The sequence below is a fragment of the Aminobacter sp. UC22_36 genome, assembly GCF_044056035.1.
Classification (GTDB): domain Bacteria; phylum Pseudomonadota; class Alphaproteobacteria; order Rhizobiales; family Rhizobiaceae; genus Aminobacter.
Genome location: NZ_CP171996.1, coordinates 3,413,677 through 3,529,019 on the forward strand (window position 1 = coordinate 3,413,677; position 115,343 = coordinate 3,529,019).

Below are 115,343 nucleotides of genomic sequence, written 5' to 3' on the forward strand. Positions count from 1 at the left end.
CACCACTTCACAAGCACCGCACCCCAGGTGAAGCCGCCGCCCATGGCCTCAAGCATGACGAGATCGCCCTTCTTGATGCGCCCGTCGGCTACGGCAGCCGACAACGCCAACGGCACCGATGCGGCCGAAGTGTTGCCATGGAGATGAACCGTGACCACGGCCTTTTCCTCGGCGATTCCGAGTTTCTTGGCCGAAGCATCGATGATGCGCTTGTTGGCCTGATGCGGCACGAACCAGTCCAGGCTATCGGCGTTGACGCCGGTCTGGGCAAAAACGTCTTCGATCACGTCGGTGATCATGCCGACCGCGTGCTTGAAGACCTCACGACCTTCCATCCTGAGATGGCCGACGGTGCCTGTCGTCGACGGGCCGCCGTCGACATAAAGCTTGTCCTTGTGGGTTCCGTCGGAGCGCAGGCTGGCCGCCAGCACGCCGCGATCGGCGATAGTGCCCTGCCCCTCCTCGGCCTCGAGCACCAGCGCGCCGGCGCCGTCGCCGAACAGCACGCAGGTCGAGCGGTCGGTCCAGTCGAGAATGCGCGAGAATGTCTCGGATCCGATGACCAGCACGCGCTTGGCGAGACCACCCTTGATGTAGAGGTCGGCTGTGGTGACAGCATAAACGAAGCCGCTGCACACCGCCTGCATGTCGAAGGCAAAGCCGTGGCGCATGCCGAGCCGGTTCTGGATCTCGACGGCGGTTGCCGGAAAGGTGTTGTTCGGCGTCGAGGTCGCCAGCACGATCAGGTCGATGTCGTCGGGCGTCAGGCCGGCATTTTCAAGCGCTGCGCGGGCGGCTGCCTCGCCAAGCGACGCCGTCGTCTCGTCGTCGGCCGCGATATGGCGCTGGCGGATGCCGGTGCGCTGGGCGATCCACTCGTCGGAGGTCTCGACCATGCCTTCGAAATCGGCGTTCTTCATGATGCGACGGGGCAGCGCCGAACCAATGCCGCGCACAACTGATCTGATCACGTTGAAAAATCCTATTCCTGATCTTCGACCGCGGCCGCTGGGCGGCCCATTGCAGCATGCGGGTTGCGTGCGTGAAACAGGTCGAGATCGGCCTCGATGCGGTCGAGCAGCCGGTTCCGGACCATATCATAGGCCATTTCGATGGCAGCAGCGAAGCCGTCCGCGTCAGCTCCGCCATGGCTTTTCACCACGATGCCGTTGAGGCCGAGGAACACGCCGCCATTGGCGCGGCGTACATCCATCTTCTCGCGCAGGCGATCGAATGCGCCCTTGGCAAAGATGTAGCCGATCTTGGCCATCAGCGTCCGGCTCATCGCCTCGCGCAGGTAGCCGGCAATCTGGCGTGCCGTGCCTTCGGCGGTCTTGAGCGCAATATTGCCCGAGAAACCTTCGGTAACGACGACATCCGTCGTGCCCTTGCCGATGTCGTCGCCTTCGACGAAGCCCTGGTAATTCATCGAGGCCATGTTGGCCTCGCGCAGCATGCGCCCGGCTTCCTTGACCTCTTCCTGGCCCTTGATCTCTTCGACGCCGACATTGAGCAAGCCGACAGTCGGACGTTCGATGCCGAACAATGCCCGCGCCATGCCGGTGCCCAGAATGGCGAAATCAGTAAGCTGGTGAGCGTCCGCGCCGATGGTGGCGCCAACGTCAAGCACCACGCTTTCACCGCGCGTCGTCGGCCACAGGGCCGCGATCGCCGGGCGATCGATTGTCGCCATGGTGCGCAGGCAGAACTTCGACATCGCCATCAGCGCGCCGGTGTTGCCGGCCGACACGCAAGCGTCGGATGTGTTGGCCTTGACCGCCTCGATCGCCTTCCACATTGACGACTTCCAGCGGCCGTGGCGCAACGCCTGGCTCGGCTTGTCGTCCATGCGCACCGCGACCTCGCAATGCACGAACTCGCTGACGGCGGCGAGCCGTGGCTGCTTGGCAAGCTCGGGACGGACCACTTCTTCGCGGCCATAGATGATGAAGCGAATATCGGTGCGCCTGATGGCGACCTTGGCCAGGGCAGGAATGATCACGGAAGGACCGTGATCGCCACCCATGGCATCAATGGAAATCTTGATCACGCGTCGGTCATCTCACTGTTGGCGTAGCTGGGCACGCAAAAGTCCGGCGAAAGTAACGGTTTTGGATAACCGCACAACCGGGATTACGCGAAACGGCGGGCGTTTTCAAAGCTTCTTGGATATTAGGCGGAGCTTTTTCTGGAATTCACTCTCGATCGGCTCGATGTCATCGTCATCAGTACTGACGACCGCGACGCCTGTCTTGCGTGGATATGGATCGATGGCAAGGCCAAAGAACTCCTCCGCCAGCGCACCGACATCGATCGTGTCGCCGGTGAAGGTTTCAGGACCATCTGGACCTTCCGCGTCGAGCAAGATCTCTCCGGCGGCATTGAAGCCCTGCCTGGCGAGCTTGGAATCCTCGGGCAAATAGACGCCTTCGACGTCCTCGTCGATTGTCGCTTCGACCGGCTCCAGCGTGACGATGCAAGCCTGGGTGATCTGAGCCTGGACCCGCCCGCTGACCTTGACGCCGTTGCGCTTCCACCGGGTGACCAGAAGATCGGCCTTGTAGTGCTCCACCGATGTCAGCCCATGCGCTTCGGCCAAAGCCTCGCGCTGGGCCGCATTGGCGTTGACGACAACCGGCATGCCCTTTTGCGGCAGCCTGGCGACGTTTACCGGGAAGGAAACCGGGCTTTGGGTTTCGTCAAGCTTCATGGGTGGCCTCCTTCAGGCTGCCAGTGGCGCCGGATAAGTCAGTTTGCCGGCACATATGTCTTCCGAAGGCTGGGCGGCAAGGGCGCGATTCGCCGCAAAGACATAATCGGCAAGGGCGGCGGCTTCCGGCCATTGCTTGTCTTCAGGGCGGACATTGCGCAAAAGTGCCGCTGCAAATGCCGCGCGATCGTCGCCTTCAAGCGCATTCTTGTAGGATTCGGTGCGACCATAAAACATCTTCGCCAGCTTCTTCATGCGCTTCGGCACGCCAACGTCGCTGATACCAAGCTCGCGCAGCGAATGGTCGACATCCAGAAAGAACTCGTCGATCAGCCGCTGGGCAATGTCGGCCGGCGCGCCCGGTTCTCCGCGCAAGCGATGCTGGAACAAGAACATGTGCAGCGACAGCATCTCGAAACGACCAAGCGGCGTGTCAGGCACGTTCCACCAGGAATAAAATGGTTCCTGCCGCGCGGCCGCCACGATTCGTGTATAGAGCGCCTCGGTGATGGCGCGATTGGCTTGGCGTTCACGGCCAAACAGACGCTGGAACATTTGAGGGCGGTCTCCCGGGGACCCGTTTCGCTTAGTGGCCTTGTTGCATCGGCGCGCAAGCTGGTTTACCGGTTTTGCGGCTTCGCGCAAGCAGGGGCCCTGGCACGACAGGATGGAGTTGTTGTTGCACTCGCTGAAATTCAAGATGCCATTTTCGTTGCGTCCGGCTGGCGCTGTGTCGCTGATCGTGGCTGCTGCCGCGCTTTCGGCGTGCAACACCTCGAAGACATTCGGTGACCTGACCCCCAGCGAGACGCTGACCCAGGGCTATGTCATCGACCAGCAGTCGATCGACTCTGTCCCGGTGGGATCGAGCCGCGAGCAGGTGCTGCTTGCACTCGGCACGCCGTCGACGACCGCGACCTTCGACAACGAGGTGTTTTATTACATCTCCCAGACGCGCAAGCGTGCCGTCGCCTTCGCCAAGCCCAAGCTGATCGAGCAGCGCGTGCTCGCCGTCTATTTCGGCGCGGACGGACGCGTCTCGAACATCGCCAACTACGGCATGCAGGAAGGCAAGGTGTTCGACTTCATCTCGCGCACGACGCCGACCGGCGGCAAGGACCAGAACTTCCTTGGCCAGCTGCTTTCCGGCGCGGGCAAGATGGGTTCGAGCGCGGCCAGCAGCATCTTCGGCGGTTCATAGTCCTCCACGCAGTTTCGAGAATCTCAGGCAACAACCCGCGGAAGCAATTCCGCGGGTTTCTTTTTGTGCCTCCGGTCAAAGAAAAGCCCCGCCCGCTGATGCGGACGGGGCATTTATCTCAGCCTCAAAAGGCCGGCAGGATCAGCCCCCGCTATGCGCCAACACGGCAAGCAGCAGAAGTGCCACGATGTTGGTGATCTTGATCGCCGGGTTCACCGCAGGCCCCGCTGTGTCCTTGTAGGGATCGCCGACGGTATCGCCTGTCACCGAAGCCTTGTGGGCCTCGGATCCCTTGAGGTGCTTGACGCCGTCCTTGTCGGTAAAGCCGTCTTCGAACGACTTCTTGGCGTTGTCCCAGGCACCACCACCCGAGGTCATCGAGATCGCAACGAACAGGCCATTGACGATAACGCCGAGCAGCGAAGCGCCGAGCGCGGCGAAAGCCGAGGCCTTGGAGCCGGAGATCAGCAAGACGCCGAAATAGACGACCAGCGGCGCCAGCACCGGCAGCAGCGAGGGGATGATCATCTCCTTGATTGCTGCCTTGGTCAGGATGTCGACGGCGCGGGCATAATTGGGCTTGGACGTGCCCTTCATAATGCCCGGATCCTCGCGGAACTGCCTGCGCACTTCCTCAACGATCGAGCCCGCCGCACGACCGACGGCGGTCATGGCGATGCCGCCGAACAGGTACGGAATGAGGCCACCGAAGATCAGGCCGGCAACGACATAAGGATTGGACAGGTCGAACGACACCGTGCCGATGTCAGCGAAATACGGGAACTGCGTCGGGTTCGCCGCAAAGTACTGCAGGTCGTAGCTGTAGGCGGCAAACAGCACCAGAGCGCCAAGGCCAGCCGAGCCGATGGCGTAGCCCTTGGTGACAGCCTTGGTGGTGTTGCCGACCGCATCGAGCGCGTCGGTCGAATGACGCACTTCCTTGGGCAAGCCGGCCATTTCAGCAATGCCGCCGGCATTGTCGGTGACCGGGCCGAAAGCATCGAGTGCCACGATCATGCCGGCAAGGCCGAGCATGGTGGTGACGGCAATGGCCGTGCCGAACAGGCCGGCAAGCTGGAAGGTGGCGATAATGCCACCGACGATGACGATCGCCGGAAGTGCCGTCGATTCGAGCGACACCGCCAGGCCCTGGATGACATTGGTGCCGTGACCGGTGACCGACGCCTGGGCGATCGAGTTGACCGGGCGCTTGTTGGTACCGGTGTAGTATTCGGTGATGACGACGATGAGCCCGGTCACCACGAGGCCGACGAGGCCGCAGAAAAACAGGTTTTTGCCGGTAATCAGCACACCGCCGCCGGTGCCGATCTCGCCCCAGCCGACGGTCCATGACGTTGCCGCGGCAAGGCCGACGATGGACAACAGGCCGGTAACGATCAGGCCCTTGTAGAGCGCGCCCATGATCGAGCCGTTGGCGCCGAGCTTGACGAAGAACGTGCCGATGATCGAGGTGATGATGCAGGCGCCGCAGATGGCGAGCGGGTAGAGCATCACGTTGGACAGCACCTCGGTGCCGCCAAAGAAGATCGCGCCAAGCACCATGGTGGCAACGACGGTCACCGCATAGGTTTCGAACAGATCGGCGGCCATGCCGGCGCAATCGCCGACATTGTCGCCAACGTTGTCGGCGATGGTGGCAGGGTTGCGCGGATCATCCTCGGGAATGCCGGCTTCGACCTTGCCGACGAGATCGCCGCCGACATCCGCACCCTTGGTGAAGATACCGCCGCCGAGACGGGCGAAAATCGAGATCAGCGAAGCACCGAAGCCGAGTGCCACCAGCGAATCGATGACGATACGATCAGCAGGCGCATGCCCCATCGGGCCGGTCAAAATGAGGTAGTAGACGGAGACACCGAGCAGAGCGAGGCCCGCCACCAGCATGCCGGTGATAGCACCTGACTTGAAGGCAATGTCGAGGCCGGCAGCGAGGCTGTTGGACGCAGCCTGTGCCGTGCGCACATTGGCCCGAACCGAAACATGCATGCCGATGAAGCCTGCGGCGCCCGAAAGCACTGCCCCAATCAAAAAGCCGATCGCCGCGGTCGCGGAAAGCAGCCACCAAGCGAGCAGGAACACAACGACGCCGACGATGGCGATGGTGGTGTATTGGCGGGCCAGATATGCCTGCGCACCTTCTCGGATGGCGGCGGAGATTTCCTGCATGCGCGCATTGCCCTGGTCGGCTGCGAGAACCGACTGAGTCGCCCATATGGCGTAAAGGACAGATAGCAGGCCGCAGGCGATGACGACGTAAAGCATTGTCATTGCCAATTCTCTTCCCTGATTGTGCCCGGATTTCCCCTCCCCGGGCTAGTGAACGAGACCGGCAGCCTCTATGCGGTTTCCGGCCCCTGGCGAACAATCCGAAACAGGGCGGCGAACGTCAAGATATCGCTAAGGTGTTTCTCGGCTTTCACCACCCCGTTCATGAAGACAGTCGAACTTTTGGATCAGGCCAGGTCGTGATCGGGCTGATTGACGAAGATCAAAACCGCCAGCATCGTCAGGTAGAATTTGAAAGCCGCTTCCTGGCCGTTCCAGGTGCTTGACTGCCACATAGCGAACCATTCGCCACCAACAACCATGAAACCGAAGAACCAGACCAGAAAACCCATGGTGGCGCCGATGACGACGAAGCCCTTGGCGTCGTTGAACTGCCGGCCGGAGCCGCTTCTGGCCTGCCAGAGCTTCAGCGCCGCAATCAGGAACAGGATACAGGTCAGCGCCTCACCGCAGATGATCAACCAATAGCCGATGCTCCAGAGCGTCGGATTGGTGATCGAACGATACATCAGGGCATTGCCGGGGAAAGTTGTGTCCATGCTCAAGACATGCTGGACGAAGGCGAAGTTGGAGCCGTAGTCGGTGATATTGCCGAACGCCACAAGAAAGGCGAAAGCTGCGAGACAAAGACACATCACGATCTTAGAGAGACGCCAAACCATGGCAAAAACTCCTTCAAATGACGGACCGGGGCATCAGCCAGATCAATCACCGAGTCTCGGTGGCGGCGCAACAGGCCACAAGGTCGACGTCGCGCTGACGGGTTCAGCCAGGATCCATGCCGGCAAGCATGGGTTGGACGCAGCGCTTGATAGACTGGCGCTTTCGCCGGAATGCCACACGGGCGACGTGGTTACGATATCGGCAGGCGGCAACAGCCATGATTTCGCCGTGCTGCGCCGCCGCTGGATCGTGGGCGGAGCCCAAAACCGGCTCGAGATCACGCTCGATTACCCTGTGCGTGGCCGGTGAGCGTTTACACGTCGACACTACCTAGCCTTGCGCGGGCATAGCGCAGCATTCTGAAATTCGCGCAATGCGCTACTGGCCGTGGCCTTTGTAAAATGGCTGCCCCGTTCCCTGAAAGCGCGCATGCTCTGTCTCCAGCCAATCCGAGACCTGTTGGTCGGTAGGCCACTGCAGGTCTGGCGGATTGCCTTTGAACATCACCGTATTGCCAAGCTTGGATGCCTTGAACTGCCGCGGCGTGAAATGTTCGCCGTGCTCGCCGATGTATCGAGCATGGCAAGCAAAACTTGAAATCCGAACTTCGCCGCGCTCGAGACATGCGATCCAGCGTGCCGCATCCTGGCTGGTTGTGCCTGATGTCCAACCTCTCCTGGCATAAAACTCTTTGATCGCCGCATGATCGCGTTCGGAATAGTCGCAGGATTCCACCAAGGCGAGATACGCTTGGCGGAACTGCCGCTCGGCTAGCCAGGCGCGACGGGTAGTCGCCGCGCCCCAATTCTCGTGCATGGGAATAAGCTCGTGCGAGCGAGCCTGTTGCTCGGACTGGCTCGCCCACAAATTTCCGTATGCAGACACATACCCAATCCTGTGATCGCGCTCGGCGATAGCTAGCAGTTGCTGGATCACGCCGAGATAGTTTGGCGAAAGGACAAGATCGTCTTCAAGAAACAACGCCTTTTCAGCGCTGATATCCTCAAACAGGTGGCGTTCGGCGCGCTCATAGTTCAGCGCAATCCCAAGATTTTCTGGGGCTTGCTGAACCTCACCCCATGGGATGATACGTTGAAAGATCGAAACGCACTGCCCGATGTCACGCGGTTCGCCCTTGTTGCGATGACTCCAGCCGTTCCAGCTCCCATCCTGAAACAGGATCACACGATCCGCCTCGCTGATCTGAGAACGGAGGCTATGGAGCGTTCGGCGCAGGTAATGCGGCCTATCGAAAGACAGGATCGCAATCGGAAAGCCGATTGGTTCTACAAATTGCAGGCGCGGCTTCAGGGCTCCGCTCGGGTGAAAGGCCAGCCGTTGCCAGAGATCAGACCATTTCAAGCCCAGACGTCCCATCCTGTGTTCGCGGCAACAACCCGAATGCGACGGGTTCTAGCCGGCCACCTGCCCCATGCGCCTTGCCGCCATGCGTTCCAATGCGGATAGCGCGTCGTAGATCAAAACGGCAAGGGCCGCGACGATCAGCCCCCCTTGCAGCACAAAGGCCAGGTTGTTGGATTGCAGGCCGGCGATGATGACCTCGCCAAGCGTTTTGGCGGCAACCGTCGAGCCGATAGTGGCCGTGGCAAGACTGATGACAACCGAAAGCCTGATGCCAGCGAGGATCACTGGCACGCTGAGCGGCAGTTCGACCTTGAGCAGGCGCTGCCAGCCGGTCATGCCGGCACCGCGGGCCGCCTCGACAATGTTGGCCGGCGTGGTGGTCAGGCCGGTCAGCGTATTCTCGAAAATCGGCAGGAGACCGTAGAGGAACAGGGCGATCAGCGTCGGCTTCTCGCCAAAGCCGACGGCAGGAACCGCGAGTGCCAGCACCGCGACCGGCGGAAAGGTCTGGCCGATGTTCACGAGGCTGCGCGATAAAGGCAGGAACTCGACGCCGACCGGTCGGGTAACCAGGATGGCAAGCGCAACGGCGACGACGATGGCCGCCGCCGTGGCAATTGCGACCGTCCGCAGATGCAGCAGCGCCAGCGACAGCAGGCTGCCCTGATTATAGATCGCCGGCGCGCCATTCTGGGTCAGCGGCTTGAGCAGCGGCTCGAACCACAGCGGATTGGTCAGGAAAGCCACCAGCAACGCCGCCAGGCAAAGGCGCAGCAGCAGCGGAATCCAAGCCTTCATTGTGGCCTCGCGGCACGCTTGACCAGACCTTCGATCGTCACGCGACCAAGGGCCGTGCCATCGTCCGATGTCACTGGCATCGCCGCTCGTCCCGACCACAACAACTCGGCGAGCGCGTCGCGCTGGGTCGCCTCGGCCCGAATCCCCTCGCCCAAGGCCTGGCCGGGTTCGATGGCATCAGCGACCGTCCCCAGCGACAACAGCTTGAACGGACGGTCGCTTGTACCGATCAATGTTTCGACGAAGTCATTGGCTGGTTTGGCCAGTATTTCGGCGGGCGTCGCATACTGGATCAGGCGCCCGGCATCCATGACGGCGATGCGGTCGCCGAGGTGAACCGCTTCCTCCATGTCATGGGTCACGAGGATGATGGTGGTGCCAAAACGTTTCTGGATTGCCAGCAGGTCTTCCTGCGCCTTGGTTCGGATGATCGGATCGAGCGCACCGAAGGGCTCATCCATCAGGAGCACGTTGGGCTCGGCGGCAAGTGCCCGGGCGACGCCGACACGCTGCTGCTGGCCGCCCGACAGCTCGTGCGGATAGCGCGGGCCAAAGGCGGTGGGATCGAGTTGCAGCAGCGACAGCAACTCGTCGACACGGGTCTTGATGCGCGTCGTATCCCAGCCAAGCAGCAAGGGTACGGTGGCGATGTTCTGCGCCACGGTGCGGTGCGGAAACAAGCCGTTGCCCTGGATGGCATAACCGATGCTGCGGCGGAGTTCGTGGCCAGGCACCGAACGATTGTCCGTGCCGTCGAGCTTGATCGTGCCGGAGGTCGGCTCGACCAGACGGTTGATCATGCGCAACAGCGTCGTCTTGCCCGAGCCGGAGGTGCCGACGATCACTGTCAGCGTGCGCGGCTCGATGACCATCGAGACATCGTCGACCACTGTCGTTTCGTCATAACGCTTGGTGATGTGTTCGATTTCGATCATGCAGCGGCCACTTCAGTGGATTTGCGGGTCGCGATGTATTCGACCACCGCGTCGAGGATGATGGCCGCAGCAAAGGCCAGCGCCACCGTGGGGACCGCGCCGAGCAGGACGAGATCCATCGCGGTCTGGCCGACGCCTTGGAAAACGAAGACGCCGAAACCGCCGCCGCCGATCAGCGCGGCAATTGTCGCAAGGCCGATGTTCTGGACCAGAACGATACGGATGCCGGTGAGGATGACCGGAAAAGCGAGCGGAAACTCGACATTCTTGAGCCGCTGCCACCCGGTCATGCCCATGCCGCGGGCTGCATCGTTGGCCGCGCGCGGCACGCCAGCGAGCCCGACAACGGTGTTGGCGACCACCGGCAGCAGCGAATAGAGAAACAGTGCAACGAAGGCCGGCGCAGCACCAATGCCGCGAATACCGAGCGCCGAGGCACCGGGAACATTGACGGCAACCCAGCCAAGTGGCGCGATCAGGATGCCAAACAAGGCGATGGAGGGGATCGTCTGGATGATGTTGAGCACATTGAGCATGCCATCGCGCAGCGCCACGACACGGTGACAAAGAATGCCGAGTGGCAGGCCGACCAGCACGGCGGCAACCAGCGAGCCGAGCGCCAGTTCGACATGGCGCCTCGCCTCGTTCCAGAAACTGTCGGCGCGGTTGGCATATTCTTTGAGGATCGACAGATTGTCCCATTGGCCCGAAGCGAGCAGCAACCAAATCGCTCCGGCAGACGCGCCGAGTACAACGACACGCCCGACCGGTGACAATTGCAGCCTCGTCAGGACGTCGGCGAGCAGGAGGGTGAAGGCAAAAATCAAAACCCAGAAGCCGGCGGCCGGCGATATCCGGGCGAAGGTGTTGCCCTCAGGCGTCAGATGGCTGCCGGCAACGCCGATCAGCAGCGCGAGCGATGCAAGTGCGACGCCGCTGGCAACGAGGCGGGTTGCCAGCGGCGTCTTCAACAACGCAACAAGCCCCGCCGCAACCAGGATCACCAGAAGTGCGAAACCGAAGGGGCTGTGACAATGCCTCGATGATCGAGCGTGGCTCGCCAGCAACGATACGGTTGGCGCGAAAAGTGGCGAATGGCGCCACGAAGGCGCCATAGGCTGTGATCGCGGCGATCACCACGCCGAGCTTGTCGAACCTGATACCCACGACTGCGATGCATCCCCGATTCCGTCGGCGCGCCCCCTGGTACATGACCCCGAAAATCGGAACCCATTTTCGGAAAAGGTCATGCACAGAATTCTCAATCTTACAGCGTCCTTTGCGCGCCCGAAAAGGACGCGCGGCGCTGTACATGAGGCGCGCCGGGGAAGCTTACTTCAGAAAGCCGTTCTTCTTCAGGAAATCTTCAGCGACAGCCTTGGCCGGCTCACCGCCGACCTGAACACGGCCGTTGAGCTCCTGCAGCGTGACGAGATCGAGCTTCTCGAACACCGGCTTGAGCAGGGTCTCGATCTCTGGGTGCTCCTTGAGCACGGCCTCGCGGATGATCGGCGCCGGCTGGTAGACCGGCTGCACGCCCTTGTCGTCGTCGAGCACGACGAGGCCGGAAGGGGCAATACCCCCCGTCGGTGCCATAGACCATCGCGGCATTGGCGCCGTTGGTCTGGTTGGCTGCAGCGCCGATGGTGGCAGCGGTGTCACCGCCCGAGAGCGTGATCAGTTGCTCGGGCTTGAGGGTGAAGCCGTAGGTCGTCTGGAAGGCCGGAAGGGCCGCAGCCGAATTGACGAACTCGGACGAGGCCGCAAGCACGACAGTGCCGCCGCCAGCGACGTATTTGCCGAAGTCGCTGAGGGTTGCCAGCTTGTTGGCCTCGGCGACGTCCTTGCGCAGGGCGATCGCCCAGGTGTTGTTGGCTGGCGACGGCGACAGCCAGACGATCTTGTTGGCGTCGTAGTCGAGCTTCTTGGCGGTCTCGAAACCCTTGGCGGCATCCTTCCAGAGCGGATCATCGGCCTTTTCGAAGAAGAAGCCGGCATTGCCGGTATATTCGGGATAGATGTCGATCTCGCCTGCTGTGATCGCCTTGCGCACGACGGGTGTCGCACCGAGCTGGATGCGGTCGGTTGTGGCGATGTTGTTGGCATCGAGCACGGCCTTGATGATGTTGCCGAGCACGCCGCCTTCGGTATCGATCTTGGAAGACACCACCACCTGCGCGCTCGCGGCACTGGTGGCGAGGCCGAGCGCGATGATCGCTGCGGCGATTGTTGTGGTCTGACGCATAATGAAGCCCCTTCTCGTTCCCGGAAATCGGTGGCCGCATATGAGCATGGCGGCCTAGCTTCCGTCGGGGCATACGGTTTCACAATGCGCAGGGCCTGCGCAATATTTTTTTGTAGTTCGAAGAAATCGGCAGCTATGGCTACCGACAACGTCCTGTCAGGTGGTTTGGCGCTGGTGCGTCAGTGACAGAGTCGCCAGCGCCGCCAAGCTGATGACGCAGACCGGGAAGACGATCCAGTTGAGCATTTCCCAGCCATAGGCGTTGTAGACCGCACCGGACATCAGCGAGGCGAAGGCGACCGCGCCGAACAGGACGAAGTCGTGGAAGCCCTGGACCTTGCCCTTTTCCGACGGGCGATAGGTGTCGGCGACAATCGCGGTCGAGCCGATGAAGCCGAAGTTCCAGCCAAGGCCGAGCAGGATCAGCGCGGTCCAGAACTGCCACAGCGCGATGCCTGAAAGGGCGACGATGGCACAGCCGATCAGCAGGAACAGGCCCAATGCCACGATACGTTCGGCGCCGAAGCGTTGGATCAGCCGGCCGGTGAAGAAGCTCGGGCCGAACATCGCCATGACATGCCAGGAAATGCCAAGCGTCGCCTCGTCGGGCGAGAAGCCACAGCCGACCATCGCCAGTGGCGCTCCGGTCATGACGAAGCTCATCAGCGTGTAAGTACCGACGCCGCAGATCAGGGCCGCGGCGAAGCGCGGCTGGCTGATGATCTCCATCAAAGGGCGTGCGTCGGACTGGTCGACGGCGGCAACGGTCCCGCCGCTTGCCTTGACCCGCAGAAAAGCCAGGATCACGGCGCCAACGGCCGAAAGCCCGATGATCGCGGCAAAGGAGCCGGCGAACATGATGGGCGCGAACAATTCACGGGTGAAGATGACGATCTGCGGCCCGAGGATGGCAGTGATGATGCCGCCGGCCAGCACAAAGGAAATGGCATTGGCCTTGAATTCTGGCGGCGCATTGTCCGCAGCGGCAAAGCGGAACTGCTGCACGAACGCATTGCCGATGCCGATGATCAGCAGGCCGAAGGCAAACAGCCAGAACTCCGAGCGGAACAGGGCGAGTGTTGCGATCGCTCCGCCGGCCGCAGTCACTGCCGTACCGAACATGAAACCGCTGCGCTGACCAAGACCGCGAATGATCGCCGCTGCCGGCAGCGCGCCGAGCGCCATGCCGACGCTGAAACCAGTGACGGGCGCTGTCGCCAGCGACTTGTCAGTGTCGAGCAGATAAAAACCAGCCAATCCGCCGATAGACAAGGCTATAGGCGCGGCCGAACCGATGATGGCTTGCGATGCGGCGAGAATGTATGCAGTGCGCCGCGCCTCGCGTTCGCCACCAGTCATAGTGCGTCCTTGCCCTTACCCTCGCCGCGCAGCTTGCGGGAGACACGGTCGAGTACGGCGTTGACGAGCTTGGGCTCGTCGTCGGCATAGAAGGCCTTGGCGATGTCGACATATTCCGAGACGATCACGGCCACGGGCACGTCCTGGCGCTTCATCAGCTCGTACACACCGGCGCGCAGGATGGCGCGCAGCGTCGAATCGAGGCGCGACAATGGCCAGTCCTCGGTCAAAGCCTCGCGGATGACCGGATCGACAAACTTCTGGTTCTCGACGACACCGGCGAGGATCGCGCGGAACCACTGGGCGTCAGCTTCGCGGTAAAGCGCGCCGTCGACTTCCTTGCCAAGGCGAAATGCCTCGTATTCGGCAGTGATTTCGAGCAGGCCGCTGCCGGCGACGTCCATCTGGTAGAGGGCCTGCACGGCAGCCAGACGGGCGGCACCGCGCTTGTTGGCGTGGCGGATGGGCGGCTGGCCGTTATCTTCAGGAGACGTCACGAGCGGGCTGCTCCGAGTTTTTCGCGCACCGCGATCATAGTGAGTGCGGCGCGCGCGGCAAAGCCGCCCTTGTCGCCTTCGTTGCGGCGGGCGCGCGCCCAGGCCTGGTCGTCGTTTTCGACGGTCAGGATACCGTTGCCGATGGCAATCGATTCCGCGACCGAAAGATCCATCAGCGCGCGGCAGGATTCGTTGGCGACGATATCGAAGTGATAGGTCTCGCCGCGGATGACGGTGCCGAGCGCGACGTAGCCATCATACTGGGTACCTTCATCGTCGGCTGCATCGAGTGCGAACGAGATCACGGCTGGAATTTCGAGCGCACCGGGAACGGTCACGACGTCATAGGCTGCACCAGCGGCGTCCAGGGCAGCCTTGGCGCCATCCAGCAGCGCATCCGCGAGGTCGTCGTAAAAGCGCGCCTCGACGATGAGGAGCTGCAGTTTCTTGTCGTTGGCCATGTAAAATCTCCGGCGGGAGCGGCTGACTTAGGCCGAACCGGGTGAGTGCGCAAGCGAAGTGTTAAGCACTGTGGCAGGAAACCGCTGCCGACCGACCCGCAGCTGCGCTCCGCGTCAGAGCCCTTGCCTGGCCGCCTCGGCAAGACGCGCAGCATAACGCGCCATGGTGTCGATCTCGAGATTGACCCGGTCGCCGACCTTGCGCTCGCCCCAGGTGGTAACCTGCAACGAATGGTGGATCAGCAGAACGTCGAAACGCGTGCCCTCGACCTTGTTGACAGTCAGCGAGGTGCCATCGAGCGCGACGGAACCCTTGGGTGCGATGAACCTTGCCAGGTCCCGCGGCGCCTCCAGGCGGAAGCGTACCGCCTCGCCTTCATCCTCGCGCGCGACGATCTCGGCCATGCCGTCGACATGGCCCGAAACGATGTGGCCACCGAGCTCGTCGCCGATCTTGAGCGCGCGTTCGAGATTGATCTTTCGGCCGGCAGCCCAGTCGCTGGCTGTGGTCAGTCGAAGCGCCTCTTCCCAGGCCTCGACCTCGAACCAGCGGGCGTTGGACGTTGCTTCAGGTAGCGTGACCACCGTCAGGCAAACACCGGAGCAGGAAATCGAAGCACCGATGTCGATCGTCTTGGGGTCATAGGCCGTGTCGATGCGCAGGCGCACGCCCTGGTCGAGCTGCGCTGCGGACGCAACTGTGGCGACGTCGGTAACGATCCCGGTAAACATCAGATTTCCCTTATCCATTCGGCAAAAGTGTCCTCGCCATAGCGCGCCTCGCGCATCAGGCTGAACCCTGCCGGTATATGGTCGCGGCCGATCGGGGCTGCAATGCCATCGGCGCCAATCGCCTCGGGGCCGTAGAAAAGCATGATGCGGTCGACGAGTTCCTCTTCGAGAAAGGCCCGCGCCGTATCCGCGCCGCCTTCGACGATGACCCGCGACATGCCTTGATTGCCCAGATCCTCAAGCAATTCGGGAAGAGCGACGCGACCGTCAAACGACTCGGTAGCCAGCAGCTTCACTCCCGCTCGCTCGAGCTCGGCCCTGTTCATGGTGCTGCTTTCGGCACATGCGGCAACGAGCACCGGAACGTCATGTGCCGATCGCGCCAGCTTCGACGCCACAGGAAGTCGCGCGAGCCTGTCGAGCACGATGCGGGCCGGCGAGCGGCTTCGGAGACCGGGTAGGCGTACCGTCAGCTCGGGATCATCGGCAAGCGCGGTACCGATGCCGATCAGGATCGCGTCGGTTTCGGCACGTATGATATGGACCTGGCGCCGGGCGATCTCGCCGGTGATCCCGATCTGCCCCTCGCCGCGGCGGCCGATCATGCCGTCAGCGGAAAGCGCAAGCTTCAGAATCACTTCCGGGCGCTTCCTCAGGGAGCGATTCATGTAGCCGGCGAGCTGATCGGCGGCCTCGCGGGCCAGCACGCCCTCCCTGACATCGATGCCGGCACTGCGAAGGATCGCATAACCCTTGCCGGAAACACGCGGATCTGGATCGCTGGCCGCTCCGACGACACGAGTAATGCCTGAAGTGACCAGTGCGTTGGCGCAAGGCGGGGTGCGGCCATGGTGAGCACAGGGCTCAAGCGTGACATAGGCAGTGGCGCCGCGCGCCAGTTCTCCCGCCTCGGCAAGTGCCTCGGCTTCGGCATGCGGTCGCCCGCCAATGGAGGTGACGCCGCGACCGACGATGACCGGGCCATTGCCGTCATCGCGAACGATCAATGTGCCCACGGCAGGATTGGTCGAGGTCAGGCCGAGGTGTTTGCGCGACAGCCTGAGAGCGGCTGCCATGTAGCGGCAATCAATCCTGTCTTGCTGGGATGCACTGCTGCTGGCCATGATTCAACCGGCGTCCTCGTCGCCCTTGAGTTCGCCCAGCACGTCGTGGAAATCCTTGGCCTCGCGGAAATTGCGATAGACCGAGGCGAAACGCACATAAGCGACATCGTCGAGCGTCTTCAGCGCCTCCATCACCAGGCGGCCGATCTCGCCGGAAGGAACCTCGGTTTCGCCGGAGCTTTCGAGCTGGCGAACAATGCCAGTCACGGCGCGTTCGATGCGTTCGGGATCGACATTGCGCTTGCGCACCGCGATCTCGACCGAACGCGCAAGCTTGTCGCGGTCGAACGGCACCTTGCGGCCGGTCTTCTTGAGCACGACGAGGTCGCGCAGCTGGACGCGCTCGAAGGTGGTGAAGCGGCCGCCGCAGACCGGACAGATGCGCCGGCGGCGGATTGCGGCGCCATCTTCTGCCGGACGAGAGTCCTTCACCTGCGTGTCTTCAGACTGGCAATATGGGCAACGCATCGTTCAGCCTTGTCATTCGAATCCTCGACCGGAAAAGGCTTAACCCATCGCCCGGGAAATCGGAACCATGATCGGGACAGGCGCAGTCAGCTTTCGGCGATCTCTCCCGACCAAAAAGCAAGAGCCCCACCCCGGATTTGCCAGGGTGGAGCTCCAATCAGTTGCGGAAGTCCGAGAGCCTATCCCGGCTCATTCGGCTAGCCGAGGTAAGGATAGAGCGGGAAGCGCTCGGTCAGGCTGACGACCTTCTGCTTGACGGCAGCCTCGACGGCGGCATTGCCCTCGTCGGAATTGGCGACCTTAAGCCCGTCAAGCACTTCGGTGATCAACTGGCCGATCTCGCGGAACTCGGCCTCGCCGAAGCCGCGGGTCGTGCCAGCCGGCGTGCCGAGACGGACACCCGAGGTGACGAAGGGCTTTTCCGGGTCGAAGGGAATGCCGTTCTTGTTGCAGGTGATGTTGGCGCGGCCCAGGGCTGCTTCGGCGCGCTTGCCGGTGGCGTTCTTGGGGCGCAGGTCGACCAGCATCAAATGGTTGTCAGTGCCACCCGAAACGATGTCGAGGCCGGTGTCCTTGAGGCTCGCGGCCAGTGCCTTGGCGTTGGCGACGACATTGGCGGCGTAGGTCTTGAACTCGGGCTTCAGCGCCTCGCCGAAGGCCACTGCCTTGGCGGCGATGACATGCATCAGCGGGCCGCCCTGCAGGCCGGGGAACACCGCCGAATTCATCTTCTTGGCGATGTCCTCGTCATTGGTCAGGATCATGCCGCCGCGCGGGCCACGCAGCGACTTGTGGGTGGTGGTGGTGACGACATGGGCGTGCGGCAGCGGCGACGGATGCACACCGCCGGCAACCAGGCCAGCGATATGGGCCATGTCGACCATCAGATAGGCGCCAACTTCGTCGGCGATCTCGCGGAAGCGCTTCCAGTCCCAGATGCGGGAATAGGCGGTGCCGCCGGCAAGGATCAGCTTCGGCTTGTTTTCGCGGGCCAAGCGCGCGACCTCGTCCATGTCGAGCAGATTGTCGTCCTTGCGCACGCCGTAGGAGACGACCTTGAACCACTTGCCGGACATATTGACCGGCGAACCATGGGTCAGGTGACCGCCCGAATTCAAGTCGAGGCCCATGAAGGTGTCGCCCGGCTGCAGCAGAGCCAGGAACACCGCCTGGTTCATCTGGCTGCCGGAGTTGGGCTGGACGTTGGCGAATTTGCAGTCGAACAGCTTCTTGGCGCGCTCGATGGCGAGTTCCTCGGCAACGTCGACGAACTGGCAGCCGCCATAGTAGCGCTTGCCCGGATAACCCTCGGCATATTTGTTGGTCATGATCGAGCCCTGCGCCTCGAGAACGGCGCGGGAAACGATATTTTCCGAGGCAATCAGCTCGATCTCGTGGCGCTGGCGGCCAAGCTCATTGCGGATCGAGCCGAAGATTTCCGGATCGGCCTCCGAAAGCGGGGTTCCAAAAAAGGATTCGAGTTGTTTCGAAGCGGCCATGGCGAAAGATCCTTGCTGTCCGGAGGGGCATCGGGGAGGTTCGGCGCGCATTAACACACTTGCCCCAGCGTCGCCACGTTTGCCGCGCGAAATTTCGTGGTCGCTTTGCGCCAAAAGGCAACTGCAACGAAAAAGGCCGCCCCGAGGGGCGGCCTTTCGATTGGTCGTTGCGGCTCGTTCAGAGCGCCGAGGTGATCTGCAGCTCGTCGACGCCGTCGCGGCCATAGATGTCGTCCCGGAACTGGACGACGCCATCGCCGGTCGACCATGCCGAGACGTAGGTGAAATAGACCGGCACCGGGTTGGTGACAGGGACCGGTGTATTTTCGCCCGACTTGATGGCTTGCTCGAAATGCGAGCGGCTCCAGCCCGGCGTGTCGCGCAGGATCCAGGTGACGAGGTCGCGCACGTTCTGGACGCGGACGCAGCCCGAGGAATCGAAGCGCATCAGCTTGCCGAACAGGCTCTGTTGCGGCGTGTCGTGCATGTAGACGCCATCCGGGCTCGGGAAGTTGATCTTCACCGAAGCCATAGCGTTGTTGGCGCCCGGATCCTGACGGAAGCGGTACTTCGCCGCCTCTTCCGTCGACCAGTCGACATTCATCGGATCGACTTCGCTGCCATCAGGCGCAAACAGCCGAATCTTGTTGTCGGTCAGGTAGTTCGGGTTCTTGCGCATCAGCGGGATGATGTCCTTGCGGACGATCGACACCGGTGCGTTCCAGTACGGATTGACGACGATCTCGTTGATCTTCGAGTTGACGATCGGCGACTGGCGGTCGACCTTGCCGACGATCGCCGTGTGGCGCAGCACGACGCGGTCGTTCTCGACCGCTTCGACCTGGGCAGCCGGGATGTTGACGTTGACATAGCGCTGGCCGAGCGTGCCGGCCTGAGCCTGGATGCGACCGAGGTTGGTCTCGAGCTGGCCGAGGCGAACCTGGGCGCTGATGTTCATCGCCGCATAGGTGTACTGGCCCATGACGCCGTCATCCGGCAGGCCATGGCGCGCCTGGAAGCGCTTCAACGCCGCATCGACATAAGTGTCGAACGAGTCGGAAAGGCCAGCGCGCGGCGACAAATCGCCCGAAACCATCAAACGCTTGCGCAGAACCTGGACATCGGGATCCTCGACGCCGAGCCTGAGCTTCTTGGTGGCCGGAACGACCGGCCAGCCGCCCTGGGCGACGATGTTCTGGTACTGGGCGATCGCCTGCTGGGTGAAGGCGGCGGTCTGCTGGGTGAACACGGGCAGCGTGCTGGCAACCTTGGCACCTTGGCTGACGCGAGCGTCGAACTGGTCGTCCCAGTTGCCGCGGCGCGACGAGCCGAGAACTTCGCCGATCACATCCTGGGCGCTGGCAGCACCCGACAAGGCTGCCATGGCGATCGCGCCGGCACCGGTGAGAAAGAAACGGCGGCTAGTTTTCATGGGGCGTTCCAGACATATTCGCGCAACTCAACCGGCAGGAGGTTTTCCCGCAACGATATGACGGCCATGCTTAACAATTAGCCAACCATAACCCGATAGCCAACCATAACCCGACATCGCCAACGCGTGAAACGCGACTTCATTCGCGCGGGTTGTTGACGGCCGAACAGGCAGATCTGGCACATCACTGCTTTTCGATAGTCATCCGAATATGGCGGCAACATGGCTTGTGTACCTTCTATTGCTTGCCGCTGAGCTAAAAAGGAAGAGCCGGTGCATTTCTGCAACCGGCCCTGCGACTGGAGGTCGTTCCTTTTGACGGGCTGAAACGCTTACATGCGGTAAGCGATGGTGTCGTTCCAGAAGCGGTCGAGGCGCTGCAGGGCGCGGTTCATCTGCTTGAACTCGTCGGTGTTGATGCCGCCGACATGTTCGATCGAGCCGACATGGCGATCGTAAAGGCCGGCGACCACTTCGGCCACGTCCTGGCCCTTCGGCGTCAGGCTGACACGGACCGAGCGACGGTCGATGCGCGAACGCTGATGATTGATGAAGCCGAGCTCGACCAGCTTCTTGAGATTGTAGGAGACGTTCGAGCCGAGATAGTAGCCGCGTGAGCGCAATTCGCCGGCGGTCAGTTCTGCATTGCCGATGTTGAAAAGCAGCAGAGCCTGGATCGCATTGATGTCGCTGCGGCCATTGCGGTCGAACTCATCCTTGATAACGTCAAGAAGACGACGATGAAGTCTTTCAACCAGCTGCAACGATTCCATGTAAAGCGAGCGGATCGCTTCGTTACGGTCCTCGGAAACCATGGCGGGCTTAGCCACCTGACGCGAATTGATCATTGTCTTTGCCTCTCTGTTTTCGCCTGGTGACTTTTTTGTTTGATGTCACCTTGATCGCGAACTTATCGAATACCCATAAAATTCGACTTAAACGTCAGGCTTAACAAGGGCTTACCAGGCACTGGTTTCGAAAAGAGGGTTAATGAAAGCCCTTCCGAGTAAGAATAATTAACCTTGTATTTTACGGGTTGGCCGGCAACGCGCTGAAAGCGTTGGCTACTGCGCGGCGCGGCGCCTTTTCAGGTGCAGGACAATGCGGAAGGCTGCGTAAATCAATGCCACCACAATGTGGGAGACGACGATCAGCGGCCGGCTGCCGAACAGATTGGGGAAGCCGGCATACATGACGACCTCGGTCGCAGCGCAAATGAACCAGATGACCGGCCCCCACGATGACAACATCCACAGGCCGATGGCAGCGAAGGGGAAAAAGACCGACAGCGTCACCGCTGCGACCTGCCAATGAATCGGCATCAGGTCGAAGCGCCAGAGCGGACCGTCGTAGACGCCGATGAGGCGGACCCAGTAGAGAATGCCGAACAGCAGGCAGTAGCCAGCCACCACGCGCAGGAACAAGGCGAAGGCGCTCTCGATCGCCGACGGGTGCATCTCGCGGAGACGGCTTGCGCTGTCGTTCACAGGGCAAGTTCCCTGTCGCCAAGCGTTTCGAAATAGCGGTCGATGTCGGCCGGATCGACATCTCCAAGCCGCGCAGGCTGCCATTGCGGCACAGAACCCTTGTCGATGAGCACGGCGCGGATGCCCTCATAGAAATCGCGACCGGCCAGCATGCGGTTCAGGATGCGGAATTCCATCCGCATGCAATCGTCCATCGACATGGTCAACCCAGCCCTGACCTGGCGGAAAGCAACCGATAGGCTGGTCGGCGAACGCGACAGGATGGTCGCAAGCGCCTTTTGGGCGAACTCGCTCGTGTCGGTTTCGAGGCTTGCAATGACACCGGCGAGCGTCGGTTCGGAGAAATGCCGGGCAATGGCCTCAAGCGTTTCGCGCTCGGTCTCACGCTTGGCCGGCCGGAAGAAATTGCGCAGGACCGCTTCCGACTCGCCGGTTTCGCAAAGGCGCTCCAAAAGCCCGATCTGCCCGTCTGCCGAAATGGTGTGCGTCGCAAGGCCCGACCACAGCGCATCGCCATAGCGGATCCTGTTGCCGGTCAGCGCCAGATACATGCCAAAATAGCCGCCGAGATCGGGCAGCAAATGGCTGCCGCCGACATCGGGGAAAAAGCCAATGCCGACTTCGGGCATGGCGAATTGCGCGTTTTCGGTCAGCACCCGATGCGAGCCGTGAAACGAGATGCCGACGCCGCCACCCATGACGATGCCGTCGATCAACGAGATGTAGGGCTTCGGAAAACGCTGGATCTGGGCGTTGAGCCGGTACTCGTCGGCGAAGAAATCGACTGGCGGGCGACCGGCGAGACCGGCGTGATAGACATGCAGGATGTCGCCGCCGGCGGAAAACGCCCTGCCCTCAGCCTTGACGATGACCAGCGCCACGTCGCGGTCGGCCTGCCAGGCGTCGAGCGCCCGCGACAGCGCAAGAACCATCTTGTGGGTCAGTGCGTTCAGCGCCTGCGGTCGCGTCAGGGTGACGACGCCGGCCGCTCCGGAGCGCTCGAAGCGGATTTCGTCGTCGCCGCCAAAGTCCATGTCCACTGGAATCCCTCACATTCGGGCTGAGTGTGCAGAGCTAATGTGGAGCGCATGGGTGCGTCAATGCCGCAGGTCCCATCCAGCATCTTGGTCTTGGGCAAACCGGCATGCTAAAAACTGCACATTGCCGGAGAATGCCGATGAACAAGTTCACCCCAGCCAAGCCAGCCGGCGCACGCAGCGTCGACGAGATCACCGGCAGCCGCCGCCTCCGCCGCATGCGCAAGGCCGACTGGTCGCGCCGCCTCGTGCAGGAAAACCGCCTGAGCGTCGACGATCTGATCTGGCCGATCTTCATCATCGAAGGCGAGAACCGCAAGGAAATCATTCCGGCGATGCCCGGCGTGTTCCGCATGTCGGTCGATCTCGCCGTCAAGGAAGCGGAGCGCGCGGCAAAGCTCGGCATTCCGGCACTCGCGACCTTCCCCAATGTCGAGATGGGCCTGCGCGACCAGACCGGTGCGCATATCCTCGAGCCCGACAACATCATCAACCGCGCCACCCGCGCCATCAAGGCGGCCGTGCCGGAGATCGGCATCATCACCGACGTGGCGCTCGACCCGTTCACCAGCCATGGCCACGATGGCATCCTGCGCGACGGCATCATCGTCAATGACGAGACAGTTGCCCAGGTGGCAGCCGCAGCCGTACTGCAGGCCGCCGCCGGCTCCGACATCATTGCGCCTTCCGACATGATGGACGGCCGCATCGGCGCCATCCGCGACGCGCTCGACGACAATGGCTTCCACGACGTGGCGATCATGTCTTATGCGACCAAGTTCGCTTCGGCCTTCTACGGCCCCTACCGCGAGGCCATCGGCACGCAGGGCCTGCTCAAGGGCGACAAGAAGACCTACTACATCGACCACGCCAACTCGGACGAAGCAGTTCGCGAGGCCGAACAGGATCTCGCCGAGGGCGCCGACATGCTGATGGTCAAGCCCGGCCTGCCCTATCTCGACATCATCCATCGGCTGAAGGGAGAGTTCCGCGTGCCAACCTTCGCCTACCAGGTGTCGGGCGAATATTCGATGATCAAGGCAGCTGATGCCAATGGCTGGATCGACGGTGAAAAGGCGATGCTGGAAAGCCTGCTCGCCTTCAAGCGCGCCGGTTGCGACGGCATCCTGACCTATTTCGCGCCCGAGGTTGCCGAGATGCTGAAGGGTTGAGGCAGAGCTTGCACCCGAGCGGATTTGCGCCAGCGCGCGCCAGAATTCTTGAATCCGGCGCTGCAATTCCCATTTGTTTTCCTGCGCGGGCAATCTCGTCCGCCAATAGAGGAAGCTATGACCGCACGCGTTCTGGACGGCGAAATCATCAACAGCAGGCTCGACGACAGCCGCGCCTATGACGGCGTGCGCACCCGCCGCATCCTGGCGTTCCTGATCGACTATCTGATCGTCGGCCTTTTGATGATCCCCTTCGCCATCGTCATCTTCTTTCTCGGCATCCTGACGCTAGGCCTCGGCTGGGCGTTGTTTGGCGTCCTGTTTCCCGTCGTTGCCTTGCTTTACATCTGGATGACGCTCGGTGGACCGGACCAGGCAACGACCGGCATGCGCATGATGGGCATCCGTCTCGACCGCCTCGACGGCAGGCCGATCGATGGTCTTCTGGCGGTGGTTCACTCGGTGCTGTTCTGGGCCGGCAACGTCGTTCTGACGCCGCTGGTGCTGCTGGTCACGCTGTTTTCCGACCGCAAGCGCACGCTGCACGACCTGCTGCTCGGCACCGTGGTCAGCCGCAGCGACAGCTAAAATTGCCATTCGGCGAGTCAAAACCGGCACTTGCGCCAAAATGTGAAGGCAAAGAGTCTGATTGCCTTCACATTCATGTTGAATTTTTCGCCGGCAGCGCCAAGCTAGGGAACATTGATTGGGAGTCTTCCTGACGCTCGATGACGCAGCATCCGACCCATTCTCCGCAATTCTTCCTGACGGCGCCGTCCCCCTGCCCCTATCTTGAGGGACAGTTCGAACGGAAAGTCTTTACGCACCTGGTCGGCGACAAGGCGCCGGAGATGAACGACCTGCTGACCCAGGGCGGCTTCCGGCGTTCGCAGAACATCGCCTATCGCCCCGCCTGCGAGACCTGCCGCGCCTGCGTCTCGGTCCGCATCCTGGCCCAAGAGTTCAAGGCGACGCGCAACATGCGCCGGGTGATCGAGCGCAACTCCGACCTCGTCGGCGCCATGCACGACGCCGAGCCTTCGACCGAGCAATATTCGCTGTTCCGTTCCTATCTCGATGCCCGCCACCGCAAGGGCGGCATGTCCGACATGACGGTGCTCGACTACGCCATGATGGTCGAGGACACGCATGTGGTCACCAAGGTGATCGAATACCGCCGCCGCGGCCCCGATACCTTCATCACCGGGCAGGGCCAGGGCGAATTGATGGCGGTGGCGCTGACCGACCAGATGTCGGACGGCCTGTCTATGGTCTATTCCTACTACAATCCGGAAATGGACGAACGCTCGCTTGGCACGTTCATGATCCTCGATCATATTGCCCGTGCGCGCGCCATGGGCCTGCCCCACGTCTATCTGGGCTACTGGGTCAACGGTTCGCGCAAGATGAACTATAAGGTACGCTTCACACCTCAGGAACATCTTGGCATGAAAGGCTGGGAACGTTTCGAAGGCGACATCTGAGCCCGTCCGGCCCGTTTTCCACGCTGCCGTCGACCATCTGGCAGGGAAATACGTGGCAAACACGCAATCGAACCATTCAAAAGGTCTGCTGCTGACCGGCCTCGGCGGCCTGGCGCTGACCGTCGACATTCCGCTGATCAAGCTCGCCGACGGCAATCATTGGTCGATACTGCTGATGCGCAGCGGCACCACGTTCATCGCGGCCATCATCATCTGGCTGGTCTGGCGCTCATTCAGCCGCAACGCGCCGCAGCTCATCCCAGGCCGTGCCGGTTTGGTCGTCGCCGGCCTGTACGGCATCGGATCGATCGCTTTCATCACTGCCGTCTACAACACGTCGACAGCCAACCTGGTCTTCATCCTGGCCTTCAACACGGTGTTTTCAGCTGTGCTGTCCTGGATGTTCCTGAGGGAGAGGCCACGCCCGGCGACCGTGCTCGCCATGCTGGCGATGGTCTGCGGCGTGCTCATCATTGTCAGCAGTTCGATCGGTACCGGCCACCTGTTCGGCGACCTGATGGCTGTATGCTCAGCCTTCTGCATCGCATCGGCCATCACCATTTCGCGCTCCAGCGGCAAGGACATGGGCTTCACCGCCCTTGTCGGTGTGCTCCTGCCAGGGCTGGTCGCAGCGTTCATGGTGTCCAAGACCGGTTTTCACGTCGAAGCCCCATGGTGGATCATCTTCAACGGCGCGGTGATCATGCCGATCTCGTTCTTCTGCCTCGCCAACGGCCCGAAATACATCTCCGGGCCGGAAGTCGCGATGTTCTATCTGCTCGAGACGGTGCTGGCGCCGATATGGGTGTGGATGATCTTCGCCGAGGTGCCGACCCGCAACAGTCTGATCGGCGGTGCGATCCTCATCATCACGCTTGTCGCCCACTCAGCCTGGCAGCTGTCCGAGGGTCGCAGGCGCAAGGCCAAGGCGAGGCTTGCAAGGCAACCGGCGTAGACCTGCCAGCTTTGTCGAGATCGCGACTGCTGTAGCCAGTTCGCGCTCTACCCGGCCTGCTTGGTCGGCACATTGTCGCGAATAGCCTCGATGGTGCGGGGGGTGTCGTTCTCCGGCAATGCGTTGGCCGCCGCCAGCATCGCCGCTTCGTCTGTCAGCTCGATCTCGCGAATCCACTCGCGCCAGATCGCGACCAGCAGTGCCATCAGCACCGGACCGATGAACAGGCCGAGCAGGCCCATTGTCTTGACGCCACCGATGAGACCGAAAAAGGTCGGCAGGAACGGCAGCTTGATCGGCCCACCGACGAGCTTTGGCCGCAACGTCTTGTCGACGATGAACAGCTCAGTCGCGCCCCAGGCAAACAGCACCGCACCGGCAACGGGCGAGCCGCTGGCGACCAGATAGACCGACACCAGCGTGAAGCACAGCGGCGCGCCGCCGGGAATCAGCGCCATGAAGCCGGTGATCACGCCCAATGTCACCGGGGACGGCACACCAGCGACCCAGTAGGCGACGCCGAGGACCACGCCCTCACCGATGGCAATGACCGTCATGCCCATGACCGTGGCACTGATCGTTTTGGGTACGACGCGCGAGATACGCTCCCAGCGCATCGGCAGGATACGCTCGCCCAGCCGGTCGAGCTGGGCGACGAAGGATTCGCCGTCGCGATAGGTGAAAAACAGCGCGATCAACATGAACAGCAGCGTCAGAAGGATGCCAAAGGCACTGCCGCCGAACGCGAGCACGCCTCGGTAGATGCTGCCGATATTGGCGCCGCTGACGAGCTGGATCAGCTCGCCGATGGCACCGGGATGGCCGACATTGCGCGTCCATTGCTCGTTCAGCCATTCGCCTGCGACCGGCAAGTTGGTGATCCATCCCGGTGTCGCCGCGCCATGCCGATTGGTTTCCACCGCCCAGCCGACCCAATCGCGGATTTCGTTGACGGCGTAGGTCGCAGCAAAAGAGATCGGCACGACCAGGAAAGCGACGATGAACAGCAACGCCAGCGTGGCGCCGATCGTCCTGTTGCCGTCGACAGCCGTCAAAAGCCGGCGATAAAGCGGCCAACTGGCGAATGCGATGACCAGGGCTGCCAGCACCGGCACCAGGAAGCCATGAAAGAAATAGATGCCCGCGGCGACGATCAGCACCAAAAGCCAGCGCGCGGCCGAAAGCGGCGGCACCAGCGCTGCACGCATCGGCTGGGATGGGCCGAACAGCCTCGGCTCTCGCTCCGGTTTGCGGGGATTGGTCACGTTCAAAGGCCTGGATCTCCTCGGCCCCGAAATGGACCCGTGTTAACGCCCCGGCGCTGACTTCAACGCCGATGCGGAGATCATAGAGCCTAATGCGGTGCCGCGCACCAAAACTTTGCCGCGCTGCACTCGCTCAATGGCTCGTCACGTCCCTAGCCAAAACGGCCGGTGCGCGGGAAACCCTTGGGAACCATGCGCCCCGCCGTGGCGCGCGTGCCGATCCACTCGATCAGCTCCTCGCGCGACCTGGTGAAGGTGCGTTCCGCCGAATCGAGCCAGCTAAGCCCGCTCTCCATGGTGAAGGTCTTCACGTCGAGCACGCCGCCGTCCTTGTATTTCTGCAGCCTGACACCCTTGCCGCGTGTCATTTCAGGGATCTGCTCAAGCGGGAAGACCAGCATCTTGCGATTCTCGCCGACGATGGCGAGATGGTCGCCCTGCAGCGGGATGCAGCGCTTGGCTTCATCAGGCGCCTTGACGTTCATCACCTGCTTGCCCTTGCGGGTGTTGGCCGCAACCTCTTCTTCGACAACAGTGAAGCCGTTGCCCTCATGGGAGACCAAAAGCAGCTTGCGCTTGGGCTCATGGACAAAGACGGTGACGATGTCCTGATCGTTGTCCATGTCGACGATGATGCGGATCGGCTCGCCATGGCCGCGGCCGCCGGGCAGGCGGTCGGCACCGATGGTGTAGAACTTGCCGCCAGTAGTGAAGACCAGGATCTTGTCTGTGGTCTGGGCATGGAAAGCGAGCTTGAGGCTGTCGCCTTCCTTGAAGGTGAGCAGCGAATAATCGGCGAGATGCCCCTTCATCGCCCGCAGCCAGCCCTTTTCCGAGACGACGACCGTTACCGGCTCCTTCTCGATCATGGCATGTGCGATATCGGTCAGGTCGTGGTCGGGCGCTTCGGCAAAGACAGTTCGGCGGCGGCCAAGCTTGGTGTCGGGACCATAGTGTTTGCGAACCTCGCTCACTTCCCACTTGATCGTCGCCCACTGCTTGGCATCTGAAGCCAGCAGCGATTCGATCTGCTTCTTCTCGGTGCTGAGTGCATCGAACTCCTTGCGGATTTCGAACTCTTCAAGCTTGCGCAGCGCCCGCAGGCGCATGTTCAGGATGGCTTCAGCCTGATTGTCGGTCAGGCCCCAACGCGCCATCATTGTGCGCTTGGGCTCATCCTCCTCGCGGATGATGCGGATCACCTCGTCGATGTTGAGATAGGCGATCAGGTAACCGCCGAGGATCTCAAGGCGCTTTTCGATCTCGCCGAGACGGAACTTGGAGCGGCGAACAAGCACCTCGCGGCGGTGGTCGAGCCATTCGCGCAGCACGCTCTTGAGCGACAGCACGTTCGGCACCTTGCCGCGCGACAAGACGTTCATGTTGAGCGGGAAACGGCTTTCAAGCTCGGTGAGCTTGAACAGCGATTCCATCAACAAGCCCGGGTCGACAGTGCGGCTCTTGGGCACCAGGACGACGCGGATGTCTTCGGCCGACTCGTCGCGGATGTCTTCGAGCAGCGGCAGCTTGCGCGCCATCAAAAGCTCGGCGATCTTTTCGATCAATCGCGACTTCTGCACGCCATAGGGAATCTCGGTGACAACGAGGTTCCAGGTGCCCCTGCCCTGGTCTTCCTGCTGCCACATGGCGCGCATGCGGAAGCCGCCACGCCCTGTCTCGTAGGCGTTGACGATCGAAGCCCAGTCGTCGTCGATGCTGCCGCCAGTCGGCAAATCGGGGCCGCGCACCTTGCAACCGAGACGCAGCTCGGGATCGTCCTTGATGCGCTCCCACTCGCCCGGCGAGGTCATCAGGTCGGTGACGGAAGCATCGGGATTGTCGATGAGATAGAGGGCGGCGCTGCACAGCTCGGCTGCATTGTGCGGCGGTATCGACGTCGCCATGCCGACGGCGATACCTGACGAACCGTTGGCCAGCAGATTGGGAAACGCGCCCGGCAGGACGACAGGCTCCTCGTCTTCCTCGTTGTAGGTCGGCCGGTAGTCGACAGCGTCTTCGGTGATGCCTTCGAGCAGTGAGACCGAAACCTCGGTCATCCGCGCTTCGGTGTAACGCATGGCGGCAGCGCTATCGCCGTCGATGTTGCCGAAGTTGCCCTGGCCGTCGACAAGGGGGTAACGAACCGAAAAGTCCTGCGCCAAGCGCACCAGCGCGTCATAGATCGACTGGTCGCCATGCGGGTGGAACTTGCCCATGACCTCGCCGACGATGCGGGCGCATTTGGCAAAACCCTGATCCGGATTGAGCCTGAGCAGCCGCATGGCGTGCATGATTCGGCGATGGACCGGTTTCAGTCCGTCGCGTACGTCGGGCAGTGCCCGGTGCATGATGGTCGACAGCGCATAGGCCAGATAGCGCTCTTCGAGCGCCTTCTTCAGATCGACCGGTTCAATATTGTCGCCGCTACCGTTTCCGGGCGGCAAAAGCCCTTTTCCCATGGGTTTGGACTAGCTGAACGGACGATTCGCGACAAGGGCATTCGGCGAATGCAAGAGCGTTGTGGCGACGCATGCGAACAATTTCGCCACAGCTTGGCAGCAGCAGCGATCGGAACAAACCCTTCACCATTCTTGCGTGTGGTGCGAAGCAGCAATTGCCTTTTCGCGCGAATTGCGGCCATTGTGGCGACAATGCCTTTTTCCAGTCCAGTTCCTGACGGACAGGAAAGGCGTGACCGAATCCTCACAGCCTCAGGGAACTATGATGACGCAACACCGCTCTGCATTCAGCAAGCTCGCCCTCTCGACCATTCTCTTCACGCTTCCGCTCAATGCAGCATTGGCCCAGGACGCCACCGCAGTCGCTGAACGACTCAAGTCCGTGCTGGCGGCCCAGAACCTGACGCTCGGCTGGACCAGCGTGACGGGCGACGCGTCCAACGCCGTGCTCGAAGGGACGAGCATCGCGATGGCTGGCGAAGGCAAGCCGCTTTCGATCGGCAAGGTCACGCTCAGCGGCATCACCGAAGAGAATCGCGGGTTCAAGATCGAGACCCTCACCACCGAACCCTACAGCGTTACCGAGGGAACCGCGAAAATCGACGTCAGCCCGCTGACCATCGGCAACGTGACGCTGCCGGCCGCTGATTCAACCGACTTGCTGGCGTCTTTCCTGATGTACGAGACCGCAAACCTCGACAATGTCAGCGTCAAGATTGGCGACAAGCAAGCCTTCCAGATGACCAACTTCGCGGCTGAAGTGACCCCTCCGGCCGACGGCAACGCCATGGAGTTCACCGGTTCGGCGGAAAAATTCACCGCTGACCTGACCTTGGTCGAAGACCCTCAGTCGAAGGCTGCGATCGAAGCGCTCGGCTATCAGAACATATCCGGCGACTTCCAGATGGAAGGCACCTGGCAGCCGACCGACGGCCGCATGGCCCTGTCGAGCTACGATGTCACCGTCGACAACGCCGGCACATTGGGCATGACCTTCGACCTCGGCGGCTACACCGTCGACTTCCTCAAGTCGGTGCAGGACCTGCAGAAGAAGATGACCGCCCAGCCGGAAGGCACTGATAACTCGGCCCAGGGCCTCGCCATGCTCGGCCTGATGCAGCAACTCACCTTCCACGGCGCGACTGTTCGCTTCGACGACGATTCGGTGACCAACAAGGTGCTCGAATTCCTCGCCAAGCAGCAGAACATGACCGCGAAGGACATCGCCAACCAGGCCAAGGCGATCGTGCCATTCCTGATGATGGAGCTGAACAATCCCGAACTGGCGACCCAGGTGACCTCGGCGGTCACCGCCTATCTCGACAACCCCAAGTCGATCGAGATCGCTGCCAAGCCGGCCTCGCCGGTACCGTTTGCGCTGCTCGCCGCAAGCGGTATGTCGAACCCCAAGGACCTGCCCAAGACGCTCGGCCTGACGGTAACCGCCAACCAGGATTGATCCTGGTTGCTACGGCCTGAAACGAAAAAGCCCGGCAGCGATGCCGGGCTTTTTTTGTCGAGTCGAAAGAATCGCTTGCGCGGACTTCCTAAGCTTCTTTCTTGGCCACCGCGACGCGCAGCGACAGCTCGCGCAACTGTTGGGGCGTTGCTTCCGAAGGAGCGTTCATCAACAGGTCCTGCGCCTGCTGGTTCATCGGGAACAGCGTCACTTCGCGCAGGTTCTTGGCACCGACAAGCAGCATGATGACGCGGTCGACACCGGCAGCCATGCCACCATGCGGCGGCGCGCCATACTGGAAGGCGCGATAAAGGCCACCGAACTGCTCTTCGACCTCTTCGCGCGACTTGCCGGTCAGCTCGAACGCCTTGACCATCAGCTCAGGCAACTGGTTGCGGATCGAACCGGAGGCGATTTCGAAGCCATTGCAGACCATGTCGTATTGATAGGCCTTGATGGTCAGCGGGTCCTGGTTGTTCAGCGCATCGAGGCCGCCCTGCGGCATCGAGAACGGGTTGTGGGCGAAGTCGATCTTCTTTTCTTCTTCCAGCCATTCGTAGAACGGGAAGTCGATGATCCAGCACAGCTCGAAACGCTCGCGGTCGACGAGGTTGAGTTCCTCGCCAGCGCGGGTGCGGGCAGCGCCGGCAAACGATACGAACTTCTTGGGATCGCCGGCGACGAAGAACGCGGCATCGCCATCCGACAGGCCAAGCTGCTGGCGGATCGCTTCGGTACGTTCTTCGCCGATGTTCTTGGCGATGGGACCAGCGCCTTCGAGCTTGTCGCCCTCCTTGCGCCAGAAGATATAGCCGAGGCCAGGCTGGCCCTCGCCCTGCGCCCAGGAGTTCATGCGATCGCAGAACGCGCGTGAACCGCCAGTCTTGGCCGGGATCGCCCAGACTTCGACCTTCGGGTTGGCGGCGATCATGCCGGCGAACACCTTGAAGCCCGAACCGTCGAAATGCTCGGTGACAGGCTGGATCTCGATCGGGTTGCGCAGGTCCGGCTTGTCGGTGCCATAGGTGCGCAGCGCCGTATCATAAGGAATGCGGCGGAACTGCTGGGTGACCGGCTTGCCGTCGGCAAACTTCTCGAACACACCGCGCATCACCGGCTCCATCGTGTTCCAGACGTCTTCCTGGGTCACAAAGCTCATTTCGAGGTCGAGCTGGTAGAATTCGCCTGGCAGGCGGTCGGCGCGCGGATCTTCGTCGCGGAAGCAAGGCGCGATCTGGAAATAGCGGTCAAAGCCGGCGACCATCAACAGCTGCTTGTACTGCTGCGGCGCCTGCGGCAGCGCAAAGAACTTGCCAGGATGGATGCGGGACGGCACCAGGAAGTCGCGGGCGCCTTCGGGCGACGACGCCGTCAGGATCGGTGTCGAATATTCGGTAAAGCCCTCGCCCGTCATACGGCTGCGCATTTCGGCGATGATCTTGGTGCGGGCGACGATGTTCTTGTGCAGCGTCTCGCGGCGCAGGTCGAGGAAGCGATACTTGAGGCGGATGTCTTCCGGATACTCCGGCTCGCCAAACACCGGCAGCGGCAATTCCTTGGACTGCGACAAAACCTCGATCTCGCCGGCGAAAACCTCGATCTCGCCGGTCGGCAGGTTGCCGTTGACCGACTCGGCCATGCGCGCCTTGACCTCGCCGTCGACGCGGATGACCCACTCGCCGCGCACGGTCTCGGCGACCTTGAAGGCAGGGGAATCGGGATCGGCGACGATCTGGGTCAGGCCGTAGTGATCGCGCATGTCGATGAACAGCAGGCCGCCGTGATCTCGCACGCGATGCACCCAGCCGGACAGGCGAACGGCTGAGCCGACGTCGGATTTCCTCAATTGAGCGCAGGTGTGGCTGCGGTATCGGTGCATGGCAATTATTCCGGTTCGGGCTGTTGTCATATGGCGCCGGAGCGTCCGATGCGCCCGGGCCGAAATTTGGCGCGAAAAGCGCATGGGTACCCGGTTTTGTCAAGGTAAAGCCACTCCTGGCCGCTTGCCAGGCGAGCTAAAAGCGCTTCTTCAGCCATACCCTGGAGTGCCCGGCCGGATAATCGTCGATGCGGCCGAACTCCTCATATCCCAACCGCTTGTAATAGTCCGGGGCCTGGAAGGTGTACGAATCGAGATGCAGCCCGATGCAGCCACGCTGCTTTGCCGTTTCCTCGGCCTGCCCGAGCAGCCGCTTGCCAAGTCCTTCGCCGCGATATGCACTGCTGACCCAGAGCCACTCGACAAACAGCCATGAATATTCCGACGAGCCCTTGAGACCGCCTGCGACCGCGCCATCGTCATTGCGGGCAACGATCCAGAGATCCTGGTCGTTGTGGGGGCCGCCCGCCTCGTAGTTGTAGCCGTTCAGCCCGTCGCCGATGAACCTGGCCGTCTCGTCGTCAATACGGGTGCTGACGGTCAGTGTCGTCATCGCGGCCTCTTTGGTCCCTGGCAGTCCAGCCTGTTGCCGGATGGCGCGCACGCTAACCGCCTCTGCGGCGGCGACGTTGGCGCAGTCGACGGAATATGTCGCACCAGTGGCTGTCTGGCGTTGACCGAACGGGCTAACTATAGCCAGCTCACCTTTTATCGCGTTGTCGAATGTCCTCCATACGTCCCCTCATCCCACTTCTGGTCACCGCGGGCATCCTGCTTGGCGGCAATGGTCTGCAAAGCACCCTGATTGCGCTGCGCGGCGCACAGGAGGGCTTTCCGGCGTCGACCATCGGCTTGATGGGTACGGCCTATTTCATGGGCTTCCTGCTCGGCTGCATCTTCATCACCCGCATCATGAAGGCCGTCGGCCACGTTCGCGCCTTCGCCGCACTCGCCGCCATCGCCGCCTCGGCAACGCTTACGCTGGTGCTGGTCATCGATCCGGTGATGTGGTCGGTGATCCGCTTTGCCACCGGCTTCTGCTTCGCCGGGCTGTTCACCGTGATGGAGAGCTGGCTCAACTCAGGCGTCTCCAACCATGACCGCGCCCGCATCCTGGCGATCTACCGCATCATCGACATCGGCTCGGTGACCGGCGCGCAGTTCATGATCCCGGTCTTCGGCGCGGGCGGCTTCACGATCTTCGCCATCATGTCGATCATGATCACCCTGTCGCTGGTGCCGGTCTCACTCGGCGACCGCTCCAATCCAACCCCACCCGAGGACGTCAAGCTCGATCTCAAGCGCGCCTGGCAGATCTCGCCGCTCGGCAGCATCGGCTGCATCTTCGTGGGCATCACCAACAGCGCCTTTCGCACGCTGAGCCCGATCTATGCCGAGCAGATCGGCCTGTCGGTCACCGACGTCGTCACCTTCGTCAGCGTCGGCATCATCGGCGGTGCCCTCATCCAATACCCGCTCGGCTACATGTCCGATCTTTGGGACCGCCGGATGGTGCTGCTCGTCACCACGATCGGCGCCATGGCCTCGGCGCTGATGCTTGTGTTCCTCGCCGGCAATTCGCCACTGACCAATTTCGTATTCGTCTTCATCTTCGGCTCGTTTGCCATGCCGCTCTATTCACTGTCGGCAGCGCACGCCAACGACCGTGCCGAAAAGGGCGAATTCGTGCTGATCAACGCCGCCTTGATGCTGTTTTACTCGGTCGGCGCCATCGCCGGACCGTTCGTAGCCTCGATCGTGATGGAGCAATACGGTCCGCATGCGCTGTTCAGCTTCAGCGCAGCTGTCTACCTGGTGTTCGTGGCGGTCATTATCTACCGCATGGGATCGCGCTCACCGGTACCGGCCGGCCACCGCGGCCGCTTCATCGCCTTGCTGCGGACGTCTCCCATCTTTTCCCGCCTCGCCGGCCGAAATGGCCCGCCGAACGGGCGGGACGACGCCTAGACATGCCGTTCGGGCGTGCAGGTGCTTGACGAAAGGGCGCTCGACTGAAATGGAAAGATAACGCGTTCTGATAAAAGCAATATTATGCATGTAATAACGACCCAGGACGAACTCGAAACCGTCATTGCCGCTCTCGAAAAATCCAACTTCGTCACGGTAGACACCGAGTTCATTCGCGAAACCACTTTCTGGCCCGAGCTCTGCCTGATTCAGATGGCAGCACCCGGCGTTTCCGCGTTGGTCGATCCTCTCGCACCGGGCCTCGACCTCAAGCCATTCTTTGCGCTGATGGCCAACGAGGCGGTGACCAAGGTGTTCCATGCCGCCCGGCAGGACATCGAAATCGTTTTCCACCTTGGCGGGCTGATCCCGCATCCGGTGTTCGACACCCAGGTCGCGGCGATGGTCTGCGGCTTTGGCGACAGCGTCTCTTACGAACAGATCGTCCAGAAGATCACCGGCGGGCGCATCGACAAGTCGTCGCGCTTCACCGACTGGCGCCACCGGCCGCTGTCGGAAAAGCAGCTCGACTACGCACTGGCCGATGTCACCCACCTGATCGACGTCTACAACCATCTCGTCACCGAGCTCGAGCGCGAAAACCGCGCCCACTGGCTCAACGAAGAGATGGAGGTGCTGACCTCGCGCGAGACCTATGATCCGCATCCCGAAGACGCTTGGAAGCGGCTCAAGATGCGCCTGCGCAAGCCGCAGGAACTGGCCATCGTCCAGGCGGTCGCCGCCTGGCGCGAGCGCGAAGCGCGCGAACGCAACGTGCCGCGTGGACGCGTGCTCAAGGACGACGCGATCTACGAGGTCGCCCAGCAGGCGCCCCGCGATGCCACAGCCCTGTCGCGGCTGCGCACCACGCCCAAAGGTTGGGAGCGATCGTCATCGGCGACCGCGCTGCTGGCTGTCGTCAATGCGGCGCTCGACATGCCGCGCGAGCAGATGCCCAAGCTGCCCAAGACATTCCAGCCGCCTGAAGGCTCGAGTGCTGCCGCCGAATTGCTGAAGGTGCTTTTGCGCCTGGTTTCGGAAAAGGAAGGCGTCGCCCCCAAGGTGCTCGCCTCCGGTGACGACATCGACCGCATCGCCGCTGAAGGCGAAGCCGCCGACGTCCCTGCCCTTCAGGGCTGGCGCCGCTCGGTGTTCGGCGAAGCGGCTCTGAAACTCGTGCGCGGCGAACTCGCCATCCGCTTCGACAAGCGCAAGATCGCGGTGTTCGAAGTCGAGGCCTGAACGGCCTGATCGGCGCGGCTCAGACCGCGCCGGCAAGATGCAGCGCAAACCAGATCCACAGCAGTGCCAGCAGCAGCGCGCCTGAAATAAAGGCCCTGCTGCGATACTTGACCCTGTTGTGGGTCAGGTGAAACCAGGCATGCGCATAGCGCGTGGCGACGAACAGCCACGCCAGCACGAGCGCGACGTAAGAAACGCCTGATGTCACATAGAGCGACAAGCACACGGCGTAGAACAGCACCGGCAGTTCGAACTGGTTGATGATGTTGTTGGCCGCGGTGACGCTCGATTCGGGCTCGGTGGCGCGCGTCTTGAACTGATTGACACGTGCTTCGCCCGAGCGAACTGCATGCCTGCGCCGGGCGGAAAGTACGGCATAGACGATGTAGACCAGCAGGACCTGCGCAAGCATGGGCCAGAAAATGACGGATTGATTCATAAGCATAACCTCACGAACGAACAATATTTTGCAAATTTGATATCCACTGCACTCTATTCTGCTTAATGGAGAATTTACGGATCCTGGTCGACACTGAGACGAAGCTGTATTGTGGTCGACCGTACATGATGCTCCCTGCAACCGCCAATCGCTACCAGCCGGCCCTGGCCGTCATTCAGGCCGGTACATTCGCGCGCGAACGTGCAATGCGCGAGGATGCGCAAGCCGTGAGCGGAGGCATGCGACCGCTCGGCAGCACGGCGCAAGCCGCGCCGGCTCCCCCGAAAGACATGCAGGCGATCAACGAGTATTATTTCGGCGTCAGCCTGACGCCGATGGAAGCCATGTTTGCCATGATCGAGAAGGCCGTCGGCTATCTCAACGACAAGATGAGCGTCGGGAGCGATGGCGACCCGAAATCCGTCGAAACTGGCAACAAATGGCGCGACAACGCTCTGATCAAGAACGCCGGTGTCGGCTCGGCAGATGACTTCCGGATTCCGAATCCAGGCGAGAATGGCGTCAGCTTCCGCTCTGTTGCCAAGATGATTCTGGACCGGTTCAAGTCGGAATTCTTGTCGGGCGACAGCGACCTTCGAAAGCTGCTGGAAGACACCGTCGGTTTCCGCCTCAACGGCATGAGCATCGCCGACCTCTTCACTGCAATAGCAGAGCCAGAGAGCGACGCAGCAAAGCGCGTTTACGAAACGATTTCGGAGGGGCTTGCCGGACAAGCCGGCAGCAAGGCCTCGCAGCGACTGGAAATGGCTGCCTTGGGGCCCCTGTCCGCCGAGGAAACGCTAGCAGCGCAGAAGAATTCGTCGATCGACGTCGTCGACGAAGAAACGATAGCCGAAGACCAGGAAGCGGTCAGAAACGCCAAAGCCCAGGAGAAGCTCGAGGAAGCGTCAGAGGCTCCCGAAAAGCTCCGTGAGGCATTGGAAGAAGTCCTGGCTGTCAGTGGGACGCGCAATGCGGACAGCACCCAGGTCGCCCTTGCCATGGTGCAGGCGCTGAGCGGTCGGAGCGAAGTTCCGCCGACCATCTCGCCTGCGCCTTCGGATGACAGCGAGGCTGTAGAACCGAATGTTGACGGCACCATCGCTGCCAAGGACCGTGCGACGATGGCCTCCGACGCGCACACCAATGAGCTTCGCGGCCTCCTCGCTCACTATCTTGAATTCATCGACAGGTCGGACTTCGACAAGAAGCAGAAATTCCCGACACGGTCTTGAACTGATCAGCCTTTCAAGCGGTTTCCGTCATCTCGTGGAATCGACTGCTTTCGCACCGCTGCCAGTACAAAGGCCGCAATGACGATAAACGGTACCGCCAGCAGCGCGAACTTGGTCACGATCAAAGCCGAGGCCAGCGCCATCGACCTGGCGCCAGCTGCGGGCGGGTCGGACAGGATGCGCGCGACGACGATGTTCTGGGCATAGTCGGCAATCGTGTAGGGCAGCACCAGGGTAAGCGCGACCACCGAGCGCATCGTCTCCGCCATGGCTGCGAAGCGCGGCAACCGATCGCCGGTTTTCAGGATCAGGCTGACCAGCGTCGCCGACAGCAATACCGGAAAGATCAGGTCGAAGGTCAGGTAGTGCCAGACGAGAATGGTCTCGGCACCGCGACGCCCCAGCGCGGCGATCCAGGCAAAACCCTCGCTCTCGGAGAACCCCTGGAAACGCAGATCGAGCGACGGCAAGCCACCACTCAGGCTGCGAAAATAGAAGAACTCCAGCGCTGTCATGGCGGCGAAGACCGCCGCCGTGACAAAGCTCAATGCGGCCGCGTGACGCCGCAGCCGCATGATCATTGATCTCACATGCCGCCGGGGTAGTTCGGGCTTTCGCGTGTGATCGTCACGTCATGGGCGTGGCTCTCGCGCAGCCCGGCATTGGAGATACGCACGAAAGTGGCGCGCTCGCGGAAGTCCGCAAGATTGCGACCGCCGACATAACCCATCGCCGCCTTGAGGCCGCCGGCGAGCTGGTGCAAGACGCCGCCAACTGCCCCCTTGTAGGGCACCTGGCCCTCGATACCTTCGGGCACCAGCTTGAGCGTGTCGCGAACCTCGGCCTGGAAGTAACGATCGGCCGAGCCGCGTGCCATCGCGCCGACCGAGCCCATGCCGCGATAGGCTTTGAACGATCGGCCCTGGTGCAGATAGACCTCGCCCGGGCTTTCCTCGGTGCCGGCCAGCAGCGAACCGATCATCGCAGCACCCGCGCCAGCAGCAAGCGCCTTGGCCAGATCGCCCGAATATTTGATGCCGCCGTCGGCCACGACTGTAACGCCGGACTTATGGGCCGCCTCTACCGCCGACATGATGGCCGAAAGCTGCGGCACGCCGACGCCGGCGACGATGCGCGTGGTGCAGATCGAGCCCGGTCCGATGCCAACCTTGACGGCATCGGCGCCGGCATCGATCAGCGCCTGGGCACCGTCGGCTGTCGCGACATTGCCGGCCATGATGCGGACCGAGTTGGAAATCTTCTTGGCGCGCGCCACAGCATCGAGGACGCGCTGCGAATGGCCGTGCGCCGTGTCGATGACCAGCAGGTCGACGCCAGCGTCGATCAGGCGCTCGGCGCGCTCGAAGCCGTCATCGCCGACGCTGGTGGCCGCTGCTGCCCGCAGGCGCCCTTGCGCGTCCTTCGAAGCGTTCGGGTTGAGCTGCGACTTCTCCATGTCCTTGACGGTGATGAGGCCGACGCAATTGCCGTGCTTGTCGACGACGAGCAGCTTTTCGATGCGGTGCTGGTGCAGCAGGCGCTTGGCCTCGTCCTGCTCGACCGTCTCCTTGACGGTGATCAGGTTCTCGCGCGTCATCAGTTCATAGACCTTCTGCGCCGGGTCGGAGGCAAAACGCACGTCGCGGTTGGTCAGGATGCCAACGAGGCGACCGGTCTTCTGGCCGCCCGTGCCGCCATTCTCGACGACCGGAATGCCTGAAATGCCGTGCGTGCGCATCAAGGTGAGTGCGTCGGCGAGCGTGGCGTCCGGGCCGATGGTGACAGGATTGACCACCATGCCCGATTCGAACTTCTTGACCTGTCGCACCTGCTCGGCCTGTTCGGCCGGGGTGAAGTTGCGATGGATGACGCCGATGCCGCCGGCCTGGGCCATGGCGATGGCCAGGCGAGCTTCCGTCACCGTGTCCATGGCCGCCGAAATGATCGGCACGTTGAGGTCGATATCGCCGGCAATGCGCGTGCTGATATCGGTCTCGCCGGGCATGACCTCGGAGTGGCCGGGCTGCAGCAGCACGTCGTCAAAGGTCAGCGCCAGAGCGCCAGTGGAGGATTCAATGATTTTTGCCATGGCCAACCTCGGAATGCGTGAAAGGACGCTGGAACCATTGGTATGCAGCGCCGACTCGTCTTTTCCCTTTCAGGATTGGCGCTGGCTGGTACCACGTCTTCGGAGCGATGAAAAGCGCGTGATGAAGGCCAATCGACGCAGCAGTGGGCGGCGAGGCTTGCGCCGACTCATTTTCTCGGCAAGGTGCAGCAAAGGTGAGATGCAGCCGGAAATTGCAGGGGCAAAAGCACGATGAACGACATGTCGGGAGCGCAGCCGCAGACCACGCCAAACTTTGCGATGCGGCGCGAGCCCTTCACCTTTACCGGTACGACCCGCGAATATTTCGGCATCTGGATCGTCAACGTGCTTTTGACCATCCTGACGCTTGGCATCTACTCGGCCTGGGCCAAGGTTCGCCGCCAGCGTTACTTCTACGGCAACACGCATCTTGCCGGTGCCCGCTTCGACTACCACGCGCTGCCATGGCGCATCCTTGTCGGGCGCATCATCGTGCTGACGTTGATCGTCAGCTACAATCTGACGCTGCAATTCCTGCCTCTGCTGGGCCTGTTCATTTTCATCGCCCTGATGTTTGCCATCCCCTGGTTCATCATGCGCGGCCTGCGCTTCAACGCACGCGTAACCAGCTACCGCAATGTCCGTTTCGACTTCACCGGCGGCTACTGGGGTGCGTTCCTCGCCTATATCGTCGGCGGTATGCTGATCTATGGCTCGTTGGGCCTGCTCGCGCCACTGGCCTCGCGCTGGATCTGGAACTACATGCTGGGCAACCTGCGCTATGGCGGTCGGCCGATCAATTGCGACCCGCGACTCGACAGGCTCTATGGCCAATGGTGGCTGCCGGCCTTTGTGTTTGTCGGTGGCACCGTGCTTGCCGGAGCACTCGCGTTCGGCCTGATTGCACTGCTGCAATTCACGCTATCGGACCCCACCAGCGGCTGGTCGATCGGCGTGGTGATGATCATCGTCTACGCAGCAATGATTCCGCTGTTTTTTGTGTTCATGCTGTCTTCGCTGCTTTACCGCGCCGGCGCGCGAAACGTAGCCTTGAATGAAACCGTCATCGACGGCCGGCACATGCTGGCCTCATCGATCGGTCGCCGACGCTTTGCCTGGATATCGATCAGCAATCTTTTCGCCACGATCCTGACGCTTGGCCTCGCCCGGCCCTGGGCCGCGATACGCATTGCCAAATACATGGCCCTTGTGACCGCACTCGACACCACCGGCTCGCTCGATGACTATGTCAGCACCTTGCGCGACGAGGGCGCCGCAGTCGGCTCCGAGTTCCTCGACGTGGAAGGCTTCGATCTTGGCTTCTGAGCCGGTTCCTATCACGGGCTTGTGGCGCAAGTCAGGGGAAGCCCGCGCGAGCGCAGCACAGTTGGCAATCGCCGCTGACGGAACGACCACCGTCAGCGACCAGAGCGGCACGCCACATGCATCATCCCCCTTTTCAGTGCTCAAAATTTCGGACCGGGTCGGCTCGATCCCGCGCCACATCACGTTTCCCGAAGGAGGGAGCTTCGAAACAAGCGACAATGACGGCGTAGATGCGCTCATCGCACCGCACTCGCCCAGGCGCTTTGGCCTGATCCATGAGTTGGAGCGCTTCCATCCTCGCCTGCTGGTGTTTGTCGCTGTTGCTATCATCCTGTGCGCGGCGCTGTACCGCTATGCCGTCCCTGTCCTGGTCGAAGTGGCTGTTGCAGTCACACCGCCGGCTGTGACTGCGCTGATGAGCAAAAGCGCGCTGGCCTCGCTCGACCAGGCGATCTTCGAACCGAGCAAACTCGGCACCGAGCGCCAGAAGGTGCTGAGCGACGGTTTCGCCGGTCTCATTGCGTTGACGCCGCAGGCAAAATCCGGGCATCCGGCCTATACGCTCAACTTCCGCGCCGGCGGAGCAATCGGCCCCAACGCCTTTGCCTTGCCGGACGGAACTGTCGTTTTGACCGACGAACTCGTCGAGCTTGCCGGCAAGGACGACGAGATGATCCTGGGCGTGCTCGGCCACGAGATCGGCCATGTCGATCACGAACACAGCCTCAGGCAGCTCTATCGCGCCGCCGGCGTGACCGCGCTGATCATGCTGATCGGCGGAGACATCGGCTCCGGTACCGAGGACCTGTTGATCCAGGGCTCGGCGCTGATGACGCTGTCTTATTCGCGCGGCGCCGAAGCCGAAGCCGACCGCTTCAGCGTCGAGCTGATGCACAAGGCCGGACGGGACCCGGCGGCCATCGCCCGCTTCTTCGAACTCCTGCGCGACAAGCTCGGAGACAGTGAAGAAACCGATTTCCTGTCGACACACCCGGCGACACCGGAACGCATCGCCGAGACCTTGCGTTACGCCCGCGAGGTCAGCGGTTCGAATTGACTGGCCTTGAGAGCGGCAGGTCCTGGCAGCGGACAGGCTGGTGCATTCATGTTAACGGTCGAAAACGGCTGAGCCAGCGGCCGCGACTTCATGCCGGACGCTTCCGTGAATAGAACCACCCCGCTGATCCTTGCCGTCGCCCTGTTCATGGAAAACATGGACTCGACCGTCATCGCCACCTCCTTGCCGGCGATCGCCACCGACATCGGCACAAGCCCTATCGCGCTCAAGCTGGCGTTGACGGCCTATCTGGTTTCGCTTGCCATCTTCATCCCGATCAGCGCCTGGATGGCCGACCGGTACGGTGCCAAGCTGGTCTTCCGCGTCGCCATCGGCGTGTTCATGCTGGGATCGGTCGCCTGCGCCATATCAGGCTCGCTTGGCGAGTTCGTGCTGGCGCGGTTCCTGCAAGGCATGGGCGGATCGATGATGACGCCGGTGGCGCGCCTTGTGCTGGTGCGCACGACCGAGAAGAGCGGCCTTGTCGCTGCGATGGCGACGCTGACCATACCGGCGCTCGTTGGTCCGCTGATCGGCCCGCCGGTCGGCGGCTTCATCACCACCTTCTTTGCCTGGCACTGGATCTTCCTGATCAACATTCCGATCGGCGCAATCGGCATCTGGCTGTCGGGACGTTTCCTGCCGGAGATCCCACCCGAGCCAACGCGCCCGATGGATGTGGCCGGCTTCTTCCTGTCGGCGATTGCAGCGTCTGGCGTGGTTTTCGGCCTGTCGGTGGTCAGCCTGCCGGCCTTGCCGCCGGCCGTCGGCGCCGTCACGATCGCCATCGGTGTTTTCGCCGGCCTGCTCTATATCAGGCACGCGCGCAGCGCCCCCTACCCGCTGCTTGAACTGAAGCTGTTCGCCAATCCGGTCTTCCGCACCGCCATTCTCGGCGGCTCGCTGTTTCGTGTCGGCGTCGGCGCTGCCCCATTCCTGTTGCCACTGCTGTTCCAGCTCGGCTTCGGCCTGTCGCCGTTCCAATCGGGCATGATTACCTTCGCCACCGCGGCCGGCGCGCTGTCGATGAAATTCGTCGCGCCGAAAATCCTCAGAACCGTCGGCTTTCGTTCCGTGCTGATGATTGCATCGCTGGTGTCGGCCGGCCTGATGGCGGCCAATGCGCTGTTCACACCGCAGACGCCCTATCTGGTGATCCTCGCTGTACTGTTCCTGGCAGGGTTCCTGCGCTCGCTGTTCTTCACGTCGTCGAATGCGCTGGTGTTCGCCGACATCGAGGCGGCACAAAGCGGCCAGGCCACGGCTATCTCGGCGGTCGCGCAGCAAACTTCTGTGGCACTGGGCGTGGCCGTCGGCGGCGGGGCGCTGGAAATCTGGTCGCTGGCAACCGGCCAGGCGATCGGCGGCGCGGGCTTCACCTTCGCCTTCCTGACGGTTGGCATGATCGCACTGTTTCCGACCTTCATGTATGCGCGCATGGCACCGGATGCCGGCAAGACCATCTCAGGTCATCGCCTGCCGCAGAACACGGCTGACGAACCGCAACAGCTATGAGGCTTCGGGCTCGCTCTTACCCTTGAAGTCCTTGGCGAGCAGATAGAGCTCAGCCGATTCGTCACGCGACGCCGGCGGCTTGACGTGATGGACAGTGCGGAAGTTCTTCTTGAGCAGGTTCAAGAGATCGGCTTCGGTGCCACCCTGGAACGTCTTGGCCAGGAAATGACCGCCGGGCTTCAGCACCGAAATGGCAAAATCGGCAGCGACCTCGCACAGATGCATGGTGCGGATATGGTCGGTGCGGCGATGCCCTGTCGTCGGCGCAGCCATATCGGACAGCACCAGATCGGGCGCGCCGCCAAGTGCCTCGGACAAGCGGGCCGGCGCGTCATCGTCGAGGAAATCCATCAGCAGGACCGGAGCGCCGGGAACCGCATCCATTTCGAGATAATCGATGCCAACGACATGCGGATTTTCCGCCGTCGAATTGGTGCGGGCGGCCGCCACCTGGCACCAGCCGCCAGGAGCCGCACCCAGATCGATGATCTTCATGCCCGGCTTGAGCAGGTGGTGCTTGTCGTCGATCTCGATCAGCTTGTAGGCCGCGCGCGAGCGGTAGCCGTCGGCCTTGGAACGCTGGACGTAAGGATCGTTCATGTGACGCTCGAGCCAGCGGCGCGACGATTCCTTGAGCCCGTGTTTCTTCTTGATCTTGGTTCGCAGCACGCGCGTGGCGCCCGCCGCAACTCCCGGCTTTGTCGGTTTCTTGGTCATGTACGCTGTCCGTTCCGCCAGTTGCGGCGCCACACGCCGTCGTCGGCCATCAATTCGCTCAAAATGCCCTCGCGCAAGCCCCTGTCGGCAACGCGCAGCCGTTCCGACGGCCAGACCGCGCGGATGGCTTCCAGGATGGCGCAGCCCGCCAGAACGAGGTCGGCCCGGTCGGCGCCGATGCAGGGGTTTGCCACACGCTGGTGGAAATCCCAACCAAGCACCTTTTCGACCATGCGGTCGACGCTGGTGCCGTCCATCCACAAACCGTCGACGCGGCGGCGGTCGTAGCGATCGAGCTCGAGGTGCACCCCGGCAAGCGTCGTCACGGTGCCCGACGTTCCCAAAAGATGGAATTTCGGGCTCGCAACGATATGGGCGAGCCGGTCGCGCCCGTCAAATGAACGCAGGCGGGCAGCGACATCCTCGACCATGGCTGCAAAGATCTCGCGCGTCACCGTGCGGCCGCCGAAACGCTCGGCGAGCGAAACCACCCCGACAGGAAGCGACGTCCACGAAACGAGTATGATTCGCCAGGCGCGGCGAGCGGTGACGGGAGACGTCGATCAGCGCGATCTCCGATGAGCCGCCGCCAATGTCGAACAACACCACACCATCGGTATCGCGCTCGACCAGCGAACCGCAGCCGGAAACGGCCAGCCGCGCCTCGGTCTGTCGGTCGATGATCTCGAGCTTCAACCCCGCCTCACGCTCGACGCGGTCGATGAATTCGGCGCCATTTGCCGCCGTGCGGCAGGCTTCGGTGGCGATCAGCCGTGCCTTCTTGATCTTGCGATTGCGCAGCTTGTCGCTGCAGACCTTGAGCGCCTCGACAGCGCGGTCCATTGCCGGCTGGCTGAGCCGCCCCGAGGCCGACAGCCCCTCGCCCAACCGCACGATGCGCGAGAAGGCATCGATGACCCGGAACTGGCCAGGCCGTCCGGGCACTGCCACCAATAGCCGGCAATTGTTGGTGCCAAGATCGAGTGCCGCAAAGACCGGCAATTCCGACATCGGCACGCGACGCGGCTGATCGGACTGCTCCGGGCTTGGTGCCGGTTGCGCCGGCGGCGTGTTTGGCTTGAGCAGCGCCTGCTGGCTGGCCACTTCAGCCTGTCCATCGCCAACCGCGGGCGGCACACCATCGCGCGCAAAAACCTTGCGGCCGCGACGACGCTTGCGCCTTTTCCTGGTCTTTGCCTTGTGTTGCGCAGCGTCCCCTTGGCCGTGACCGTTGACCGGTCGCGCGGCGGCCTGACGGCCCTTTTGAGATCGACCTGCGCCATGACGCGCCAGCCCATCCCCGGAGACACCCGCATCCGACGCGTCAGCGCCGGGCTCGCGGTCCTTCACCTTGCAACTTCCTTCTGGCGCCGCGCGAACCTTTCGGACGCTGCACGCGCATCTCATCTTGTGTTGGCGCCAGACTATCAGTGTGGGAGCGGATCACCAAGGCCGCGGGTGTCGAATTTTGGCCCTCATGTCCCTCTGCTTGACCACTTCCCTATCGAAAACCGCGGCTCGGGTTGAATAGCCGGCTTCGATGGGGCAAAGCTGAAAAACGAACCGGACATGCGAGCGGACGCATAGCCACAAAGCGAGGCATTGAAACGCCAGACCGAAAGGAGCGGGCAAGCGCTGCCGCATGAGAATCAAGGACTACATCTGGCCCGTCATCGGGCTTGGCGCCGTCGCCGTATCTGCCTGGCTGCTCTATCACGAGTGGCGTGAAATCTCCCTCGATGATGTCTGGAGCGGCCTCACCGCCATCCCGCTGCACGGTTGGCTGCTGTCGGCCCTGAGCTCGATCGTCGCCTACGCAGCACTTGCCGGCTACGACCACATCGCCCTTCTGCATCTGGGCAAACGGGTGTCGTGGTTTTTCGTCACCGCCTGCTCCTTCACCACCTATGCCTTGTCGCACAATATCGGCGGCTCGGTGTTTTCGGGCGCCGTCATCCGCTACCGCGCTTACGCCACCAAGGGGCTGAGCGGCCAGGATGTCGGAGTTCTGGTCGGCATCTGCTGGTTCACCTTCGTGCTGTCGAGCGTGTTCGTCGGCGCCGTGGTGATTCTGCTCGAACCGGGCCTGCTCGACCGCTACACCGAAGGCAGCCACGAAGGCTGGTGGATCGCGCTCGGCATCGCCATGCTGCTGTCGGTTGCGGCCTATGTCTTCGGCAGCTGGCTGCATCTCAAGCCGCTCGCCATCCGCAGCTTCCGCTTGCATTACCCGGCACTGCCGATCGTCGCGCGCCAGTTGATCATTGGCCCGCTGGAGATTCTGGCGGCGGCGGCGATCATCTATTTCGCCCTGCCCGCCGAAAACAACCCGGGCTACCTGATCGTGCTCGGCATCTTCCTGTTTTCCTTCGCCGTGGCGCAGGCTTCGCATGCGCCGGGTGGCCTTGGCGTGCTCGAAGTGGTCTTTCTCACCGGCCTGCCGGAAATGGACCCAGCCACGGTACTGGCGGCCTTGCTGGTTTTTCGCCTGTTTTATCTCATCATTCCGCTCATTCTCGGCATCATCGCCGTGCTTGCCTTCGAGCATTCGCAGTTCGGACGCGACGACAAGCAAGACGCGGCCTGAAAACCGCATTTGCATGGCCGAACGGGGTTGACTATTTCCCGGCGGTGGCTACAAGGCGCGCACCGGCGGCGTTGTCGATGACTGCGTCGCGGCCGAACTCAAAATCGGCCCCCTGCTGGGGAATAGGTTAACGGTAGACCCACGGACTCTGACTCCGTTAGTCCTGGTTCGAATCCAGGTTCCCCAGCCATTTCCTTCAATAAGTCAGCCACTTAGGAAACGCTGGCGAAAGCCAAGCGTTACAACCGATGTGCCACATGGGCATTTGCGTCCCGTTGCGTCATTCCTCCCGCTCGAAACTAGGCATCCATCCCCCAATGGTTTCTATGTGCAATTCAAGTGCTATGAAATGGGCAGCCCGAACTCACAGCTGCTAGTCACCGGCCGTCTACCCAATTTCGACTGCCTCCGCGGCGTCGTTATGGCAGCCGCGGATTCTGGCTTGTTGATCAATGTCGATCAAAGCTCGCCCCTCGTCGCGGGCGGCGGCAAGCTGATGGAATCTCAACGCTTCCCCGCACTTGTTTTCAAGAACAGCGCCGCAGCACTAACCGACGATTGATGAAAGCATTCGAGCGGGCTTACTCACCCCAACGATGACGTCTCTTCAGGTCAACGGCTTGGTGCCTACGGGTCAGGTTCCGCTTGATGGGCAGAAGATATTGCATCAAATCCTGAAAGGATTCACAATACCGTGATGTCTATTTGTTCGAGAGGAAGTGATGGCGAAAAAGATCGTAATCGGCGCCGCTTTCAGCTTGCTGCTGACTTGGGTATTCTGGCGACTTACCGGCGTCCTGCCTCTCGGGCGCACCGGCGATAACATCGCATTCGCTGTGAGCCCTATCCTTGCAATCATCATTTCCGTGTTGCTCGTTCGCTCTGAGCTGATGACGAGTAACCAAACAGATGAAGATTAGGTCTGATCTCGACGATGAGCTTGTCCTTGTCGGTTTCAATAACAAAGTCCGGGCTCGTATGACGACCCAGCCGCGTATTCGATCCGCAACTGGCCGATGCCCCGCTTCATCCACTGAAGCACGCCTGTCGTTCGCCAGAGGAGCATGTGCCCCTTCCCATTGTCACACGTGTTCGGCGATCACCTGGAGGAAGGCGGGGCCGTAGCGGTCGAGCTTGGCTTCGCCGACACCGGGTACGTTTGCCATCTCGGTGCGCGAGGCGGGTCGCGCCGCTGCCAGCTCGATCAGGGTCTTGTCGTGGAAAATGACATAGGGCGGCACATTCTGTGCGCGCGCTATGTCCGTACGTTTCCGCCGCAGCGCCTGGAACAGGTCCTGGTCCGCGTCAGCAACGGCAGACTGCGCCGCGCTGCGTGCGACCTTGCCGCGTCTGGCGCGCGCCGGCGCCGGCACGCGCAGCATCAACACAGGCTTGTCGCGCAGGAAGTCGCGGCCAGCGGGCGCAATCGCCAGGCCGCCATGGCCGGCGAGGTCGACGTCGACGAGGCGCAGCGCGATCAGCTGGCGCAGGATCGCCCGCCATGTGCGGTTGTCGTGCTCGGTGCCGATACCGAAGGTGGAGATGCGGTCATGGCCAAACTGAGCGATGCGCTCGTTTTCCACGCCCAAAAGCACGTCGACGACATAGGCTTGCCCGAAACGCTCGCCAGTGCGGTAGATGCATGACAGCGCTTTTTGCGCCGCAATGGCGCCGTCGAACAATTTTGGCGGCTCCGCGCAGGTGTCGCAATTGCCGCACGGTTCGCACTCGTCGCCGAAATAGGACAAGAGAACCTGCCGGCGGCAGCTTGCCGTCTCGGCCAGCCCGAGCAGCGCATCGAGTTTCTGCCGCTCCATGCGCTTGCGCTGGTCGGGTGCCTCCGACTCCTCGATGAAGCGGCTGCGTAGCGCGATATCGTCATAGCCGTAGAGCATCAGCGTATCGGATGGCAGGCCGTCGCGCCCGGCGCGACCGGTCTCCTGATAATAGGCCTCGATGCTGCCCGGCAGGTCGATATGGGCGACGAAGCGCACATCCGGCTTGTCGATGCCCATGCCGAAGGCGACGGTGGCGACCATGATGACCGCCTCGCCATGCTGGAAGCGCATCTGGTTGGCCTCGCGCGCCGCCTTGTCCATGCCGGCGTGATAAGCGAGCGCATCGTAGCCGAGCCCCTTTAGCCAGGCGGCGGTTTCCTCGGTCCGGCGTTTCGACAGGCAGTAGACGATGCCGCTCTCGCCCTCGTAGCGCTTGAGGAACTCCTTGAGCTGGGCGCGCGGGTTGTCCTTTTCCTCGATGGCGTAGCGGATGTTGGGGCGGTCGAAGCCGGCGATGAAGGCATCAGTCTCGGCGATTTCGAGATGCGACAGGATTTCCGCGCGCGTCGGCTCATCAGCGGTTGCCGTCAGTGCCATGCGCGGGGTGCCGGCAAAGCGCGAAACGATCGCGTCGAGCTGGCGATAGGACGGACGGAAATCGTGCCCCCACTGCGACAGGCAATGCGCCTCGTCGATGGCGATCAGCGACAGCTTCACGCTCTCCAGCAGCTCCAGCACATCAGGCCGCAGCAGAGTTTCGGGTGAGACATAGAGCAGGTCGAGCGCACCGGAACGGATATCGCGCCAGAGCGCGCGGCGGTCGTCGGGCGACAGGTCGGAGTTCAGCCCGGCCGCCCGCACCCCTGCTTGCCTGAGCGCTGTCACCTGATCGGCCATCAGCGCCAGCAGCGGCGAGACGACGAGTCCCATGCCGGGACGGACGATCGCGGGAATCTGGTAGCAGAGCGACTTGCCGCCGCCCGTCGGCATCAGCACGAAGGCATTGTTGCCTGATATGACATGCTCGACGATGTGCGCCTGCGGTCCCCTGAACGCATCATAACCATAAACGGTCTTGAGGATTTCAAGGGCGGTGGCGGTCATCGGTGGCAACACGGAGAATCATCTTGACCTCGTTCATAGCAGCTTCATCGTGATAGCGATCATCGACGAGCCTTTTTGTCCGTCTCCCATCTCACCGAACTTCTCGTTGGACTCCTGGACATCTGTGAGCGCAGACATCTGTGACGCGCACGGCATCGTACAGATCGCCGATCTCGACGGCCTCAGCCACAATGAAGCCGAGTGGTCGAGCAAAGAGCAGTGCCACGCTGGAGCTCAGACGCTGCTTAACGCAGCGCTTAGCCTGGCCAACACCTTGTAGCGCTCAGAACGCACCCGAACGCGTCTTGAGAATTGCCGAAAAGCGTGGATCGAACGCACGGCTGATCGGCTCGGCGGCGGCACCGAGCGCGATCGACCAGGGGTCGGCGATGCCGAGCTGCAGCCGCGGCAAGGTCCGCTCCGGCCGGTTGGCGATCGACGATGGCAGCGGCAGCATCGCGTCCAGTATCAGGCGCGCCAAAGCCTCAGGCGCGCCGCTGGTCAGGATCACCGTTTGCGGATCGAAGACCGTCTCGATGAGATGGACGCTCCAGCGCAGGTCCATGGCCGCATCCCTCACCCAGCCGATCAGCGCCGGATCTTCGGCCCTGGCCAGCTCCTCGACATGTTCGTAGAGGCCGGGTTCGGACGGGTCGAGGTCCAGATGCTGATAGAGCGAAGCAAGCGAGGCCCGGTGCTCGAGCACGGCTCCGTCGCTACCGCGCGGCGACAGCAGCGCCATGCCGATTTCACCGGCGTTACCGTTGCCGCCCCGGTAGAGTTCGCCATTGAGAATAAGACCGGCGCCGATACCGTAGCCGACATAAAGGCAAATGGCATGATCGAGGCCGTGCGCCGCCCCGACCATGCGTTCGGCAATAGCGCAGGCGGCAGAGTCGTTCTGCAGGCTGACATCAAGTCCGGTGCCAGCGGCGAGCGTCTCCAGCAGCGGATATTTCTGCCAGGCTGGCATCATCCACTTGTTGTCGCCGAACTCCTCCAAGCCAAAAGGGCCGGGCATTGCGACGCCCAATCCTACAATCCGCTTTTCGGACTGCGCCGAGATCGCGGCCAGGTCGCGTCTGATGCCCTCGATCACCCCGAGAATGATCTTCACCCCACCTTTAGGGTCGTCGGGTGGCAGATTCGGCCTCGGCACGCACCAGCACGGTGCCGACAAGGTCGACGGCGACGGCGCGTGTCAGGTGGCGGTCGATCTGCAGGCCAATGGCGAACGCGCCTTCCGGCACAAGTTTGTAGGGAGTCGAGGGCTGGCCCCTGCCCTTTCTCACAGCGTCGAGCGAGACGACGAAGCCGTCGCGTTCGAGTTCCTCGATGATGTTGGAAACGGCCTGCTTGGTGAGTTGCGTCGCCCGCGCCAGATCGGCGCGCGACAGTGCACCGTTGAGCCGCAATGCGTCCATCATGACACGGCGATTGTGGGCGCTTGTGCCCTCCTGGTTGGTGCCGCTGGTGGCTCTGATCGGGCTGATATCGCTCAACTCTTTTTCCCCTCTTGACTCCAATAGATAATTGCAGAAGTAATAAGTCAAGTCAGTTGACTTAATAAAGGAGCCGTGAGAGTTCCGGGGAATGAATGACAGCTGGAGCCGTCGCGCTTTTCGACCAGACACCCGCCTGAGACAGACCGCGAGGCCGAAGCCCAGCGCTCTTCCCAAGCGAGACGACAGCGCAAGGCGCTTCGTCGAACGGATTTTGCAAAAGTCAAACAGGAGGATCGAATGTTGAAATCTGTTAGCAGGACATTGCTCGGGGCGGCCTTCATCGGCAGCGCCTTCATGCCCCATGCCTTCGCCGAAACCTCGATCAACGCGCTGTTCATGGCGCAGGCGGCCTATAGCGAGGCAGACGTGCGGGCGATGGCCGAGGCTTTTACCAAGGCCAATCCCGACATCAAGGTCAATCTCGAATTCGTCCCCTATGAAGGCCTGCACGACAAGACCGTGCTCGCGCAAGGCTCGGGCGGCGGCTATGACGTGGTGCTGTTCGACGTCATCTGGCCGGCTGAATACGCCTCCAACAAGGTGCTCGTCGACGTTTCATCGCGCATCACCGACGACATGAAGAAGGGCGTGCTTCCAGGCGCCTGGACTACCGTCAATTATGACGGAAAGTCCTACGGCATGCCCTGGATTCTCGACACCAAGTACCTGTTCTACAACAAGGAAATCCTGGAGAAGGCCGGCATCAAGAGCCCGCCGAAGACCTGGGACGAACTGGCTGAGCAGGCCAAGATCATCAAGGACAAGGGAATCCTTGCGACGCCGATCTCGTGGAGCTGGTCGCAGGCCGAAGCCGCGGTCTGCGATTACACCACCCTTGTCAGCGCCTATGGCGGCGAATTCCTCAAGGACGGCAAGCCGGCCTTCCAGAGCGGCGGCGGGCTCGACGCGTTGAACTACATGGTATCAAGCTACACTTCGGGGCTGACCAACCCGAACTCCAAGGAATTCCTCGAAGAAGACGTACGCAAGGTCTTCCAGAACGGCGAAGCCGCCTTCGCGCTCAATTGGACCTACATGTACAACATGGCCAACGACCCCAAGGACAGCAAGGTCGCAGGCAAGGTCGGCGTCGTGCCGGCTCCCGGCGTCGCCGGCAAGAGTGAGGTTTCGGCGGTCAACGGCTCGATGGGCCTCGGCATCACCTCGGCCAGCAAGCATCCTGAAGAAGCGTGGAAGTTCATTACCTTCATGACCTCGCAGTCGACGCAGAACCAGTATGCCAAGCTCAGCCTGCCGATCTGGGCTTCGTCATATGACGATCCCGCCGTCACCAAGGGCCAGGAAGAGCTGATCGCCGCAGCCAAGCTTGGCTTGGCCGCGATGTATCCGCGCCCGACGACGCCTAAATACCAGGAGCTGTCGACGGCACTGCAGCAGGCGATCCAGGAATCGTTGCTCGGCCAGGCCAAGCCTGAAGACGCCCTGAAGGCTGCCGCCGAAAACAGCGGCCTTTAAGGCTTACTGCCCCAACTTTCCGGGCGGCTTCGGCCGCCCGGCCCTTTCGGTTCAAGTAAAAGAGTCGCCTCATGTCGGGCTCATGGATGACGACCCGCGCTTGGCTGCTGATGCTGCCATTGCTCGTGGTCATGATATCGGTCATCGGCTGGCCCCTTGTCGACACGGTTCGGCTTTCCTTTACCGACGCCAAGCTTGTCGGCACCGAGGGCAGTTTCGTCGGCCTCGACAACTACGCCAGGATGCTTTCCGGTCCGAACTTCCAGCGCACGCTGGTGACCACGACCTGGTTCGCGGTCATCTCGGTCGGCGCCGAGATGGTGCTCGGCGTCCTTGCAGCCCTTTTGCTCAATCAGCAGTTTCGCGGCCGCGCGCTGTTGCGGGCGCTGATGATCCTGCCATGGGCTTTGCCCACGGTGGTCAACGCGACGCTGTGGCGGCTGATCTACAATCCCGAATATGGCGCGCTGAACGCTGCCCTGACCCAGATCGGTCTGCTCGACGCCTACCGTTCCTGGCTCGGCGAACCCAACACCGCGCTCGCGGCGCTGATCGTTGCCGACTGCTGGAAGAACTTTCCGCTCGTCGCACTCATTGCGCTTGCGGCACTCCAGGCTGTGCCACGCGACATCACGGCGGCGTCGATGGTCGACGGCGCCGGACCCTTCGCGCGCTTCCGCTTCGTCATCCTGCCCTATCTTGTAGGGCCACTTTTGGTGGCGCTGGTGCTGCGCACCATCGAAGCGTTCAAGGTGTTCGACATCATCTGGGTGATGACACGGGGCGGGCCGGCCAACTCGACGCGCACCTTGTCGATTCTCGTCTACCAGGAAGCGTTCTCGTTTCAGCGCGCCGGCTCAGGCGCGTCGCTGGCGCTGATCGTCACCTTGCTGGTCACGGTGCTGGCCGTCGCCTACGCCGCCTTGGTCAGGAAAGCCGCGGGGAGTGCCAACTGATGGAACGCAAGAGCCTGCCGTTCACCGTCTTCATCTATGCGTCAGCGCTGCTGCTGGCCGTCGTGATCCTCGCGCCCGTGCTGTGGCTGTTCATCATGAGCATTTCGCCTGCCGCGGATCTTTCGGCCAAACCGCTGCGCTGGTGGCCGCAGACAGTTGAATTCTCGCGCTACACGATTTTGCTGTCGACGGTCGAAAACAGTGCGGGTGCTGCCTTCGTCGCCTCGCTCTACAACAGCCTCAGGATCGCCGGCATGGCGACGATCGCCGCGATCGCGCTCGCCATCCCGGCCGGCTGGGCGGTGTCGCGCACGCCAGCGGTGGGCTGGTCGCTGTCGGTGGTGATCGCCACCTACATGCTGCCACCCGTGGCGCTCGCCGTCCCCCTATACATGGGCCTGGCCTGGCTCGGCATGCTCAACAACATCTTCGGCCTGGCGCTGGTCTATCTCACCATCCTCGCCCCGTTCACCACATGGCTGATGAAATCCGGCTTCGATGCGATCCCGCGCGAAATAGAGGCGGCCGCGATGATCGACGGCGCCAGCCTGTTCCAGACGCTGCGCATCATCACCTTGCCGCTCGCCGCCCCGGTTGTTGCCACGTCGGCGTTGTTTGCCCTGCTGCTTGCCTGGGACGAATTCTTTTATGCGCTGCTGTTCACCTCGGACCTGCGCGCCAAGACACTGACCGTTGCCATCGCTGACCTCGCCGGCGGCCGCGTCTCCGATTACGGTCTGATTGCAACGGCAGGCGTTCTGGCGGCACTTCCGCCAGTGCTGATCGGGCTTGTCATGCAGCGTGCCCTGATCTCGGGCCTGACCAGCGGCGGTGTGAAAGGATGATGACCATGACCTCACCAAATACCAGACCGGCCGGGTTGCTGGCGATCGATCGCGAAATGGCGCGTCAGCATGGCGATGCACTGGCCTCGTTCGCCGAAAACGCCGAGATGGCAGCTAGGGTCGCCGCTTCCCTCGCAAAGACCGGCCAAATGCTGCTGCTCGGCATGGGCGGCTCGCATGCCGTGGGCCGCGCCGTCGAGCCGCTGTATCGTGCGCTCGGCATCGATGCCATCGCCATGCCGTTGTCCGAGCAACTCGGCCAGCCGCTTGCGCTCGAAGGCCGCACTGTGTTGATGACCTCGCAATCGGGCGAAAGTGCCGAGGTCGTGCGCTGGTTCGCGGAAACGGGCGGCAATGCCGACACCTTCGGCCTGACCCTTGAACCCGGGTCATTTCTCGCCCGGACAGCGCCATCACTTGTTGGCGTGGGCGGCACCGAGCTTGCCTTCGCGGCCACCCGCAGCCTGACCGTCAGCTTTGCGCTTCACCTTGCGATCCTGGCCGCACTGGGCGAGCATCCGAGTGGCGCGCTCGTTGCGCTCCAGGCGCCTGAGAGCGTCGACATCCGCCCAGCCCTCGCAGCGTTGGGCAACGTCATAAGTGTCGTCACATCGGGGCGCCGCCTGCAAGGCGTTGCCGAAGCACTCGCACTCGGCCTGACCGAACTGTCGCGTCGGCCGTGCTTTTCGCTCGAAGGCGGACAGTTGCGTCACGGTCCGATGGAAATGCTGGGGCCTGACATCGGCGTGGTGCTTTTCCGCGGCAAGGATGCGACCGCTCCGCTCGTCACGGCCATGGCAATTTCCGCCGTCGAGACCGGCGCACCCGTCATCGTATTCGATTCGTCGGGTGAAACACCGGTCGCGGGCGCGACGACGCTTGCCTTCAAGCCTGCCAGCGGGATGGACGCCATCTTCGCCATGCTGCCGACGGCGCAGCGCCTGATGATCGCGTTTGCCGACGCCCGCGTCGACAATGCCGGCACGCCAGTGCGTTCGACCAAGATCACGCGGAGCGAATGAATGCGGCCGCTTGCTGTCATCGGCAACGTCAATGTCGACCTCATCCTGGGCCCGACCGCACCCTGGCCGAGGGCAGGCACGGAGATCATCGTCGACCATGACGAATTGCGCGTCGGCGGCCAGGCGGGAAACAGCGCGCTTGCCTGGGAGGCCCTTGGGGTCGACTTCGAGATATCAGCCAATGTCGGCAACGACCAGTTCGGCCTGTGGCTGCGTGATGCCTTCGGCGATCGGGCGGCCAAATGGCCGGTCAGCCAGGAGCGCACGACACTTTCTGTCGGCATCACCCATCCCGACGGCGAGCGCACCTTCTTCACCACCCATGGCCACCTGCCCCGGTTCAGCCTGGCCGATGTGCTTTCGGTGCTCGATGGCGAGCGCCTTGCCGGCGGCTACGCCTTGCTGTGCGGCGCGTTCCTCACCATCGACCTCACGCGCGAATACGATGCCTTTTTCGACTGGGCGCATGGTCACGCCATTTCGGTTGTGCTCGACACCGGCTGGCCGCCCGACGGCTGGACTGATGCGAACTGCGCTTTGGTGCGCACCTGGCTGTCGCGCTGCGATTGCGCGCTTTTGAACGAGGTCGAGGCGACAACACTTGCCGGTCTCGACAATCCATCCGAAGCGGCCGCCGCACTTTGGTCCAGCATGCCCAAGGGCGCTATCCTCGTGGTCAAATGCGGACCGGACGGCGCCATTGCAATTGGCCTCGACGGCAAGCTGGTCTCGGCTGCAGCGCCTGCCGTGAAGGTCGTCGACACCATTGGTGCCGGCGACGTCTTCAATTCGGCCTTCATTGCCGCCCTGGCGAAGGACCAGCCGCTCGCCGCGTGCCTGGCCGCCGGGGTTCAGGTCGCGTCACGAGCCATTTCCACCTTGCCCCGCAGTTATGGCGGGTTGCCTGATATCAGGGACGCTGTTGCATGAGTGCGCTTGAAATCCAAAACATCCGCAAAAGCTACGGTGCGGTCGAGACACTGAAAGGCATCGACATCGCCTTGCAGAGCGGCGAGTTCCTGGTGCTGCTCGGCTCGTCGGGTTGCGGCAAGTCGACGTTGCTCAACATCATCGCCGGGCTGGCCGAGGCAACAAGCGGCGATATCCGGATCGGCGATCGCTCGATCCTCGGCGTCCATCCCAAGGACCGCGACATTGCCATGGTGTTTCAGTCCTATGCGCTTTACCCCAACCTCAGCGTCCGCCGGAACATCGGCTTTGGCCTGGAGATGCGCAAGGTGCCGGTCGCTGAGCGCAACAAGGCCGTGCTGGAGGCGGCCAGGCTGTTGCAGATCGAGCCTTTGCTCGACCGCAAGCCGAGCCAGCTCTCCGGCGGCCAGCGCCAGCGCGTTGCCATCGGCCGGGCGCTGGTGCGCAAGCCGCAGGTGTTCCTGTTCGACGAGCCGCTTTCCAACCTCGATGCCAAGCTGCGGCTCGAAATGCGCACCGAGCTCAAGCGGCTACACCAGATGCTGAAGACGACGGTGGTGTATGTAACGCACGACCAGATCGAGGCGATGACGCTGGCAACCCGCATCGCGGTGATGAAGGATGGCCGCATCGAGCATCTCGGCACACCGGAAGAAGTCTACAACCGTCCGGCCACGCTCTACGTCGCCGGCTTTGTCGGCGCTCCGCCGATGAACATCCTCGATGTCGAAGTCGACAATGGCTCGCTTGCCATTGTCGGGTCCGATGTGCGGCTGCCTCTGCCAGAACGCTTTAGAACGGTTGTGTCTGATGGCGAGCAGCTTGCCCTTGGCATAAGACCCGAAGCCCTGAGACTTGCATCTGCCAATCAAACCGGCGGCCACGCCCTGCCGGTACGTATCGAGGTGGTTGAACTGACCGGGCCCGAGCTGGTCGCCACCGCGCGCATCGGTCCGCAAAAGCTCACCGCATGCCTTGCGCCACGAGCCAAGCTCGGACAAGGTGACGCTGCGGCACTGCTGGTCGAAGACGACGCGCTGCACCTGTTTCACAGGGCCTCCGGGCGGGCGTGCCTCGCCTGAGGACATCGTCCGAACGGGCGGGATCCATCAACAAAAACGCGAAACTGCTTCTAGCAACTGCCACTTGTGCGATGGGAGCAACGGGCAGAAATTAGCCGGGTTTGCTCAAGGCACTCATGTCTTGCGTCAAATTATCGGTCACGGTCGGCTTGGGATGGACACGCTGGGACAGCGTCAGAGCCGACAGGTGTGAGGAGCAGCAACGCTCGGCAAGGCCACGGGTTCTTCGATCCGCTCGGGATCATGGACCATTGCGGCCCTGCGCGTGACGGACGGCCGCCCCCGCACCGCATGGGAGGAAGCAAAGAGTGCTCGAGAAGTATTTTAACCTGAAGGAACAAGGCACGTCGGTTCGGACCGAAGTGATTGCCGGTGTCACGACCTTCCTGACGATGGCTTACATCATCTTCGTCAACCCGGAGATCCTGTCGTCGACCGGCATGGACCGCAACGCCGTGTTCGTAGCCACCTGCCTCGCCGCAGCAATTGGCTCGCTGATCATGGGCCTGGTGGCGAAATGGCCGATCGGCATGGCGCCAGGCATGGGCCTCAATGCCTTTTTCGCCTTCACCGTCGTCGGCGCCATGGGCTTTTCCTGGCAGCAGGCACTCGGTGCCGTCTTCATCTCCGGCGTCATCTTCCTGCTATTGACGATCAGCGGCGTGCGCAGTTGGCTGATTGCCGGCATCCCGCATTCGATGCGCAGCGCGATCGCCGCCGGTATCGGCCTGTTTCTCGGCATCATCGCGCTGAAAAGCTCGGGCATCGTCATTGCCAGCCCGGCAACCCTGGTGACGCTCGGCGACCTCAGCCAGACCGGAACGCTGCTGGCGATTGCCGGCTTCTTCATCATCGCCGCCCTTGACGCCCTCAAGGTGCGCGGCGCGATCCTGATCGGCATCCTGGTCATCACTGTTGCTTCGATGGCGCTTGGCGTCAGCCAGTTCAACGGTATCATTTCGATGCCACCTTCGATCCTGCCGACCTTCCTGCAGCTCGACGTTGTTGGCGCACTGCATGCCGGCCTGGTGCACGTCATCCTGGTGTTCGTGCTGGTCGAGGTGTTCGACGCCACCGGCACGCTGATCGGCGTCGCCAAGCGCGCAGGCCTCATCGAGCCGGGCAAGCCGAACCGCCTCGGACGCGCGCTTTTGGCCGACAGCACGGCGATCGTCGCCGGCTCCCTGCTCGGCACCTCAAGCACCACCGCCTATGTCGAAAGCGCCTCGGGCGTTCAGGCCGGCGGTCGTACCGGCCTCACAGCTTTGGTCATCGGCGTGCTGTTTCTCGCTGCGCTGTTCTTCTCGCCGCTGGCCGGCTCGGTACCGGCCTATGCGACGGCACCTGCCCTGCTCTACGTCGCCTGCCTGATGATGCGCGAACTGGTCGAGGTCGAGTGGGCCGACATCACCGAGGCAGCGCCTGCCGCGCTGACCGCACTGATGATGCCGTTCACCTACTCGATCGCCAACGGCCTGGCCTTCGGCTTCGTCAGCTATGCGGCGCTCAAGCTCCTGACCGGACGCCCCGGCGAAGTGCACGCTGCGACGTGGCTGGTTGCGGCGCTGTTCATCATCCGCTTCGCCTTCTTCGCGCACTGAGACCAACCACCAACATCGCCGGAGGCTGCTTGCGGCCTCCGGCGATTTGCATTTCGGGCCAGCCGCACGGATGGCTGGCTCATTGGGGAGCGGCCGCCGCGGTTTCGCCGGGCGGCAAGATTCTGAACGTAAAGGTCGAGACCTTTTCGCCCGGCTTGAACGGGCCAGGCACTGCATTGCTGACCGGCTTCACACTCTTGAGAAAAGCGGCGATGGCGCCAGCATCTTCGGGAGTGAGTTTGGCCAGGGCTTGCCACGGCATGATCGGCGCCAGTTGACGTCCGTCCGGTCGCTGGCCGGTCTGAATCGCTGTGACGATCTGTTCGTCCGTCCAGTTGCCGATACCGGTTTCCTTATCGGGCGTGATGTTGCGGCCGACGAAGACACCCAGCCCCGGGATTTCGAAACCAACGTCCGAGCCGCCGAGGTATTTCGACTCATCCGGCTTTCCCAGGAGATAACCCTGGGTGTGGCAGTCGGTGCATCCACCCATCGTTACCAGATACTGGCCCCGGGCCACCTGGGCATCGTCGGCACTGGCCGCCGGCGATACGGCGATTGCCGTGGCAAATAATGCAAGTCCAATCGGTGTCCGAAACATCGCTTCACCCGTTGTCGTTGCCTGTTTTTCCCTTTCCTCGCAATTCCGCCGCCTTCCGGCCCGGCTGGGGCCGGACAATGCCGAATTTTCGCACCACAACCAGCGGCTGACCATAGCCGTCCCCATAGCGCATTCGATGTATGTTCGCAGCGGCATGGGCGGCGGCCACACATGCGCCTGACGACGTCGCACGTGACAGCGATGAGGCCATCATTTGATCCCTTTCGTTTTCACTAAATCCAGCTGAAAACGAAAGTCGCAACAGGCAATTGTCGTGCGTTGCCCGAGAGCGGTTCAGTTTCGCAGTTCGGAAAACAGAAAGATTCCTTGCCTTTTTGGGGTATTTGGCGAGGAAACCGTCGCCCGCCTTGAAAATTCAGACAATTTGCGCAAGGTCAATTCAAAGCCCGCGATCATCGTTATATTTCGTTTGACATTCGTTATGCGTTCGAAATAATCACTATGAGGCTTCGAAAATTGCTTAAATTGCTGCAGTGCGAAAAGGCGACGAAGGCGTGAGCATGCCCGAAATACACGACATCTTCGTCATCGGCGGCGGCATCAATGGCTGCGGAATCGCACGCGATGCGGTCGGGCGCGGCTATTCCGTCTACCTCGCGGAAATGAACGACCTCGCCTCCGGCACATCATCCTATTCGACCAAGCTGATCCATGGCGGCCTGCGCTATCTCGAACACTACGAGTTCCGGCTGGTGCGCGAAGCGCTGATGGAGCGCGAGGTGCTGTGGAAAAATGCGCCGCACATCATCTGGCCGATGCGTTTCGTTCTGCCTTACGCCAAGGGCCTGCGTCCGGCCTGGTTGATCCGGCTTGGCCTGTTCCTCTACGACCATATCGGCGGGCGCAAGCTGCTGCCGCCGACCCGCACCCTGGACATGCGCAGCGATGCCGCCGGAAAACCGCTCAAGCCGATGTTTTCGCGTGCTTTCGAATATTCGGACGGCTGGGTCAACGACGCGCGGCTGGTGGTTCTCAATGCCCGCGACGCCGCCGATCGGGGCGCTGTCATCCGCACCCGCGCCAAGGTGACGAGCGCGCGTCGCGACAACGGCCATTGGAACATCCGCGTCGAGGACCTGCGCAACGGTCAGGTCGAAGAGGTCAAGGCGCGGTTGATCGTCAATGCCGCCGGTCCCTGGATCGACCACGTGCTGACCGAAACCGTCGGGCAGAACAACGTCCACAATGTGCGCCTGGTCCAGGGCAGCCATATCGTGGTGGAGAAAAAGTTCGACGACCCGCGCGCCTATTTCTTCCAGAACAAGGATGGGCGCATCATCTTCGCCATTCCTTACGAGGAAGACTTCACCCTGATCGGCACCACCGACCAGGATTATGACGGCGATCCGCGCACCGCCAAGATCAGCCAGACCGAGATCGACTATCTCTGCGATGCGGCGAGCGAGTATTTCGCCGAGCCGGTCAGGCCCGAGCACATCGTCTGGACCTATTCCGGCGTGCGGCCGCTTTACGATGACGGCGCCAGCAAGGCTCAGGAAGCGACGCGCGACTATGTGCTGAAGTCCGACGGCAGCGAAGGCCAGGCGCCGATCGTCAACATCTTCGGCGGCAAGATCACCACCTATCGGCGCCTTGCCGAGTCGATGCTCGACATCATCGAAAAGCACCTGGGCAAGAAGGGAAAGTCCTGGACAGCGACCGCTGCCCTTCCCGGCGGCGAATTCGCAGCGACGGCGTTTGACGCGGAAGTGGTCAAGCTCAAGGCCGCCTACCCGTTCCTCGACATGCGGCTTGCCCGACGACTGACCAGGCTTTACGGCACGCGCGCCAAGGCACTGCTTGGCCTGGCAAAGTCCGAAGCCGACCTGGGGCGCCATTTCGGCGCCGACCTCTACGAGGCCGAGGTGCGCTATCTCGTCGACAATGAATGGGCGGTGAGCGCCGAAGACATTTTGTGGCGGCGCACCAAACGGGGCCTGAAGCTTGGCAAGGAACAAGCGGCGTCACTCGATGAATTTCTGCAAGGAATAAGCCCGGGCGTGCACAACGCCGCGGCAGAATAGGCAAAACCGCCTGCGTCTGCCTCTGGGAGGAGGAATTATGCTGGAACTGCGCAACGTAACGAAGACGGTGGCCGGTGCGGATCATATCCGCGACGTCTCGCTGACGCTTCAGCACGGCAGCCTGAACGTGCTGCTGGGACCGACGCTTTCGGGCAAGACCAGCCTGATGCGGCTGATGGCCGGGCTCGACAAGCCGACGTCAGGCTCGATCCGGTTCGACGGCGTCGATGTCACCGGCGTGCCGGTGCAGAAGCGCAACATCGCCATGGTCTACCAGCAGTTCATCAACTACCCGGCGATGACGGTCTACGAAAACATCGCCTCGCCGCTGCGCGTTGCCGGCGCCGACAAGTCCAGGATCGACCAGGAGGTCAAGCGCGCCGCCGGGTTGCTCAAGCTGACGCCTTATCTCAACCGTACCCCGCTCAATCTATCCGGCGGCCAGCAGCAGCGCACCGCGCTCGCCCGCGCCATCGTCAAGAATGCCAAGCTGGTGCTGCTCGACGAGCCGCTGGCCAATCTCGACTACAAGCTACGCGAGGAGTTGCGCGCCGAACTGCCGAAAATCTTCGCCGAAACCGGCGCAATCTTCGTCTATGCCACGACCGAACCGCACGAGGCGCTGCTGCTTGGCGGCAATGTCGCGACGCTGGCGGAAGGCCGCATCACCCAGTTCGGCCAGACGATCGAGGTATTCCGCAAGCCGAACGACCTGATCACGGCGCGGACCTTTGCCGACCCGCCGCTCAACACCATCGTGTTGAAGAAGAGCGGCCGCAGTTTCCAGCTTGATGGTGGGGTGGACCTCCCGGTGCCAGGCGACCTCGCCGGCATTGCCGACGCCAGCTATACGATCGGCTTCCAGCCCCACCATCTTTCTTTTGAGAAGCGCACGACCGACGCCGTCGGCGTCAAGGCGAAAGTGTCGGTGACCGAGATCACAGGCTCGGAGAGCTTCGTGCATCTCAACTACGCCGACGCCCGCTGGGTGATGCTCGCCCACGGCATCCGCCAGTTCGAGCCGGACGAGGTCATCGAAGTCTTCATCGATCCGCGCCACGTCATGGTTTTCGACGCGAACGGCCGCTCGGCCGCTTCGCCATCGCAGCTGGCAGCATAGGAAAGCGAGATGGCACGCATCGACCTGAACCACATCCGCCACGCCTACGGCGCCAACCCGAAATCCGACAAGGACTATGCGCTGAGGGAAGTGCATCACAGCTTCGACAACGGCGGCGCCTATGCGCTGCTCGGCCCGTCCGGCTGCGGCAAGACCACGCTTCTGAACATCATTTCGGGCCTGCTGCACGCCTCGCACGGGCAATTGCTGTTCGACGGCAAGGACGTGACGCGGCTGTCGACGCAGGAACGCAACATCGCCCAGGTGTTCCAGTTCCCGGTCATCTACGACACCATGACCGTCTACGACAATCTCGCCTTCCCGCTGCGCAACCGCGGCGTTGCCGAGGCCGACGTCGACCGCAAGGTGCGCGAGACGCTCGACATGATCGACCTCGCCAGCTGGGCCAAGCGCAAGGCGCGCGGCCTGACCGCCGACCAGAAGCAGAAGATCTCGCTCGGTCGCGGCCTGGTCCGCTCCGACGTCAACGCGATCCTGTTCGACGAGCCGCTGACCGTCATCGATCCGCACATGAAATGGGTGCTGCGCTCGCAGCTCAAGCAGCTTCACCGCCGCTTCGGCTACACCATGATCTATGTCACACACGACCAGACCGAGGCGCTGACCTTCGCCGAGAAGGTGGTGGTGATGTATGATGGCGAGATCGTCCAGATCGGCACCCCGGCCGAGCTGTTCGAGCGCCCCAAGCACACCTTCGTCGGCTATTTCATCGGCTCGCCCGGCATGAACGTCATGCCGGTGGCGGTCGAAGGCAGACGCGCCAAGCTCGGCGAGCAAGTGATCGATCTGCCCGGGGCGCCCAAGGCCGAAGGCGACGGCATCGAGCTCGGCATCCGGCCCGAATATGTCAGGCTCGGCGCCAAGGGCATGCCGGTCACCGTGCGCAAGGTCGAAGACATCGGTCGCCACAAGGTGGTGCGCGCCAGTCTCGAAGGCCGCGAGATTGCGGCGATCCTCGGCGAAGACGACAACGTGCCAGCCGATCCGCACGTCACTTTCGATCCCGCAGGCATCAACCTCTACGACAAGTCCTGGCGCGTCGAGATGGGAGCGTAACCATGGAAAAGACCTGGAACAACAAAGCCTGGTTCATGGTGCTGCCGGTGCTCGTTTTGGTCGCGTTTTCGGCGGTCATCCCGCTGATGACGGTGGTCAATTATTCGGTGCAGGACACGTTTGGCGGCAACCAGTTCTTCTGGGCCGGCGCCGAGTGGTTCGAAGAGATGCTGCATTCCGACCGCTTCTGGGCGGCTATGGGCCGCAACCTGATCTTTTCGGCAATCATCCTGGCGATCCAGATCCCGCTCGGTATCTTCATCGCCCTCAACATGCCGAGGAAAGGCTGGGGTGTGCCCGTCTGTCTGGTGCTCATGGCGCTGCCGCTGCTCATTCCGTGGAATGTCGTCGGCACCATCTGGCAGGTCTTCGGGCGCATCGACATCGGCCTGCTCGGCTACACGCTGCATGCGCTCGGCTTCGACTACAACTACGTCAACGACCCGTTCGACGCCTGGGTGACTGTCATCATCATGGATGTCTGGCACTGGACCAGCCTGGTCGTGCTGCTCTGCTATGCCGGTCTGGTTTCGATCCCCGACGCCTTCTACCAGGCAGCCAAGATCGACGGGGCCTCGCGCTGGGCGGTGTTCCGCTACATCCAGCTGCCGAAGATGCAGCGCGTTCTGCTGATCGCCGTCCTGCTGCGGTTCATGGATAGCTTCATGATCTACACCGAGCCCTTCGTCGTCACCGGCGGCGGCCCCGGCAATTCGACGACCTTCCTGTCGATCGACCTCGTCAAGATGGCTGTCGGCCAGTTCGACCTCGGCCCGGCAGCGGCGATGTCGATCATCTACTTCCTGATCGTGCTGCTGCTGTCATGGGTCTTCTACACCGTCATGACAAATTACGACGTGGAGAAGTGAGATGGCGGGGACAAGGGAAGCAGTCGCAGACAAGGACAAGATGATGCGCAATGCCGCGACCACGACTGGCGCTGTCCACGGCGGAGCTGTGGACGAAGCGCTTGCGCGGCGGATGCGTCGGCGCGGCGAGGAATCGCGCTTCTGGTGGGTGGTGCCGACGATCTACGTCATCTTTTTGATGCTGCCGATCTACTGGCTGATCAACATGAGCTTCAAGTCGAACCAGGAAATCCTGGGCGCCTTCTCGCTCTGGCCAAAAAGCCCGACGCTGCACAATTACGGCGTGATCTTCACCGATCCGTCCTGGTACAAGGGTTACATCAACTCGATCATCTACGTGGTCATGAACACGGTGATTTCGATCTCCGTCGCCCTGCCCGCGGCCTATGCCTTCTCGCGCTACAGGTTCCTGGGCGACAAGCACCTGTTCTTCTGGCTGCTGACCAACCGCATGGCGCCGCCGGCGGTTTTCGCCCTGCCCTTCTTCCAGCTCTATTCCGCTTTCGGCTTGATCGACACCCACATTGCGGTCGCACTCGCGCATTGCCTGTTCAACGTGCCGCTGGCGGTGTGGATCCTCGAAGGCTTCATGTCGGGCGTGCCGAAGGAGATCGACGAAACCGCCTATATCGACGGCTATTCGTTCCCGCGCTTCTTCGTGAAGATCTTCGTGCCGCTGATCGCAAGCGGCATCGGCGTCGCGGCCTTCTTCTGCTTCATGTTCTCATGGGTCGAACTGCTGATCGCCCGCACTTTGACCACCACCGACGCCAAGCCGATCGCCGCGATCATGACGCGCACCGTCTCCGCCTCCGGCATGGACTGGGGCGTGCTGGCAGCAGCCGGTGTTTTGACCATCATCCCGGGTGCGCTCGTCATCTGGTTTGTCCGCAACTACATCGCCAAGGGCTTTGCCCTGGGCCGCGTCTGAGGGAGCGTTGTGATGGACTTTTCCTGGATGGCCTGGACGCTGCCGACAGCGGCGTTCTTCATCACCATCTTTCTGATGCTCGTGGGCATGGGCGTGTGGGAATATTTTTCGCCCGGCGGCAACCCGCGCGTCGGCATTCTCCGGTTCGAAACGACCCGGGGCGACAGGCTTTTCGTTTCGCTGCTCGGCAGCGCCTTCATTCATCTCGCATGGCTGGGCCTGATCGGGCCCAACCTGTGGTGGGCTCTCGCTCTCGCAGTGGTCTACGCGATCGGCGTATTCCGCTTCGTCTAGAGGGGGAAATGTTGGGCCGCCGCAAGCCCGCGGCGGCGCCAAATGGCAATGCAACCTTGTTTGGGAGGAAATTAATGCGACGCCATATTCTAGCATCAACAAGCGTGATCGCCCTGCTCTTGGGGTCAAACAGTGCCTTTGCCGGCATGGACGAGGCGAAAGCCTTCCTCGATACCGAGATCAAGGACATGTCGGCGCTCGATCGCGCCGGCCAGGAAGCCGAAATGCAGTGGTTTGTCGATGCGGCGAAGCCTTTCGCCGGCATGGAGATCAAGGTCGTTTCGGAAACCATCACCACGCACGAATATGAATCAAAGACGCTCGCCAAGGCGTTCACCGACATCACCGGCATCAAGATCACGCACGACCTGATCGGCGAAGGCGACGTCATCGAAAAGCTGCAGACACAGATGCAGTCGGGCGAAAACATCTATGACGCCTATGTCGACGATTCCGACCTGATCGGCACTCACTGGCGCTACCAGCAGGCACGCAGCCTGACCGACTGGATGGCCAACGAGGGCAAGGATGTCACCAATCCGAACCTCGACATCGCCGACTATATCGGCACCAAGTTCACGACCGCGCCAGACGGCAAGCTCTACCAGCTTCCCGACCAGCAGTTCGCGAACCTCTACTGGTTCCGTTACGACTGGTTCAACGACGAGAAGAACAAGGCCGACTTCAAGGCGAAATACGGCTACGACCTCGGCGTTCCGGTCAACTGGTCGGCCTATGAGGACATCGCCGAATTCTTCACCGGCCGCGACGTCAACGGCCAGAAGGTCTATGGCCACATGGACTACGGCAAGAAGGACCCTTCGCTTGGCTGGCGCTTCACCGACGCCTGGCTGTCCATGGCCGGCAACGGCGACAAGGGCCTGCCGAACGGCCTGCCGGTCGACGAATGGGGCATCAAGGTCAACGAAAAGTCGCAGCCCGTCGGCTCCTGCGTCGCACGCGGCGGCGACACCAACGGACCGGCCTCGGTCTACTCGATCGTCAAGTATCTCGACTGGCTGAAAGCTTACGCACCGCCGGAAGCCCAGGGCATGACCTTCTCCGAATCCGGCCCGGTGCCGGCCCAGGGTGCGATTGCCCAGCAGATCTTCTGGTACACCGCGTTCACAGCCGACATGGTCAAGCCCGGCCTGCCTGTCATGAACGAGGATGGCACGCCGAAGTGGCGCATGGCGCCCTCGCCGCACGGTGTCTACTGGAAGGACGGCATGAAGCTCGGCTACCAGGACGTCGGTTCGTGGACGATCCTGAAGTCGACGCCTGATGACCGCGCCAAGGCCGCTTGGCTGTATGCGCAGTTCGTGACCTCGAAGACTGTGGACGTGAAGAAGAGCCATGTCGGCCTGACCTTCATCCGCCAGTCGACGCTCGATCACAAGAGCTTCACCGACCGCGCACCGCAGCTCGGCGGCCTGGTCGAGTTCTACCGTTCGCCGGCCCGCGTTCAGTGGTCGCCGACCGGCACCAACGTGCCTGACTATCCGAAGCTGGCCCAACTGTGGTGGCAGGCCATCGGCGACGCCTCCTCGGGCGCGAAGACCGCCCAGGAAGCCATGGACTCGCTGTGCGCCGAGCAGGAAAAGGTGCTCGAGCGCCTTGAGCGCGCAGGCATCCAGGGCGATATCGGCCCGAAGATGGCGGAAGAGCATGATATCGCCTACTGGAACGCCGAAGCGGTCAAGGCCGGCAATCTCGCGCCGCAGCTGAAGATCGAAAACGAGAAGGAAAAGCCTGTTACCATCAACTACGATGAGCTGGTGAAGAGCTGGAGCAAGTAAGCGATCGGGCGGAACATCCGCCCGGCCAACTATCCGGGGAGACGGCACAGCGCCGTCTCCCCTATTCATGCAAAGTGACTGCGGGAGAGGGATATGAGCGGTTTCATTCTGGCAATCGATCAGGGCACGACATCAAGCCGGGCGATCGTGTTCGACGCGGCGATGAAGGTCGCCGGCGTGGGCCAGAAGGAATTCACCCAGCATTTCCCCGCCTCCGGCTGGGTCGAACACGACCCGGAAGAGATCTGGGACAGCGTCGTCTCGACCTGCAAGACGGCGCTGCAGAAAGCCGACAAGGATGCCACCGACATTGCGGCGATCGGCATCACCAACCAGCGCGAAACCGTCGTCATCTGGGACAAGGCCACCGGCAAGCCAATCCACAATGCGATCGTCTGGCAGGACCGACGCACGGCACCGCTTTGCGCCAAGCTCAAGAAGCAAGGGCTGGAACCGCGTTTCACCAAGAAGACCGGCCTGCTGCTTGACCCTTACTTCTCCGGCACCAAGATCGCCTGGCTGCTCGACAAGGTGAAGGGCGCACGCAAGCGGGCCGAGCGCGGCGAATTGCTCGCGGGTACGATCGACTCGTTCCTGATCTGGCGGCTGACCGGCGGCAAGGTGCATGCGACCGATGCCACAAACGCCGCGCGGACGCTGGTCTACAACATCGAAAAGAATAGCTGGGACGCTGAACTGCTCGATATCCTGCGCATTCCTGCCGTCATGCTGCCCGAGGTCAAGGATTGTGCCGCCGACTTCGGCGTCACCGCGAAGGCGCTGTTCGGCGCCGAGATCCCGATCCTCGGCGTTGCCGGCGACCAGCAAGCGGCGACGATCGGCCAGGCCTGTTTCGAGCCGGGCATGATGAAGTCGACCTACGGCACGGGATGCTTTGCCATCCTCAACACCGGCAGCGATATCGTGCGCTCAAAGAACCGGCTGCTGACCACCATTGCCTATCGCCTCGACGGCAAGACCACCTATGCGCTCGAAGGCTCGATCTTCGTCGCGGGCGCTGCCGTGCAATGGCTGCGCGACGGCATCAAGGTCATCGGCAAGGCCGAACATAGCGGCGAACTGGCCGCCCAGGCCGACGACACCCAGAGCGTCTACCTCGTGCCGGCATTCGTCGGGCTCGGCGCGCCGCACTGGGATGCCGAGGCACGTGGCGCGATCTACGGGCTGACCCGCAACACCGGCCCTGAAGAGTTTGCGCGGGCAGCGCTGGAGTCGGTTGCCTACCAGACCCGTGACCTGCTCGATGCCATGAAGAAGGACTGGAAGACCAGGAACGGCAAGACCGTGCTGCGCGTCGACGGCGGCATGGTGGCTTCCGACTGGACGATGCAGCGCCTCGCCGACATCCTCGACGCGCCGGTCGACAGGCCGACCGTTCTGGAGACCACAGCCTTGGGCGCCGCCTGGCTCGCGGGCTCACGCGCCGGCGTCTGGCCGAAAGCCAAGGCGTTTTCCAAGGCCTGGGCGCTCGACCGCCAGTTCAAGCCAGCGATGGAGCCGGCACTGCGCGCCGCCAAGCTGAAAGGCTGGCACGACGCGGTGCGCCGCACACTGACGCCGAAATAGCTGCGATGGCAGCTTAGCTGGCGAGCCTGGCCAGCAACGCCTGCGCTTCCCCAGCGAGTGTGCGTGTGAGATCGGCCGCCGGCATCTCGCGGCCGAGACGTGCTGCCTGCCCCGACCACAACGACATGAAGTCGCCGGAACCAAGCGGCTCCGACTTGGCTTTGAGCGGCGCCAATGCCCCTCCGGCCAGCGGGAATGCAGGGGCCAAATCCGACAGCGGGCCAACCTCACGCATGATGCGGTTGACGATGCCGCGCGCCGGGCGGCCGGTGAAGACATTGGTCAATGCGGTATGGTCGTCCTTGGCCGTACGCAGCACTGCCTTATGCGGTGCGGCAACCTTCGCCTCGGGGCAGAACAGATAGGCTGTGCCTATCTGTACCGCCGAGGCGCCAAGCACGAAGGCAGCAACGATGCCACGCGCGTCGGCGATGCCGCCAGCGGCGATGACAGGCACTTTGACCGCATCGACCACCTGCGGCACCAGCGCGAAAGTGCCGGCCTGATTGGCGACATCGTCGGTCAGAAAGATGCCACGGTGGCCGCCGGCCTCGGCACCCTGGGCGATGATGGCGTCGCAACCCCGCGCCTCCAGCCACACGGCCTCGTCAGCCGTCGTTGCCGAAGACAACACCTTGGCGCCGGTCGCCTTGACCCGGTCGAGCAATGCGGCGTCGGGCAGGCCGAAATGAAAACTCACCACCTCGGGCCGGAACTCTTCGACGATGTCACAAAACGCGGCGTCAAAGGGAGCGCGCGCCGAGCGCGGCGCCGGTGTTTTCGGATCGAGCCCCATCTCGACATAGAATGGTTCGAGGCGCTGCTTCCAAACGGCTTCGCGTGCAAAGTCCTCCTGAGGAGGCTTGTGACAAAAGAAATTGATGTTGATTGGCCGCGAGGTGCGCTGGCGGATGATGCCAAGTTCGGTGCGGGCCTTTTCCGGCGACATCAGCGCGCAAGGCAGGCCGCCCAACCCGCCAGCCTCCGAAACGGCGATCACCATCTCGGAATCGACAGGCCCGGCCATCGGCGCCTGGAGGATCGGAAGCTCGAGGCCCAGAAGATCAAGAATTCGACGATCGGGCCACATGCGGTCTTCCTTCTTCTTTCGAGCCTGTCAGGCCTGCTGACGCTCGGCCCTGCGGGCAGCAATCTGGCGCATGGCGATGACGCGACGGCGCCATATCTCGGTACGCATCGCCATTAGATGCAGAGTGAAGAACAGAAGGGTAAAGCCAAGCGCCATGGTCATCAGGGGCCAGAGCATGCTTGGATCAATGGTCGGGCCGCCGATGCGGAACACCGACGCCGGCTGATGCAGCGTGTTCCACCATTCGACCGAAAACTTGATGATCGGGATGTTGACGAAGCCGACAAGCGTGATGACGGCCGCCGCGCGCGCCGAACGCGCGGGATCGTCCAGGGCGCGGGTCAGCGCAATGATGCCGAGATACATCAGGAAAAGCACGAAGACCGAGGTCAGGCGAGCGTCCCACACCCACCAGGTGCCCCACATCGGCTTGCCCAGATCGAGCCGGTAAGGAGTGCCAAGGCGGTGAACACGGCACCGACAGGCGCTGCCGACTTGAGCGCCACATCAGCGAGCGGGTGGCGCCAGACCAGCGTTCCCAGGGCGGCAATCGCCATCACCGAGTAGCACATCATGGCGAGCCAGGCGAAAGGCACGTGGATGTACATGATGCGGACGGTGATGCCCTGCTGGAAATCCTCCGGTGCGGCAAAGCCGAGATAAAGCCCGGTTGCCAGAACCAATGCCGTGGCGCCGCCAAGCCAGGGGACGATCTTGTCCACCAGCGAGATGAAGCGGGTCGGATTGGCCAGGTCGCTGAAACGCCAAGCCTGCGAGGTCGTCTGTGTCATGGACGCTAAATAACCCTGAGAGGTTTTCTTCGCAATCGGTTCCGACGTCGCGGGCACAATGCAAACAGGGCGCCGAAGCGCCCTGTTCATTTCAAGCTGAAATCACGCAGCCTTAGGCCACTGCCTGGAGGACAGCGTTAGGCGCCGCCTCGAGGACAGCGCTAAGCCGCTGCCTCGACATGCGTGACACGACGGACTTCCTCGTCGTTGAGCAGACCGCCGGCGCGCAACAGCGAGGCAAAGCGGCCATTGCGAGCCGACAGCTCGTTGAAGCCGCCCATCTCGACGACATGGCCATGATCCATGAACACCACTAGGTCGGCGTCGCGGACAGTGCTCAGGCGGTGTGCGATGATGAAGGTCGTACGACCGTCGCGCAGCATGTCGATGGCATCCTTGACCCGGTTCTCGGTCTCGACGTCGAGCGCGCTCGTCGCCTCGTCGAGGACCAGGATCGGCGCGCTCTTGAGGATGGCACGCGCAATCGCGATGCGCTGACGTTCGCCACCCGAGAGCTGGCCGCCACGTTCGCCGACATTGGTGTCGTAGCCTTCGCTCTTGGACAGGATGAAGTCCTGCGCCGCCGCGGCCGTCGCTGCGGCATGCACTTCTTCATAACTCGCTGTGGCACGGCCGACGCGGATGTTGTCCTCGATCGAGCGGTTGAGCAGACCGGCATCCTGAAAGACGGTGGCGATCGAATGGCGCAGCGACTTCTTGGTAACCGTGCGCGTGTCGATGCCGTCGATGAGGATGCGGCCATGCTGCGGCGTGTGGACACGCTGCAACAGATTGATCAGCGTCGTCTTGCCCGCACCCGTCGGTCCGACAATGGCGATGGTCTGGCCTGCACTGACCTCGAACGAGACGTCGGTGACGCCCTGCCCCGAATTCGGGAACTCGAAGCTGACGTTTTCGAAGCGGACATGGCCGGTGACGTTGTCGAGCTCACGCAGGCCTTCGGGCTCGCGGTTGTCGCCGGCAGCGTCCTCAAGACGATAGAACTCCTCAAGCTTCGAACGAGCGTCGAAGATCTGGTTGGCGAAGTTCGAAACCTGGTCGAGACGGCTGATCAGCAGCGCGGCAAAGCCGGTGAAGGCAACGATATCGCCGATGCGCAACTGGCCCTTGCTGACGAGATAGGCGCCGATCAGCAGCACCACCATCATCGAGATGGTCGAGGCCAGCCGATGCATGGCCGAAGCCAGCGCCCACCAGTCCAGGACGGGGTTCTGCGTGGTGATCAATGCCTTTACAAAACTACGAAGCGCTTCAGTTTCCTGGCCAACGCGGTTGTAGCTCTGCAGCACCGCGACGTTGCTGACCGAATCCGAGACGTGGGAGAAAACCTTGTGATAGTGGCGTTCGACCGAAGCTTGGCCTTCCTTGGTCTTGCGCATCACGAGCCGGCCGATTGCAAGGTAAAGCGCGCCCAGCATGATCAGCACCAGCGACATGCGGGCATCGAGCGAAAACGCAGTCGGGATCAGCAGCAGCAGCGCCACCGCCGTCGACAGGTGCGTGCGCATGAATTCGAGCCACAGGCTGAACAGAGCCTCGACCGCGCGCAGCAGCGTGTGCAGCGAATGCGACGTGCCGCGCTGCTGGTGCCAGGCCAGCGGCATCGTGATGACCCGTTCGAACGACTGGCACAGCACTTCGCCGCGCCGCGCATGAGCAAGACGGTCGGCGCCGCGCGCCACCAGAACGAAGGCGACGATGTTGAACGCGCCGAAGCTCGCCCACAGCGCCATGGTGGGAACGACTTCCGTCTTGCCGGCGATGGCATCGATGATACGCCCGAACAGGATCGGCTCAGCAATAGTGACAATGGCCAACACCACGTTGGCCGCGCAAATCAGCCCAACCTTCTTGCCGTCGGCGGCAAGATAGCGAAGGGCTCTCCAATAAACTTCAAGCAACGACACTTTGGTACCCCTTGAGTCCCGTCCGTCCCTTTATTGTGCACTGCACCATGGCCGACAAATAGCGACCTCAGTTCCGCAAGACAATGCGCAGATAGCCGCTCAGTTCAAAAAAATCGAACAACACATGGCTACGACCGGTAATCTGCTGTGATCCGATAAGGAATTGAGAACTAACGAAAAAAGGCATCGTTGCGGCGAAATGATGACAAAGATGGCCGGCTAATTGACGCAGGGGCATTCCGGCTAGGCCGGAATGCGGATCACAACCTCCACCTCGCCGCTGTCGCGCATGGCAAAGGACGCATCCTTGCCCTTCACGCCATCGACCTCTGCTTTCGCAGCTTTAGCGGCTTTGTCTCTCACCACCCGCAACCTGTAGACAGCACCGCCCAAACGAAGCGTCGCCGAATAGCCTTCCCAATGCTTGGGAATGGCCGGCGAAACGACCAGCCGATCGCCACGCTGGCTGATGCCGAGGATGCTTTCCACTGCTGCGCGATAGAGCCAGCCTGCCGAGCCAGTGTACCAGGTCCAGCCGCCACGACCTGCCTTGGAGGCATCGGCGTAGACATCGGCTGCCACGACATAGGGCTCGACCCGATAGGTCTCCGCCGTCTTTTCGTCGAGTGCATGGTTGACCGGGTTCAGCATGGAGAAGCAGCGATAGGCCTCGTCGACCTGCCCCATTTCCGCCAATGCGATGACAAACCACGTCGCGGCATGGGTGTACTGTCCGCCATTCTCGCGCACGCCGGGTGGATAGGCCTTGATGTAGCCCGGCTCCTTGTCGGTTTCGGAGAATGGCGGCGTGAACAGCTTGATGAGCTTCAGCTCGTCGTCGACAAGCATTTTTGTCGCTTGCGCCATGGCAGTCTGAGAGCGGGCCGGATCACCCTCGCCCGAAATCACGCTCCACGATTGCGCGATCGAATCGATCTTGCATTCGTCGGAGTTGCGCGAGCCGAGCGGCGTGCCGTCGTCGAAGCTGCCGCGGCGGTACCACTCGCCATCCCAGGCGGCGTTTTCCAACGCGCGCTTGAGTGCTGTGGCGTGCTTTTCCCAGGCGTTGGCGCGCTTTGAATCGCCTTCGGCCTTGGCCAGCGGCGCGAATTCGCCCAGCGTCCGCAACAAGAACCAGCCGAGCCAGACACTGTCGCCCCTGCCCTCTTCGCCGACACGGTTCATGCCGTCGTTCCAGTCGCCGCCGAGGATCAGCGGCAGGCCATTCTTGGCGCTCCGCTTGATGGCGAGGTCGAGCGCGCGGGCGCAATGTTCGTAGAGCGAAGCCTTCTTCTTCGAGGTCTCAGGGGTGAAGAACGCGTCATGCTCGCCCGGGTTCAGCTGTTGTCCTTCGATGAAGGGCAATTGTTCGTTGAGGATCGCCGCGTCGCCAGTCACCGTGACGTAGCGCGCGGTGGCGCTGGCCAGCCAGACGACATCATCGGAGATCATGGTGCGTACGCCCGCGCCGGTGCGCGGCAACCACCAATGCTGAACGTCGCCCTCAGCGAACTGCCGACCGGCGGCGTTCAGAATCTGCCCACGGGCAAGGCTAGCGTCGTGCATCAGCAGCGCCAGCGTGTCTTGCAGCTGGTCGCGGAAACCGAAGGCACCGCTGGCCTGGTAGAAGGCCGAGCGCGCGCGGATGCGGCAGGCAAGGCTCTGGTACGGCAGCCAGTTGTTGACCATCGCGTCGAGCGCCTTGTCAGGCGTATCGACTTCGATCGTGCCCAGGAACGAGCGCCAGTTGCGTTCGTTCTCGGCCAGCCTCTGGTCGAAATCGACCTTAAGATGACGGGCCACCAGCGCACTCGCCTCTTCGTCCGAACCGGCGTCGCCGAGCAGCCAAAGCAACGAAATCGAGCCACCGGCAGGCACCTCGACATCCCGCGCGATCGCCGCGCACGGATCGACGCCCGCTTCGACGCGCCCGGTCAGCTCGGCACCGAGCGTTACCGCGCGCGGTGTCTCGACAGCGCCACCGGTGCCGATGAACTCGTGACGATCCGAGGTGACCGAGCTGGCCTTGCCGTCGATCGCCATGAAGGCAACACGTTCGCCGAAATCGAGGCCGTAGCTGTTGCGTGCAAAAAGCGCGCCCGTTGCCGCATCGACCGAGGAGACGATATTGGGCGCCGTCCTGGCCCTGCTGTTGCCGAGCACCCACTCGGCATAGGCGTAGACCCTGAGCTTGGCCGGCACGGCACCGGTGTTTTCGATTTTCAGTCGCGAAACACGGACCGGATCATTCGGATCGACAAGGTGCGTCAGTTCGGTGGCCAGCGTGCCGCGCTTGGAGCGGAAGGTCGAAAAACCCTGGCCGTGGCGGGCCTCGTAGCTGGCCCCGGCCTCCCGGGCGACTGCGGCAATCGGCGAATAGGTTCGGCCAGTGGCACGATCGGAGATGTAGATGGCCTCGCCCGGACGGTTGGTGACCGGGTCGTTCGACCATGGCGTCAGCTGGTAGTCGCGGCTGTTGCGGCTCCAGGTAAAGGCAGCACCTTCAGCGGAGGTGTGGAAGCCAAAGCCTTGATTGGCGATAACGTTGATCCACGGCTGCGGCGTCGAGCGGGTGCCGTTGAGGCGCACGACATAATCGCGGCCGTTGGCATCGAAGCCACCGAAACCGTTCCAGTATGAAAGGCCGTCGCCGACGCTCTTGCGGGCGCTGCGCGAAGGCGACGTTTGCAGCGTGGCAGTCTCCGGCCGGTCGGTGGCCTGAGCCGCGGCCAGTGCGTCGCGAGCTTGAAGCGCTGCCGCCTCGGCGCGTTCGATCTGATCGAAGATCGTGCCGTTGCGGGTGTGCAGGCAGACACGGGCGACAGCGAGCAGCGTGCGGTAGGACGCTTCGTCCATCAGGTCGCGGCGCACCGCGAAGATATGCTGGCGCGGCCCGAGTTCCTTGCCACGCAGGCGGCTGTTTTCGCACAGCGCCTCGATCGCCTGCTGCAGGTCCTGGACGTAGGACGATGCCTGTTCGTTGACGATGACGAGATCGGCGACGAGGCCGCGCGCGCGCATATATTCCTGGAACCTGAGCGCCTGAGCGACGATCTCGATATCGGCGACGTCGCCGATCCTGATTGCCAGGATCGGGAAATCGCCAGAGATCGCCATCGGCCACAGCGCCGACTGCCGGCCGAGACCGGAGGCGATGGCGTCTGCGGACAGGCGCAGGAACGGATCGGGATAGATCAGGAAGCGCGCGAGTTTCTGCACATTGGCGGCATCGGCAAGGTTGAGGCCGAGATGACGCGTCTGCACCTGCGAACGGGTCCAGGACAGCATGGCCTGGCGCTGGAAACCTTCGGGATGGTCGAGCTTGGCAACCGTTTCCTCAACCTCTTCGCGGGTTGAACCGACGATCGTCCAGTATGTCAGCGTCACCTTCTTGTTGGCCGGCACACGGACGCGGCGGCGCAGCGCCGCCACCGGATCCAGCGTGAAGCCGGCACTGCCCGAAAGCTTGGCGCCAGGATCGAACGCCGCCGGATCGGCGATGGTACGGCCACGGCCAATGAAGGCGCGGCGGTCGGTTTCGGCCTCGGTGTCGCGCACGAAACCCGACTGGTCGGTGACGAAATGCGCAGCCACGACAGAAGGCTCGTTGGCGGCACGGGTGCGCCGCGTTGCGAGGATGGCGCTGCCGTTGTGGGTGATCTCGGTCTCGACGAACATCTTGGAGAACGCCGGATGGGCGTTGTCATTGGCCTCGGGCGCCAGCACCAGTTCGGCGAATGACGTCACTTCGATGTGGCGGTCGACAGCCGCGTCGTTCCAGATAGTGACCTTGCGGGCTTCGCCGTTGCCTTCCGAGACGACGATGCACTCGACCTCGCTGCGCAGCGTGCCCACCGTCTTGATGAAGCTCGCCTTGTCGTCGCAGAACACCGTCTGGGTCTGCTCGCCCGTGGCACGCTTGGGCTCTGATGTGGCGGACCACCAGTCACCGGTCTCGGTGTCGCGCAGGAACAGATAGGTGCCAAGCCGGTCCTCGGTCGGATCCGGCTGCCAGCGCGTAATCGCCATGTCGTTCCAACGGCTGTAGCCTGAGCCTGTCGCCGTCACCATCACCGAATAACGGCCATTCGACATCAGGTTGGTCGAACGCAATGCGCGCATCGGGTTGAGCACAAGACGCGTGTCGGCGCTGTGATCGGCGGTCTCGTCCTTGGTGTGTTCGGCAACTTCGGTGCGGACAGTGGCGACAGGAATGTCGCGCGGCGCCTTTTCCTGCAGCAGCAGTTCGGCGGCCTCGATCACCGGATCGCTGTGGAAGCGGTCGCGCATGCGGCCTTCGAAGATCGCATTGGCGATCGCCACGATCGACATGCCCTGGTGATGGGCCATGTAGTTGTAGACAACAGCGTGGTCGGTGCCTTCGGGCACGCGCTGCGGCGTATAGTCGACCGCGTCGTAGTAGCCGTAGCGGCCGAGTGCACCAAGCTTGCGCAACCGCCTGAGGTTCGCCGTCGCCTCGCTCGGCAGGAACTGCGCTGCAAGCACCGTCGCATAAGGTGCGATGACGGTGTTCTGGCCAAGGCCACGCTTGAGGCCAAGCCCCGGCACGCCGAAATTGGTGTACTGGTAGGTCAGTTCCCGATCGCGGCCGTTATAGGCCGCTTCCGAAATGCCCCACGGGATTCCCTTCGACCGGCCGTACTGGATCTGCCGGTGGACGATCAGCTTGTTGGTCTGGTTGAGGATGCCGCCCTGCGGCTCCTTCATGACCAGCGGCGGCATCAGGTACTCGAACATCGAGCCCGACCACGACATCAACGCGCCCTGGAAGCCGATCTCGACGATCGGGCGGCCAAGCCGGAACCAATGTTCGGTCGAGATGTCACCCTTGGCGATACCGAACAGGCTGGTCAGCCGCGCCTCCGAGGCAAGCAGGTCGTAGCAGCTTTCGTCGAGCTGATGTTCCTCGACCCGGTAGCCGATCGATAGCAGCTTGCGCTCGTTGCGCATCAGGAACGAGAAGTTCATCTCGAAGGCGAACTTGCGGGTGCGCTCGCGCAGCTCCATCAGCTTGGTGCGCAAGGCAGCGACCGCCTGGTCGTCGCTATGCGCATCATGCACGTGCGCCTCGCAGGTGGCTTCGAGCGTCCTGGCCCAATCGGCAAGAACATCGCTCTTGGTCGACGCCGCCTCGGTGTGGATGGCGCCGGCGAGCTTGCGGATCTCACCTGACAGCACGGCAAGATTGATCGTGCGGATAGACGCCATTTCCGGCTGCGACTTGATGGTTTCCACGGCCCGGCGCATGCCGTCGATGCGGTCGACGAGCCGCTGGCGCAGGGGCCTCAGTTGCCGGCGATCATCGGGCAGGTCGGCCACGCTCTCCTCGATGATCGAAACAATGTCGAGGATACCTTCGAAATCGCCCTGGAGATGCACCGACGGTGCTTCGGCCCGATTCCGAGCAAGCCGCAGCAACAGCAACCAGGTGACCTGCAAGATTGCCGCTGTCGACGCTCGAGACATAGAGCGGATAAAGCGGCCTGAGGCTCGTCGTGTCGTACCAGTTGTAGAGGTGTCCCCGATAACGCTCCATCTTTTCGATGGTCGAAACGGTGGCGTCGATGCGGGCAACCGCATCGGCAAGGCTGATCCAGCCGAAATCGCGAGCCGAGACAACCGACAGCAAATAGACGCCGATGTTGGTCGGCGACGTGCGCGTGGCAATGACGCCGGTCGGGTTTTCCTGGAAATTGTCCGGCGGCAGGTGGTTCTGCTCCGCCGTCACGAAGGTCTCGAAATAGTGCCAGGTGCGCCGTGCCACGGTGCGCAGCGTATGCACGTCCCAAGATGCGACGTGCAGCCGATCTTCTGTTTCAGCCGAGCGGCTGATCAGCCAGGCAAACGCCGGCGAGCCGGCCCAGAAGATGGCAAAGGCGAAAGCGACGAAGGCGCCGGTCGAATCCGTCATGACCGGCAAGACCAGTCCGACGACGGCGATGATCACCGCGCCATACATCATGCGGTAATAGGCAGCGAGGTCGTTGCCGCCCGATTTGTGAGCCTGGGAGGCAGTGCGCCACTCCAGCAGATTTTCGCGGCTGACGAAAAGACGGTAGAGCGTGCGGATGATCGCATCGCCCATCATCCAGGCCAGATGCGCCATCAGCACGACCTTGAGGGCCACCAGCGCCGTGCCAAAGGCGAGGTCGCGCCCGAGCGCGCTGAAATGGCCGCGCGGTGTCGCCTCGCGATTCTTGGGCAGGATGGCATCGATGATGTCGAATGTCGGCGCCATGAACAGGCTGAGGATCAGCAGCGCCTGCCACTGGGCGGCCTGGGTGAAGGGCAGCAGCGTCCAGCCGGCAATCGCCGCCATGACCCAGAAGATCGGCGTCAGCGAGCGCCTGAGATTGTCGACCATCTTCCAGCGCGAAAGTGCCGGCACGCCCGATTTCGGGTCAAAGATGAAGCCGAGCAGCTGCCAGTCGCCACGCGCCCAGCGATGCTGGCGCGAGGCATCGACCGAATAACGGGTCGGATAATCCTCGACCACCTCGACATCGGTGGCCAGCGCCGAGCGCGCCAGCGCGCCTTCGAGCAGATCGTGGGAAAGGATGGTGTTCTCGGCGATGCGCCCCTTGAGCGCCGCCTCCATTGCATCGACATGGTACAGGCCCTTGCCGGTGAAGGTGCCTTCGCCGAAGACGTCCTGATAGAGGTCTGAAACGGCAAAGACATAAGGATCGAGGCCGCGGTGGGCCGAAAACACACGCTGGAAGAACGAGGCTTCGTCGCCGGTTGTCAGCGATGGTGTGACGCGCGGCTGCAGGATGGCGTAGCCTGATGTCACCAGGCGTTTCTCTACGTCGAACTCCGGCCGGTTGAGCGGGTGGCACATCTTGCCGACCAGCTTGGTGACCACGCCGCGCGTCATGCGCGTGTCGGCGTCGAGCGTCATGACGTGGACGATGTTATCAGGCAGCGGTGTGTCGGTCGGCAGGAAGGTGGTGTCGCCGTCGCCGCGCAGCAAAAGGTTCAGCTCGTGCAGCTTGCCACGCTTGCGCTCCCAACCCATCCAGCAGCCCTGCGCCGGATTGTAGAGCCGGCGGCGATGCAGCAGATAAAAACGCGGAGCGCCTTCGCTTGGATGACGCAAGTTGAGCCTGGCGATCTCGCGACGGGCATAATCGTAGATCTCACGGTCGCCGACGGAAATCTCGGCCTGGCTGTCGGGCCAATCAGACAGCACGGCGAAATGGATTTCGCCCGACATGTTGGCGAGGTGGTGGATCTCGATGTTGCGGATGTTTTCCTCGACATCGTCGCGCGAGCCGATCAGCGACGGCACCACGACCAATGTCCGTGCTTCGGCCGGAACACCGTCCTTGAATTCGTAGCCGATCAGGCGGGTCGGCTCGAGGAACTTCAGCACGATGGTGTTGAAGAAGGCGAGTGCGCCTTCGCTGGCTGGAACCGAAAACAGAACCAGCATCACAACCACTGCCGCTGTAGGCAGACCGAGTGCTGCCAATGCGTTGCCTGCCAGGAAAAGCAGCAGAACTGTCAGGGCAAAGACCGGGAGCGCAATGCCGAGCCAGTTGGTCTTGCGGAAAGCGCGGTTGGCGATACGTCCGATGGTCGGGCGATAGCCGATCGCCTGCTCCAGCTCCTGCCGGCGCGGGCCGACAAGGAAGAAGCCGACGTCCGAGCATTCTTTCTGCAGACCAGCACGATCCTCTGATGAAGCAGGTGTTTCGGTGTGTGCGAAGTCGGTTGCGCGTTCGGCAACCTGGAACTCCGAAAGCTTCGAGTGACGCGCCAGGTCCTCGATCGCGGTGCGATACTGGTCGCGAGAGGCGAAGTCGAGCGCGGCGAAATTGGTGCGTTCGCGCAAGAGGGTGTCGACGCGGCTGACATCCTCGAACCAGAGCGTCCAGTCCTGATCGTTGATCAGGCGCAGGCCCCGAATGATGTTGCCGGTGGTGACGTTGCCGCTCGACAGCGTGTGGTGCTCGCCGATGATGATCTCTTCAGCGTCGCTGCCAGACTTCTCAAGCTCGTTTTCCAGCCAGATCAAGGCCTTGCCGGCGTTCTGCGAGCCATCGCGCAAGCGATAGAGCAGTTGCGTCGCAAAGGTCGTATCGCGGGCGTGCGCCGCGTAGGCCTTGAGCAAGGCAAGGCCGTCGTCCTGTTCCTGCACACTCTGCAAGCGGTCGGCGACGTCGTTGGCGATGGCGCGCATTTCGCGCGCACGATTCACCCGAACGGCGATACGGCGCAGGTTCTCGACCAAAACGAACCGTAACAGCGACGGCAGCGCCCACAACTCACCGATGTGCAGCGGCTCGACGGACTGATAGCCCTCGACAATCGCCTTGAACATCTGCGCCGAGACGGTGCTGTCGGAATGCGCGACATAGATCCAGGCGATGGCGAGCGCGCGCGGCACCGACTGGCCGTCGCCGAGGTCGATCGTCGGCAATTCGCGGTAGAAGCGGCGCGGCAGGTCGCGCTTGACCTGATAAATTGTCTCTTCAACCAGATAGTTGTTGTCGAGCAGCCATTGCGCGGCTGGCGTGATCGGCTCCCCCCTGCCCTGCGCAGCATTGGTGTCGCGATAGACCTGCAGGATCTTCTTGGCGCTCTCGCGGATGCGGGCGTGGAAGTCGAAGGCTTCAAGACCGAAATAGGAGCGCAGTTCCTTGCGGGCCAGGCTTTCGCCCGTCGCGCGCAACCGGTCCTCGTGCAGCACCGTCGCCCTGATCGGCTGTTCGGCCACAGCTGGAAAGCTCGGCACTACGTCTTTGATCCGGCGCGGGTCGGTCTGAATATTCATCTACAGCATTTCCGTTTGACAGAAAGTCCGCAGCGCCTGCCGGCGTCGCGGACCTGCCACATAAACCGTTTCAAACAAGAATTGGTTGCATGCAACCAACAGGTCGATTGATCGCTCTTGCACTGCGATTGAGTGAAAATATGGCGTCATCGCCGCCAATCTCCCCCCGCGCCTCATAGCAGTGCCGGGCGGAGAGCGGAACGCAAGGATTGGGGCTTTTTCGTGTTTGCATGCTGAATTTTGGCCATATTTCAGGCAGGGCGCGTGAACCATCGTAATGCGAGCGTTTCCGTTTCCGATTTCCCGTCCCCACAGCGACCAGACAGGCTCCGAACTGCTCACCCACCTCGCGGCAATACAGTGTAGACCCTGACCACAAAGGCGTGGAACTCGGCCATGTAGTTCTTGAGGAATTCGGCAGTGTCGTCGTTGGTCACCTCGCCGTCGTCGGTGATGAGCCCTGGCTTGAACTGGATGTAGGCTTCAGGGGCGTTCATCTGCGGCGAATTGCAGAAACTCAACACACTGCGCAGGCTTTGCTGGGCTACCGCCGTGCCGATCGCGCCAGGCGAGGTGCCGATGACGGCAGAAGGCTTGCGAGTGAAAGAATTGGTGCCGTAAGGCCGGCTCGCCCAGTCGATGGCGTTCTTGAGGCCGCCGGGGATCGAGCGGTTGTATTCGGGCGTTACGAACAGCACGGCATCGACGCTGGCAAGCGCCTTCTTGAAGGCCCGCGCAGGTGGCGGAAAATCGGCGTCATAGTCATAGCTGTAGAGCGGCAGGTCCCGAAACGAGACCTCTTCCATATGGAGCTGCTTCGGTGCGAGCCTGACCAGCGCCTTGGCGAGCTTGCGGTTGATCGATCCTGCGGCAAGGCTGCCGACGAAATAGCCGACCTTGTAGGTGTCCATGGCACATTCTCCACTTCGCCGCGCGATATCAATCGCCGGCCTGACCTACCCGTCCCCCTAGGGATAGTTTGCCAGTTCCGCGCCGATGTCACGACGATTTTGGAGATTGCCCGGCTATATCAGGCGAATGGAGACCAGCAACAGCGACACCGGCTCCGCCGGCTCGATCTTCAACGTGGCCGTGCCGTCTTCCTGATAGAGCGTGTCGAATGCCGCCACCAGTTCGCCGCCCACATGCGCCGAACCCGATGTGAAGAAGATCAGGCTGATACCCTCCCCCAAGGTAACATCGGTTCGCTCCGAAAACTCCAGCCGTTCGACCGCATGGCTGACACGGCCACGTCGGGTCATGACGTTGAAGTCGAGAACCGGCCCGTCGATGAGCGTTGCCTCGGTACTGACGTCGCCGGGGAAAACGTAAGGCTGCGATTGCGGCGAAAGCGCAACCGGCTCTGCATCGCCTGCCGCAAGCCGCATCGTGCCAGCCAGGACCGCCAGCGTCCGGTCGATGCCGGCAAAGACGGAAAACGGCCCGCCGGCGGCAACCTGAGCCATCGAGATGCGCCAGTCGAAGTCGTCGAGCCCGGCCGCAGGCGGCCAGGCCATGATTTCGGTCGTCACGCCGCCGCCGTTCTTCCACGGCATGGCTCGGCAGTCGGCGTGACGGATGATGCGCATGATCAGCCCAGGATACCCGGAAGGTTGAGGCCGTTCGCCTTGGCGCAGTCGATGGCAATGTCGTAGCCAGCGTCGGCATGGCGCATGACGCCAGTCGCCGGATCGTTCCACAGCACACGTTCCAGTCGACGCGCCGCATCATCGGTGCCGTCGGCGCAGATGACAACGCCCGAATGCTGCGAGAAGCCCATGCCGACGCCGCCGCCATGATGCAGCGACACCCAGGTGGCACCCGAAGCGGTGTTCAGAAGCGCGTTGAGCAGCGGCCAGTCGGAAACGGCATCCGAACCATCCTTCATGGCTTCCGTCTCGCGGTTCGGCGAAGCGACCGAGCCCGAGTCGAGGTGATCGCGGCCGATGACGACGGGTGCCTTCAGTTCGCCCTTGGCGACCATTTCATTGAAGGCGAGACCGAGGCGATGGCGATCGCCGAGACCGACCCAGCAGATGCGTGCCGGCAGGCCCTGGAAATGGATGCGCTTTGCCGCCATGTCGAGCCAGTTGTGCAGGTGCGTGTTGCCAGGTGTCAGCTCCTTCACCTTGGCATCGGTCTTGTAGATGTCCTCCGGATCGCCCGAAAGCGCTGCCCAGCGGAACGGGCCGACGCCGCGGCAGAACAGCGGACGGATGTAGGCAGGCACGAAACCTGGAAAATCGAAGGCGTTCTCGACGCCCTCTTCCAATGCCATCTGGCGGATGTTGTTGCCGTAGTCGACGGTCGGAATGCCCATCTTGTGGAAGTCGAGCATCGCCTTGACGTGCACGGCCATCGAGGCGCGGGCTGCCTTTTCGACAGCCTTGGGGTCGCGCTCGCGCTTTTCTTCCCATTGAGCGACCGTCCAGCCCTGCGGCAGATAGCCATTGATCGGATCGTGCGCCGAGGTCTGGTCGGTGACGGCATCGGGGCGAACCCCACGCTTCACCAGTTCGGGGTAAATGTCCGCGGCATTGCCGAGCAGCGCGACCGAAATCGCTTTTTTGTCCCGACCGGCTTGGGCGATGATGGCGAGCGCGTCGTCGAGATCCTTGGCCTGGACGTCGACATAGCCCGTCTTGAGGCGCATCTCGATGCGGCTCGCCTGACACTCGATGGCCAGGCACGAAGCGCCAGCCATGGTGGCGGCCAGCGGCTGCGCACCGCCCATGCCGCCTAGGCCAGCGGTCAGGATCCAGCGGCCGGAAAGATCGCCGTCATAGTGCTGGCGGCCCATCTCGACGAAGGTTTCGTAAGTGCCCTGGACGATGCCCTGGCTGCCGATATAGATCCACGAGCCAGCGGTCATCTGGCCGTACATCATCAAGCCCTTCTTATCGAGCTCGTTGAAGTGGTCCCAGTTGGCCCAATGCGGCACCAGATTGGAGTTGGCGAGCAGCACGCGCGGCGCGTCCTTGTGGGTGCGGAAAACGCCGACCGGCTTGCCCGACTGGATCAGCAGGGTCTCGTCGGCTTCGAGCTTCCGCAAGGCGCTGACGATACGGTCGTAGCTCTCCCAGTCGCGGGCGGCGCGGCCGATGCCGCCATAGACGACCAGTTCGCTCGGCTTTTCGGCGACCATCGGGTCGAGATTGTTCATCAGCATGCGCAGCGGCGCTTCGGTGAGCCAGCTCTTGGCGGTCAGCTCGGTGCCGGTGGCGGCGCGAATGACGCGGTCATTGTCGATTCGGGTATGTTGGGTCATGCGAAAACCTCCCTTGGAGTGGGTGTCAGCTGCCCGCCCAGGCGAGCGCGGTTTTGAGGATGTCTGTCAGCGTCGCCCGGATCGGGGCGGCAAAATCGGCGTCGTAGCGCACCGGCCAGTTCGACGGCTCGCCCTTGCCTTCGGGCTCAAGCAGGTAGCCGCGATTGGCGATCTCCATCTGCAGGCCATGGATGCCCCGGGCAGGATTGGCGTGGTGGCGGGTAATCCAGCCACCCTTGAAGCGGCCATTGACCACCCACGGGCGACCGGTGGCCGCGATGATTGCCGCCACCTTATCCTGCAGCACCGGGTCGGTGCTCTTGCCGTCATTGGTGCCGAGATTGAAGACCGGCAGCCGACCTTCGAACAGGCGCGGCAGCACCGAGCGGATCGAGTGGCAGTCATAGATCACGATCTTCGGATGCAACACCTTGAGGCGTGCGATCTCGCTTTCCAGAACCGCGTGGTAAGGCTCGAAATATACCGCGCGCCGCCTGGCAATCTCGTCGGCATCCGGTTCCTGCCCTGCCTTGTAGAGCGGATCGCCGTCGAAGGTGATGGTCGGACAAAGCTCCGTCGTGTTCTGCCCGGGGTAGAGCGAAACACCCGAGGGATCGCGGTTGACGTCGATGATCGAGCGCGAAACCGTGGTGCGCACGATGGTTGCGCCCAGATCCTCGGCGAAGGCATAGAGCTGATCGATCCACCAGTCGGTGTCGCGCCGCGCCAGCCAGGGCGAGACGAAACGGTCGTCGAGGTCAACAAGATCTGTCCCTGTATGCGGCAAGCTCACCAGCAAGGGCGCATTGCCCCTGATGACAGTCAGCCAGGGCGTGTCGGTCATGTCTGATCTCCCGAGATCTGCGGCAAGCCCACATTGGCAACTGCCTTGACGACCGCCCCGGTGCGAACCAGCGCGATGGCCTTTTCCATGTCGGGGTGGAAATGGCGGTCATCGTCGAGATACGGCACCTGGGCACGGATAAGCTTGCGCACAGCTTCAAGTGCTGCGCTCGACGCCAGCGGCGCGTGGAAATCGCAGCCCTGGGCAGCGGCAAGCAATTCGATGCCAAGAACGCCATTGGCGTTTTCGACCATCGACATCAGGCGGCGCGCACCGTGCGCGGCCATCGAGACATGGTCTTCCTGGTTGGCCGAGGTCGGGATCGAGTCAACGCTGGCCGGATAGGCCTTCTGCTTGTTTTCGGAAACCAGCGCGGCGGCAGTTACCTGCGGGATCATGAAGCCAGAGTTCAGCCCCGGCTTCGGTGTCAGGAAAGCCGGCATGCCGGACAGTGCCGGATCGACCAGCATGGCGATGCGCCGCTCCGACAGCGAGCCGATCTCGCAGACGGCGAGCGCGATCATGTCGGCGGCAAAGGCCACAGGCTCAGCGTGGAAATTGCCGCCGGACAGCGCGGTGTCGTCCTCGGTGAAGATCAGCGGGTTGTCAGTGACGCCATTGGCTTCGGTGCCGAGCGTGTCGGCAGCCTGGCGCAGCAGGGTCAGCGCCGCGCCCATCACCTGCGGCTGGCATCGCAGGCAATACGGATCCTGCACACGCTCGTCGCCGACGCGGTGGCTTTCACGGATGGCGCTGCCCGCCATCAGGTTGCGCAGTGTGTCGGCGGTCTCGATCTGGCCGCGATGCTTGCGCAGGACGTGGATGCGCGGATCGAACGGCGCATCCGAGCCCTTGGCAGCGTCGGTCGACAGCGCACCCGTGACGAGCGCCGACTGGTAGAGGTTTTCCGCCTCGAACAGGGCGGCAAGCGCATAGGCGGTCGAGAACTGGGTGCCATTGAGCAGCGCCAGGCCTTCCTTGGCGCCGAGCGTGATCGGCTCGAGGCCGTGCGTGACGAAAGCGACCTTGGCCGGCACGATGCCGTGCGGCGTATGGCAGTCGCCAACCCCGATCATCGTTGCCGTCATATGCGACAGCGGCGCCAGGTCGCCTGAGGCCCCGACAGAGCCCTGTGCCGGCACCACCGGGATGACGTCCCTGGCGAGCATCGCCTGCAAAAGGTCAATGGTCTCGGGTCGCACGCCCGACGCGCCCTGGGCGAGGCTGGCGAGCTTCAGCGCCATCATCAGGCGCGCAACAGCAACCGGCATCGGCTCGCCGACGCCTGCGGCATGCGACAGCACGATGTTGCGTTGCAGGGTTTCTAGATCGGCCGCCGGGATGCGGACGCTGGCTAGCTTACCGAAACCGGTATTGATGCCGTAGACCGGCTCGCCCTTGGCGACGATCCGCGCCACCGTCTCGGCGCTGGCCTTGATCCTGGGGCGGCAGGCTGGATCGAGTTCGGGAATTGCGCCGTGATAGATGGCGTGCCAATCGGCAAGCGTGGCATTGCCGGGCTTCAACACAAGCGTGGTCATTTTCCTCTCCAGATACGGGCATGGAGCGGGTTGAACCCCATGCGATAGACAAGTTCGGCCGGGCTTTCGATGTCCCAAATGGCCAGGTCGGCCCATTTTCCGGTTTCAAGCGTGCCGGTCTCGGCCTGCAGGCCAAGCGCACGCGCGGCTTCGCGGGTCACCCCGGCGATGCATTCGTCGACCGTCATGGCAAACAAGGTCGCTGCCATGTTCATGGTCAGAAGCAATGATGTCAGCGGCGATGTGCCGGGATTGTTGTCGGTGGCGATGGCCATTTTCACGCCGTGCTGGCGGAACAACCCGACGGGCGGCTTCTTGGTCTCGCGAATGAAGTAATAGGCGCCGGGCAGGATGACGGCGACGGTGCCAGCTTTCGCCATTGCGGCGGCACCCACTTCGTCGGTGTATTCGAGGTGGTCCGCCGACAGCGCGCCATAGCTTGCGGCTAGTGCCGCGCCGCCGAGATTGGACAGTTGGTCGGCGTGCAATTTGACCGGCAGCCCCTTTGCTCGGGCAGCGTCGAACACACGCGCCATCTGTTCCGGCGAAAACGCGATGCCCTCACAGAAGCCATCGACAGCGTCGGCGAGGCCTTCGGCCGCGATCTTGTCGAGCATTGGGCCAGCAACGAGGCCGATGTAAGCGTCCTTGTCGCCATTGGCTTCCGGCGGCAAAGCATGAGCACCCAGGAATGTCGTGCGCACCGTCACGGGTCGCAACTCGGCGAGCCGCCTGGCAGCGCGCAGCGACTTGGCCTCGTTGTCGAGGTCGAGCCCGTAGCCTGACTTGGCCTCGACGGTGGTGACGCCTTCGGAAATCAAGGCATCGAGGCGCGGCAATGTCTGCGCCACGAGTTCGGCTTCGCTAGCCACACGCAAAGACTTGACCGAGGAGACGATGCCGCCCCCTGCCCGCGCCACTTCTTCATAAGACGCGCCGGCAAGGCGCATCTCGAATTCATTGGCGCGGTTTCCGGCATGGACCAGATGGGTGTGGCAATCGATCAGGCCGGGCGTGATCCAGCGCCCGTGGCAATCGATGATCTCGGCAGCTTCGCTGAAATGCGAGGGCATATCGCTCTCGGGACCAGCGAAAACGATACGACCGCCGCGAGCGGCTACCGCACCATGATCGACAACGCCAAGTCTGGCCAAGCCTTCGGCAAGCGTCGCCAGCCGCGCATTGCGCCAGACCCTTGCCGATCCTGTCGATTGCTCTCCAGCCATAATCTTTTTCGTTTCCTCCACTTTCAATTATGTATATACATATCAAAAGCGCGATGCAAGTGCTATCGTGCAGTTCGCGAAAGAGGTGAGGAAATTATGGTGGCAACAATCTTTGCCGAGCAAGCGCTTCTGGCCGATGGCTGGCAACGAAATGTCCGTCTGACGCTGGCTAGCGGTCGCATCGATAAGGTGGAAACCGGAACCACTTCGCAGCCCGGCGACGAGCGCCACGCAATTGTCCTGCCGGGCATGCCCAACCTGCACAGCCACGCTTTCCAGCGTGGCATGGCCGGCCTCGCCGAAATCCGTGGACCTTCGTCCGACAGTTTCTGGTCGTGGCGCGAGGTGATGTACCGCTTCGCGCTCAACATGACGCCCGAACAGGTCGAGGCGGTTGCCGCGCAGCTTTATGTCGAAATGCTGGAAGCAGGGTTTTCCCGCGTCGGCGAGTTCCACTATCTCCACCATGACCGCGACGGCAGCCCCTATGCCAACATCGCCGAGATGGCCGAACGCATCGCTTCCGCTTCGGTCGATACCGGCATCGGGCTCACATTGCTGCCCGTATTCTACGCGCATTCGGGCTTTGGCGGCGCTCCCGCCAATGAAGGCCAACGTCGATTCATCAACGATACGAATCGCTTCGAGCGGCTTTTTGAGAAGTGCGGCGAAGCGCTGAGAGGCGTCGACGGTGCCGTGCTTGGCCTCGCGCCGCACAGCCTGCGCGCTGCGACCCCGGACGAATTGACGACCGTCACCGCCATGACCAGCGGGCCGATCCACATCCACATTGCCGAGCAGGTCAAGGAAGTTGAAGACTGCCTCGCCTGGTCTGGCGCCCGCCCCGTCGACTGGCTTTTGCGCCATGCTGATGTCGACAGGCGCTGGTGCCTGATCCACGCCACCCACATGACCGAAGCGGAAACGATCGCCATGGCCAGGTCAGGCGCAGTCGCTGGCTTGTGCCCGATCACCGAAGCCAATCTCGGCGACGGCGTCTTTTCGGCACCGCTGTTTGTCGAACATGGTGGCAAGTATGGCGTCGGCTCGGATTCCAATGTCGAGATCGGCGTCGCCGACGAACTGCGCATGCTGGAATATTCGCAGCGCCTCGCGCACCGCGCCCGCAACGTGCTCGCCATGCCAGGCCAGTCGACCGGACGCGCGTTGTTCGACGCCGCCTTTGTTGGCGGCGCGCAGGCGCTTGGCGCCGGCCCGGCAGGACTTGCAGCGGGATCGGCGGCGGATTTCGTCTCACTCGACCCAGACCACCCAACGCTCACCGGCAAATCAGAAGACGCCACTCTCGATGCCTGGATCTTTGCAGGAGGCGGCAAAGTGGACTGCGTTTGGGCGAATGGGCGCAAAGTCGTGTCGGACGGCGCACATTTCCGTCGCGACGCTATTGCGGCGAGGTTTCGTAACGTGATGATTGAACTGACAGCGGCGTAACAAGGAGCGACTAGTGCCCGATTCGATGGCGGAGATGCTTGAAGAGCCGGTTGGCGGCGATGCATCGACATCGCTCTACCAGCGCATCCTCAACGACATCAGGGACCGCATCGTTTCGGGCGAGTGGGAACCCGGCTACCGCATCCCGTTCGAACATGAGTTGACGGCCGAATATGGCTGTTCGCGCATGACGGTGAACAAGGCACTGTCGCAGCTCGCCAAGTCCGGGCTGATTGAGCGTCGCCGCCGCTCCGGCAGCTTCGTTCGCCGGCCACAATCGCAGGCAGCGGTGCTCGAAATCCACGACATCCGCATCGAGGTCGAAGCGCTTGGCCTGCCCTATCGCTATGAATTGATGGCACAGACCAAGCGACGCGCCACCACTGTCGACCGTGACAGACTAGGGCCCGGCCCTTCGGTTCCTGGCCAGGTCCTGGCATTGCAATGCCTGCATTATGCCGGGGTACGGCCATTCTGCGTCGAGGACCGGCTGATCAATCTGGCCGCCGTGCCTGAAGCGGCTGATCAGGAGTTCCGGAAGTCAGCGCCCGGGCCGTGGCTGATCGAACAGGTGCCATGGAGTGCCGCCGAACACGTCATTCGCGCCGCCGCTGCTGATGGCGAAACGGCCGCGGACCTTGGTCTCGTAAGCGGTGCGCCCTGCCTGATCATTGAAAGGCGGACGTGGAGCGCCGAGCGCCCTGTCACCCATGTGCGTTTCACCTATCCGGCGAATGCGCACGCGGTGGTGGCCCGCTTCACGCCGTCCGACAGCTAGATCCTGAAAAAAGAAGAACGCCGCGCATCCCAAGGACGCGCGGCGTTCTTTTAGGCTTCAAGCCGACGGCAGTCGCTTACGCAGCAGCCGTGACGATGATCTCGACCTTGTATTCGGGACCAGCCAGCTTGGCTTCGCCGGTGGCGCGCGCAGGCGTGTTGCCCTGCGGCACCCAGCCGTCCCAAACCGAGTTCATCTCGGCGAAGGTCGACATGTCGTCGAGCCAGATGATCGCCTGCAGGATCTTGGTCTTGTCCGTGCCGGCCTTGGCGAGCAGGGCGTCGATCTCGGCCAGGATGGCCTTGGTCTGCGCGGCAACGCTCTCGCCGGGGGCACCGACCTGGCCAGCCAGGTAAACGGTGTTGTTGTGGATGACGATCTGGCTCATGCGGGGGCCGACATCGATACGACGAACGCTCATGGGTGGTCTCCTTCCGTTAGGGGTGGCGCCTTCTTAGATTTTGCCACCCCCTCGGCGCAAGGCCGCAATGGTCGAATTACGTGGGCCAGCCGCATTGCTCACCGGGTTTGCCGCGCAAATCCACCGGATAGTGCTGCCCGCCTCGTTGACTAATGTAATAACATCACATATCGAATGACAACTTCGCCGCCGCAGAGCATGACAAGCTGATGACCGACGCCTGCCTGACATTCAAGGATCTGACGCTGGGCTACAACAGCCATCCGGCGGTGCATCACCTCAATGGCGCGATCAGGACCGGCTCGCTGACAGCCGTCGTCGGCGCCAATGGTTCGGGCAAGTCCACCCTGATGAAGGGTATCGTCGGCGTATTGAAGCCGATGGCCGGCGCCTGCACAGTGGCTACAGGCAAGCGCGTCGCCTACCTGCCGCAGCAATCCGAACTCGATCGCAGCTTTCCCGCCCGCGTCGTCGATCTCGTTTCGCTCGGCCTTTGGCCCCGGCGTGGCCTGCTCGGCCGCTACTCCAGGGAAGATCGCAATTCCGTCTCGAAGGCGCTGATGGCCGTTGGCCTCGAAGGTTTCGAAAAGCGCGCCATCGACACGCTGTCGGGCGGCCAACTCCAGCGCGCGCTGTTTGCTCGCGTGCTGGTGCAGGACGCCGACCTGATCCTGCTCGATGAGCCGTTCAACGCCGTCGACGCCAAGACGGTCGGCGACCTGATCAAGCTGATCAAGCGCTGGCATGGTGAAAAACGCACGGTGATGGTGGTCGCCCACGATCTCGACCTGGTGCGCACCCATTTTCCCGACACCTTGCTTTTGGCCCGCCAGCCTGTGGCCTGGGGTGAAACGCGCGAAACGTTGCGGCCGGAAAACCTGCTCAAAGCCAGGCGTTTCGACGAGGCCTGGCATGACGATGCGCCCTGGTGCGAGCCGGATGACGGGCATTCGCACGGCCACAGCCATTCGCATGCCCATGACGACCAGCACCATCATGATCACGGCGAAGTCCACGATCATCCCGACCATGAATCCGGTCCCCGGGCAGCGTGAATCTCGCCATGTATGATTTCCTGATCGCCCCGTTCGTCGAATTCGGTTTCATGCAGCGCGCGCTCGCCGGCTCGCTGATGCTGGCGCTGGGCGCTTGCCCGGTCGGCGTCTTCCTGATGCTTCGGCGCATGAGCCTGACCGGCGACGCCATGGCGCACGCCATCCTGCCCGGAGCGGCGGCCGGCTTCCTGCTCTATGGCCTGCAGATCGTGCCAATGACCATCGGCGGGCTGATCGCTGGCGTCATCGTGGCGCTCGGCGCTGGTGCCGTATCGCGCTTCACAGTGCAGCGCGAGGACGCCTCGATGGCGGCGTTCTATCTCATTTCGCTGGCGCTCGGCGTGCTGATCGTGTCGCTGCGTGGCTCGAGTGTCGACCTGATGCATGTGCTGTTCGGCACCGTGCTGGCGCTCAATGACGACGCCCTGACGCTGATCGCGCTGATCTCCGGCATCACGCTTCTGACGCTCGCCATCTTCTGGCGCGCGCTTGTCGCCGAATGCCTCGACCCGCTGTTCCTGCGTTCGGTCAGCCGGCTCGGCACGCCGGTGCATTTCATCTTCCTCGGTCTTGTCGTGCTCAACCTGGTTGGCGGCTTCCAGGCACTCGGCACGCTTCTATCGGTCGGCCTGATGATGCTGCCGGCTGCGGCGGCGCGCTTTTGGACGTCGCGCGTCGAGCCGATGTGCGCACTCGCCTTCGGCTTCGGCGCCATCTCCTGTATCGCTGGGCTGCTGGTGTCCTACCACGCTTCCTTGCCCTCGGGCCCGGCCATCATCTTGTCGGCGGGCGCGATCTACCTCGCCTCCATCCTCTTTGGCACTCGCGGCGTCTTCAACACCAAGCTTCGCCGCCACCGCCACCGCACCGCCTGATCCGCTTCAACATGGAGAGACATATGCTCAGGACAATTGGCTTCGCCTCGCTGATGAGCGTTATAACATTAAATTCCCTGACCGCGACTTCAGCCTCCGCCGAGCCGCTGAAAGTGGTGGCGAGCTTCTCGATCATCGGCGATTTCGCCAGGAATGTCGGCGGCGACCGCATCGAATTGACGACGCTGGTCGGCCCTGACGGCGACGCCCATGTCTATGAGCCCTCGCCGGCCGACGCGGTGACGATGTCCAAGGCCGATGTCGTGCTCGTCAACGGCCTGCAATTCGAAGGCTTCCTGCAGCGCCTTGTCGAGGCCAGCGCCACCAAGGCGTCAGTCGTCGAGCTGACCAAGGGCGTCGAGCCGATCAAGATGAAGGAAGAACATGAGCACGCCGCCGAGGCAGGCGGTGATGACCACCATCACGGCGACCTCGACCCGCATGCCTTCCAGTCGATCGCCAACGCCAGGATCTATGTGAAGAACATCGCCGACGCCTTCTGCACCGCCGATGCCACCGGCTGCGATGCCTACAAGGCCAATGCCGATGCCTACACCGCCAAGCTCGACGCCGCTGAGGCGGAGGTGAAGGCTGCTGTCGCTTCGATCCCCGAGGCGAAGCGCACCATCATCACCTCGCATGACGCCTTCGGCTATTTCGAAAATGCCTATGGCCTGACTTTCCTGGCACCCGAGGGCATTTCGACCGAGGCGGAAGCCTCTGCCGCCGACGTGGCGGCACTGATCTCGCAGGTTCGCGGCGACAAGGCATCGGCGATCTTTGTCGAAAACATCACCAATCCGCGCCTTGTCGAGCAGATTTCGGCCGAAACCGGCGTGAAGGTCGGCGGCACGCTTTATTCCGACGCGCTGTCCAAGGCTGATGGCCCGGCTGCGACCTACATCGACATGATGAAAGCCAACATCGCCACCATCAAGGGCGCGATCCTCGGCAGCTAGGCCTGCCCGTCTGAAGCACCGGCGGCCCGAGCGATCGGGCTGCCGCACGAGCCGACCAGCCTGAATGAAGGCGGGGCCTAAAACCTCGCCTTTTTCCTGGGCTCCATTTGTTATGTAATAACATTATATGAGGACAAGATGAAACATCTGCTCGCCACCACATCCGTGCTCGCCGTCCTGCTTGATGTCGCTGCGGCGCCCGCGCTCGCCGAAGAACAAACCGCATGGCGGCTGTTCGTCTCCGATCATGCGGCACCGGTCATTCATGCACTCGACATGGAAACCGGCCGGACGATCGAAACCTTCAACGTCAAGGCGCCAACCAGCCTCTACCGCTCCGACAGCGGCCGTAGCATCTTTGCCGTGCAAGGCAAGGGCGACGTGGTCTCGGTGCTGTCGAGCGGCATCTCCTTCGGCGACCATGGCGACCACGGCGACATCAAGGTCGAGGCACCCCGGCTGCTCGACGTCAGTTTCGAGGGCAAGAAGCCATCACACTTCGTCGATCATGACGGTGACATCGCGCTGTTCTTCGACGGCGAAGGCAAGACCCGGGTCAGCCGCGAGGCCGACATACTGGAAGGCAAGCCGGCGGTCCGTGAGGTGGCGACCGCGGCCCCCCATCACGGCGTCGCCGTGGCACTTGGCGACCAGGTCCTGGTCTCCGAGCCCAATTTCGACAAGCCCGACGAGCTGCCGGTCGGCATTCGAGTCGTCGATCGTGCCGGCGCGACCGTCGGCGACGTCCATGCCTGCCCCGACCTGCATGGCGAGGCATCATCAGGCAACCTGCTGGCCATTGCCTGCGCCGAAGGGCTTCTGATCACCAGCGGGGATGGCAAGATCGAGCTTTTGCCTTATGACAAGGCCTTGCCGGAGGGGAAATCGACGACGCTCGTCGGTGGCCGTGGCCTCCAGTACTTCCTCGGCAACTATGGCCCAAGTGCTGTCGTCCTGATTGATCCCAAGTCCGAGCAGGCCTTCCGGCTGATCGACCTGCCGACGCGCCGGGTGCATTTCACCGTCGATCCGGTGCGGGCGAAATTCGCCTACGTCTTCACCGAGGACGGCCAGCTGCACCGCATCGACGTCGTCGCCGGCAAGATCGACGCCTCGCTCAAGCTGACCGAGCCCTACAGCATGGACGGTCACTGGAGCGATCCGCGCCCGCGCATCGCCGTCGCCGGCAGCCGCATCGTCGTCTCCGACCCGCTCAAGGGCGTGCTGCACGTCGTCGATGCCGAAAGCTTCACCAAGGGCGACGACATCGCGCTGGAAGGCAAGCCTTTCAACCTCGTGGCCGTCGGCGGCTCCGGCGAAACGCACTGAACGACGCGGGTCCGGCGGCGGCCGCTGCCGGACCACTTCAGCCACATCGAAGGGAATGACAAATGCCCGTCCCACACAAACCGGCGCGACTGCCCGTAACAGTGCTCTCCGGCTTCCTCGGTGCCGGTAAGACCACGCTTCTCAACCACATCCTCAACAACCGCGAAGGCCGTCGCGTCGCGGTCATCGTCAATGACATGAGCAAGATCAATATCGACGCGGCGCTCATTCGCGATGGCGGCGCCAATCTTTCGCGCACCGACGAACAGTTGGTCGAAATGAGCAATGGCTGCATCTGCTGCACCTTGCGCGATGACCTGCTCAAGGAGGTGCGTGGGCTCGCCCAGCAGAACCGCTTCGACTATCTGCTGATCGAATCGACAGGGATTTCCGAGCCGCTGCCAGTCGCCTCGACCTTCCAGTTTCGCGATGAGAACGGCGACAGCCTCTCCGACGTCGCCCGCCTCGACACGATGGTGACGGTTGTCGACGCCGCCAATCTGCTCAAGGACTATTCGTCGTCCGACTTCCTGCGCGATCGTGGCGAACAGGCCGGCGAGCAGGATGACCGAGCGCTGGTCGACCTGCTTGTCGAGCAGGTCGAATTCGCCGACGTCGTTGTGCTCAACAAGGCGACCGCAGCCGGTCCTGCCGACCGGGACGCTGCACGCAAGATCATCCGTGCGCTCAATCCCGATGCCGAACTGATCGAAACCGACTTCGGTCGCGTGCCGATCGACAAAATCCTTGGCACCGGCCGCTTCGATTTCGACAAAGCCGAACAACACCCGCTCTGGTTCAAGGAATTGAACGGTTTTGGCGACCACATTCCCGAGACCGAAGAATATGGCATCCGCTCCTTCGTCTATCGTGAGCGGCGGCCATTCGACCCGGTGAAACTGCACGGCTTCATCCGCCGCGAATGGCCGGGCGTCGTCCGCACAAAAGGCTTCTTCTGGCTGGCCACGCGGCCCGATCTGGTCGGCGAGATCAGCCAGGCCGGCGCCCTGGTGCGCACCGGCAAGCGCGGCCTGTGGTGGTCGGCGGTGCCATGCGGGCAATGACCCGAATTTCCCGAGTGGCACGAGGCGATGAGGCCTTATCTCGATCCCGTGTGGGGCGACCGGCGCCAGGAAATCGTCTTCATCGGCTGTGACCCAATGAACGAGGCGCGCATAAGGGCTGAACTCTGCGACTGCCTTGTCGACGCCATTGCTTTCGCTCCAGCGCAATGGCGTGACCTCGCCGACCCGTTCCCGTCGTGGGATCGCTCGGCAGCTTGACAGGAGTTGCCCCGACGGCCCGACAGTGGCAAGACTGGCGCCGACACGCCGCCAGAGCGGCCAACAAACCTGCGAGGACGAAAATGGAATACCGCCAGATCACCGACGATTATTCGGTTTCGGGCCAGATCACGCCTGATGAAGTGGCTGCCATCAAGGCCGCAGGCTTCAAGAGCGTCATCTGCAACAGGCCCGACGACGAGCAAGCCGGTCAGCCTACCGCTGACAGCGTCAAGGCCGCTGTCGAAGCCGCCGGTCTCGGCTTCCGCTACATCCCCGTCATCAGCGGCCAGATGACCGGCGACAACGTTGCCGACATGGCTGAAGCGCTTGACGAGATGGACGGCCCGGTATTCGCTTATTGCCGTTCGGGCACCCGCTGCACCAATCTCTATATGGCGATCCAGCAGAGCAAGGGCTGACCTGCAAACGCGCTTCGGCGAGCCGAAGCGCGTTCTTAGGCGGAGTTAAAGCCCCAGCCGCGCGACCTCTTCGCCCCGAAAGCGCAAATCGCAATCGAGGAAGAACTCGTCGAGTTGCGGCGGGGCAACCGACGTGTCCGACAGCATCGCATGCACCTGGCCGCGATGATGGATTTGGTGGATAAACAGATGCGCCAGCAGGTCGCCGATGCGCTCGGGGATCTGCCCGGCCTTGCCACGATCCGACAGCACCTGCCTGTCGAGATCGCTTTCACCGAGACTGTCGCAGCAAGCCACAAGCCTGCGGTCGAACGCGGCCTGGGCTTCGGCAAGTGCTGCCGCATCGTTGAACACGACAAAACGGTCGAACAGCTTTCGTCCTTCCCCACCCTCCTCGATCATGTCGAGATAATAGATATCGACTTCCAGGATGTGATTCAGCGTCTCCTTGAGGGACGGAAAGAAGCTTGTCCGGGCAGCTTCGAACTCGCCCGGCTGCAAGGCCTGCACGGCGCGGTAGATGCGGTCGTTGGACCACAGATTGTTCCGCGCCATGCGGCGAATATGGCTGGTCAGTTCCATCGCCGATAGTGACCTCAGGCCGGTTCGAACCTGCCGACCTGGCGTTCGATGGCGCCGAAGATCGAGTGGCCGGCCTTGTCCTTCATTTCGACCCGCAGCGTGTCGCCGAGCGAGACCGACAACGTATCGACCGCGCCCCTGACGATGGCACCCGTGCCGATCGGCCGGCTGGCGGCTGCTTCCGCGATCACTTTGGGAAAGCTGGTCCAGACGGAGGTCACGTTTCGCCCACCGGCAATGAGCGGCAGGTGCACGGCTCCGTCCCAACCGTCGCCCAGTTCGTCCGGCGTGACAGCAACTGGCGACAAGGCGGATGTGCCGGCCTGGCCGCCATCCAGAACCGTGTCGGCGGATAGCACGATGAGGGCAACCGCATCCTTCGCTGCCTCTTCCGTAACCGCCATGGCAACGTCGGAGACAATCACGGCCACGGCTGCCTCGATCCTGGCGTCGCGGATCTTGCCGGGGAGTTCTACCGGATCGCGCGAACCGGCGAAGGCGTCGCCACCACCAAGCCGCTGGTAGGCACGCGGCAAGGGCGAATGCGCATCATGCTCATGGAAACGCGACGAGGGCACCGAACCGACTTCGAGAGATTCAGCCAGGGCCGCGAGGTGCGGAGAGATCCGGCGCCAGTCGTCGAGCGCCGCCTGCAGGCTCAGTGCCAGGAACGAGGCATCGGTGTATCGCGTCAGGTCGCGCGAGACGATGACCAGTTTCCCGTCACGCGAACCGTTCTTCAGCGTCGCCAGTTTCATGCAGGTCCTCCCGGTTAAGGGGCGTCATCGCCCTTAGCCGTCACAACAAGCCCGTCGCGGCCAATCGTCAAGGGACCATTCCATGTTTTCCTGACCGCTTCGATCCAATCTCCCTCGCCGATGTCGGGATCGTCGGCTGGGATGAGGTGGTTGAGCACCAGGCGGCCGACTTCGGCACGCGCCGCGATCATGCCGGCTTCGCCTGCCAGGCTGTGGCTCGCCATCAGGTGTTCGCGCAGCCGCGCCCCGTTGCCGGTGCGTGCCACCAGTCGCTCGACACCTTCTTCCAGCATCGCCTCGTGAAGCAAAACATCGGCGCCGCGCGCGAAATCCGCCAATGGCGGGAAGAACGTTGTGTCGGCTGAAAAGACGATGCTTGTGCCTTCGTGTTCAAAGCGCAACGCGAAGCATTCGGTCACCGGCGGGTGGTCGACACGCAGGGCTGCGACCCTCAATGCTCCATCGCGCAGGACGTCGCCCTCACCGAACTCCACGACCTTGACCATCTCACGCAAATCGGGGCGACCTTCATCGACGATCCGGATTTCGATATCGAATTCGAGCGCCTGAACAAAACTCTGCCAGTATCGATTCAATCCGACCGGACCGAAAACCTTGACCGGTGTCGCAAGCCCGGCGGTCCAGGCGGTGTGGAGCAACGGCCCGAGCTCGAGCACGTGGTCGGAATGGAGATGGGTGATGAAAACGAGGTCGAGCGCCTTGAGGCTGAGACCGGCATCCGTCACGCCGCGCGTCACGCCGAGCCCGCAGTCGACGATAATAGTGCGGCCGCCGAGCTCGAGCAGCGTCGATGTCGGCCACGGGCCGCCTGGCCTGATCGCCGGCCCGCCCTTGGTGCCAAGCAGAACAAGGCGATCGCTCATGCCCCGCCGCTCGCAATCGTGCCTGTCGCTTGAAAATTATGCGTCATTCACCGCCACTCCTTGCATGCGCCCAAGCTAGAGCGCTGCCGGCGGCGGAGGCAAGGTGTCAATCCACGCGGCGCGGATATTGAGCGCGTGGCGGAATCCAATGATGCACCAGCGCCAGCACCAGCAGGCTGACACAGCTCAACAGCACAACGATGAACAGTGTGCTGCCCTGATACGGCGTGGCTGTTGCGACAAGCGGAATCGCCCCAGCCGGCGGATGGGTGACGCGGAACATCAGCATCAGCGCGATCGAAACGCCAACAGCAATAGCCGACACTTCCCACAGGCCAGGGAAAGCCATTGCAGCGGTGACGCCGATCAGCGTGGCAATGAAGTAACCGGCGAAAATGTTGATGGGCTGTGCCAGCGGGCTGGCTGGCTGGCCGAACAGAAGCACCGCAGTTGCGCCCAGCGGCGCGATCAGCATCGGCAAGCCGGTGACCGAAGCGAGCCCGCCGACAGCCGCCAAGCCGATAATTGCACCCGACCCCGACTTTACGTGCGAGATCATCTGTCCTTTCGGCTCGTGCCGGGCAGTAAGGGTGCGAATGTGGCGGCGCATCGTCGTTTCCAGCCGAAGGGCCTGCTTCGATAGCAACAGCGACTTCGACTGGCAACGTGCCTTTTTTCGAATTATTCACCCTAGAGTGAAAAAACTTTCCCCAGATCACCAATCCATGACCACCTTGCCAGAATTGCCGCTGCGCATGGCGTCGAAACCGGCCTGGTAGTCGTCGATACCGATGCGATGGGTGATCAGGCCGGTGACGTCGAGCGGCCCCTGCACCAGCGCAATCATCTTGTACCAGGTCTCGAACATCTCGCGGCCATAGATGCCCTTGAGGTGCAGCATCTTGAAGATCACCTTGTTCCAGTCGATCTCGAATCCGGTCGGCGCTATGCCGAGGATCGCGATCTTGCCGCCATTGTTCATGGTGTCGATCATGTCGCGGAAGGCGACAGCCGAGCCCGACATCTCAAGGCCGACGTCAAAGCCTTCGGTCATGCCTTCGTCGCGCATCACGTCGCGCAGCTTTTCCTTGGAGGCATCGACGACATGATGGACGCCGAGCTTCCTGGCCAGCGCCAGACGCACCGGGTTGATGTCGGTAATGACGACCTTTCTGGCGCCGACACATTGGGCGACAAGCGCGCCCATGATGCCGATGGGCCCGGCACCTGTCACCAGCACATCCTCGCCGACGAGATCGAACGACAGAGCGGTATGCACGGCGTTGCCAAGTGGATCGAAGATCGCAGCGATTTCGTCGGAGACATCGTCGGGGATCGGCACGACATTGTGCTGGGGAATGGCGACGTATTCGGCGAAGGAACCCGGACGGTTGACGCCGACACCAAGCGTGTTTCGGCACAGATGTCCACGCCCCGCCCGGCAATTGCGGCAATGACCGCATACGATATGGCCTTCGCCCGAGAACTCGTTGGCCAACCTTGTAGTCAGTCACACCGGCACCAAAATCGGCGACCGTGCCGACAAACTCGTGGCCGGTGACCATCGGCACCGGCACTGTCTTTTGTGCCCACTGGTCCCAATTGTAGATGTGCACGTCGGTACCGCAGATCGCCGACTTCCTGACCTTGATCAGCACGTCGTTGGGGCCGACTTCCGGCACCGGCACTTCTTCCATCCAGATACCCGGTTCCGCCTTCGCCTTTACCAGCGCTCGCATCATGTTCGACATCGTCTTGTCCTTGGAATCGCTTGATCCGGAATCGCTTTTGACCGTTCCGGCTGCCTTAAGAAATCACCCCGAGCTCACGCCCGACCTCGCCAAACGCCGTTATCGCGCGGTCGATATCGGCTGTCGAATGCGCCGCCGACATCTGCGTTCGAATGCGCGCCTGGCCCTTCGGAACCACCGGGAACGAAAAGCCGATGACATAGATGCCACGCTTCAGCATCCGGGCGGCCATCTCCTGGGCCACGGTGGCATCGCCGAGCATCACCGGGATGATCGGGTGGTCGGCGCCGGCGAGCGTAAAGCCGAGCTTACCCATGCCTGAGCGGAAGTGCCGGGCATTGGCATAGAGCTTTTCGCGCAAGGCCCCGCCCTCGGCGATCAGGTCGAGTACCTTGATCGAGGCGCCGGCGATGGAAGGCGCAAGTGTGTTGGAAAACAGATAGGGCCGCGAGCGCTGGCGCAGCCAGTCGACAACCTCGCGTCTGGCCGCGGTGTAGCCGCCGGAGGCGCCGCCGAGCGCCTTGCCGAGCGTGCCGGTGATGATGTCGACCCGGCCTTCGACGCCGCAATGCTCCGGCGTGCCGCGCCCGTTCCGGCCGACGAAACCGACGGCATGGCTGTCGTCGACCATCACCATCGCCCCGTATTTTTCGGCAAGGTCGCAGACGCCTTTGAGATTGGCGATGATGCCGTCCATCGAGAACACGCCGTCGGTGGCGATCAGCTTGAAGCGGCTGCCCTCGGCTTTCCTGAGTTCCTCCTCGAGGGCCGCCATGTCGTTGTTGGCGTAGCGAAAACGCCTGGCCTTGGAGAGCCTGACGCCGTCGATGATCGAGGCATGGTTGAGGGCGTCAGAGATGATGGCGTCCTCTTCGCCGAGCAGTGTTTCGAACAGCCCGGCATTGGCGTCGAAACAGGAGGAATAGAGGATCGTGTCCTCCATGCCGAGGAAGCCGGAGAGCTTGGCCTCCAGCTCCTTGTGCTCTTCCTGGGTGCCGCAGATGAAGCGCACCGAGGCCATGCCGTAGCCATAGCGGTCGAGCGCCGTCTTGGCCGCGTCGCGCAGTTCACGGCTGTCGGCGAGGCCGAGATAGTTGTTGGCGCAGAAATTCAGCACCTTTTCGCCGCCGACTTCGATTTCGGCACTCTGGGTCGAGGTGATGACACGCTCGGACTTGTAGAGGCCGGCGGATCTGAGGCCGGACAGTTCCGTCTGGAGATGGGAGAGGAAAGCATTTCTCATCGCGTCACGTCCCGTTCGTTGTCCTGATATGGCGGCAAGACCTGGCCGATACTACAGGAAATACGACCCGCGGGGTCGATCATCCGTGACACAGGATTCGGCCATGTCGGCTCGCCTTGCAACGGGCAAGTTCGACGACGAGAAAGGCCGGCCGAGACGGCCGGCCCTTCAGCTACGATCAGGACAGCGGCGCGCCGATGATGTCGATGCCGTTGCGGGCACAGGCCTCGGTGAGAGCCTTGATGGCCTCAGGCGTCGGCGCAAGCTGAGGCGGAAACTCCGCCTTGCCGGTCGGGATGCCGATTTCCCGTACCAGGCGCTCGAAGTCGCCGCGCGTGGTGACGGTCAGGCAGCGGGCGCCCTCGGCGGATTCGACGCGGTAGCTGTGCGGAACACCCTTCGGCGCCATCATGGTCTGGCCGGCGCGACCGTAGAGCTCCTTGCCGCCGACATTGAAGCGCATCACGCCTTCAAGGATATGGAACACCTCATCCTCATTGACGTGGATGTGCAGCGGCGGCGACGAGCCGTAGGGCATCAGATGTTCGATGACGCTGATCGTGTCGGCTCCCGCCTGACCGGATAGCTTGATGGTTGCCAGAGAGCCGGCGAACCACAGCAATTCGCCGTCACTGTCGGTCTTCGCATGCATGGTCATAAATCGTCCTTTCGAGCAGCGCGGTCTGAGAAGCCGCGGTGCCCCCGATCTAAGCGGCGACCGTATCCGTTCGAATTCAGCGAAACCGAAGGTTGTATCCGAGACCTGAAACAATTCGCACCATATACGAAAGCAAAAGAACCCTTCGCGCGAGAGCCGAGCCTGTCAGGAAAACGACGCGGGCAAGCGCCGTTTCCTTCGCCGCGATGGTCGATCCCTCGGTTTATCCTTGGCCGAGACCAGTCTGCGCCCAGGGGACAACATGGCCGACGCGAGCATTTCAGGCATCCGCATTTACAGGCAATGGCAGCCGTTTCGCGACGGCACCTATCGCTGCTCGGGCGGGCGCAGCGCCGAGGGCTTCGATTCGACCATCGTCGAGGTCACCAGCCACGACGGCGCCAGGGGCTATGGCGAGATGGCGCCGCTCGGCAGCTTCTACGACCCGGCCTTTGCTTCAGGCGCCCGCGAAGCGATGAAGGAACTGGCGCCGCAGCTGCTTGGCAGCATGGCGTCTGGCATCGAGGCGCTCAACCGGCGCATGGAGCTTTTGCTCAAGGGCCATCCTTACGCCAAGTCGGCCATCGACATGGCGCTCTGGGACCTGGCCGGCAAGCGTACCGGCCTGTCGCTGGCCGCGCTGTCAGGCGGCGCCGAGGGAGAGCGCCTTGCGCTCTACCGCTCCATCGCCCAGCAGGCGCCCGACGCGATGGCGGCCCGGGCGGTGAAATACATCGCCGAGGGCTACCGCCGCTTGCAGGTGAAGGTCGGGCTCGACGTCAACGAGGACATCGCAAGGCTGGAAGCGGTACGGGCATCGGTGCCCACTGATACGGTGCTGTTCTGCGACGCCAATGCGAGCTGGGGCACATCAGAGACAAGGCGTTTCCTGATGGCGACAAGAAACCTCGACTACACGCTCGAGCAGCCTTGCGCGAGTTATGAGGAAAACCTCGCCATCCGCCGCGCTACCGACCGGCCCTTGGTGCTCGATGAAAGCATTGACAGCGCCGACGTGCTATTGCGCGCCATATCGGACGGCCTTGTCGACGGCATCACCATCAAGCTGGCACGTGTCGGCGGCCTGACCAAGGCCAAGCTGTTGCGCGACATCGCGATTGCGAAAAATCTCAAAGTAACAATTGAGGACACTGGCGGCGCGCAGATCAACACGGCTGCCTATTCGGGCCTGCTTTTGTCGACCCCGGAGAGCCTCAGGCAGCACACTGTCGACTTCCACAACTGGGTGACGGTGTCGAACGCCCGTGGAGAGTTTGCTATCGCCGACGGCATGATGAGCTTGCCGGCGGACCCGGGTTCGGCCTGGATGTCGACCCTGATATATTCGGCGAACCGCTGTTTGCCTGCGACGCCTGAAAGAGATGGCTGGACGGACACGCCCCCCGCACCCGTCCAGCCTGATGTCGGCGCTATGGTAGCGGGGCGCCGACGACCTCGATGTTGTGCTGCGCGCAGGTGTCAAAGAAACGCCGTGTTGCTTCAGGCGTGCGTTCGGATTTTGGCGGCAGGCCCTCTGCCGGCGCCGGCGAGCTCATCTGACGGACCATCTGCTCGAACTCGCCACCTTGGGTGACGATCAGGCAAGTAGCGGCCTCGGCAGATTCGATGCGGAAATTGTGCGGAAGCCCCTTGGGCGCCATCACTGTCTGGCCAACATGAGCCAAGAACACCTTGTCATCGACATGAAACCGCATCGTGCCTTCGAGGATATGAATGACCTCGTCGCCGCTGAGATTGACGTGCAGCGGTGTCGTTTCGCCTTGCGGCATACGGCACTCGATGACGCTGATCTGGTCGTCGCCGGCGCTCGCCGACACACGGATCGTCATGAGATTGTCGCCAAACCACAAAATCTGGTTGGCTTTTTCAATCCTGGCCTGGACGCTCACCGACAAGATCCCCTCTTCCCGAAACCCGACGGAGCGGCCGGGCAATTGGGGAATTATCGGCGTGATGTAACCGTTTGAGGTCGGGTGCGGGCACCAGTGTTTCAGCATCCCGAAACAATACGCGCTAAAGGCGAATTACATTCGAAGCACCTAAACTTAAAATCGAAAGCCTCGCGCAAATCGGCATGCACAAACAGGTCTGAAAATAAAAGGCGGCCGCAGAATCGCTCCCGCGGCCGCCGAACAGACACCTAGTTGTAGACTGGGCTTAGAAGAATGCCTGCAGGCCGGTCTGGGCCCGACCGAGGATCAGCGCATGGACATCATGCGTGCCCTCATAGGTGTTGACCGTTTCCAGGTTCTGCGCGTGGCGCATGACGTGGTAGCCAATCTGAATACCGTTGCCGCCATGCATGTCGCGGGCCTGGCGAGCGATGTCGAGCGCCTTGCCGCAATTGTTGCGCTTGACCAGCGAAATCATCTCGGGGGCGAACTTGTGTTCGTCCATCAGGCGGCCGACACGCAAGCTGCCCTGCAGGCCGAGTGCGATCTCGGTCTGCATGTCGGCGAGCTTCTTCTGGTAGAGCTGGGTTCCGGCCAGCGGCTTGTTGAACTGCTTGCGGTCGAGGCCGTACTGGCGGGCGCGGTGCCAGCAGTCCTCGGCAGCACCCATCACGCCCCAGGAAATGCCGTAGCGGGCGCGGTTGAGGCAACCGAACGGACCCTTCAGGCCCGACACGTTGGGCAGCAGCGCGTCTTCGCCGACTTCCACGCCTTCCATGACGATCTCGCCAGTGATCGAAGCACGCAGCGACAGCTTGCCGCCGATCTTCGGCGCCGAGAGGCCCTTCATGCCCTTTTCGAGCACGAAGCCGCGGATCTGGTTGTCGTGGGCAGCCGACTTGGCCCAGACGACGAAGACGTCGGCGATCGGCGCGTTGGAGATCCACATCTTCGAGCCGGAGATCTTGTAGCCGTTGGCGGTCTTCTCGGCACGGGTCTTCATGCCGCCCGGATCGGAGCCGGCATCCGGTTCGGTCAGGCCGAAGCAGCCGATCCATTCGCCGGAAGCAAGCTTGGGCAAATACTTCTTGCGCTGTTCCTCAGAGCCGTAGGCGTAGATCGGATACATCACCAGCGACGACTGTACTGACATCATCGAGCGGTAGCCCGAATCGACGCGCTCGACTTCACGGGCGACGAGGCCGTAGGTGACATAGCCAGCACCCAGGCCGCCATATTCCTCGGGAACGGTGATGCCGAGCAGGCCGGCTTCGCCCATTTCGCGGAAGATCGCCGGATCGGTCTTCTCGTCGAGATAAGCTTCCTCGATGCGTGGCGCGAGCTTGTCGGCAGCAAAGGCGGCCGCCGCATCGCGCATCATGCGTTCGTCTTCGGTCAGTTGGTCTTCAAGCAGGAAAGGATCGGCCCAGACAAAGCTGGCGGCCGCCGCCGGTTTGGATGTGTTCATTTTTCCTCCGGGAGAATGAGAGCGCTTTTTTCATATCCTAGACCGCTTCACGCCTTTCCGCTAACAAGTAATCTCGTAAAGTTGATGCGTAAATTCGATTAACTTGGAACAACCTCGCCCATGCGCCGAGCCTATGTCCCAACGATTGCCGAGCTTGAGGCGTTCCGCGCCAGTGCCCGCTATGGCACGACAATTCGCGCAGCCGATCAGCTCGGCCTGACGCAAAGCTCGGTAAGCCGCTCGATCGGGCAACTGGAGGATCGGCTCGGTGTCGCGCTGTTCCACAGAATCCGCCAGCGCCTGACCCTTTCGGACGCCGGCCGCCGCTTCGCCCGCGACGCCGACGCGATCCTGGACGCCCTGCATGAGGCGACCGTGCGGACCATGGCCTTCGGCGGGCAGTCCGACATGCTCAGCCTCGCCGTGCTGCCGACACTTGCCGACCGCTGGCTGATCCCGCGGCTGGCTGGCTTCCATGTTGCGGCCCCAGATGTCGCGATCGATCTGGCAGTGCGGCTGGAAACCGTCGATCTCGAAACCGAGACCTTCGACGCGGCGATCCAGCGCGGTCCGGTCGAACCGGGCCAGCCCGGCATGCTGCGCCTGTTCGACGAGGAACTGGTGGTGGTTGCCGCACCGGTGCAGCTCGACGGCCGAGCATCGCTCGATGATGCTGAACTCGCCGCCCTGCCGCTTTTGCAGCAATCGACCCGCCCGACGCTATGGCTGCAATGGTTCCAGGCCGCCGGCATCGACCCGCGTACAACCTTGCGAGGCCACCGCTTCGAGCAATTCTCGATGGTCGTCGAAGCGGCTGTCGCCGGGCTCGGCGTGGCGCTGGTGCCCAAGGTGCTGGTCGCGCGGGAACTTACCGCCGGCCTGCTGGTCATGGCCTCGGCAAACCGCATCGCCGGCGAATTTCCCTATCGCCTCGCCTTCCGGCCCGGCACGGAGGATCGCCCGGGCCTGCGCGAATTCCTGCGCTGGATCGCAGCCGACGTAGCCACGTTCAAATCCTGAGGCCGAACCTGATCCCGTCATAGATCGCCGCATGAATGTTGCGGGCCTGAACCGCATCGCCGATGCGCAGCAGGATGAAACTTGCGTCCCTGACCTCGGGGAAAATGTCGCCACCATGGATCAGGCGCGTGTAATCGATCGCCCCGCCGTTCTTCGACAACGGCTTGAGCTCGAGATAGAGCTCGTCGAGCGGCAACGTGCCATGCTCGACCACGACCTGATCGACACGCCGCTCTTCACTCCAGCCCTTGGCGTAGTCGGAAGATAGCGTTGCCACCAGTTGGTTGCCCTCGCGCCGCACCGACTGGAGGCGGGTGTTGATGGTGATTTTCACGCCCGCCCGATGGAAAGCCTCCATGTAAGGCACATGGTTCATGCCGCCGATTTCAGGTGCAAAGAGACGCTCGGGCGTGACCAGCTCAAGTTTCGAACCGGCCTTGCCGATCAGTTCCGCCGCGGTCATGCCCTGATGGCCGCCATTGTCGTCATAAAGCAGCACGTTTTCAGCCGGCTTGACCGCGCCCGCGATGATATCCCAGCTCGACGTCACCAGATCGGCGCCGGCATCGAGCGGCGGGTTCTGTGGCAGACCGCCGGTCGCGATGACCACTGCATCGGGCTGGAGTGCCAGCACGTCGTCTTGGCCTGCCCAGATGTCATAGCGGATTTCGACGCCGAGCCTGTCCAATTCGGCCAGGCGCCAGTCGACGATGCCGATCAATTCGCGCCGGCGCGGGTTCTGCGCCGCAAGCCGAATTTGCCCGCCGGCCTGGCTCGATGCCTCCAGCACGGTCACCTTGTGGCCGCGCTCGGCAAGCACGCGTGCCGCCTCAAGCCCTGCGGCTCCGGCGCCGACCACGACGACCTTGCGCAGCGGGCCGTCGCTGCGAGCGATGACATGCGGGATCGTCGCCTCGCGGCCTGTCGCTGCATTGTGGATGCACAACGCACCGCCGCCCTCGTAGATGCGGTCGAGGCAGTAGGTCGCGCCGACACATGGGCGGATCTGATGCTCGCGTCCTTCCATCACTTTCTTGACGATATGCGGCTCGGCGATATGGGCGCGCGTCATGCCGACCATGTCGAGCTTGCCATTGGCAATGGCATGGCGGGCGGTCGCGACATCAGAGATGCGCGCGGCATGGAAGACCGGGAACTTCGTTGCCGCCCTGACCTCGCCGGCAAAGTCGAGATGCGGCGACGACGGCATGCCGTGCAGCGGGATGACGCCAGTCAGTGCCGCGTCGGTGTCGATATGGCCGCGAATGATGTTGAGGAAATCGAATTTCCCCGACGAGGCCAACCGCTGCGCGATGTCGATGCCCTCCTGCTTGGACAGGCCCTTTTCAAAATCCTCGTCGGCGACCATGCGGATGCCGACAATGAACGCCTTGCCGACCGCCGCGCGCACCGCATCGATCACCCGCCAGGTGAAACGCAGCCGGTTGTCGAGCGAACCGCCATAACAGTCGTCGCGATGGTTAGTCGCCGGCGACCAGAAGCCGTCCATCAGATGGCCATAGGCCTCGAACTCGATGCCATCGAGCCCAGCTGCCTGCATGCGCTGGGCAGCGGAGGCATAATCGGCGACGATGCGCTCGATATCCCAGTCTTCGATGGTCTTTGGGAATGTGCGATGGGCCGCCTCGCGCACCGGCGAGGCGCTGAGCACCGGCAGCCAGTCGGCTTTGTTCCAGTTGGTGCGGCGGCCGAGATGGGTGATCTGGATCATCACCTTGCAGTCGTGCTGGTGGCAGTCGTCGGCCAGTTCGCTGAGCCAAGGCACGATGGCATCGTCATAGGCGTGCAAATTGCCGAACGCCGCCGGACTGTCACGCGAGACGATCGCCGAGCCCGCCGTCATCGTCAGCGCCATGCCGCCCTTGGCCTTTTCGGCGTGGTAGAGCCGGTAGCGCTCCTTGGGCATGCCGTCTTCGGAATAGGCCGGCTCGTGGCTTGTCGACATGACGCGGTTCTTGAGCGTCAGGTGCTTGAGCCGGTACGGCTGGAGGAGTGGATCGTTGCTGGTCATTGCCTTCCTACATTGTCAGGCGCTAATACACGCCACTCGAAAATCTGGCCTGGGCAGTTCGGCGCCAGCCGCCTCACCAGCAATGAGCCAGGGCAATTCAGAAGAGCCACCCAATGACTGTCACCGACACACTCACTCAACTCGGCACCAGGGTCGAAACGCCGGCCTCGCCGGAAACCGCGGTGCTTGAGACCGTGCCCTACACACGCGTCGACGGCCCACCGGCGATCGTTCGCTTCACCTGCCCGGAATTCACCTCTTTGTGCCCGGTCACCGGCCAGCCCGATTTCGCCCACATCGTCATCGACTATGCCCCCGACACACTCTTGGTCGAATCCAAGTCGCTCAAGCTGTTCATGGTCTCGTTTCGCAACCATGGCGCCTTCCACGAGGACTGCACCGTGATGATCGGCCGTCGTGTCGTCGAAGCAACCAAGCCATTGTGGCTGCGCATCGCCGGCTACTGGTATCCGCGTGGCGGCATCCCCATCGACGTGTTCTGGCAGACCGGCACGCCGCCGGAGGGGTCGTGGTTGCCCGAGACCGGCGTCGCGCCCTACCGCGGCCGTGGCTGAACACATCGGACTGGACGGGGCGCTCACTGACATTGATACTGGCTGAGCGCCCATTCGCTGGTCACCGACAGCAGGTCGGCAATCTTCCATTCGCCATCAACCTTCTTCAGCTTCCACTGCATGCGATGCGGCTCGCCTGCCGCCGTGAAGGCTGCGACCACGATCGCGGTTTCGCCTGTTTCCGACCCGATGATCTTCAGGCTCTTGTCGAGCTCGGCCTTGTCATAGGCGACGCTGTCGAGCGGCATATTGGTATCAAGGCAATCGCCCTGCTCCGATTTCTCGAGCTGGTCGCGTGCATCGAGCACAGCCTTGGCCGGATCGACGAAACGGCCGCGCTCGGCCGGATCGAGCTCCAGCCCGACATGGTCGTAGAACGGCCTGACCGCCTCGACGGCGGTGCCGGCAATTGCCGGGGTGACCAGCAAGGGAAGGATGGCAGTTGCAAAAGCGGCTTTCATGGCGGCCTCGGCGTTGGATGGGCGGCCCTCAATAGCACGCATCATCGGCCGCTGCCTTGCCGTGCTGCGTCATCCTTCACCTCGACGCGCATGATCCTGCCGTCGGCGTCGAAATACACCGTCTCCTCGCCCGATCTGATGAGCCGTGCGCCGCTGACGGCATGCGTCGCCTCGAGGCGCCAGCGCGACCAGGCGGAGCGCGGCGAAAGTGCCGCCACCTGCTCGTCTTTTGAGACCTGGTCGCCATAGCAAGCGAAATAGCCGCGAAATGCCTCCAGGATCGCATCGCGGCCGACAGAGATTGCGCCGACGCCATCGGAGACATACTCGGCATCAGGCGCGAAGCAGGCCGCGATGGCCGCGAAGTCGAGGACGTCGATTGCCGCGTGGTAGGATTTCAGCGCTGCTACGGGATCGAAGGCCGTGTCATGCATAGCCTAGGGCCCTCAATACCAGGCGTCTTCCATCGACGCCTTCTTGCGCGTCGTGAACTCCTGCAGCGCCTCGTCGAGGCCGGGGTCGAGCGGCGGCGCCTCATATTCGGCGAGCATCGTCTTCCAGCGCTTGTTGGCGCGCGTGGCCGCGTCGGCCGAGCCTGCGGCCTGCCATTTCTCGTAGGGCTCGTTGTCGGCGATTGCCGAATCCCAGAAGGCCGTCTCGTAATTGGCCATGGTGTGGGCGCAGCCGAAGAAGTGGTTGCCGGGGCCGACCTCGCGGAAGGCGTCGAGCGCCAACTGGTTGTCGTCGATCTTCACGCCGTCGAGATAGGTGTGCAGCGCGCCGCAGAAATCGGCGTCCATGACGAACTTCTCGTAGGACATCGACAGCAGCCCGTCGAGAAAACCGACGGAATGCAGGATGAAATTGGCGCCGCAATGCACCGCAGCCAACATCGACATGGTGCCTTCGTTCATCGCGTGCGCGTCAGGCAGCTTCGAGGTGGTGAAGTTGCCGGAGCAGCGCAGCGGCAGGTTCAGCCGGCGCGCAAGTTGCCCGATGACCATCGAGCCGATCGCCGGTTCCGGCGTGCCGAAGGTCGGCGAGCCCGAACGCAGCGACATCGACGACAGGAAATTGCCGAAGATCACAGGTGCGCCGGGGCGCTCGAGCTGGGTCAGCGCGCAGCCGGCCATGGTTTCGGCCAGCGACTGGGCGATGGCACCGGCGTTGGTCACCGGGCCCATGGCGCCGCCGAGGATGAAGGGCACGATCACCGCCGCCTGGTTGGCGCGGGCATAGGCACGCAGCGCCGTGGTCATGGTCGCGTCCCAGACCAGCGGCGAGTTGACGTTGACGTTGCCCAGGATGACGCAATTCTGATCAACGAACTGCTCGCCAAAGACAATGCGCGCCATGTCGATCGAAGTCTTCGGCCCGGCTTTCCGATGTCACCGAACCCATGAAGCCGCGGTCCGAATATTTGATGTGGCTGTAGACCATGTCGAGATGGCGCTTGTTGACGGGCACATCGACCGGCTCGCAGATCGTGCCGCCTGAATGATGCAGCCAGGGTGATGACTGCGCCAGCTTCACGAAATTGCGAAAGTCCTCGATGGTGCCGTAGCGGCGACCCTTGTCGAGGTCCATGACGAAGGGTGAGCCATAGGCCGGCGAAAAGACCACGCTCTTACCACCAATCTCGACCGAACGTGCGGGATTGCGCGCGTGCTGGGTGAAGGTAGCGGGTGCCGTCTTCAGCACCTCGCGCAGCAGGCCGGGCTCGAACTTGACCAGCACACCCTCGACCTTGGCCCCTGCCCGCCGCCAGTGGTCGAGTGCCACGGGATCGTCGCGGAACTCGATGCCGATCTCGGCAAGGATCCTGTCGGCGGTCTCTTCGATGCGGACCAGGTTCTCCTCGGACAGGATGTCGTAAGTCGGGATGTTCCTCGTGATGTAGGGCCGGCCATGCGCCTCGGGCCCATGCGAGCGCTGCTCGCGGCGGGCGTTGCGGCCGCCGCGCTCGCGGCGCTTGGCGGGCTCGCTCGGGGCTTCGGCGGTGGCGACGCTCATGTCAGGCTCCAAATCGTTCCAGCATGAAGCTAGCCTTTGGATCTGATACTGTGACGCTTGAAAATCCTCATCACTTGCATAAGCTAGGCTTATGCAAAGCCTGCGCCATCTCTTGCCCTCCGCCGGCAGCCTGATCGTCTTCGAAGCCGCCGGGCGGCTGGCGAGCTTCACCGCCGCCGGGCGCGAGCTCGGCATGACCCAGGCCGCGGTCTCCTACGCCATCCGCGGACTGGAGGACCAGTTCGGCGCCAAGCTGTTCCAGCGCCGTCACCGGCAGGTGCTGCTGACTGAGGCCGGCGAACGGTTCCATGCCGACGTCACGCTCGGCCTGTCGCATATCCGCAAGTCGGCGGAGGAGCTCAGGGCACGCGCCGGCGGCATGCATGTCACGCTTTCGGCCTCGACCGCCTTTGCCTCGTTCTGGATGATGCCGCGGCTGCAGAAGTTCCGCGACGACCTGCCCGGCATCGACCTGCGCATCCAGACCGCCGACCGCGACCTCGATCTCATAGCCGAGGGCATTCCGCTCGGCATACGCGGCGGCGACGCCGCCGACTGGCCCGACTACGGGTTGCTGCAGATCGCCGACGAGGAGGTCTACCCCGTCGCCGGCCCGGCCTATCTGGCGCGCGCCGGCACGCCAACGACACCGGCGGAGATGACCCTGCATCACCTGATCCATCTCGAAGAACCCTATCGCCCGGCCGCGACCTGGAACGAATGGTTCCAGTCGGCCGGTCTCAACGGTGCGGTCGCCAAGCGCGGGCTGGTCATCAACGACTATGTGCTCGTCATACAGGCTGTCATGGAAGGCCAGGGCATCGCATTGGGTTGGCGTCACCTCACCGACCGGCTGATCGCGGCGGGGCTGCTGGTCCGGCTTTCAGACCACGTGATGACGACGAACAAGGGCTTCCACGTGGCGTGGCCGCGGAACCGCGTCCTGAGCGAAAGCGCTGAAAAAGTGCGGGACTGGCTGGCGGCGCAGGCATGAGGCGACGCTGCCGCCCGTCATCCCCTGCCGGACCTTCTCCCCGTGAAATACAGGGAGAAGGGGCAAGCGGAGCCGATGCGGACAGCCTCCTTCTCCCTGTCATTACGGGGAGAAGGTCCGGCAGGGGATGAGGGGCCGAGCTGCCATATCAAGTTGGCGCCAATCCGCTGTGGATGGCGCTGCACCCTGTAATGCACCTGTCCCGGCGCAACCGAATCCCGCTATAGTCCTGCCATGCCCATTCGCCAGCTTTCCGAGACAATGATCAACCAGATCGCCGCCGGCGAGGTCGTCGAACGACCGGCCAGCGTGGTCAAGGAACTGGTCGAAAACGCGCTCGACGCAGGGGCTTCGCGCATTGAGGTGGCCACCGCTGGTGGCGGGCTCAACCTGATCCGCGTCGTCGACGACGGTTCGGGCATGCCCGAAGAAGAGCTTTCGTTGGCGATCTCACGGCATTGCACATCCAAGCTTGGCGACGACATCCTCGACATCCGCTCACTCGGTTTTCGCGGCGAGGCCTTGCCGTCGATCGGCTCGGTGTCGAAGCTCGCCATCCGCTCCCGGACCAGGGCTGCCGATAGCGGCGCCGAGATTTCGGTCGAAGGCGGGCGCGTCTCCGGGGTGCGCCCAGCGCCAACCAACCGCGGTACATCGGTCGAAGTGCGCGACCTGTTCTTCGCCACCCCTGCCCGGCTCAAATTCATGAAGACCGAGCGCGCCGAGGCAACCGCCATCGCCGACGTCGTCAAGCGCATCGCCATCGCCTTCCCGGCCGTGCGCTTCACCCTGTCAGGAACCGACCGCTCGACGCTGGAACTTTCAGCGACCTCGGATGATGTCGACGGCAGGCTCAACCGCATCGCCCAGGTGATGGGCACGGATTTTCCTGACAATTCGATCGTCATCGAGGCCGTGCGCGAAAGCGTGCGGCTCGATGGCCATGTCTCGATCCCGTCCTACACGCGCGGAAACGCGCTGCAGCAATATGCCTATGTCAACGGCCGGCCGGTGCGCGATAAGCTGATCGCCTCGGCCATCCGTGGTGCCTATGCCGATGTGTTGCCGCGCGACCGCCATGCCGTGACGGTGCTGTTCCTGACCCTCGACCCGGCCTATGTCGACGTCAACGTGCATCC

At 62.6% G+C, this 115,343-nt stretch carries 95 protein-coding genes, 1 tRNA gene and 9 pseudogenes (2 of these 105 only partly in view); 46 read left to right on the forward strand and 59 right to left on the reverse strand.

Annotated features, from left to right (window positions below; translation table 11 throughout):
- From ACHMW7_RS20200 to ACHMW7_RS20215, 4 genes are all read right to left on the reverse strand, one after another.
- Window positions 1-971, reverse strand: the 5' portion of a protein-coding gene (locus tag ACHMW7_RS20200) for a beta-ketoacyl-ACP synthase III (protein WP_395447289.1). Its footprint begins 1 nt before the window's first position; the window shows 971 of its 972 coding nt (coding positions 1-971); it begins with the start codon at window positions 969-971; the stop codon is cut by the window's left edge — 2 of its three bases fall inside, at window positions 1-2.
- Window positions 972-982: 11 nt separating this feature from the next.
- Window positions 983-2,050, reverse strand: coding sequence for a phosphate acyltransferase PlsX (gene plsX / locus ACHMW7_RS20205; protein WP_395447290.1), 1,068 nt, complete (start codon window positions 2,048-2,050; stop codon window positions 983-985).
- A 105-nt stretch (window positions 2,051-2,155) separates the two neighbouring features.
- Window positions 2,156-2,710 (reverse strand): YceD family protein, encoded by a 555-nt coding sequence (locus ACHMW7_RS20210; protein WP_395447291.1) that lies wholly within the window; start codon window positions 2,708-2,710, stop codon window positions 2,156-2,158.
- Between the two features lie 12 nt (window positions 2,711-2,722).
- Window positions 2,723-3,265 carry a ubiquinol-cytochrome C chaperone family protein gene (locus ACHMW7_RS20215; protein ID WP_395447292.1) on the reverse strand — a complete coding sequence of 181 codons (543 nt, stop codon included), beginning with the start codon at window positions 3,263-3,265 and terminating at the stop codon, window positions 2,723-2,725.
- A gap of 112 nt (window positions 3,266-3,377) precedes the next feature.
- On the opposite strand from ACHMW7_RS20215, the gene ACHMW7_RS20220 reads away from it, so the two are divergent.
- Complete coding sequence (locus ACHMW7_RS20220) at window positions 3,378-3,911, forward strand: outer membrane protein assembly factor BamE (protein WP_395447293.1); 534 nt, start codon at window positions 3,378-3,380, stop codon at window positions 3,909-3,911.
- 141 nt (window positions 3,912-4,052) lie between these two features.
- On the opposite strand, the gene ACHMW7_RS20225 is transcribed toward ACHMW7_RS20220, so the two are convergent.
- Window positions 4,053-6,200: a sodium-translocating pyrophosphatase gene (locus ACHMW7_RS20225; protein ID WP_395447294.1), complete on the reverse strand. Its 2,148-nt coding sequence runs from the start codon at window positions 6,198-6,200 to the stop codon at window positions 4,053-4,055.
- Window positions 6,201-6,385: 185 nt separating this feature from the next.
- On the reverse strand, window positions 6,386-6,880 hold the full coding sequence (locus ACHMW7_RS20230) for a DUF2165 family protein (RefSeq protein ID WP_395447295.1): 495 nt from the start codon (window positions 6,878-6,880) through the stop codon (window positions 6,386-6,388).
- Between ACHMW7_RS20230 and ACHMW7_RS20235 the strand changes: the two genes are divergently transcribed.
- Window positions 6,879-7,190 carry a hypothetical protein gene (locus ACHMW7_RS20235; RefSeq protein ID WP_395447296.1) on the forward strand — a complete coding sequence of 104 codons (312 nt, stop codon included), beginning with the start codon at window positions 6,879-6,881 and terminating at the stop codon, window positions 7,188-7,190. The genes ACHMW7_RS20230 and ACHMW7_RS20235 overlap by 2 nt on opposite strands.
- 69 nt (window positions 7,191-7,259) lie before the next feature.
- Here the strand turns inward: ACHMW7_RS20235 and ACHMW7_RS20240 are convergent, their stop codons facing one another.
- The 16 genes and pseudogenes from ACHMW7_RS20240 to ACHMW7_RS20315 all read right to left on the reverse strand — a co-directional run bounded on the left by ACHMW7_RS20240 (window position 7,260) and on the right by ACHMW7_RS20315 (window position 22,317).
- Window positions 7,260-8,258 carry a hypothetical protein gene (locus ACHMW7_RS20240; RefSeq protein ID WP_395447297.1) on the reverse strand — a complete coding sequence of 333 codons (999 nt, stop codon included), beginning with the start codon at window positions 8,256-8,258 and terminating at the stop codon, window positions 7,260-7,262.
- A gap of 36 nt (window positions 8,259-8,294) precedes the next feature.
- Window positions 8,295-9,044 carry an ABC transporter permease gene (locus tag ACHMW7_RS20245; RefSeq protein ID WP_395447298.1) on the reverse strand — a complete coding sequence of 250 codons (750 nt, stop codon included), beginning with the start codon at window positions 9,042-9,044 and terminating at the stop codon, window positions 8,295-8,297.
- Window positions 9,041-9,979 (reverse strand): ABC transporter ATP-binding protein, encoded by a 939-nt coding sequence (locus ACHMW7_RS20250; protein ID WP_395447299.1) that lies wholly within the window; start codon window positions 9,977-9,979, stop codon window positions 9,041-9,043. The genes ACHMW7_RS20245 and ACHMW7_RS20250 overlap by 4 nt, the downstream gene beginning before the upstream one ends.
- A pseudogene (locus tag ACHMW7_RS20255) lies at window positions 9,976-11,191 on the reverse strand (ABC transporter permease). Before ACHMW7_RS20255 ends, ACHMW7_RS20250 begins: the two are co-directional and overlap by 4 nt.
- Before the next feature lie 120 nt (window positions 11,192-11,311).
- Window positions 11,312-12,224, reverse strand: a pseudogene (locus tag ACHMW7_RS20260) (ABC transporter substrate-binding protein).
- Window positions 12,225-12,380: 156 nt separating this feature from the next.
- A complete protein-coding gene (locus ACHMW7_RS20265) occupies window positions 12,381-13,583 on the reverse strand; it encodes an MFS transporter (protein ID WP_395447300.1) in 1,203 nt (400 codons plus the stop codon).
- Window positions 13,580-14,080 carry a transcription antitermination factor NusB gene (nusB, locus tag ACHMW7_RS20270; RefSeq protein WP_395447301.1) on the reverse strand — a complete coding sequence of 167 codons (501 nt, stop codon included), beginning with the start codon at window positions 14,078-14,080 and terminating at the stop codon, window positions 13,580-13,582. The genes ACHMW7_RS20265 and nusB overlap by 4 nt, the downstream gene beginning before the upstream one ends.
- Entirely contained in the window at window positions 14,077-14,541 is a 465-nt protein-coding gene (locus tag ACHMW7_RS20275; RefSeq protein WP_395447302.1) for a 6,7-dimethyl-8-ribityllumazine synthase, read from the reverse strand. The genes nusB and ACHMW7_RS20275 overlap by 4 nt, the downstream gene beginning before the upstream one ends.
- A 114-nt stretch (window positions 14,542-14,655) precedes the next feature.
- Window positions 14,656-15,273 (reverse strand): riboflavin synthase, encoded by a 618-nt coding sequence (locus ACHMW7_RS20280; RefSeq protein WP_395447303.1) that lies wholly within the window; start codon window positions 15,271-15,273, stop codon window positions 14,656-14,658.
- On the reverse strand, window positions 15,273-16,397 hold the full coding sequence (gene ribD, locus ACHMW7_RS20285) for a bifunctional diaminohydroxyphosphoribosylaminopyrimidine deaminase/5-amino-6-(5-phosphoribosylamino)uracil reductase RibD (RefSeq protein WP_395447304.1): 1,125 nt from the start codon (window positions 16,395-16,397) through the stop codon (window positions 15,273-15,275). Before ribD ends, ACHMW7_RS20280 begins: the two co-directional genes overlap by 1 nt.
- A gap of 3 nt (window positions 16,398-16,400) precedes the next feature.
- Window positions 16,401-16,865, reverse strand: coding sequence for a transcriptional regulator NrdR (gene nrdR, locus ACHMW7_RS20290; RefSeq protein WP_214385016.1), 465 nt, complete (start codon window positions 16,863-16,865; stop codon window positions 16,401-16,403).
- Between the two features lie 197 nt (window positions 16,866-17,062).
- The gene (glyA, locus tag ACHMW7_RS20295; protein WP_214385015.1) at window positions 17,063-18,364 is read right to left on the reverse strand and encodes a serine hydroxymethyltransferase; all 1,302 of its coding nucleotides are present in this window, start codon (window positions 18,362-18,364) and stop codon (window positions 17,063-17,065) included.
- Window positions 18,365-18,542: 178 nt separating this feature from the next.
- Window positions 18,543-19,796: a murein L,D-transpeptidase gene (locus ACHMW7_RS20300; RefSeq protein WP_395447305.1), complete on the reverse strand. Its 1,254-nt coding sequence runs from the start codon at window positions 19,794-19,796 to the stop codon at window positions 18,543-18,545.
- Window positions 19,797-20,128: 332 nt separating this feature from the next.
- Complete coding sequence (ldtR, locus tag ACHMW7_RS20305; protein WP_109576855.1) at window positions 20,129-20,644, reverse strand: transcriptional regulator LdtR; 516 nt, start codon at window positions 20,642-20,644, stop codon at window positions 20,129-20,131.
- Between the two features lie 216 nt (window positions 20,645-20,860).
- Window positions 20,861-21,253 (reverse strand): DUF6163 family protein, encoded by a 393-nt coding sequence (locus ACHMW7_RS20310; RefSeq protein WP_395451380.1) that lies wholly within the window; start codon window positions 21,251-21,253, stop codon window positions 20,861-20,863.
- Between the two features lie 26 nt (window positions 21,254-21,279).
- Window positions 21,280-22,317, reverse strand: a complete 1,038-nt coding sequence (locus ACHMW7_RS20315) for an enoyl-CoA hydratase/isomerase family protein (RefSeq protein ID WP_395451381.1) — start codon at window positions 22,315-22,317, stop codon at window positions 21,280-21,282.
- A gap of 143 nt (window positions 22,318-22,460) precedes the next feature.
- Between ACHMW7_RS20315 and hemB the strand changes: the two genes are divergently transcribed.
- The 4 genes from hemB to ACHMW7_RS20335 all read left to right on the forward strand — a co-directional run bounded on the left by hemB (window position 22,461) and on the right by ACHMW7_RS20335 (window position 25,931).
- Window positions 22,461-23,492 (forward strand): porphobilinogen synthase, encoded by a 1,032-nt coding sequence (gene hemB, locus ACHMW7_RS20320; protein WP_395447306.1) that lies wholly within the window; start codon window positions 22,461-22,463, stop codon window positions 23,490-23,492.
- A 117-nt stretch (window positions 23,493-23,609) separates the two neighbouring features.
- Entirely contained in the window at window positions 23,610-24,080 is a 471-nt protein-coding gene (locus tag ACHMW7_RS20325) for an RDD family protein (protein WP_395447307.1), read from the forward strand.
- Window positions 24,081-24,220: 140 nt separating this feature from the next.
- The gene (locus tag ACHMW7_RS20330) at window positions 24,221-24,976 is read left to right on the forward strand and encodes an arginyltransferase (RefSeq protein ID WP_395447308.1); all 756 of its coding nucleotides are present in this window, start codon (window positions 24,221-24,223) and stop codon (window positions 24,974-24,976) included.
- Between the two features lie 52 nt (window positions 24,977-25,028).
- Complete coding sequence (locus ACHMW7_RS20335; RefSeq protein WP_395447309.1) at window positions 25,029-25,931, forward strand: DMT family transporter; 903 nt, start codon at window positions 25,029-25,031, stop codon at window positions 25,929-25,931.
- A gap of 47 nt (window positions 25,932-25,978) precedes the next feature.
- Here ACHMW7_RS20335 and ACHMW7_RS20340 read toward each other — a convergent pair whose 3' ends face one another.
- Together ACHMW7_RS20340 and parC are read right to left on the reverse strand one after the other, a co-directional pair.
- The gene (locus ACHMW7_RS20340) at window positions 25,979-27,139 is read right to left on the reverse strand and encodes an AI-2E family transporter (RefSeq protein ID WP_395451382.1); all 1,161 of its coding nucleotides are present in this window, start codon (window positions 27,137-27,139) and stop codon (window positions 25,979-25,981) included.
- Window positions 27,140-27,348: 209 nt separating this feature from the next.
- Window positions 27,349-29,655, reverse strand: a complete 2,307-nt coding sequence (gene parC, locus ACHMW7_RS20345) for a DNA topoisomerase IV subunit A (RefSeq protein ID WP_395447310.1) — start codon at window positions 29,653-29,655, stop codon at window positions 27,349-27,351.
- A 265-nt stretch (window positions 29,656-29,920) separates the two neighbouring features.
- On the opposite strand from parC, the gene ACHMW7_RS20350 reads away from it, so the two are divergent.
- Entirely contained in the window at window positions 29,921-31,114 is a 1,194-nt protein-coding gene (locus ACHMW7_RS20350; RefSeq protein ID WP_395447311.1) for a hypothetical protein, read from the forward strand.
- 88 nt (window positions 31,115-31,202) lie between these two features.
- On the opposite strand, the gene aspS is transcribed toward ACHMW7_RS20350, so the two are convergent.
- Together aspS and ACHMW7_RS20360 are read right to left on the reverse strand one after the other, a co-directional pair.
- Window positions 31,203-32,993: an aspartate--tRNA ligase gene (aspS, locus tag ACHMW7_RS20355; protein ID WP_395447312.1), complete on the reverse strand. Its 1,791-nt coding sequence runs from the start codon at window positions 32,991-32,993 to the stop codon at window positions 31,203-31,205.
- A gap of 136 nt (window positions 32,994-33,129) precedes the next feature.
- The gene (locus ACHMW7_RS20360) at window positions 33,130-33,546 is read right to left on the reverse strand and encodes a GNAT family N-acetyltransferase (protein WP_395447313.1); all 417 of its coding nucleotides are present in this window, start codon (window positions 33,544-33,546) and stop codon (window positions 33,130-33,132) included.
- Window positions 33,547-33,716: 170 nt separating this feature from the next.
- Here ACHMW7_RS20360 and ACHMW7_RS20365 point away from each other — a divergent pair, with 170 nt between their 5' ends.
- On the forward strand, window positions 33,717-34,961 hold the full coding sequence (locus tag ACHMW7_RS20365) for an MFS transporter (RefSeq protein WP_395447314.1): 1,245 nt from the start codon (window positions 33,717-33,719) through the stop codon (window positions 34,959-34,961).
- An 84-nt stretch (window positions 34,962-35,045) separates the two neighbouring features.
- On the forward strand, window positions 35,046-36,203 hold the full coding sequence (rnd, locus tag ACHMW7_RS20370) for a ribonuclease D (protein ID WP_395447315.1): 1,158 nt from the start codon (window positions 35,046-35,048) through the stop codon (window positions 36,201-36,203).
- A 19-nt stretch (window positions 36,204-36,222) separates the two neighbouring features.
- Here the strand turns inward: rnd and ACHMW7_RS20375 are convergent, their stop codons facing one another.
- Window positions 36,223-36,642: an MAPEG family protein gene (locus tag ACHMW7_RS20375; RefSeq protein WP_395447316.1), complete on the reverse strand. Its 420-nt coding sequence runs from the start codon at window positions 36,640-36,642 to the stop codon at window positions 36,223-36,225.
- A gap of 125 nt (window positions 36,643-36,767) precedes the next feature.
- On the opposite strand from ACHMW7_RS20375, the gene ACHMW7_RS20380 reads away from it, so the two are divergent.
- Window positions 36,768-37,877 carry a hypothetical protein gene (locus ACHMW7_RS20380; RefSeq protein ID WP_395447317.1) on the forward strand — a complete coding sequence of 370 codons (1,110 nt, stop codon included), beginning with the start codon at window positions 36,768-36,770 and terminating at the stop codon, window positions 37,875-37,877.
- A gap of 5 nt (window positions 37,878-37,882) precedes the next feature.
- Here the strand turns inward: ACHMW7_RS20380 and ACHMW7_RS20385 are convergent, their stop codons facing one another.
- Both ACHMW7_RS20385 and guaB read right to left on the reverse strand, forming a co-directional pair.
- Complete coding sequence (locus ACHMW7_RS20385; RefSeq protein WP_395447318.1) at window positions 37,883-38,452, reverse strand: hypothetical protein; 570 nt, start codon at window positions 38,450-38,452, stop codon at window positions 37,883-37,885.
- 11 nt (window positions 38,453-38,463) lie between these two features.
- The gene (guaB, locus tag ACHMW7_RS20390; protein ID WP_395447319.1) at window positions 38,464-39,966 is read right to left on the reverse strand and encodes an IMP dehydrogenase; all 1,503 of its coding nucleotides are present in this window, start codon (window positions 39,964-39,966) and stop codon (window positions 38,464-38,466) included.
- On the opposite strand from guaB, the gene ACHMW7_RS20395 reads away from it, so the two are divergent.
- From ACHMW7_RS20395 to ACHMW7_RS20410, 4 genes are all read left to right on the forward strand, one after another.
- A complete protein-coding gene (locus ACHMW7_RS20395; protein WP_395447320.1) occupies window positions 39,953-40,201 on the forward strand; it encodes a hypothetical protein in 249 nt (82 codons plus the stop codon). The genes guaB and ACHMW7_RS20395 overlap by 14 nt on opposite strands.
- Entirely contained in the window at window positions 40,198-41,292 is a 1,095-nt protein-coding gene (locus ACHMW7_RS20400; protein WP_395447321.1) for a YjgN family protein, read from the forward strand. The genes ACHMW7_RS20395 and ACHMW7_RS20400 overlap by 4 nt, the downstream gene beginning before the upstream one ends.
- Window positions 41,282-42,349: a M48 family metallopeptidase gene (locus ACHMW7_RS20405; protein WP_395447322.1), complete on the forward strand. Its 1,068-nt coding sequence runs from the start codon at window positions 41,282-41,284 to the stop codon at window positions 42,347-42,349. The genes ACHMW7_RS20400 and ACHMW7_RS20405 overlap by 11 nt, the downstream gene beginning before the upstream one ends.
- 105 nt (window positions 42,350-42,454) lie before the next feature.
- The gene (locus ACHMW7_RS20410; protein WP_395447323.1) at window positions 42,455-43,864 is read left to right on the forward strand and encodes an MFS transporter; all 1,410 of its coding nucleotides are present in this window, start codon (window positions 42,455-42,457) and stop codon (window positions 43,862-43,864) included.
- Here the strand turns inward: ACHMW7_RS20410 and ACHMW7_RS20415 are convergent.
- Complete coding sequence (locus tag ACHMW7_RS20415; protein WP_395447324.1) at window positions 43,859-44,581, reverse strand: RlmE family RNA methyltransferase; 723 nt, start codon at window positions 44,579-44,581, stop codon at window positions 43,859-43,861. The genes ACHMW7_RS20410 and ACHMW7_RS20415 overlap by 6 nt on opposite strands.
- A pseudogene (locus ACHMW7_RS20420) lies at window positions 44,578-45,988 on the reverse strand (Ppx/GppA phosphatase family protein). Before ACHMW7_RS20420 ends, ACHMW7_RS20415 begins: the two are co-directional and overlap by 4 nt.
- A 235-nt stretch (window positions 45,989-46,223) precedes the next feature.
- On the opposite strand from ACHMW7_RS20420, the gene ACHMW7_RS20425 reads away from it, so the two are divergent.
- The 3 genes from ACHMW7_RS20425 (at window position 46,224) to ACHMW7_RS20435 (ending at window position 48,088) form a co-directional block, all read left to right on the forward strand.
- Complete coding sequence (locus ACHMW7_RS20425; protein WP_395447325.1) at window positions 46,224-47,168, forward strand: YbhN family protein; 945 nt, start codon at window positions 46,224-46,226, stop codon at window positions 47,166-47,168.
- A 116-nt stretch (window positions 47,169-47,284) separates the two neighbouring features.
- Window positions 47,285-47,358: transfer RNA gene (locus tag ACHMW7_RS20430), tRNA-Gln, on the forward strand.
- A gap of 532 nt (window positions 47,359-47,890) precedes the next feature.
- Window positions 47,891-48,088 (forward strand): hypothetical protein, encoded by a 198-nt coding sequence (locus tag ACHMW7_RS20435; protein WP_395447326.1) that lies wholly within the window; start codon window positions 47,891-47,893, stop codon window positions 48,086-48,088.
- A 162-nt stretch (window positions 48,089-48,250) separates the two neighbouring features.
- On the opposite strand, the gene recQ is transcribed toward ACHMW7_RS20435, so the two are convergent.
- The gene (gene recQ, locus ACHMW7_RS20440; protein ID WP_395447327.1) at window positions 48,251-50,050 is read right to left on the reverse strand and encodes a DNA helicase RecQ; all 1,800 of its coding nucleotides are present in this window, start codon (window positions 50,048-50,050) and stop codon (window positions 48,251-48,253) included.
- On the opposite strand from recQ, the gene ACHMW7_RS20445 reads away from it, so the two are divergent.
- Complete coding sequence (locus tag ACHMW7_RS20445; RefSeq protein WP_395447328.1) at window positions 50,040-50,330, forward strand: hypothetical protein; 291 nt, start codon at window positions 50,040-50,042, stop codon at window positions 50,328-50,330. The two genes, recQ and ACHMW7_RS20445, sit on opposite strands and share 11 nt — an antisense overlap.
- Window positions 50,331-50,333: 3 nt before the next feature.
- Here the strand turns inward: ACHMW7_RS20445 and ACHMW7_RS20450 are convergent.
- Window positions 50,334-51,552: pseudogene (locus ACHMW7_RS20450) on the reverse strand (ROK family protein).
- 240 nt (window positions 51,553-51,792) lie between these two features.
- Here ACHMW7_RS20450 and ACHMW7_RS20455 point away from each other — a divergent pair.
- From ACHMW7_RS20455 to ACHMW7_RS20485, 7 genes are all read left to right on the forward strand, one after another.
- The gene (locus ACHMW7_RS20455) at window positions 51,793-53,031 is read left to right on the forward strand and encodes an extracellular solute-binding protein (RefSeq protein WP_395447329.1); all 1,239 of its coding nucleotides are present in this window, start codon (window positions 51,793-51,795) and stop codon (window positions 53,029-53,031) included.
- A 71-nt stretch (window positions 53,032-53,102) separates the two neighbouring features.
- Complete coding sequence (locus ACHMW7_RS20460) at window positions 53,103-53,987, forward strand: carbohydrate ABC transporter permease (protein WP_395447330.1); 885 nt, start codon at window positions 53,103-53,105, stop codon at window positions 53,985-53,987.
- Window positions 53,987-54,832 (forward strand): carbohydrate ABC transporter permease, encoded by an 846-nt coding sequence (locus ACHMW7_RS20465; protein ID WP_395447331.1) that lies wholly within the window; start codon window positions 53,987-53,989, stop codon window positions 54,830-54,832. Before ACHMW7_RS20460 ends, ACHMW7_RS20465 begins: the two co-directional genes overlap by 1 nt.
- Window positions 54,832-55,854: an SIS domain-containing protein gene (locus ACHMW7_RS20470; RefSeq protein WP_395447332.1), complete on the forward strand. Its 1,023-nt coding sequence runs from the start codon at window positions 54,832-54,834 to the stop codon at window positions 55,852-55,854. Before ACHMW7_RS20465 ends, ACHMW7_RS20470 begins: the two co-directional genes overlap by 1 nt.
- Window positions 55,855-56,784 carry a PfkB family carbohydrate kinase gene (locus ACHMW7_RS20475; RefSeq protein WP_395447333.1) on the forward strand — a complete coding sequence of 310 codons (930 nt, stop codon included), beginning with the start codon at window positions 55,855-55,857 and terminating at the stop codon, window positions 56,782-56,784.
- Window positions 56,781-57,866, forward strand: coding sequence for an ABC transporter ATP-binding protein (locus ACHMW7_RS20480; RefSeq protein WP_395447334.1), 1,086 nt, complete (start codon window positions 56,781-56,783; stop codon window positions 57,864-57,866). The genes ACHMW7_RS20475 and ACHMW7_RS20480 overlap by 4 nt, the downstream gene beginning before the upstream one ends.
- 308 nt (window positions 57,867-58,174) lie before the next feature.
- On the forward strand, window positions 58,175-59,467 hold the full coding sequence (locus ACHMW7_RS20485; protein ID WP_395447335.1) for an NCS2 family permease: 1,293 nt from the start codon (window positions 58,175-58,177) through the stop codon (window positions 59,465-59,467).
- Between the two features lie 79 nt (window positions 59,468-59,546).
- Here the strand turns inward: ACHMW7_RS20485 and ACHMW7_RS20490 are convergent, their stop codons facing one another.
- Window positions 59,547-60,068, reverse strand: coding sequence for a c-type cytochrome (locus ACHMW7_RS20490; RefSeq protein ID WP_395451383.1), 522 nt, complete (start codon window positions 60,066-60,068; stop codon window positions 59,547-59,549).
- Between the two features lie 521 nt (window positions 60,069-60,589).
- On the opposite strand from ACHMW7_RS20490, the gene glpD reads away from it, so the two are divergent.
- From glpD to glpK, 8 genes are all read left to right on the forward strand, one after another.
- A complete protein-coding gene (gene glpD, locus ACHMW7_RS20495; RefSeq protein WP_395447336.1) occupies window positions 60,590-62,113 on the forward strand; it encodes a glycerol-3-phosphate dehydrogenase in 1,524 nt (507 codons plus the stop codon).
- A gap of 37 nt (window positions 62,114-62,150) precedes the next feature.
- The gene (locus ACHMW7_RS20500; RefSeq protein WP_395447337.1) at window positions 62,151-63,233 is read left to right on the forward strand and encodes an ABC transporter ATP-binding protein; all 1,083 of its coding nucleotides are present in this window, start codon (window positions 62,151-62,153) and stop codon (window positions 63,231-63,233) included.
- A 9-nt stretch (window positions 63,234-63,242) separates the two neighbouring features.
- Window positions 63,243-64,310, forward strand: a complete 1,068-nt coding sequence (locus ACHMW7_RS20505; protein ID WP_395447338.1) for an ABC transporter ATP-binding protein — start codon at window positions 63,243-63,245, stop codon at window positions 64,308-64,310.
- A gap of 2 nt (window positions 64,311-64,312) precedes the next feature.
- Window positions 64,313-65,179, forward strand: a complete 867-nt coding sequence (locus ACHMW7_RS20510; protein ID WP_115732541.1) for a carbohydrate ABC transporter permease — start codon at window positions 64,313-64,315, stop codon at window positions 65,177-65,179.
- Between the two features lie 43 nt (window positions 65,180-65,222).
- Window positions 65,223-66,110, forward strand: a complete 888-nt coding sequence (locus tag ACHMW7_RS20515; RefSeq protein ID WP_395451384.1) for a carbohydrate ABC transporter permease — start codon at window positions 65,223-65,225, stop codon at window positions 66,108-66,110.
- A gap of 12 nt (window positions 66,111-66,122) precedes the next feature.
- Window positions 66,123-66,404: a DUF2160 domain-containing protein gene (locus ACHMW7_RS20520; protein ID WP_055979040.1), complete on the forward strand. Its 282-nt coding sequence runs from the start codon at window positions 66,123-66,125 to the stop codon at window positions 66,402-66,404.
- A 74-nt stretch (window positions 66,405-66,478) separates the two neighbouring features.
- Window positions 66,479-68,203: a carbohydrate ABC transporter substrate-binding protein gene (locus tag ACHMW7_RS20525; RefSeq protein ID WP_395447339.1), complete on the forward strand. Its 1,725-nt coding sequence runs from the start codon at window positions 66,479-66,481 to the stop codon at window positions 68,201-68,203.
- 93 nt (window positions 68,204-68,296) lie between these two features.
- Complete coding sequence (gene glpK / locus ACHMW7_RS20530; protein WP_395447340.1) at window positions 68,297-69,790, forward strand: glycerol kinase GlpK; 1,494 nt, start codon at window positions 68,297-68,299, stop codon at window positions 69,788-69,790.
- A gap of 13 nt (window positions 69,791-69,803) precedes the next feature.
- Here the strand turns inward: glpK and ACHMW7_RS20535 are convergent, their stop codons facing one another.
- From ACHMW7_RS20535 to hutI, 11 genes and pseudogenes are all read right to left on the reverse strand, one after another.
- A complete protein-coding gene (locus tag ACHMW7_RS20535) occupies window positions 69,804-70,880 on the reverse strand; it encodes an NAD(P)H-dependent flavin oxidoreductase (protein ID WP_395447341.1) in 1,077 nt (358 codons plus the stop codon).
- 27 nt (window positions 70,881-70,907) lie between these two features.
- A pseudogene (locus tag ACHMW7_RS20540) lies at window positions 70,908-71,671 on the reverse strand (heme ABC transporter permease).
- Window positions 71,672-71,832: 161 nt separating this feature from the next.
- Entirely contained in the window at window positions 71,833-73,599 is a 1,767-nt protein-coding gene (locus tag ACHMW7_RS20545; RefSeq protein WP_395447342.1) for a glucan ABC transporter ATP-binding protein/ permease, read from the reverse strand.
- Between the two features lie 243 nt (window positions 73,600-73,842).
- Complete coding sequence (locus tag ACHMW7_RS20550; RefSeq protein WP_395451385.1) at window positions 73,843-78,867, reverse strand: GH36-type glycosyl hydrolase domain-containing protein; 5,025 nt, start codon at window positions 78,865-78,867, stop codon at window positions 73,843-73,845.
- A gap of 52 nt (window positions 78,868-78,919) precedes the next feature.
- Window positions 78,920-82,399 carry a hypothetical protein gene (locus ACHMW7_RS20555; protein ID WP_395447343.1) on the reverse strand — a complete coding sequence of 1,160 codons (3,480 nt, stop codon included), beginning with the start codon at window positions 82,397-82,399 and terminating at the stop codon, window positions 78,920-78,922.
- A gap of 338 nt (window positions 82,400-82,737) precedes the next feature.
- Window positions 82,738-83,310: an NADPH-dependent FMN reductase gene (locus ACHMW7_RS20560; protein WP_395447344.1), complete on the reverse strand. Its 573-nt coding sequence runs from the start codon at window positions 83,308-83,310 to the stop codon at window positions 82,738-82,740.
- A 114-nt stretch (window positions 83,311-83,424) separates the two neighbouring features.
- Window positions 83,425-83,988, reverse strand: a complete 564-nt coding sequence (locus ACHMW7_RS20565; protein WP_395447345.1) for a HutD family protein — start codon at window positions 83,986-83,988, stop codon at window positions 83,425-83,427.
- 2 nt (window positions 83,989-83,990) lie between these two features.
- Complete coding sequence (gene hutU / locus ACHMW7_RS20570; protein ID WP_395447346.1) at window positions 83,991-85,667, reverse strand: urocanate hydratase; 1,677 nt, start codon at window positions 85,665-85,667, stop codon at window positions 83,991-83,993.
- 25 nt (window positions 85,668-85,692) lie between these two features.
- The gene (gene hutG, locus ACHMW7_RS20575) at window positions 85,693-86,511 is read right to left on the reverse strand and encodes an N-formylglutamate deformylase (protein ID WP_395447347.1); all 819 of its coding nucleotides are present in this window, start codon (window positions 86,509-86,511) and stop codon (window positions 85,693-85,695) included.
- Window positions 86,508-88,052, reverse strand: a complete 1,545-nt coding sequence (hutH, locus tag ACHMW7_RS20580) for a histidine ammonia-lyase (RefSeq protein WP_395447348.1) — start codon at window positions 88,050-88,052, stop codon at window positions 86,508-86,510. The genes hutG and hutH overlap by 4 nt, the downstream gene beginning before the upstream one ends.
- Window positions 88,049-89,278, reverse strand: coding sequence for an imidazolonepropionase (hutI, locus tag ACHMW7_RS20585; protein ID WP_395447349.1), 1,230 nt, complete (start codon window positions 89,276-89,278; stop codon window positions 88,049-88,051). The genes hutH and hutI overlap by 4 nt, the downstream gene beginning before the upstream one ends.
- 99 nt (window positions 89,279-89,377) lie before the next feature.
- Between hutI and ACHMW7_RS20590 the strand changes: the two genes are divergently transcribed.
- Together ACHMW7_RS20590 and hutC are read left to right on the forward strand one after the other, a co-directional pair.
- Window positions 89,378-90,730, forward strand: coding sequence for a formimidoylglutamate deiminase (locus ACHMW7_RS20590; protein WP_395451386.1), 1,353 nt, complete (start codon window positions 89,378-89,380; stop codon window positions 90,728-90,730).
- Between the two features lie 34 nt (window positions 90,731-90,764).
- A complete protein-coding gene (hutC, locus tag ACHMW7_RS20595) occupies window positions 90,765-91,508 on the forward strand; it encodes a histidine utilization repressor (RefSeq protein WP_395451387.1) in 744 nt (247 codons plus the stop codon).
- A gap of 76 nt (window positions 91,509-91,584) precedes the next feature.
- Here the strand turns inward: hutC and ACHMW7_RS20600 are convergent, their stop codons facing one another.
- Entirely contained in the window at window positions 91,585-91,929 is a 345-nt protein-coding gene (locus tag ACHMW7_RS20600) for a RidA family protein (RefSeq protein WP_055979001.1), read from the reverse strand.
- A 209-nt stretch (window positions 91,930-92,138) separates the two neighbouring features.
- Here ACHMW7_RS20600 and aztA point away from each other — a divergent pair, with 209 nt between their 5' ends.
- The 6 genes and pseudogenes from aztA (at window position 92,139) to ACHMW7_RS20630 (ending at window position 97,852) form a co-directional block, all read left to right on the forward strand.
- Entirely contained in the window at window positions 92,139-92,984 is an 846-nt protein-coding gene (gene aztA / locus ACHMW7_RS20605) for a zinc ABC transporter ATP-binding protein AztA (RefSeq protein WP_395447350.1), read from the forward strand.
- 8 nt (window positions 92,985-92,992) lie between these two features.
- A complete protein-coding gene (aztB, locus tag ACHMW7_RS20610; RefSeq protein WP_395447351.1) occupies window positions 92,993-93,859 on the forward strand; it encodes a zinc ABC transporter permease AztB in 867 nt (288 codons plus the stop codon).
- A 23-nt stretch (window positions 93,860-93,882) separates the two neighbouring features.
- Window positions 93,883-94,818: a zinc ABC transporter substrate-binding protein AztC gene (aztC, locus tag ACHMW7_RS20615; RefSeq protein ID WP_395447352.1), complete on the forward strand. Its 936-nt coding sequence runs from the start codon at window positions 93,883-93,885 to the stop codon at window positions 94,816-94,818.
- A gap of 138 nt (window positions 94,819-94,956) precedes the next feature.
- Window positions 94,957-96,147 carry a zinc metallochaperone AztD gene (gene aztD, locus ACHMW7_RS20620; protein WP_395447353.1) on the forward strand — a complete coding sequence of 397 codons (1,191 nt, stop codon included), beginning with the start codon at window positions 94,957-94,959 and terminating at the stop codon, window positions 96,145-96,147.
- 62 nt (window positions 96,148-96,209) lie between these two features.
- Window positions 96,210-97,430 (forward strand): annotated as a pseudogene (locus ACHMW7_RS20625) (GTP-binding protein).
- 83 nt (window positions 97,431-97,513) lie between these two features.
- On the forward strand, window positions 97,514-97,852 hold the full coding sequence (locus tag ACHMW7_RS20630; RefSeq protein WP_395447354.1) for a TIGR01244 family sulfur transferase: 339 nt from the start codon (window positions 97,514-97,516) through the stop codon (window positions 97,850-97,852).
- Window positions 97,853-97,897: 45 nt separating this feature from the next.
- Here the strand turns inward: ACHMW7_RS20630 and ACHMW7_RS20635 are convergent, their stop codons facing one another.
- The 7 genes and pseudogenes from ACHMW7_RS20635 to ACHMW7_RS20665 all read right to left on the reverse strand — a co-directional run bounded on the left by ACHMW7_RS20635 (window position 97,898) and on the right by ACHMW7_RS20665 (window position 103,728).
- A complete protein-coding gene (locus ACHMW7_RS20635) occupies window positions 97,898-98,434 on the reverse strand; it encodes a DinB family protein (RefSeq protein WP_395447355.1) in 537 nt (178 codons plus the stop codon).
- Window positions 98,435-98,448: 14 nt separating this feature from the next.
- Window positions 98,449-99,192 (reverse strand): fumarylacetoacetate hydrolase family protein, encoded by a 744-nt coding sequence (locus ACHMW7_RS20640; RefSeq protein ID WP_395447356.1) that lies wholly within the window; start codon window positions 99,190-99,192, stop codon window positions 98,449-98,451.
- A 14-nt stretch (window positions 99,193-99,206) separates the two neighbouring features.
- Window positions 99,207-100,076: an MBL fold metallo-hydrolase gene (locus ACHMW7_RS20645; RefSeq protein ID WP_395447357.1), complete on the reverse strand. Its 870-nt coding sequence runs from the start codon at window positions 100,074-100,076 to the stop codon at window positions 99,207-99,209.
- A 106-nt stretch (window positions 100,077-100,182) separates the two neighbouring features.
- The gene (locus tag ACHMW7_RS20650) at window positions 100,183-100,686 is read right to left on the reverse strand and encodes an HPP family protein (protein WP_395447358.1); all 504 of its coding nucleotides are present in this window, start codon (window positions 100,684-100,686) and stop codon (window positions 100,183-100,185) included.
- Between the two features lie 105 nt (window positions 100,687-100,791).
- Window positions 100,792-101,827, reverse strand: a pseudogene (gene tdh / locus ACHMW7_RS20655) (L-threonine 3-dehydrogenase).
- A gap of 55 nt (window positions 101,828-101,882) precedes the next feature.
- Window positions 101,883-103,070: a glycine C-acetyltransferase gene (locus tag ACHMW7_RS20660; RefSeq protein WP_395447359.1), complete on the reverse strand. Its 1,188-nt coding sequence runs from the start codon at window positions 103,068-103,070 to the stop codon at window positions 101,883-101,885.
- Window positions 103,071-103,248: 178 nt separating this feature from the next.
- Window positions 103,249-103,728: a cupin domain-containing protein gene (locus tag ACHMW7_RS20665; protein ID WP_395447360.1), complete on the reverse strand. Its 480-nt coding sequence runs from the start codon at window positions 103,726-103,728 to the stop codon at window positions 103,249-103,251.
- Between the two features lie 418 nt (window positions 103,729-104,146).
- On the opposite strand from ACHMW7_RS20665, the gene ACHMW7_RS20670 reads away from it, so the two are divergent.
- A complete protein-coding gene (locus ACHMW7_RS20670; protein ID WP_395451388.1) occupies window positions 104,147-105,322 on the forward strand; it encodes a mandelate racemase/muconate lactonizing enzyme family protein in 1,176 nt (391 codons plus the stop codon).
- Here the strand turns inward: ACHMW7_RS20670 and ACHMW7_RS20675 are convergent.
- Window positions 105,255-105,746: pseudogene (locus ACHMW7_RS20675) on the reverse strand (cupin domain-containing protein); the annotation flags it as partial. The gene ACHMW7_RS20670 and the pseudogene ACHMW7_RS20675 sit on opposite strands and share 68 nt — an antisense overlap.
- Before the next feature lie 160 nt (window positions 105,747-105,906).
- On the reverse strand, window positions 105,907-107,109 hold the full coding sequence (locus tag ACHMW7_RS20680) for an acyl-CoA dehydrogenase (protein WP_395447361.1): 1,203 nt from the start codon (window positions 107,107-107,109) through the stop codon (window positions 105,907-105,909).
- Between the two features lie 120 nt (window positions 107,110-107,229).
- Between ACHMW7_RS20680 and ACHMW7_RS20685 the strand changes: the two genes are divergently transcribed.
- Window positions 107,230-108,129 carry a LysR substrate-binding domain-containing protein gene (locus tag ACHMW7_RS20685; protein WP_395447362.1) on the forward strand — a complete coding sequence of 300 codons (900 nt, stop codon included), beginning with the start codon at window positions 107,230-107,232 and terminating at the stop codon, window positions 108,127-108,129.
- On the opposite strand, the gene ACHMW7_RS20690 is transcribed toward ACHMW7_RS20685, so the two are convergent.
- Entirely contained in the window at window positions 108,119-110,161 is a 2,043-nt protein-coding gene (locus ACHMW7_RS20690) for an FAD-dependent oxidoreductase (protein WP_395447363.1), read from the reverse strand. The genes ACHMW7_RS20685 and ACHMW7_RS20690 overlap by 11 nt on opposite strands.
- A gap of 113 nt (window positions 110,162-110,274) precedes the next feature.
- On the opposite strand from ACHMW7_RS20690, the gene queF reads away from it, so the two are divergent.
- The gene (gene queF, locus ACHMW7_RS20695) at window positions 110,275-110,736 is read left to right on the forward strand and encodes a preQ(1) synthase (protein WP_395447364.1); all 462 of its coding nucleotides are present in this window, start codon (window positions 110,275-110,277) and stop codon (window positions 110,734-110,736) included.
- A 23-nt stretch (window positions 110,737-110,759) separates the two neighbouring features.
- Here the strand turns inward: queF and ACHMW7_RS20700 are convergent, their stop codons facing one another.
- The 3 genes and pseudogenes from ACHMW7_RS20700 to ACHMW7_RS20710 all read right to left on the reverse strand — a co-directional run bounded on the left by ACHMW7_RS20700 (window position 110,760) and on the right by ACHMW7_RS20710 (window position 113,210).
- A complete protein-coding gene (locus tag ACHMW7_RS20700; protein ID WP_395447365.1) occupies window positions 110,760-111,242 on the reverse strand; it encodes a hypothetical protein in 483 nt (160 codons plus the stop codon).
- Window positions 111,239-111,631: a nuclear transport factor 2 family protein gene (locus tag ACHMW7_RS20705; RefSeq protein WP_395447366.1), complete on the reverse strand. Its 393-nt coding sequence runs from the start codon at window positions 111,629-111,631 to the stop codon at window positions 111,239-111,241. The genes ACHMW7_RS20700 and ACHMW7_RS20705 overlap by 4 nt, the downstream gene beginning before the upstream one ends.
- A 12-nt stretch (window positions 111,632-111,643) precedes the next feature.
- A pseudogene (locus ACHMW7_RS20710) lies at window positions 111,644-113,210 on the reverse strand (trimethylamine methyltransferase family protein).
- 91 nt (window positions 113,211-113,301) lie between these two features.
- Here ACHMW7_RS20710 and ACHMW7_RS20715 point away from each other — a divergent pair.
- Together ACHMW7_RS20715 and mutL are read left to right on the forward strand one after the other, a co-directional pair.
- Window positions 113,302-114,204 carry a LysR substrate-binding domain-containing protein gene (locus ACHMW7_RS20715; protein WP_395447367.1) on the forward strand — a complete coding sequence of 301 codons (903 nt, stop codon included), beginning with the start codon at window positions 113,302-113,304 and terminating at the stop codon, window positions 114,202-114,204.
- Window positions 114,205-114,438: 234 nt separating this feature from the next.
- Window positions 114,439-115,343, forward strand: the start of a protein-coding gene (mutL, locus tag ACHMW7_RS20720; protein WP_395447368.1) for a DNA mismatch repair endonuclease MutL. The gene runs 940 nt beyond the window's last position; only the first 905 of its 1,845 coding nucleotides appear in the window; it begins with the start codon at window positions 114,439-114,441; its stop codon lies off the right edge, out of view.

Coding starts and splice junctions, on each gene's coding strand:
- ACHMW7_RS20365 (WP_395447314.1), top strand. CDS start 33,717: ATGTCCTCCATACGTCCCCTCATCCCACTTCTGGTCACCGCGGGCATC.
- ACHMW7_RS20375 (WP_395447316.1), bottom strand. CDS start 36,642: ATGAATCAATCCGTCATTTTCTGGCCCATGCTTGCGCAGGTCCTGCTG.
- ACHMW7_RS20325 (WP_395447307.1), top strand. CDS start 23,610: ATGACCGCACGCGTTCTGGACGGCGAAATCATCAACAGCAGGCTCGAC.
- ACHMW7_RS20520 (WP_055979040.1), top strand. CDS start 66,123: ATGGACTTTTCCTGGATGGCCTGGACGCTGCCGACAGCGGCGTTCTTC.
- ACHMW7_RS20385 (WP_395447318.1), bottom strand. CDS start 38,452: ATGCGGCTGCGGCGTCACGCGGCCGCATTGAGCTTTGTCACGGCGGCG.
- ACHMW7_RS20650 (WP_395447358.1), bottom strand. CDS start 100,686: ATGCGCCGCCACATTCGCACCCTTACTGCCCGGCACGAGCCGAAAGGA.
- queF (WP_395447364.1), top strand. CDS start 110,275: ATGACTGTCACCGACACACTCACTCAACTCGGCACCAGGGTCGAAACG.
- ACHMW7_RS20315 (WP_395451381.1), bottom strand. CDS start 22,317: ATGGACTTTGGCGGCGACGACGAAATCCGCTTCGAGCGCTCCGGAGCG.
- glpK (WP_395447340.1), top strand. CDS start 68,297: ATGAGCGGTTTCATTCTGGCAATCGATCAGGGCACGACATCAAGCCGG.
- ACHMW7_RS20465 (WP_395447331.1), top strand. CDS start 53,987: ATGGAACGCAAGAGCCTGCCGTTCACCGTCTTCATCTATGCGTCAGCG.
- ACHMW7_RS20210 (WP_395447291.1), bottom strand. CDS start 2,710: ATGAAGCTTGACGAAACCCAAAGCCCGGTTTCCTTCCCGGTAAACGTC.
- ACHMW7_RS20310 (WP_395451380.1), bottom strand. CDS start 21,253: ATGCACCCGTCGGCGATCGAGAGCGCCTTCGCCTTGTTCCTGCGCGTG.
- aspS (WP_395447312.1), bottom strand. CDS start 32,993: ATGCACCGATACCGCAGCCACACCTGCGCTCAATTGAGGAAATCCGAC.
- ACHMW7_RS20700 (WP_395447365.1), bottom strand. CDS start 111,242: ATGATGCGTGCTATTGAGGGCCGCCCATCCAACGCCGAGGCCGCCATG.
- ACHMW7_RS20680 (WP_395447361.1), bottom strand. CDS start 107,109: ATGAACACATCCAAACCGGCGGCGGCCGCCAGCTTTGTCTGGGCCGAT.
- ACHMW7_RS20265 (WP_395447300.1), bottom strand. CDS start 13,583: ATGACTGGTGGCGAACGCGAGGCGCGGCGCACTGCATACATTCTCGCC.
- ACHMW7_RS20395 (WP_395447320.1), top strand. CDS start 39,953: ATGATTTTTGCCATGGCCAACCTCGGAATGCGTGAAAGGACGCTGGAA.
- ACHMW7_RS20415 (WP_395447324.1), bottom strand. CDS start 44,581: ATGACCAAGAAACCGACAAAGCCGGGAGTTGCGGCGGGCGCCACGCGC.
- ACHMW7_RS20460 (WP_395447330.1), top strand. CDS start 53,103: ATGTCGGGCTCATGGATGACGACCCGCGCTTGGCTGCTGATGCTGCCA.
- ACHMW7_RS20645 (WP_395447357.1), bottom strand. CDS start 100,076: ATGAGCGATCGCCTTGTTCTGCTTGGCACCAAGGGCGGGCCGGCGATC.
- parC (WP_395447310.1), bottom strand. CDS start 29,655: ATGGGAAAAGGGCTTTTGCCGCCCGGAAACGGTAGCGGCGACAATATT.
- ACHMW7_RS20715 (WP_395447367.1), top strand. CDS start 113,302: ATGCAAAGCCTGCGCCATCTCTTGCCCTCCGCCGGCAGCCTGATCGTC.
- ACHMW7_RS20490 (WP_395451383.1), bottom strand. CDS start 60,068: ATGTTTCGGACACCGATTGGACTTGCATTATTTGCCACGGCAATCGCC.
- ACHMW7_RS20660 (WP_395447359.1), bottom strand. CDS start 103,070: ATGAGAAATGCTTTCCTCTCCCATCTCCAGACGGAACTGTCCGGCCTC.
- ACHMW7_RS20480 (WP_395447334.1), top strand. CDS start 56,781: ATGAGTGCGCTTGAAATCCAAAACATCCGCAAAAGCTACGGTGCGGTC.
- ACHMW7_RS20525 (WP_395447339.1), top strand. CDS start 66,479: ATGCGACGCCATATTCTAGCATCAACAAGCGTGATCGCCCTGCTCTTG.
- ACHMW7_RS20380 (WP_395447317.1), top strand. CDS start 36,768: ATGATGCTCCCTGCAACCGCCAATCGCTACCAGCCGGCCCTGGCCGTC.
- aztD (WP_395447353.1), top strand. CDS start 94,957: ATGAAACATCTGCTCGCCACCACATCCGTGCTCGCCGTCCTGCTTGAT.
- ACHMW7_RS20600 (WP_055979001.1), bottom strand. CDS start 91,929: ATGAGCGTTCGTCGTATCGATGTCGGCCCCCGCATGAGCCAGATCGTC.
- aztB (WP_395447351.1), top strand. CDS start 92,993: ATGTATGATTTCCTGATCGCCCCGTTCGTCGAATTCGGTTTCATGCAG.
- rnd (WP_395447315.1), top strand. CDS start 35,046: ATGCATGTAATAACGACCCAGGACGAACTCGAAACCGTCATTGCCGCT.
- aztA (WP_395447350.1), top strand. CDS start 92,139: ATGACCGACGCCTGCCTGACATTCAAGGATCTGACGCTGGGCTACAAC.
- hutU (WP_395447346.1), bottom strand. CDS start 85,667: ATGACCCAACATACCCGAATCGACAATGACCGCGTCATTCGCGCCGCC.
- ACHMW7_RS20225 (WP_395447294.1), bottom strand. CDS start 6,200: ATGACAATGCTTTACGTCGTCATCGCCTGCGGCCTGCTATCTGTCCTT.
- ACHMW7_RS20360 (WP_395447313.1), bottom strand. CDS start 33,546: ATGACGACACTGACCGTCAGCACCCGTATTGACGACGAGACGGCCAGG.
- ACHMW7_RS20340 (WP_395451382.1), bottom strand. CDS start 27,139: ATGCGTGCAGCGCTGGTGCCGCCGCTTTCGGCCGCGCGCTGGCTTTTG.
- ACHMW7_RS20535 (WP_395447341.1), bottom strand. CDS start 70,880: ATGTGGCCCGATCGTCGAATTCTTGATCTTCTGGGCCTCGAGCTTCCG.
- ACHMW7_RS20215 (WP_395447292.1), bottom strand. CDS start 3,265: ATGTTCCAGCGTCTGTTTGGCCGTGAACGCCAAGCCAATCGCGCCATC.
- ACHMW7_RS20330 (WP_395447308.1), top strand. CDS start 24,221: ATGACGCAGCATCCGACCCATTCTCCGCAATTCTTCCTGACGGCGCCG.
- ACHMW7_RS20455 (WP_395447329.1), top strand. CDS start 51,793: ATGTTGAAATCTGTTAGCAGGACATTGCTCGGGGCGGCCTTCATCGGC.
- ACHMW7_RS20220 (WP_395447293.1), top strand. CDS start 3,378: ATGGAGTTGTTGTTGCACTCGCTGAAATTCAAGATGCCATTTTCGTTG.
- nrdR (WP_214385016.1), bottom strand. CDS start 16,865: ATGCGTTGCCCATATTGCCAGTCTGAAGACACGCAGGTGAAGGACTCT.
- ACHMW7_RS20690 (WP_395447363.1), bottom strand. CDS start 110,161: ATGACCAGCAACGATCCACTCCTCCAGCCGTACCGGCTCAAGCACCTG.
- ACHMW7_RS20475 (WP_395447333.1), top strand. CDS start 55,855: ATGCGGCCGCTTGCTGTCATCGGCAACGTCAATGTCGACCTCATCCTG.
- ACHMW7_RS20250 (WP_395447299.1), bottom strand. CDS start 9,979: ATGATCGAAATCGAACACATCACCAAGCGTTATGACGAAACGACAGTG.
- ACHMW7_RS20230 (WP_395447295.1), bottom strand. CDS start 6,880: ATGGTTTGGCGTCTCTCTAAGATCGTGATGTGTCTTTGTCTCGCAGCT.
- ACHMW7_RS20560 (WP_395447344.1), bottom strand. CDS start 83,310: ATGGACACCTACAAGGTCGGCTATTTCGTCGGCAGCCTTGCCGCAGGA.
- ACHMW7_RS20630 (WP_395447354.1), top strand. CDS start 97,514: ATGGAATACCGCCAGATCACCGACGATTATTCGGTTTCGGGCCAGATC.
- ACHMW7_RS20670 (WP_395451388.1), top strand. CDS start 104,147: ATGGCGCCGCTCGGCAGCTTCTACGACCCGGCCTTTGCTTCAGGCGCC.
- ACHMW7_RS20565 (WP_395447345.1), bottom strand. CDS start 83,988: ATGCGCATCATCCGTCACGCCGACTGCCGAGCCATGCCGTGGAAGAAC.
- ACHMW7_RS20685 (WP_395447362.1), top strand. CDS start 107,230: ATGCGCCGAGCCTATGTCCCAACGATTGCCGAGCTTGAGGCGTTCCGC.
- ACHMW7_RS20235 (WP_395447296.1), top strand. CDS start 6,879: ATGGCAAAAACTCCTTCAAATGACGGACCGGGGCATCAGCCAGATCAA.
- ACHMW7_RS20505 (WP_395447338.1), top strand. CDS start 63,243: ATGGCACGCATCGACCTGAACCACATCCGCCACGCCTACGGCGCCAAC.
- ACHMW7_RS20425 (WP_395447325.1), top strand. CDS start 46,224: ATGAGAATCAAGGACTACATCTGGCCCGTCATCGGGCTTGGCGCCGTC.
- ACHMW7_RS20275 (WP_395447302.1), bottom strand. CDS start 14,541: ATGGCCAACGACAAGAAACTGCAGCTCCTCATCGTCGAGGCGCGCTTT.
- ACHMW7_RS20245 (WP_395447298.1), bottom strand. CDS start 9,044: ATGAAGGCTTGGATTCCGCTGCTGCTGCGCCTTTGCCTGGCGGCGTTG.
- ACHMW7_RS20350 (WP_395447311.1), top strand. CDS start 29,921: ATGACGCAACACCGCTCTGCATTCAGCAAGCTCGCCCTCTCGACCATT.
- hemB (WP_395447306.1), top strand. CDS start 22,461: ATGAACAAGTTCACCCCAGCCAAGCCAGCCGGCGCACGCAGCGTCGAC.
- hutG (WP_395447347.1), bottom strand. CDS start 86,511: ATGACCGACACGCCCTGGCTGACTGTCATCAGGGGCAATGCGCCCTTG.
- ACHMW7_RS20515 (WP_395451384.1), top strand. CDS start 65,223: ATGCGCAATGCCGCGACCACGACTGGCGCTGTCCACGGCGGAGCTGTG.
- ACHMW7_RS20500 (WP_395447337.1), top strand. CDS start 62,151: ATGCTGGAACTGCGCAACGTAACGAAGACGGTGGCCGGTGCGGATCAT.
- ldtR (WP_109576855.1), bottom strand. CDS start 20,644: ATGATCAATTCGCGTCAGGTGGCTAAGCCCGCCATGGTTTCCGAGGAC.
- ACHMW7_RS20280 (WP_395447303.1), bottom strand. CDS start 15,273: ATGTTTACCGGGATCGTTACCGACGTCGCCACAGTTGCGTCCGCAGCG.
- ACHMW7_RS20705 (WP_395447366.1), bottom strand. CDS start 111,631: ATGCATGACACGGCCTTCGATCCCGTAGCAGCGCTGAAATCCTACCAC.
- hutC (WP_395451387.1), top strand. CDS start 90,765: ATGCTTGAAGAGCCGGTTGGCGGCGATGCATCGACATCGCTCTACCAG.
- ACHMW7_RS20400 (WP_395447321.1), top strand. CDS start 40,198: ATGAACGACATGTCGGGAGCGCAGCCGCAGACCACGCCAAACTTTGCG.
- ACHMW7_RS20635 (WP_395447355.1), bottom strand. CDS start 98,434: ATGGAACTGACCAGCCATATTCGCCGCATGGCGCGGAACAATCTGTGG.
- ACHMW7_RS20240 (WP_395447297.1), bottom strand. CDS start 8,258: ATGGGACGTCTGGGCTTGAAATGGTCTGATCTCTGGCAACGGCTGGCC.
- ACHMW7_RS20555 (WP_395447343.1), bottom strand. CDS start 82,399: ATGAATATTCAGACCGACCCGCGCCGGATCAAAGACGTAGTGCCGAGC.
- ACHMW7_RS20665 (WP_395447360.1), bottom strand. CDS start 103,728: ATGACCATGCATGCGAAGACCGACAGTGACGGCGAATTGCTGTGGTTC.
- ACHMW7_RS20510 (WP_115732541.1), top strand. CDS start 64,313: ATGGAAAAGACCTGGAACAACAAAGCCTGGTTCATGGTGCTGCCGGTG.
- ACHMW7_RS20470 (WP_395447332.1), top strand. CDS start 54,832: ATGACCATGACCTCACCAAATACCAGACCGGCCGGGTTGCTGGCGATC.
- glpD (WP_395447336.1), top strand. CDS start 60,590: ATGCCCGAAATACACGACATCTTCGTCATCGGCGGCGGCATCAATGGC.
- hutH (WP_395447348.1), bottom strand. CDS start 88,052: ATGACCACGCTTGTGTTGAAGCCCGGCAATGCCACGCTTGCCGATTGG.
- glyA (WP_214385015.1), bottom strand. CDS start 18,364: ATGGCCGCTTCGAAACAACTCGAATCCTTTTTTGGAACCCCGCTTTCG.
- ACHMW7_RS20300 (WP_395447305.1), bottom strand. CDS start 19,796: ATGAAAACTAGCCGCCGTTTCTTTCTCACCGGTGCCGGCGCGATCGCC.
- ACHMW7_RS20640 (WP_395447356.1), bottom strand. CDS start 99,192: ATGAAACTGGCGACGCTGAAGAACGGTTCGCGTGACGGGAAACTGGTC.
- hutI (WP_395447349.1), bottom strand. CDS start 89,278: ATGGCTGGAGAGCAATCGACAGGATCGGCAAGGGTCTGGCGCAATGCG.
- recQ (WP_395447327.1), bottom strand. CDS start 50,050: ATGACCGCCACCGCCCTTGAAATCCTCAAGACCGTTTATGGTTATGAT.
- ribD (WP_395447304.1), bottom strand. CDS start 16,397: ATGGCCAGCAGCAGTGCATCCCAGCAAGACAGGATTGATTGCCGCTAC.
- ACHMW7_RS20550 (WP_395451385.1), bottom strand. CDS start 78,867: ATGCGCCGGGCCGTGGAAACCATCAAGTCGCAGCCGGAAATGGCGTCT.
- guaB (WP_395447319.1), bottom strand. CDS start 39,966: ATGGCAAAAATCATTGAATCCTCCACTGGCGCTCTGGCGCTGACCTTT.
- ACHMW7_RS20435 (WP_395447326.1), top strand. CDS start 47,891: ATGGCGAAAAAGATCGTAATCGGCGCCGCTTTCAGCTTGCTGCTGACT.
- aztC (WP_395447352.1), top strand. CDS start 93,883: ATGCTCAGGACAATTGGCTTCGCCTCGCTGATGAGCGTTATAACATTA.